Consider the following 113,101-nt stretch of genomic DNA (forward strand, 5'->3'; position numbering starts at 1 on the left):
CTGTCACAGGCGTTACTGGCCCGAAACAAACGTAGGAGCGAGCGCAGCTCGCGATTGCGCCGCGCGGGCGGCGCTCGCTCCAACAGGCGCTGCCATACCTTGTGGCAAACACCTGTCAGCCCTAAGGCGATCCCTGTGGGAGCTGGCTTGCCGGCGATAGGGCCAGACCTGCAAAATGAGTTCGATTACCGAACACCAACCAAACTTGGCGTGTCCGCTATCCGCCCACCCAATCCCAACGCTGCATTGCCCAACCCCCGCCTTTTTGCTTAAGTGTGCTCATCCACCGGCTGTCGCCTGCCCCCGCTACCTGCAACCGGCCCGATAGAATGACCGTGACGACCGCAACCACCGCCGAGAAGGCCGTAGGAAGCGGCGACCAGAACAATAACGATGCCGAGTGCCTTGCCTATGGAAAACCGCCTGCTGAGCGAGCGCAGTAGCGTGTTTCACCACGCCGACCCGTATGCTGTGTCCGATTAGTCGGTCGCCACCCGGGGCGTGAACCGGGTGCCATATGGTGCGGCCAAGGGTGGGGTCAATGCGCTGACTGCTTGCCTGGGCTTCGAAACCGCTGGCCGTGGCATCCGCGTCAACGCCACAGCGCCGGGTGGCACCGAAGCGCCGGCGCGGCGGGTACCGCGCAACACCGCCGAGCAAACCGAGCAGGAGAGGCGCTGGTACCAGCAAATTGTCGACCAGACCCTCGACAGCAGCCTGATGCACCGCTACGGCAGCATCGACGAGCAAGTCGGGGCAATTCTGTTCCTGGCCAGCGATGAAGCGTCATACATCACCGGCGTGACCCTGCCGGTAGGGGGCGGCGACCTTGGCTGAACCGCCCGGTCTTGCGGCGTTGCATCTGGCAACAAGGCGGGGAATTGCCTAGCGGCCCAGGTTAAGGGTAGTTTCCCGTCACCACCTGCCAGGAATGCTCCCTTGGACTCGATTACCCAAGCTGTACTCGGCGCCGCCCTGCAGGGTGCCGTGCTGGGCCGCCTGCAAGGCCGCCGCGCGCTGTTGTATGGCGCGGCGCTGGGCACGCTGCCGGACCTCGACGTGATCATCCGCTACGCCGACCCGGTGTCGCAGATGACTTACCACCGCGGCTTCTCCCACTCGCTGTTCGTGCTCACCGGGCTGGCCTTGCTGCTGGCCTGGCTGGTCAACAAGTGCTGGCCCGACAAAGGCTATACCTTGAACAGGTTGTTCCTGGCGTTCTGGCTGGTGCTGATCACCCACCCATTGCTCGATGCCTTCACGGTCTATGGCACCCAGTTGTTCTGGCCTCTGCCAGTCACACCGCAAAGCTGGGCTGCGGTATTCATCATTGACCCGGTGTATACCCTGCCCCTGGTGGCCGCCGTTATCTACGCGGCCGTGCGCGGGATGAGTGCCAGGGCCACGCGGCTGCTGACCCTGGCACTGGTGTTCAGCACAGCGTACCTTGGTTTCGGCCTTGCCGGGCGCATGGCCGCCGAGCAGCGCTTCCAGGCCGCACTGGACCAGCAAGGTATCGTCACCACGGAACTGCGGGCCGTGCCCATTGCCTTCAACAGCCTGGTCTGGCGAGTGTTGGCGAAAACGCCCGGGGATGATTATTACGAGGGCATCAGCAGCGCCTTCGACCGGCAGGCGCCAGAGATGCAGCGCTTGCCGCGCAATACGGAGTTGGCGCAGGTGTTGGCCGCCGATGAGCTGTATCAGCGTTTGCGCTGGTTCACCGATGACTGGTTGCGTTACGACCAGGTCGGCGACGTGCTGGTGGTCACGGACTTGCGCATGGGTATCCCGGGCAACTACAGCTTCCGTTTCCGCATGGCCCACCGGGACAGCCAGGGGCAGTGGGTGGTCGATGTTCCAGCTGCTTTCCAAACCGGGCCCGGGTCGATGGTCAACAGGCGCGACCTGGTGCTGATCTGGCGGCGTGTCTTGGAGCAGCAACCACCGCTGCCGTTGGCCCTGTGGACCGAGCGCTACCTGGGCCTCAGCCCTGCCGAACGCGAGCGCTGAGGGTTGCGCTCGGCGGGGCTGGACCTGGTCAAATGGACCGCCATGGCGACCATGGTCGCCGATCACCTGCGCTTTCTATGGCCCACAGCCGATGGCCTGTTCGTGGTGGGCAGGCTGGCGTTCCCGTTGTTTTGCCTGGCCATTGCAGTGAATGTGCAGCGGGCCAGGGCTGGGTCTTTCAATAGCATGGGCAATGTGCGCTACCTGGAGCTGATGCTGCTGTTCGCGGTGCTGTCGGAACCTGCATATCGCTGGCTGGACGGCGGCTCGCAGACATTGAACGTGATGCCGACGCTGGTATTGGGGTTGCTGGTGGCCTGGGGTGTGCATTACCCGTTGCTGTCGCTGCGTTTGCTGGGTTTGGCGGCCGGGCTGGCAGGTTTTTTGTTCAGTGGGCAGTTGATGTATGGGGTGCCCGGGGTATTGCTGCCAGGCGCCTGCCTGATGGCGCGCCGGCAGGGCGGCGCGGCCTGGGTGTTACCTTGCCTGCTGGCCATGGGCGGCAACCTGACCAACAGCTGGTTGCAGGCGCATTTGCTGGCACCGATCACCCTACTCACACTGCTGAGCGCGGCCTCGGCGCTTGCGCTTGGCTCAGCGCTGTTGCGCCATGATGATTGGCGGGTGCCGGCAGTGGGGCGCTGGGGCTATCTGTTTTATCCAGTGCATCTGCTGGTAATAAAGGTGCTGTCCTGAGCCTGTGATCGGAGGGCGGGCCTACCCAAGCCCCTTCAGCCGATCAGCGTCAGGGCCTGTTGCAGGGTCAACGGCTGTTTCATACGCTGCGACAGCGCCGCCATGGCGTCGGAATACCCCCTGGCAATCACTGCCTCGACCTGCTCGTTCACACACTGCAGGGCAATGAAGTCACCTGTTTCCGGCTCGCCGACGAACTCGATGCGGTTCCAGTCCTGTGCGTGCCCCAGCACCTCGAAGGTAACCCCGTGCTGGTAGGTCCAGAAGAACGGCACGTCGGCGTAGCGGCGTTGCTCGCCGAGCATGTTGGCCGCTGCGATCACCCCCTGTTGCTGCGCCAGGCGCCAGTGCTCGATGCGCACCGGGCGCCCGGCAAGCGGGAATGTGGCGATGTCCCCTGCCGCCCAGAGGCCGGGGGCAGCACGCATGTCGGCGTCGACCCTCACCGATTTGTCTTCCCCAAGGGGCACCCCGTGCAGAAACGCCGTCGCGGGGCTGACGCCGGTTCCCAGCACGACCAAGGCTGTTTGCAGGCGCTCGCCGTTTGCCAGTACCACGGCCTCGACCTGCCCCTGGCCTTCGATCAGCTTGACCTCGGTGGGGCCGTGAAAAGTCACCCCTTGAGCCTCATGCAGCGTGCGCAGGCAACGGCCAATGCGTTCACCCAGCTGTCGAGCCAGGGGGATCTCGTGGCGGGCTACCACATGCACCCGCGCGCCGTACGCCTGCAGGGCCGAAGCGGCCTCCAGGCCGATGAAGCCGTCGCCCACAATGACCACCGGCTGGCCGGGCTCGGCCGCATCGAGCACGCGCTCAGCATCGTCGCGGGAACGCAGGGTGAACACCCTAGGCAGATCGATACCGGCCAGTTGCGGGCGCACGGGCTTACCGCCGGTGGCAAGCAGGCAAGCGTCATACGCGATCGACTGGCCGTCAGCCAAAGTGATTTGGCGGTGCTGGCTGTCAACGCTGCGCACCTTGCAATGCTTGCGCTCCAGTTGGCCCTGGCGCAAGGCATCGGCGTCGAGCAAGGCGGGTACTTCGTCGGGGGGCATCTGCCCGGCGATCACGAATTTGCTCAGCGAGGTCCGGTCATAGGCGGGCTGACGCTCCTGGTCTATCCACACCAGCCGGCCGGCAAAACCTTGCCTGAGCAGGGCGGCCACCGCAGCGCTGCCCGCGGCCCCTGCACCCACCACCACAAAGCAGCGGGCATCGCTGTGCCTGGGCGGCTCGACGGCAGCCAGGGGCTGGTCATCTACCCACACCTGATCGCCCTTGAGCCACACCTGGTAGCGGCGCAGGTCGGCAAGTGCCGGCGGTTCGCAGACTGCGCCGTCGTCTACGGCAAACGCGGCTTTGTGCCACGGGCAGACCAGTAGCCCGGCGCACACCACACCCTCGTCGAGCGGCGCGCCGGCGTGCGGGCAATTGGCCTGATAGGCGCGTACCTGCTGGCCTTGGCGAACGAGGATGATCTCTTCGCTGCCGGCCTGAACGCGCAACGGGCGGTGCTCGTCGAGTTGTGCCAGGCGGGCCACGGCGTACTGGGTCATGAGGGTTCTCCAAAGGGGGGCCTTTGGAACCATTTGACGCCTGAGGTGGGAAGGGGGTGCGTTGGGCTGACGACCGGTGTTCCGGTGTTAACGGGCCAGGCCCGCTGCCACTAGAACACCCCCGTTGCATCACTATGCTGGCGTGGTCTGGCAGCGGGCTGGCTCGCCGCTGGACTCAATTGGCCCGGGCAGCACTCAGTGCACCGGCCCTGGTCACGCGCAGCGCCACCAGGCTACCGAGCACGATCAGTGCCGCCAACGAATACAGGGCGGCATCGGTGGACCCGGTCTGGTCTTTGATGAACCCCACCAGGTACGGGCTGAGGAAGCCGGCCATCTGGCCGACCGAGTTGATGATCGCCAGGCCGGCCACGGCGGCACTGGCGCTGAGCAGCGCCGTGGGCATCGGCCAGAACATCGGCAGACCGGTGAGCGCGCCCATGGTGGCGATGGACAGGCCAAGGATGGCAATGGCCGGGTTGGCGGCGAAGTTGACTGCGATCAGCAAGCCCATGGCGCCCATGAGCATCGGCACCACCAGATGCCAGCGGCGTTCGTTGCGCAAGTCGGCCGAGCGGCCGCACAGAATCATGAAGACCCCGGCCAGCAGATACGGAATGGCGCTCAGCCAGCCGATCAGCAGCGGGTTGTCGAAGCCCATGCCCTTGATGATCGACGGCAACCAGAAGTTGATGGCGTAGACACCGCTCTGGATACAGAAATAAACGAAACCAAAGGTCCAGATCAGCGGGTTGGTCAGTACCGCCAGTACACTGTCGCCGGTAGTGGCAGGCTTGCTGGCAGCATCGGCCGCCAAGTCTGCGGCGATCAGCTGGCGTTCGCCCGCGCTCAACCAGGCAGCCTTCTGGTAACCGTCACTGAGCAGGAACACCGCCAGTATGCCCAGGGCCACGGTGGGCAGGCCCTGGATCAGGAACATCCATTGCCAGCCGGCCAGGCCATGCTGGCCGGCGGCGAAATGTTCGAGGATCCAACCGGAGAACGGCCCGCCCAGCAGGCCCGAAACCGGGATAGCCGACATGAACAGGGCCATGATGCGCCCGCGTCTGGCTGCCGGGAACCAGCGCGAAAGGTACAACACCACGCCCGGGAAGAAGCCGGCTTCGGCCGCCCCAGTGAGCAGGCGCAAGGTATAGAACTCGGTCGGGGTGGTGACGAACAGCAGGCAAGTGGACAAACTGCCCCAGGCGATCATCATCAGCGCGATCCAGCGCCGAGGGCCGAAGCGGTTGAGCGCCAGGTTGCTGGGCAGGCCGCACAATACATAGCCGATGAAGAAGATGCCGGCGCCAAGGCCGTACACGGTTTCGCTGAACTTCAGCGCGTCGAGCATCTGCAGCTTGGCAAAGCCGACGTTGACGCGGTCCAGGTAGTTGAACAGGTAGCAGATGAAAATGAACGGAATCAGCCGCAGGGTGACGCGCCGGTACAGCGCGTTGCGGGTGGTGTCCGTGCCTTGGTCAGGGGCTGGGCTGTGTGCCATGATCGGATTCTCTGTTGTTATGGTTATCGCCGCGTCGCCTGTGCCGGCGCTCGCCCTGACGAGTCTCGGGGACTGCGGCGTGCCTGTCTTTGTGCTTTTGCACAGTGCCGGGCGCGGGCTGCTGTGCCCGAGCCCAAAAGCCTAACACCCTAAGGACCATGCAATGTTCGAACTCGACCATGACCTGGCACAGGATATCGTTGACCGGGCGATGGCCATTCTGCCGTGCAACGTCAATGTCATGGACAGCCAGGGGTTGATCCTGGGCAGCGGCGAGCCGGAACGCATCAACACCCGCCATGAAGGCGCCCAGTTGGTACTTGCCAACGGCCGGATCGTCGAATTGGACACTGACGCGGCCAAATGCCTGAAAGGCGTGCAGCCTGGGGTCAACCTGCCGTTGATGCTCGACGGCAGGTTGATGGGCGTGCTGGGCCTGACCGGCGACCCGCAGCACGTGCGAACCTACGGTGAACTGGTGCGCATGACCGCCGAAATGCTGCTGGCCCAGCGCCATTTGCAGGCCGACCAGCAGTGGCGGCGGCAGCGCTGTGACGACCTGCTGGCGTTGCTGCTTGGCGGCAGCGGTGATTCCCCGCGGTTGCTCGACGAAGCCCGGCAACTGGGCCTGAAGCCACAGCTGCCGCGTGTGCCGTGCTTGTTCGAACTGGCCTCGGGGCCGGCCGCCGAGGCACTGGCAGCGTGGTTGACCAGCCGTTACCCCGACAGCTGGTGCGTCAGCCCGGCGCGGCAGTCGTTGCTGTGGTGCCGCCCGGCGGGTGTCGCGCTGGATGAGCCGCGCCTGCTGGAACGCCTGCAACGGCATGGCTGGGAAGTGGAACGGCTAGCCCTGGGCAGCGCCGCGCAGAGCCTGGAGCAGTTGCGCCGGGGTTACCGGCGGGTGCGTGACTTGCTGGCTTATGGCCGTGAGGTATTGCCTGGCGAACGCCTACTCAGCCTGCAGCGCTACCGGCTGCCGGCACTGCTGTGGCGCCACCGCAATGATGACGCACTGGATGAATTGCTGGAACCGTTGCAGCGCATACGCGTCAAGGACAGCAGCGGCCAGCTGCTGACCACGCTGCGGGCATGGTGTGCCCATGACGGCCAGAGCCAGGCCTGTGCCGATGCCTTGGGCATTCATCGCAACAGCCTGCGCTACCGGCTGGAGCGCATTGCCGAGTTGGGCGAGGTCGACCCGCTGCGGATGGAAGGCATGCTGAGCTTGTACCTGGGGTTGCAGCTGTTGCCTGCAAACTGAAGCATTTCGCTGTTGCGGCCCTATCGCCGGCACAGGCCAAAGGCATCCGCCCAAACAACCCACCCAGGGTTTTGTGCATTTGACCGAGGCCGCCTGGGCGCACAGCTGTCAGCATGCCGCCATCAGGACAGGAGAATCCCCATGAAGATCGTCATTGCCCCCGACTCGTTCAAGGACAGCCTCGATGCTGCCGGGGTTGCGCGCGCCATCGCCGCCGGCTTGCGTGAGGGTTGCCCGGGTGTGCAGGTGGTCGAATGCCCGATGGCCGATGGTGGCGAAGGCACCATGGACGCGATCCTTGCCGCCAGTGACGGCGAGCTGCGCCGCCAGACCGTGCGCGGGCCGCTGGGGCAGAGCGTGGAAGCCGGCTGGGGCTGGTTGCCGCACAGCCGCACGGCAATCATCGAAATGGCCCAGGCCAGTGGCCTGCAGCTGGTCCCAACCGGGCAGCGCGATGCCTGCCGCAGCAGCACCTGGGGTACCGGCGAGCTGATTGCCGCCGCGTTGGCTGCCGGCGCACAGCGCGTGGTGCTGGCCATTGGCGGCAGTGCCACCAACGACGCTGGCAGCGGCATGTTGCGTGCGTTGGGCCTGCGCCTGCTGGATGCCAATGGGCAAACGCTGGAAGAAGGCGGCCTTGCCCTGGCCAAGCTGGCCCGTGTTGACGCGAGCGACCTCGACCCGCGGCTGGCCGAGGTGCAATTCGAGGTCGCTGCCGACGTCGACAACCCGCTGTGCGGGGCCAACGGTGCATCGGCGATCTTCGGCCCGCAGAAGGGCGCCAACCCGCAGCAGGTGCAGGCGCTGGACCAGGCGCTGGGGCATTTTGCCGACCACTGTGCGCAGTTGCTGGGTGAGGATGTGCGTGACTACCCAGGTTGTGGCGCCGCCGGTGGCATGGGTTTCGCCGCGCGGGCATTCATGGGCGCGCAGTTCCGCCCCGGGGTAGAGGTGGTGGCGGAGCTGGCCGGGCTCGATGCCCTGGTGCAAGGTGCTGATCTGGTGGTGACGGGCGAGGGGCGCTTCGATGCACAGACCTTGCGCGGCAAGACGCCAATGGGCGTGGCCCGGGTCGCCAAGCGCCACGGGGTACCGGTGGTGGTACTGGCCGGGACCTTGGGTGAGGGCTACCAGCAGTTGTATGCGCACGGCGTGGATGCGGCCTTTGCCCTGAGCAGTGGGCCAATGAGCCTGGAGCAGGCATGTGCCGATGCTGCTGAGCTGCTGCAGGCGCGGGCCTGTGACATCGCCCGCCTGTGGCGCTGCGCAGCCGTCAGGGAATGAGCACCTGCTCATGGCCGGCCGGTAGGGCGGCCAGTTCGCCGAAGCGTTGTGCCGCATCGATGTAGCGCAGCGCCGACTTGGCGTCTTTCCAGCCCACATAGCTCATCAACGCTTTCAACTCCCAACCATTGGCGGTGGCCCAGGTGGCGAAACCGCGCCGCAGCGAGTGGCCGGTGTACAAGGCTGCCGGAACCCCGGCGCGTGCCAGCATGCGCCTTAGCAGCCCCACCAGGCTGTTGCTGTTGAGCGCGCTGTCGCCCAGGTTGCCCCAACGGTCGAGCTTGCGAAACACCGGCCCGTGGGCAATGCCGGCAACCTCCAGCCATTGCAGGTAGGCCGTGACCGGGCACAGGGCCTTGAGCGCGGGGGTGCGGTGCTGCACCCCCAGCGCTTCGCGGTCACCCTTGCTGCGTGGCAGGAACAAGGTGATGCCGACACCCGCTTCGGCCTGGACATGCTCCACGCGCAGGCGCGCCAGCTCATCGCCACGAAAACCCCGCCAAAAGCCCAGCAACAGAAGCGCGCTATCGCGCCGTGCGCGGCGCAAGGCGCCCAAGTCGTGACGCTCACGGGCCTGGCGGGCTTCCTCTTCGAAACAGGCGACCGCCGTTTGCAGGTGCTGCAGCAGCAGCGGCGCTGCCTGCTTGGGCGGGGCCGGGTGCAAAGTACGAATGCCGCGCAGCACCTGGCGCACCAGGGGGGCCTTGGTGGGGTCGGGAAAGCCTTGGGCAACGTGCCACTGGCTCAGCGCGGCCAGCCGTTGGCGCAGGGTGCTGACGGCATGCTGGTCGGCATGCTCGGCCAGGTAGCGGGCGATGCTCTCGGCGGTGGCCGGCAGAAAGCCGCCCCAGTGGCTTTCGAAATGTTCGACGGCAGCCTGATAGCTACGCCGAGTGTTGTCGCGGGTGGCGGCGCGCAGGTAGCGTTCGATATCGGTCATGGTGCAAGCGGCGGTGGAGGACGGCTACACGATAAACCTAAATCACCCGGCTGTCCCGGGTGTGATCGGGCGCGCTGTACAGCAGCGGCACGCTACGGTATACCTGAGCGCGACCAAGGGGAGCCCGGCAACGGGCTGAGAAACCGCTGAGCATCGCAGCGCGGTGACCCTTCGAACCTGATCCGGATCATGCCGGCGAAGGGATGGGCTCGATACGTGTCGTTACCTGCCTTTTTGCCGGCCTCACATGCGAGGCTCGTCCATGCCCAGTGCCAAGGTCTCGCTGCCATCCCCCCACAAGGACAGCACCATGACCGAACGCTTCAGCCACACCCTGCGCCGCCATAGCGACCCGACCTGGTCGGCCGCCGTTGGCCACCGTTTCGTGACCCAACTGTGCGACGGCAGCCTGCCGGCGCCGATCATGATCGACTACCTGGTGCAGGACCACCGCTTTCTCGACAGCTTCCTGACCTTGCTCGGTGCCGCCATCGCCACTGCCGATACCTTCGAGGCCCGGCTGCGCTTCGGCCGCTTTGCCGGCATGATCTGCAGCGACGAGAACACCTATTTCCTGCGCGCGTTCGAGGCGCTGGATGTCAGCCCGGCGCAACGCCGCGACCCTGCCGATACCGCACCCACTGCCGGTTTCAAGGCAATCATGCGCGAAGCGGCCGCCACCCGTTCCTACGCGGCGGCGCTGGCGGTGCTCAACGTTGCCGAGGGCCTGTACCTGGACTGGGCGCTTAAAGCGCCAAAGCCCTTGCCGGCCAACTTTGTCCATGCCGAATGGATCACGCTGCATGACAACCCAGCCTTCCAGGACTTCGTTGCCTTCCTGCAGGCCGAACTGGACCGGGTAGGCCCGCAGGCGGCGGCGCTGGCCAGTGACTTCTACCAACGCACCGTGGCACTGGAGCTGGCCTTCTTCGATGCCATCTACCCGGAGGGCCAGTGAGCATGGATATCTTCGAGCGCCTGAAAACCGCCGCCAACCGCCCCTGGGCCCGCTATGTCACGCACGACTTCGTGCAGCAGATGGGCGAGGGCACGTTGAGCGAGCAAGCGTTTCGTACCTACCTGGTGCAGGACTACCTGTTTCTGGTCCAGTTTGCCCGGGCATGGGCGCTGGCTGCCTACAAAAGCCGACGCACGGCGGACATTCGTGCCGCACAGACCACGCTGGCGGCCATTCTCGATGAAACCGAGCTGCACCTGCGGCTGTGCGCGCGCTGGGGGTTGAGCCAGGCCGACATCGAAGCGGCGCCAGAGCATCAGGCCACCGTGGCCTACACCCGTTACGTGCTGGACTGCGGCGCTGCCGGGGACCTGCTGGAGCTGCAGGTGGCACTGGCCCCCTGCGTGGTCGGCTATGCCGAAATCGGCCGCGCCCTGGCCGAGCAGATTGGCGACTTGAGCGGCCACCCGTACCGCGAGTGGATTGGCGAGTACGCGGGTGCAGCCTACCAGGGCGTGGCTGCCGCAGCTCGCCGGCACCTCGACGAACTGGCAGCACGCAGCATGACCGAGCAGCGTTTTGCCGAACTGGCAGCCATTTTCGCCCAGGCCTCCAGCCTGGAAGCGGATTTCTGGCAGATGGGGCTGGACGGGGCGGCATAACGTTGCGTGCGGTGTCGGGCTGGGTGGTTACTACTCAGCCCGGAACCGCTTTGGTGCATGAATGCCTCAAAAGAAGTCGAGCCGCACACTCTCACCGGGCTAAAACCCGGCTTTACTGGTCACTGTGCACATGCAGCAATGGGCTGCATGCCCGGTTTTTTTCGCTGTTTGGCGGCCGCAAAAAGCGGCCCGCATCTTGCTCCAGCTGCTCCCAACTACAACCTGGAGCCCCGTGCAATGAGCTCACCCAGCGAATTTCCACTCAGCGAAGCGCCGCCATCAGCCCGCAAGGGCCTGCTGCCGATCACCATGGTCCTGTTCAGTTTCACCTTCTTCACCGGCACCATGTTTGCCGGCGGCAAACTGGGCATGGCGTTCGGTTTCGCCGACATGCTGTGGGTCGCCACCCTCGGTAACAGCTTGCTTGCGCTGTATGCCGCCGCGTTGGCCTTCATTGCCTCGCGTAGCGGCCTGAACACGGTGTTGATGGGGCGTTTCTGTTTCGGGGAGGCAGGCAGCCGGCTGTCCGACTTCCTGCTGGGCTTCGCCGAACTGGGCTGGTACGCCTGGGGCACCGCCACGGTGGCGATCGTGTTGGTCAAGCTGCTTGGCCTGGCAGAGGGTTTCAGCCTGCCGTTGATGGTGCTGTTCGGCCTGGGCTTCAGCATCACCGCCATCCTCGGTTTCAAGGGGCTGGATGTGCTGGCCCGGGTTTCGGTGCCACTGATGTTCGTGCTGCTGTTGGTGTCGATGTACATCGCCACCCGCGATGCCGGTGGGTTCGCCGGCCTAGCGGCGGTGGTACCGCATGAGACCATGACGTTTTCGGCGGCAGTGACCATGGTGTTCGGTACCTTTGCCAGCGGCGCGACCCAGGCGACCAACTGGACACGCCTGTCGCGCAGCGGGCGGGTAGCGGTGAGCGCCAGTGTGGTCGCGTTCCTGCTGGGCAACGGCCTGATGGTGGTGGCAGGCGCCTGGTGCGCCATGGTCTACCAGCAGGCCGATATCGTCGAAGTGATGATGCTGCAGGGCTTGTCCTTTGCCGCAGTGGTCATGCTGTGCCTGAACCTGTGGACCATCCAGGGGCCGACCATCTACAACGTTTCGGCTGCCGCGTGCCACCTGCTGCGCAGCGAACGGCGGCGCACGGCGACCCTGTTGGCGGCCGCTGTGGGTATCGTGCTGGCCATGGGTGGCATGTACGAGATGCTGATCCCGTTCCTGGTGCTGCTGGGTTCGATCATTCCGCCGGTGGGTGGCGTGATCATGGCCGATTTCTGGTACCGCCACCGTGGTAAATACCCGGCGCTGGGCACTGCAACGCTGCCCCGTTACAACCTGGTCGGGCTGTTGGCCTACGCCGTTGGCGCCGTACTGGCCTACGCGTCGCCGTGGGTGGCACCGTTGGTGGGTATCGGCGCCTCGGCGCTGTGCTACATCGTTGTGCTCGAGCTGAGCGGGCGCCGCGCAGCGGCCCAGGCGGGCGTCGAACCGTGAGCCTGGCGCTGGAAGAAATCCTGCAGCTGCCCGGCCTGCACGAAATGAGCGTGCGCGCCGGGGCGCGCAATCTGCAACGGCGGGTACGCTGGCCTTATGTGGCAGAAAACGAAGGTATCGCCGAATGGGTGATGGGCGGCGAGCTGGTGTTCGTCACCGGCATCAACCACCCACGGGGTGAGGCCAACCTGCTTGCGCTGGTCGAAGACGGCGACGCCGTCGGCATTGCCGGGCTGGTAATCCTCACCGGCGGCAGTTTCATCCAGCACATTGCGCCTGCAGTGATTGCGCGTGCCGAGCAGCTGGGCTTGCCACTGATCGAACAGCCTTACTACCTGAAAATGGTGGTGGTCACCCACTTGATCGGTACTGCGCTGGTGCAGATGACCCAGGTTCGCCGCTCGCGCAACGACATCCTCGGCCAACTGCTCAGTGGCGATTACCCAAGCCTGGCGATTGCCCGGCAGCGCGCTGCGCACCTGCAATTGGCGCTGGATGAGCCGCGCCGTCTGCTGGCCTTGCGCCTGGCCGGGGTAGATGAGCTGTTCAAGCGGTTGGGGCTGACGCTCGGCGAGCGGCGCTGGCAGCACACCCGCCAGGCCCTGGAGGACCAACTGCAAGCCTGGTCCCGGCAGCAGCCGGGCAGCGTCACGGCGCACCTGCCCGGTGACCTGTTCGTGGTGTTGCTGGCCGACACGCAAGACCTGCCGGAACGTTTGGCCGCGCTGTACCGGCAATTACAAGGGGTAGCCGGCGAGTTGAGCCTGTACATGGGGCTTTCCAGCCTTGCCGAAGACTGTGCACACTACCGCCAGGCCTTGAATGAAGCGCGCCAGGCACTGGATGTGGCTCGGCACCTGCGCCCGGCCAGTGGTTACTGCAATTTCAGTGAGCTGGGCGTGTTGCGTTTGCTACAGGGCATCGTCGACCGCTCGCTGATCGACGATTTCGTCAGCCGTACCCTTGGCCCGCTGCTGGCACCAGGGCGTAAGCAGGCCACTGCATTGGTCCACACCCTCGACGCCTTGCTCATGGAAAATGGCAACAGCCTCAAAGCCGCCCAGCGCCTGGGCCTGCACCGTAACACTGTCAATCAGCGCATACAGCGCATCGAACAACTGAGCGGGCAGTCGATCGACGACCCGCTTTTTCGCATGAATGCTTCGGTCGCCATGTTGGTATGGCGCATGAGCGAAGCCCACGGCAAGGAGTAACCGCATGAACATCATCAACGCCCGGCTGCGCGGCAAACCCGGCTTGTTCCGCATTGAACTTGCTGGCGAGCGCATCAGCGCAATCGTGCCGCAGGCCAATGCAGTGGCGCAGGCGCCCGGCGACCTGGACGCTGCACAGAACCTGGTGGTAGCGCCCTTTGTCGAGCCGCACATCCACCTTGACGCCACCCTGACGGCCGGTGAGCCGAGGTGGAACATGAGCGGTACGCTGTTCGAGGGCATCGAGTGCTGGGCCGAGCGCAAGCAGTTCACCACCCACGATGACATCAAGGCCCGCGCGAAGAAAACCATTGGCATGCTGGTGGACCACGGTATCCAGCATGTGCGCACGCATGTCGATGTCACCGACCCGACGCTTACCGCGCTCAAGGCCATGGTCGAGGTACGCGACGAAGTACGCGGGCTGGTCGACCTGCAGATCGTCGCGTTTCCGCAGGAAGGCATCGAGTCGTATGCGAACGGCAGGGCATTGATGACCGAAGCGGTGGCCATTGGTGCCGACGTGGTGGGGGGCATTCCGCATTTCGAGAACACCCGCGACCAGGGCGTGTCGTCGATAAAATTCCTGATGGACCTGGCCGAGCGCAGCGGCTGCCTGGTAGACGTGCACTGCGACGAAACCGACGACCCGCAGTCACGTTTTCTTGAAGTTCTGGCCGAGGAAGCCCGGGTGCGTGGCATGGGCGCCCGGGTCACGGCCAGCCATACCGTGGCGATGGGTTCGTATGACAACGCTTACTGCTACAAGCTGTTCCGCCTGTTGAAGCTGTCGGGCATCAACTTCGTGTCCTGCCCAACCGAAAGCATCCACTTGCAAGGGCGCTTCGACAACTACCCCAAGCGCCGGGGGGTTACCCGGGTAGCCGAAATCGACCGCGCCGGCATGAACGTGTGCTTTGGCCAGGACTCCATCGTGGACCCGTGGTACCCCCTGGGCAACGGCAACATCCTGCGCATTCTCGAAGCCGGGCTGCACATCTGCCACATGCTCGGCTACGAAGACTTGCAGCGTTGCCTGGACCTGATCACGGACAACAGCGCCCGCACCCTGAACCTTGGGGAGCACTATGGCATCGAGGTGGGGCGCCCAGCCAACCTGTTGCTGCTGTCGGCACCCGATGACTACGAGATGGTGCGCAGCCAGGGGCATGCGCTGGTCTCGGTGCGCCATGGCAAGGTGCTGATGCAGCGTACGCCAGCCCAGGTGCAGCGCCTGCTCTGAGCGGTTGAGGTTGGGGCCCGGCGCTATGCCGGGCCCTGGCGTCAGCTGTCACCCGACCGCTTCGAGAAACTTGTCCAGGACAATGTTGCGGCCACACAGGACCACCGCAACCCGCTTGCCTTGGTACTGCCTGGCCAGTTTCTGCATGCCGGCGACGGCAACTGCCGCAGCGCCTTCGATGATCCAGCGCTCGTGGCGGGCGATGTCGCGCATCGCCGCACGGATTTCGTCCTCGCTGACCAGCACCGTCCCGGTGACCAGCGCCTGGCACAGCGGGAAGCTGACAGCACCTGGCTCGATGCCACCGGCGGTGCCGTCGGAAAGGGTTTCGCGCGCCTGCACTTCGATGATCTCACCCGCCTGTAGCGAGCGCGCCAGTGCGGGATCATTTTCGGGCCAGCAACCAATGATCTCGGTGCCTGGCTTGAGCACGCGCAGGGCGGCGCCGATACCGGCAATCAGCCCGCCGCCGCCCACCGCGACGAATACCGCGTCCAGGTCGGGTGCCTGCTCGAACAACTCCATTGCGAGGGTGCCTTGGCCTGCGATGACCTGCAGGTCGTTGTACGGCGACACGAACGGCACACCCTGCAGCCGCGCTTGCCTGGCGGCCTCCAGTTCTGCACCCAACGGGTCGGTGGGCAGGCAGATGACTTCGGCGCCCAAGGCACGCATCGCTGCCAGCTTGTAGGCCGACGCTGAAGCGGCGCTGTACACCGTCACCGGCACCCCAGCGGCGTTGCCGGCCATTGCCAAGGCCTGCCCGTGGTTGCCCGAAGACGCGGCGATCACCCCGGCAGCCCGCTGTTCGGTTGGCAGCAGGCGGATCTTGTTGCTGGCGCCGCGAAACTTGAACGAACCGGTGTGCTGCAGATGTTCGCATTTAAGCAGCACATCGCAACCGGTCTGCTCCGAGAGGCGGGCGCTGCGGGTCAGCGGCGTCACACTGACGGCAGGGCGCAGTGCCGTATGGGCATCCTTTATGGACCGAAAAAGCCCATCCAACTGAGTGGCATCGATAATGGGCGCAAGAGCGGGAGTGGCTGCCATGCTGTAAACCTGCATAGAGATGGAATATCCGTCTACCGTAGACGTTTATTCTATTCGGGACAAGCAGGCGTGCACATGCGTCGCCGTGCTCATCCCGGCAAGCCAGCGATAGTGGGTTTATAGGGCCTTGAGCTCTTTCAGGTACTTGTACACGGTCGCGCGCCCCATGCTCAGTACGTTGGCCACATAGTCCACGCCACTGCGGCCTTGGAACGCGCCCTCGGCATGCAGCGCCTGCACCAGGCTGCGCTTGTCCTTCATGCGCAACGTTTGCAGTGACAGGTTGCGCGCCTGCAGCCAGCCATGCAGGAAGGTGTTGATGCGCTCCTGCCAGTCATTGCGGAACAACGCGTCCGGTTGCGGCACCACACGGCTCATCTGGAAAAACGCATCCAGCGCAACACGGGCCTGCTCCAGTACCGACACGTTCAGGTTGATGCACATCAGGTGCTCGGCTTCGCCCTGGGCATTGCGCAGCACGGTGCTGATCGAACGGACCTTCTGGCCGTTCCAGTTGAGTTTCTCGTAAGGGCCAAGGTTCGTGCCCTGGAGCAAGTCGCCCAGTTCATGATCGATCGCCGAGTCGTCACCCAAAGTGCGTTGGGAAAAGTTGTTGGCGATGTGCACCACCGTCTGGCTGCGCAGGTCGTGGACGATGACTTCCGCGTGCGGGTACAGCAACAGAGCGATGCTGTCGGCAATTGCCTTGTAGTTATCCAGGGTCATTGGTATCGGGTGCTTTTCGCAGGGGCAGGAACCGGACGTTCATGGTGGCGGCAAAGCGCCTGGGACACAAGGCGGGTGGTTGCCGAGCCTCGTACCGCTGCCAGCACTACCAAACGCACAAATTCACCCCTCACATGCGATAAGCCGTGATTATTCCATGTGAGAAAATCTTTACTGACGAAGGCAATCATTGGCATAATCAGTACGTAATTACATGCTACATAACACAGTACGAAATCGTAGGAGCACTCATGGCCCGGGGCGGCATAAACAAGGTGGTGGTGCAGCAGGCACGCCAGGCGCTGATAGCCCGGGGCGAAAACCCCAGCATCGATGCCATTCGTATCGAACTGGGCAATACCGGCTCGAAGACCACCATTCACCGCTACCTCAAGGAGCTGAACGGCCAGCAGCCGGTTGCCGCGGAAGGTGGCGTTGCATTGAGTGAGGTGCTGGCCCGCATGGTCGGGCAATTGGCGACCCAGTTGCAGGACGAGGCCGATCTGACCATCGAGCAGGCCGAAAGCACGTTTACCCAGCAGCGTGAACAGCTGCAGGCGCAGCTCGAAAGCGCGCAGCAAGCCCTGGCCGCAGCGCATCAGCAGCACCAGATCGATGCCGCAGCACTGGCCGCCGAGTCCGAGCGGATGCTGTCCACGCAAAGCACGTTGCAGGCCGAACAGCTACGCAGTGCGAGCCTCAACCAGTCGCTGGGCGAACTGCAGCTGCGCCTGGCAGACAAGGACGAGCAGATCCAGTCACTGGAAGACAAGCACCGCCATGCCCGCGACGCCCTTGAGCATTACCGCAGCGCCAGCCGTGAGCAGCGCGAGCAGGAACAACGCCGGCACGAGGCGCAATTGCAGCAGTTGCAGGTGGAAGTGCGCCAATTGCAGCAGGGCATGATCGTCAAGCAGGACGAACTGACCCGCCTGCACCGCGATAACGAGCGCTTGCTCGGTGAGCACCGCCAAGTGGCCAGCGAATGCCGGGCGCAGGGGGAATTGCTGGAGCAACGTGATGCGCAGATCCAGGGTTTGCGCACGATCCTGGCGCAGGCGCAGGGCGCCAGTGAGGAAATGCGCCGGCAACTGGAGACCCAGGCACAGAGCCTGGAACAGCGGCGCGAGCTGTGTACCGAGCAAGCACGGCAGCTGAAACACTTCGAGGAACAACTGCGCGAGCGTGACGAGGCGTTGGCGCAGTGCCGGGCGCAGGTGGCCGAAGCAGCAGGTTAATCAAACTTTTTCGTGGCAGCGCTTTCTTCCCTAAACACCTCAAGGAGATAGCGCCATGCCTGATAAACAACCACCGCACAAACAGGGGCCGCACTCGTCGGAGCAGGCGGACAAGCAGAGTGACCTGGGTTTCGACCCGGATTCGCCGGACCTCGACGATCCGCAGGTTGACCCGCAGGGCCCCGCCAAACCACCCAGGGATGTGGAGAAGAAATAGGGAATGCCCGCCAGTTGAGCGAAATGGGCTGGCGGGTTTACCGAGGGATTTGCCCGGCCTGTGAGGCCAGGCGACGCAAATCCCCGGTTTGCCAGCGTTTAGCCCTCGGCCCGCCTGGCGGCGTCCACACCGGCCGCCGACAGCTTGATGGGGTACTGGACGCTGATTTGGTGGTCACTGCTGACCACCACGCTGCCATCATGAATCAGGCCGTCGTCCTGCAGGGTCTTGAGCATGCCTGCAACGGCCTTCTCGCCACGATAGTTGTCCAGCACTTCCTTGCCCAGCCCCTCTGGGTGAGCATGCAGCAGACGGGTGAGTACTTCGCTTTTCAGTGCATCGTTACTCATGTCGAACCTCACGTTCACTTAGCGTGTTTGGCCTGTAGTGCCTTGGCGTGCTCCAGGTGCTGTTCCAGCTTGGGCAGGGTTTCGCTGGCGAAGGCCTTCAGCTCAGCCTTGTCGGAGGACGCAGCTTCTTTCTTGAACAGCTCGACCGCTTTCTCGTGCGCATCGACCTGGTTGTTGAGGTAAGACTTGTCGAACGACTCGTCACGCCATTCCAGGATCATCTTCTTGACCTTGTCGGTCATCGCCGCGTCGTCGGGTACCGAAATATCCAGTTTACGGGCGATGTCGCCGAGCTTCTGATTGGCCTGGGTATGGTCGGTGACCATTTGCTGGGCGAAGGTCTTGATCTCTGCGTTCTGGCTTTTTTCCTGGGCCAGGTTGCCGGTAACCACTTCGGCGATGCCGGACTCGACCGCTGCATCGACGAAATCATTGGAGCTGGCTGCCAGCGTGTGGGCCGATACCAGACCCAGCACCATCGATAACCCGACACGCTTGATGAAAAGACTGCTCATGCTTCACTCCTTAAACCTTGGCGCGACCTCAGTGTCGCGTACGGTTGAGGGGCGGGGCAGGGCAAAGGTTTAATCTTTTTCACCACCGGCAGCGACCCCGGTGGCGCTCAATCCACGGCCAGCACCTGTTGCTGGAGTTGCCAACGCACCGAACTCACGCCCTTTTCCAGGCTGACCCGGCTGACCAGGCGCTCCAACTGCGCCGGTGCCTGGGCGGTGCCCAATAGCTCTGCACGCACCTCAAGCCTGGCCGGGTTGTCCAGGTCGGCACTTTGCAGCGACTGCAGGCGTAGCTGCGGCTCGGCCAGGCTGTGCAGCATCAGGCTGCGCACCTGGATCTCGTCCTCGGCGCGGCAGACGATGCGCACTTCGAAATGCTGTTCGTGCTCGCTGGCGGGCACCACGCCCTAGCGGTCAAGGCGTTGGGCGATGTCGCGCAGCAGGATATTCGCGCACAGCACCACCAGGCTACCCAGCGCGGCCTCCAGCAACAGCCCCAGGCTGCACAAGACACCGACCGCTGCCGTGCACCACAGGGTGGCGGCGGTATTCAGGCCGCGCACATTGAAGCCGTCGCGCATGATCACCCCGCCGCCCAGAAAACCAATGCCCGAGACCACATAAGCGGCAACGCGTGAGGCATCGGCAGCGGCCATGCCGGGTACTGCCTGGGTCATCAGCACGAACAGGCAGGCCCCGGTACTGACCAGTGCGTTGGTGCGCAGCCCGGTCAGGCGCTGGCGCAACTGGCGTTCGGCGCCGATCAGCGCCCCTAGCAGCAACGCGACACTGACGCGCAGCAGAAAAACGTTCCAATCCATAGCTCACCTCTTCCACGGGCACAGGCCCGCACGAGCGCCATCACTGGGCGCGGTTGAAAAACCAGAAAGATGCGCAGGACCACGGGGGGAGGGAGGTGAAGCGGGGGTTACAAGAAACCACCGTCTTGCCAGGCTGGCCAGACAGTGCAGGACACTGCCGGGCTAGCGCGCCACGTGGGCCTGTCGCAAGCGACTGGGGCTACTGTCCAAAGCGGGTCTCCTGTTGGGATGGCTAAATTGCGACGCGGACCATACGCCCCGCGGCAAAGCCGGTCAAGGGTGCAAAGATGACAATGGCTTAATCGGCACATGCCCTGCGGCAGCGCCTGCCACATGGAAAAAAAAACCATCAGCCGGTAACCTTGCGCCACCCTATGCGATCACCCGGACCGTTCCATGCTGCTCAATCTGACCGTGCTGTTCGGCACCCTGGTGGCCATGGAGGGCGTAGGCACGCTGGCCCACAAGTACATCATGCATGGCTGGGGCTGGTGCTTGCACCGCTCGCACCATGAGCCACAGCTAGGCATGCTCGAAACCAATGACCTCTACCTGCTGGCGTTGGCGCTGATAGCCGCCGCCCTGATCGCCCTGGGCAAGGGCGGCCATGCGCCGCTGCAGTGGGTGGGCGGTGGCGTGGCGGGCTATGGCGTACTGTATGTACTGGCCCATGATGGTTTCTTTCATCGGCACTGGCCGCGCCGGCCACGGCCGGTCAACCGCTACCTCAAACGCCTGTACCGGGCGCACCGGCTGCACCATGCAGTGAAGGGGCGCACCGGAGGGGTGTCGTTCGGTTTCTTCTACGCGCCGCCGTTGAAGGTGTTGAAACAGCAACTGCGGGGAAAGCGCTACCGGCGCTGACTGCCTGGCCGTTACCCGGCGGTGCCGCCTTCAGGCTGCGCCACGGCGTGCCCTCGGCTCACCCACCAGCCGAAACCGGCGGCGGTGAAGAACATGATCAGGCTGTACAGCGCTGCCGGCACTGCCATGGTCGGGTTGTTCAGCAGCGACGGGCTCAGGGCCAGGGCAATGGCCAACGTGCCGTTGTGTATGCCGATTTCCATGCCGATGGCGATGGCCTGGCGCTTGGGGATGTTGAGCAGGCGCGGTACCCAGTAGCCCACCGCCAGGCTCAAGATGTTGAACAGCAGCGCCGCCAGGCCCACGACCGGTGCGTACTCGACCACCGTCTGCCAGTCCTTGGCCAGCGCCAGAACAATGGTGAATGCCAAAAACAATGCCGCCACCAGCTTCATCGGCTTTTGCATGCGCGCGGCAAACCTTGGGGCAAAGCGGCGAATCAGCATACCCAGCGCCACCGGCAGCAGAACAATGGCGAACACCTGCATGACCTTGGCGAACTGCAGCGGTATGGCCTGGTCCGACGCCATGAACCAGCTCAACGACAGGTTGACCAGCAGCGGCATGGTGAGAATCGCGATCAATGAGTTGACCGCTGTGAGGGTGATATTCAACGCCACATCGCCATGTGCCAGGTGGCTGAACAGATTCGCCGTGGTGCCGCCCGGCGAAGCGGCCAGCAACATCAACCCCACCGCCAGCGCCGACTCCAGGCCAAAACCGTTGGCGATCAGGAAGCACACCAGCGGTAACAGCAGAATCTGGCAGGCCAGGCCCACCACCACGGGCTTGGGGTATTTCACTACCCGTGCGAAGTCGGCCAAGGTCAACGACAGGCCAAGGCCCAGCATGATGATGCCCAGGGCCAGGGGCAGAACGGCGGTGAGCAGGGGCGAGGCGGTCATCGGTAATCTCTCGGGCGAAGGATCCGAAGCAGTCTAGGTGGGCCGGGGTGGATAGGTAATTGCAAAGAGCCAGCTCTTGGTAACCATTTGTTACCAGGGACATCCCTCATCGGCGCTGTATGTCGCGTTGCAGCAAGCCCGCAGGCGCAGTAGCATGCCGCCTTTTTCGAGGATTAGCCTGTCATGCCGTTCCAGCAAGGTCTGCTTGCCACCCCGGTGCCGGCCCACGCCCGCCACCTGTTCTTCACCCTGCAATCGCCCGAGGCGTTGCCTGCCGCCCTCGATGCCTTGCTACCGCAGGTCGATGGCGTGCAGGTGATTCTGGGCGTAGGCGCGCCCATGGCCAAAGCCCTGGGGCGTGAAGTACCTGGCCTGCGTCCTTTCCCGCTGCTGGATGCGGCGGTAGAGAACCCCAGCACCCAGCATGCGTTGTGGCTGTGGCTGCGTGGCAATGAGCGGGGCGACCTGCTGCTGCGGGCCCAGGCACTGGAGCAGGCGTTGGCGCCGGCCCTGCGCCTGGCCGACAGCGTTGACGGTTTCCTGCACCGGGGTGGGCTGGACCTGACCGGCTACGAAGACGGCACTGAGAACCCGGTGGACGAGGATGCGGTGCAGGCAGCGATCGCTGCCGATGGTTCCAGCTTTGCTGCGTTTCAGCTGTGGAAGCACGACCTGGCGTACTTCAAGTCGCTGCCCCAGGCCGACCAGGACAACATCATGGGCCGCCGCCTCAGTGACAACGAAGAACTCGACGACGCGCCCGAGTCGGCACACGTCAAGCGTACTGCCCAGGAAAGCTTCGAGCCCGAGGCCTTCATGGTGCGCCGCTCGGTATCCTGGGCCGATCAGCGCGGCGCCGGCCTGGCCTTCGTTGCCCTGGGCCGCAGCTTCGATGCCTTCGAAGTGCAACTGCGGCGCATGAGTGGCCTGGAGGACGGCATCATCGACGGCCTGTACCGCTTCAGCCGGCCGCTGAGCGGCGGCTACTACTGGTGCCCGCCAATCAGCGCCACCGGTGTCGACCTGAGCCCGCTGCTGCAGGGCAGGTAAAAACATCCCGACACAGAAACGCCCACGCGCGCCGGGTAGAGCGACTAGCCTTGGAAGTTTCCCTGGCATGACGGGAGCTTTTCCATGTATGCACGTCGTGATGTCCTACGCGCGGGTGCTACGTTAGGCCTATTGGCCAGCGCCCCTTGGTTGCACGCGGCCACGCCGGCAGGCATGTTGACCCGCGCCGTACCGTCCAGCGGTGAAGCGCTGCCGGTCATTGGCGCCGGGACTTCCGGCAGTTTCGAGGTTGAAGCCGGTTCGGCTGCCTACCAGCAACTGCGGGCAGTGCTCAAGGCCTTTTTCGACGGTGGCGGGCGGGTGATCGACACCTCGCCCAATTACGGTGGCGCCGACAGCATTCTTGGCCAATTGCTGGAGGAGGGGGGTTGGCATTCACGCTGCTTCATTGCCACCAAGATTGCCGCCGACAGCCGCGCAGAAGCCCAAGCGCAATGGGCTGACAGCCTGAAGCGGCTGCGTACCGACAAGGTCGACCTGTTGCAGGTGCACAACCTGCGTGACTGGCGAACCCAACTGCCCTACGCGCGCGAACTCAAGCAGCAGGGCAAAACCCGCTATGTGGGGATCACCCATTACCTGAACAGTGGCCACGCCGAGGTCGCCGAGCTGGTGCGCAGCGAGGCGCTGGATTTCATCCAGATCAACTACTCGGTCAGTGCCCCCCAGGCGGCCCGTGAATTGCTGCCGTTGTGCCAGGAGCGGGGTGTGGCGGTGCTGATCAACCGCGCGTTCGACGATGGGCGCCTGTTCACCCGCGTCAAAGACCAGCCGTTGCCCGGCTGGGCCGCTGAAGCGGGCATCGGCAGCTGGGCGCAGCTGTTTCTCAAGTTCGCCATCAGCCACCCGGCGGTGACGACGGTAATTCCCGCCACCGGTCGGCCAGATCGCCAGCTCGACCAGCTCATGGCTGGCCAGGGCCCACTGCTTACCCAGGCGCAGCAACAGGCGCTGATCAGGCAATTCACCTGAGCGTATGACTGCCTGGCGGCGGCGCCTGGATCAAGGGCTGAACATAGAGCCCGGCGAAGGCCCGGCGGTTATCGCCGGCTTGCTGCTGTTCTATTGCCTGTTTACCGGTTACTTCATGCTGCGCCCTGTGCGCGAAACCATGGGCGTTGCCGGTGGCGTTGACAACCTGCAGTGGTTGTTCACCGGAACCTTCATCGCCAGCCTGGCATGCCTGCCGGTGTTCGGCTGGCTGGCCAGTGGCGTGCAACGGCGGTTCATCCTGCCTTGTACCTATGGTTTTTTTGTCAGCAACCTGCTGCTGTTCGCTGTGTTGTTTACCCGCACACCAGACAACCTGTCGGCGGCGAGGGCGTTCTACATCTGGCTTTCGGTGTTCAACCTGCTGACCATCTCGCTGGCCTGGAGCGTGCTCGCCGACCTGTTTTCTACGGCCCAAGGCAAGCGCCTGTTCGGCTGTTGGCCGCCGGGGCCAGCCTGGGTGGCCTCAGCGGGCCGATCCTGGGCACGCTACTGGTGGCGCCGCTGGGCCATGCCGGGTTGCTGCTGCTGGCGGCGGTATTCCTGCTCGGCAGCGTCGGGGCAAGCCTGTTTCTGCAGCGCTGGCGACAGCGGCATCCGTTGCCAGCGCATGCCGAGCGTGGTGCAGCAAGGCCGCTGGGCGGCAACCCACTGGCCGGTGCCACTGCGGTACTGCGCTCGCCTTATCTGTTGGGCATTGCGCTGTTCGTGGTGTTACTGGCAAGTGTCAGTACCTTCCTGTACTTCGAGCAGGCACGCATCGTCAGCCAGACTTTCACCGACCCTACCCGGCAAACCCAGGTGTTCGGCTTGATCGACAGCGTTGTGCAAGCCTTGGCCATCCTCACGCAAGTCTTCCTCACCGGGCGGCTGGCACGTCGCCTGGGGGTAGGCATATTGCTGATGGCCGTGCCGCTGGTGATGGCAGTGGGCTTCTTGTGGCTGGCGCTGGCACCGGTGTTCGCGGTGTTCGTAATGGTCATGGTGGTGCGCCGTGCAGGGGAGTATGCGCTGGTAAGACCGGGGCGCGAGATGCTGTTCACCGTGTTGCCGGCCGAGGACAAGTACAAGGCCAAGAACTTCATCGACACCGTGGTGTACCGGGGTGGCGACGCCCTCAGTGGCTGGCTCAAGCGTGCCCTGGACGTGATGGGCGAACACCCGCAACTGGCCATGCTGATTGGGGCAGTAATGGCCGTGGCCTGGGCGGCCACCGGCGGTTGGCTTGGCCGCCGTCAGGCCCATATGGATAACCCGCCGCGCGACTGAAAGGCGCGCCAAATAAGGACTGGCCGCTTATTTAATGCCACCGGTCCGAAGCCTGCCAATTGAAACGAATCCCGACCCGAGCCCGTACTCCGAATTCATGTACGGCGCTGAAGCCGTGCATCCCGAAATCATATGAGGTTTCAGACCATGGCCACTAAAGACAATAGCCGTACCGGCAACCAACAAGGCAGCCAGGGCGGTAACAAGAACTCGGGCAACTTCGCCAATGACCGCGAAAAAGCCTCCGAGGCAGGCCGCAAGGGTGGGCAGCATTCCAGCGGCGGCCAAACCAGTGAATCGGGCCGCAAAGGCGGCCGCTCGTAAACGAGGCCCTGCAGTGCCGGGGAACCGGCACTGCCATCGAGTAGCCCTGGAGGTCGTTATGCAATGGTTATCTGTGGTGGCCCTGTCGGGCGCCCTGTTGCTGGTTGGCGGCTGTTTCGACCGAGACAATGGCCACCCCGGCAAAGATGACGCCGACACCACCAAGCCGTCGCTGCAAATGCAGCAACCCAGTGACAAGCCCGCCCCCCAACCTGCGCCAGATCCTGAACCGATGCCAGGTCAGAAACCCAGCCAATAAACGCGCATGAGGAAAACGGCATGACGGTCATGACTCGCAAGACCGCCGCGACAGTTCCGGCCTCACTGGCCACAACCAGCCTGCAACAGCGTTACGAAGCCTTGCTGGCAGGCACTGATAACGCTGGCGCGCAATGGTTGAATGAGCAACTGGAGCGTGCCCGGCACTTGCCGGATGACCTGCCAGCCGACCCCGTGGAGCTTGAAGCCTGGGGCGCGCACCACGCCGGGCAAGTAGCTCAAGGTTTTGCCGCCTACTTGTCACAACGCCAGCAAGGTAGGCCACGCCGCTATTTTGCCACGCGCGCGCAAGCGCTATGGTTCCTGCAACAGGTGGCACCGACCAAGGCGGTGGATGGTGCGTGGTTGCACAGTACCTTGCGGCATTGGGCAGACCCGCGCTACCACGGGTTGATCCGGACCTACCTGGAAGAATTGGGCAGCGGTGATGTGCGCTGCAACCATGTGGCGATCTATCAGCGGCTGATGAGCCGCCTGGGTTGCCTGGAACCGTTGCACCTTGAAGACGAGCGCTATTTGCAGGGGGCACTGCAGCTGGCACTGGGTCGCTACGGTGAGGACTTCCTCCCTGAGCTGATCGGTTACAACCTCGGCTACGAACAACCACCGCTGCATTTGCTCATTACCACCTATGAACTCGCCGAATTGGGCATCGACGGCCAGTATTTCCAATTGCATGTCACGATCGACAACGCCGCCAGCGGTCACGCCCACCTGTCAATCCAGGCCTCGCGCCAACTCAGCCCGCGCAGTGACCCCTCCGGGTTCTACCAGCGAGTACGGCACGGCTACCGTCTGAATGACCTTGGCGTGGATACACCCACCCTGGTCAGCCTTTTCGACCTTGAAGCGGAATTGGTGCAGGCCTTGGAACAGAAGCGCCAGTTTGGCCAGTTCATGCATTCAGACCGGTGCCGGCTGCAGGGGCGCACCATCAACCAATGGCTGGCGGAACCTGGCGCAATGCCGCACTTTCTGCAGGCGCTGCAGGCGCAGGGCTGGATTCGCCGCGGTGAAGAACCCGCGCAAAGCCGCTGGTGGGCACTCATGGATGGGCCATCAGCACCGATGTACGGTGTGTTCACCGCCTATGAAAAGCAGTTGTGGCACGACTGGATCGCAGCAGGTTGGCAGTCGCGCGTTCGTCGCCTGCTCCCCGGAAGCTGGCAGTTGCCGGCATCCCCGGAAGGTGACGCTGTGAATGTCGACGCGCACGATATTGAAGCGCTCATCGAACGCATGGCTGGTAATCGTCACGCGACGCCTGACGGGCTGCAGGCGACCCGCGCCTATCTGCAGGCCACGGGGATGATCCAGGAGCAAGCGCGCTGATGGTGCCGGACCCGCAAGTACTTGCCAGTGACGATGCGCTGGTGGAATTGGGCCAGCGCCTGCGTGCCGCTGGTTACCGTTTCACCTGCGTGACACCGGCCACACACGCTCGCGTCATGGCCCGCTGCGCCGGCGAGCAGGCACGCACCCTGCGCGATGTGTTCGGCTGGAGTCAGGCGTTCAGCCCCGGGCTGGTAACTGCGGATCTAATGGCCCTGCTGCAGCGCGCGGAGGGCTTGACTGCGACACCTCAACAGTCGTTTCGCAGCGCGGTGCGCTGGTCCACCCTGGATGACCTGTTACTGGTGCATTCTGCCTACCCCACCGAGGCCGCGGACGCGGTGTTCTTCGGCCCAGACAGCTACCGCTTCGCCCAGGTCATCCATAACCACCTGCGACACACCCCCAACCGGGTTGAGCATGCCGTAGACATTGGCTGTGGAACCGGCATTGGCGCCTTGCTGATCGCGCGGGCGGCGCACCATGCGCGGGTTTCTGCGGTGGATATCAACCCGCTTGCCCTGCGCTACACCGCCGTGAATGCAGCGTTGGCTGACGTCAGCAATATTTCGGTGAAGCACAGTGACCTGCTGGACGATGTGCCCGGCAACTTCGACCTGATCGTTGCCAACCCGCCCTACATGCTCGATGTGGGCGAGCGGACCTACCGGCATGGCGGTGGCGCCCTGGGGGCCGCGTTGTCATTGCGGATTGTCGAGCAGGCTCGTGAGCGGCTGACCCCGGGCGGCTCGTTGCTGTTGTATACCGGTGTGGCGATGGTGGACGGCCATGATCCCTTGCTCGAGGCTGTTCGCCTGCGTCTGGCCGGCCCCACGTGCTCTTGGGTATATCGTGAAATCGACCCTGATGTGTTCGGAGAACAGCTGGCTGAGCCGGGTTATGAAGCCGTGGAGCGGATAGCCGCCGTAGCCCTGACGGTTACCCGCCTGTAGAAGTGGTACGGCGCACTTGCAATTGGCCGGCGTTTCCCGACAATGGCGCGCCCCTTGCCGCCACTCGGACAACCCGCGCCATGATGCTGACCACGCAATTCCCCGATATCTCCCTGGAAGACACCTTGTTCGTCTTCGCCCTCGAAGCCGAAGCGGGCGAGGTGTTCCGCGAAATGAACACCGTGTTCACCGGTATCGGCAAGGTCAATGCCGCTATCGCCCTGACCAAGGCTATCGCTGTGCGCCGCCCCAGGCTGATCGTCAACCTGGGTTCTGCTGGCAGCCAGCGCCACGGCAAAGGCGCTGTCGTGTGCTGCAACCGTTTCGTGCAGCGCGACATGGACGTGACGCCGTTGGGTTTCGCCCGTTACGAGACGCCACTGGCGAATACCCCGGTGCTACTCGAACACGGTGCGGCCATACCCGGCCTGGCGCTGGAAACCTGCGGCAGTGGCGACAGCTTTGAAACCAACCACGGCGATGCGCCTTACGATGTGGTCGACATGGAAGCCTACGTACTGGCCTTGATCGCGCGCAGCGAAGGTATTCCGTTCGTGTGCCTGAAGTACATCTCCGATGACGCGGGCAGCGAGGCTGCCGGTGATTGGGCCGTACAGGTTCACCTGGCGGCCGAAGCGTTCAAGCGTGTGCTGTTCAGCGCGCTCTGATTGCCGGCCATTGGTGGCCGTGGGGCAGTGCCATTAAACCTTCGCCACCCGGTGCAGTCACTGTTGGTATCGGCAGCCAACTTTGGAGCAGTGTCATGGCTCGGGCAATCTGGAAAGGCGCTATCAGCTTCGGGCTCGTGCATATCCCCGTGGCCCTCAACACCGCGGTGCGCACCGAACGGGTGGACTTCGACTGGTTGGACAAGCGCAGCATGGAGCCTGTGGGCTACAAGCGGGTGAACAAGGTCACCGGCAAGGAAATCGACAAGGACAACATCGTCAAAGGCGTGGAGTATGAAAAGGGCCGCTATGTGGTGATCAGCGAGGAGGAAATCCGCAAGGCTCGCCCTGAAGCCACCCAGACGATCGATATCTTCTCCTTTGTCGAGGCTGGCGAAATACCCCTGCAGCACTTCGATACCCCGTATTACCTCACCCCCGACCGGCGCGGCGGCAAAGTCTATGCATTGCTGCGCGAGACGCTGGAAAAAACCGGCAAGGTGGCGCTGGCCACGGTGGTGCTGCACACCCGCCAGCACCTGGCGCTGCTGCGCCCTCTGGATGACGCGCTGGTGATGATCACTTTGCGCTGGCCCGAGGAGGTGCGCGGGCTGGAGACCCTGGAGCTGGACAGCAGTGTGACCGATACCAAGGTCGACAAGCGCGAACTGGACATGGCCAAGCGCCTGGTCGAAGACATGAGCGGGCCGTGGAAACCCGAGGATTACCATGACGCCTTCCGCCAGACCATTCTGGACCTGGTGGAAGAAAAGGCCAGCAAAGGCAAGATCGCTACAGTCGAGAAAGGCAAGGCCGCCAGCGCCGAGAAAGGTGCTGATATCCTCGACCTTACCGAGCTGCTGAAACGCAGCCTCGGCGGCAAGAAGCCGGCGAAGAAGCCGCGCAAGGCCTCCTGAGCGAAGCCCCGCAAGCGCTCCGGTCAAACCAGAGCCTGTAGCCCCGCCAGGTAATCGCCAAAGCCTTCCCGGGCGCGGCTGTCGCGGCGGCTGCTGGTGGCCACGCTGTGCCGGGCCGTCCAGACGATCTGCGCGCCACTGGCTTGCAGATCGTTGACCAGTTGCACGTCTTCATGGGCGGACAAGGGTTGGAAGCCGCCGACCCGCGCATAGGCGTCGGCGCACACGCCCAGGTTGGCGCCATGAATGTGCCGGTGGCCCTCGCGCTGTTCGTAGCGGCTTTGATAGAGCTGGCGCAGGGCGGCCGTCTGCCACGGCTGCCAGTATTCGACGTGTACCGTGCCACAGACAACCTCGGCACTGCAGGCCAGCTGCGACAACAACCAGTGCCCCGGCACCCGGCTATCGGCATCGGTACAGGCCAGCCACCGCGCACCACGGTCGACCATGTGCGCCGCGCCCACCCGCCGGGCCATGCCAACACTGCCAGCCTCCACCTCCAGCACCTGCACACCAAACCGCCGCGCCACCGCGGCGCTGCCATCGCTGCAGCGGTCGAGCACGACCAGCACCTCGACCCGATGGCCAGCCTGCTGTGCCTGCACGGCGGCGATCAGCACTGCACGCAGGCAACGGCCGAGGCGGCGGGCCTCGTTATGGGCCGGAATCACGACGGCGATCATGGGCAAGTCTCGTCTAGGTCTACCACACTGGGCTGGGCTGACCAGTACTCGAGCACGAAGTCCGCTTCATCATGCTGGAACTGCTTGTAGAGGGGCAGGTGGCGGGCCAGCATGCGATGCACTTCACGCCCATCCTGCGGGCAACCGACAATGGGGTGCTTCCAGTGGCATGCCAGCAGGCCGCCGTCGTAAGACAGGCTGGCGACTGCTTGTTCGATGACTTGCAGCCAGTCGGTGGGGTCCAGGTAGTAGCCCACCTCGCTCAGCACGATCAGGTCGAAGCGCCCACCAGGCCAGTCTGCCGGGAGCCGCGCCAGTTCCACAGACGCATTGTGCACCTGAGCCAAGCGTTCGCGGGCCAGCCCCACGGCGGTGGGATCGAGGTCCTGGCATAGCAGTTCCCCGCTGCGTTCGGCCAGCAGTGCACTTAACTCGCCGTTGGCGCAGGCTGGCTCGAATACCCGCTGGTAGCATTGACGGGGCAGGCTGGCCATGACCAGCTCGCGCTTGCGCTTCTCGTACCAACGAGTGCGAAAAGCCCACGGGTCTTCATTGGTCGCATACAAGTCGGCGAAATACTGTGGATCGAGGCTCATGACAACTCCAGTCAAAGGAACACCAGTTCGAAAGGTTGCAGCAGGCAATCCAGCAGGTTTGCCGGTAGCACCGGCGGCCGCTCACCGTCTGCCTGCAACTGGCTGGCATGGGCGGCCAGGGCCTTGCGCTTGCGCGCCAACCGGGCCTCATCCAGCTGGAGGCGGTGGGCACGGGGCCAGGGCAGGCGAGGGTCGTCGGGTTGCGCCCAGTGCCAGGCCCAGACCGGGACCTCGGCCAGTTGCACTTGCCGCGCCAATGCCGCGTGGGCGGCGGCGCGCCCGACGGCCTCGTGGTCGCAATGACCGTCATTGCGCCAGGTAGCCATCAACAGGTCGTCCGGGCGCAACAATTGAGTCAGATGGCTGACGAGGAACGCTTCCTCTCGCGGCAATTGGCCGTCCTTGAGGTTGAGCCGGCGCCAGTCCACGCGGTTCGGGTCCAGGTCAAGCTGCTGCAATGCCAGGCGACTTTCCTGGGGGCGTTGGCGACGCAGGCGATGCTCGCTCCACTGGGTTGAGCCAGGGTGGCTGCCTTCACCATCGGTTGCGGAAATCAGCACCAGGTCGGCTTCACGGCCTTTGAAGCTGCTCAGCAGGCCGCCTGCCATGAGGATTTCATCATCCGGGTGGGGCGCAATCATCACCAGGCGGCGCCCAGGCGGGCAGAGCCGGGCGGGGTCGAGCCAAGTGGCCCGGGCGAGGTGGGCGGCCTGCTGCCAGTCGGCCCAAGGGGTGCCGCTGCTGGCCTGGATCAAGTTCTCACTCATAGCTGCCACGCTCCTGCCGGCACCTGCGCCAGCTGTTGGCCCAGCGCTGCCAGGTCACGCTCCGCGTGGCTCTGGCGCAGATACACCGGCAAATCGGCGCTCAAACGGGCGAAGTGGCTGTTGCGGCAGAACGGTGTGGCACCCAAGGCCCGCCCGACATGGCTGATGACCTGGTCCACGGCCTGCTCGACCTGGGCGCGGGTGCGCCGCACTTCAAAACTGGCATCTGCACCCGGCTGCCGGTCGATCCAGGCGGCGCATTCACGCAGCGCCGCACGCGCACCATACAAAGCGGCGTCCACCGCCCCGAGGTGGGCATCGGCATGCGGGTCGGGCCGCGGCTTGCGGCAATACTCCCGCAGGTAGTCGGCCAGGGCCTCGGCCGCACCATACCAGCACGCGGCGATACCGCCGCCGCCGTGCCAGAAACCAGGGCGCGCCAGGTACTGGCCAGGTTTGCCGATCAGCGTTGCCGGGGTGTTGTCGAAGGTAACCTCGACGCTGGCCGTGGTAGCCATGCCCACGGCTTGCCAATGCTCGATGTTCAGCCCCTGGTCAGGCTGCGACAGTTCGATGGCGACCAACTGCTGCTGACCCTGCTCATCCCAGGCCGTGAGCAATGCCCGGTCGATCTGCAACGCCCCGGAACACCAGGCTTTGGTGCCTTGCAAACGTACCCTGTCGCCGCCGCGGGAGGTTATGACCGCGCGGGCATCAGGTGGCTCGGCGGCCCACACCCCCCAAATGCCTTCTGCCACGTAATGTGCAGCTGCGCACTCCGCCAGAATCGCCAAAGCATCGGTGTGCCCTTCATACAGCTTGGCCAGGGCCAGGTCGCAACCCGCCACGCGGGCCAACGTCTGCCAACGGCGCAAGGTATTGCCCTGGCCTGGCAACGGCAGCAGGTCCAGGTGGTCGGCCTGCAGCGCCTGCATCAGCTGAGGCAACTGAGTGTCGAGGTTGAGGGGCTGCTGACGATCACCAAATGTACGCAGTAGGCGGTCGAAATGGGTCAGATTGAAGTCCTGGACGATGCTCATGGGCGGGTCTCCTGATGCGTGGCCACTAGGCAAGCCCCAGCTGTTTGCGCATGCGCGCCGTAATAGACTGGCGGACCTTGCCCAGGTCCGCCCACGGGTCGTCGACCTCAGCCAGGCGCGCGGGCAGGTTGGCGATGTTCCATTGGTTGGCGGCCTTGAGCGTGGCCAGTTCCTCACGCCAGATGGGTACCGACACCGGCAGGCCTTCCCGTGCACGCAGGGAATAGGCACACGCGGTTGTTGCCCCCCTGGCGTTGCGCAGATAGTCGATGAAGATGCGCCCGATGCGGTTCTTGGGCCCTGAAACAGCGCTGAGGCGGTCCGGAAACAGCTTGGCCAGGTACTCGACGATGGCATGGCTGAAAGCTTTGACCTCGTCCCAACCCGCGCGGCGGGTCAGCGGCACCACCAGGTGTATGCCCTTGCCGCCGCTGGTCTTGAGGAACACTTTCAGGCCAAGCTCGTCGAGCAGGGTGAGGGTGAGTTGAGTGGCTTCCAGCATGGCCTTCCAGGGCAGCGCGGGGTCAGGGTCGAGGTCGAGCACGAAGCGGTCGGGCCTGTCGAAGTCCTTGTCAGTGGCATTCCAGCTGTGCAGCTCGAGCATGTTCATCTGCACCGCGCCCAGCAGGGTATCGGCGCGGTTGATGACCATGGCCGCCTGGCCGGCCTGGGCCTTGTCGTATTCGAGCACATTGGGCAGGTGCAGCTGGCTGGCGTTCTTCTGGAAGAAAAGCTCACCGGCCAGGCCATCGGGTGCGCGCACCAATGCCACCGGGCGGTGCTGGATCTGGGGTAGCAACCACTGGCTGACGGCGGCGTAATACTCGGCCACATCGCGCTTGGTCACGCCCGTGGTAGCGTCGATCACCCGGTCAGGGTGGGTAAGGTGCAGGTCCTCCGAGAGCGGCGCTGCTTTGCCGCGTTTGCGGCGGGGCGTGGTGTTGGTGGGCATGGGGCGTTCCAGGTCGATGGCGGTGGCGGGCTTGTCATCGCGCAGGCCATGGAAGACCGAATGGCGCACAATGCCGTCCCGGGTCATCTGGGCATACGCCACTTCGGCCAGCAGCTGCGGCTTCAGCCAGTGCACACCTCGGGCTTCTGCGCCGCTGGGCGGGCGGGCCACGGCGGGCCTGGCAATTTCCAGTGGCTGCAGGCGCGCATGGATGCTGGCCAGGGTGGCAGCCGTGAAGCCGGTACCGACCTTGCCGGCATAGCGCAGCTCGCCATTGTCCGGGTCGTGCAACGCCAGTAGCAGGGCCCCGAAGCCGCTGCGGCTGCCTTTGGGGTCGGTGTAGCCAACCAGCACGAACTCCTGGCGGCGCTTGCATTTGAGCTTGATCCAGTCCGCGCTGCGGCGGCCGCTGTAGGGGCTGCCCGCACGTTTACCGATCAGCCCTTCGAGTTCCAGGCGGCAGGCGCTGGCCAGCAAGGCGTCGACCGGTTCGTCGAAGTCGGCGGAATACTTGAGTACGTCTGACGGGGCGTGATCGAGGAGGTTTTTCAGCGTTTCGCGGCGGTCCTGTAGCGGTGCCTGCCGCAGGTCCTGACCACCCAGAAAGGGCAGGTCGAACACGTAGTAAGTGATGTGCTCGTCCTGCTCGGCGTCGAAGGCGTTCTGTAACGCCTGGAAGTCCGCTGCGCCATTTTCGTCAGCCACTACCATTTCGCCATCCAGCCAGGCCGAATCGATGCCCAGGGCGCGCAATGCTGCGACCTGGCGGGGCATCTTGCTGCTCCAGTCATGGCCGTTGCGGGTGAATAGCCGCACTTCGTCGCCGTCGATACGAGCCAGGATGCGATAGCCATCGAACTTGACCTCATAGCGCCAGTCGCCCTGGGGCGGCGTGTCCACCAAGGTGGCCAGCTGTGGCTGCAACTGATTCGGCAATGCGGCTTGGCGAACCTTGCCGGGGCGCTTGCGGGTAGCCCGCGGCTTGGCGGCGGCTTGCTTGGCTGCCGGCTTGCGGGGGATCAGGGTGCGGTCACTGAGCACACTGTCGGGCTGCGCGTCGACGATGCTGTACTCGGCTTCGCTACGGGCCTGGGCATCGTGGGATTTGACCAGCATCCATTGTTCTTTCTTGCCCGCCAGGTGGGTGCGGAACAGGTGCCACACCCCCGACAGTTTTTCGCCTTGCAAACGAAACTTGAGCTTGCCCTTGGCATAGCCCTCATGGGCGTCGCCCTCCGGCTCCCAGATGCCGCGATCCCAGACGATGACATCGCCAGCCCCGTAGTGGCCTTCAGGGATATGGCCCTCGAAATCGGCATAGTCCAGCGGGTGGTCCTCGACGTGCACGGCCAGGCGGCGCACGTTCGGGTCCAGCGACGGGCCTTTGGGGATCGCCCAGCTCTTCAACGTACCGCCCAACTCCAGGCGGAAATCGTAATGCAGGTGGCTGGCGTCGTGTTTCTGAATGCAGAACTGCAGCGCATGGGCTTTTTTGCCACGGCTGCGTTTGCCACTGGGCTCGGGCGTTGCGTTGAAGTCGCGCTTGCGCGCGTATTCCTGCAGGGGCTTGGCCATGTCCGGCTCCGGGCAAATCGCACTCTGTAGAGGTGGGAGGCGCCGGGCAGGCAGGGAGTTCAAAAAACTCTGAATCTTCGGCCACCGGATGCAGTCGACCGAATGCAGCCAACTGACGGAGAACGTACATGGCCCGAACAGAAGATCCTAAGCCCTACACCCCAACCGAGATCGACGACACCGAGGACCGCATGGGCAGCGTGCACGAACTGGACTTCGATGAGCGCCTGGACGAACGCCAGGGGCGGGTAGGGGACGAGCGCCCGGCGAGCGAGATCGAGCGCGAATTCCCACCAGAGCGTGTTGCCGAAAGCGGCATGACGGGTGGCGAAGCGCTGAGCGACAGCCTGCATGAAGACAACGTCACCTACGACGACCTGAGCCCGGATACGCTGCTGGATGAAACCGGCGCCCGTGACCCGCACGAGCCCGGCGGCGGCGACGGCCCGGCTGATATGGACCTGCGCGAAGTGGATGCCGACGAAATCGGTGGCGGCTTTGGGCTGGATGAAGCCGAACTGGCACGTTCCGCGCCGCTTGACGGCGAACCCTGGACCGATGATGTGATCGATGACGAGGAGAGCAGATCATGAACCAGCAACGTTGTGCCTGTACCGACTGTTCCTGCACCGTGGATGCCAATGCCTTGCAGCGTGACGGCAAGGCCTATTGCTGTGAGGCCTGTGCCAACGGCCATAGCCATGGCGAGGGCTGCAGGATGCAAGCCTGCCATTGCAGCGAAAAACCGGATGAAAATGCCGTAGACAATGCGCTGGATGAGACCTTCCCGGCGAGCGACCCGATTTCCCCTTGAAGTCGCCTTGTTGGCGCGGCACCAGGCCGCGCCGACGTTAAGCGCGCGTGACCCTGACCATCAGGTTTGCACCGAATTGTCACGCTGGCGCATGACCTTCGCGCGCTTCTCAAGCACCAGATAAGTCACGATCGCAACCACCAACGGTATCAGGTAGTACAGAGTGCGATAGCCCAACAGCGCAGCTACCAGCGTGCCCTGCGCCATCTGCCCGTGCAGCAGGGCGAGGAACACCGCTTCCAGCACACCCAGGCCCGCCGGGATATGTGCAACCACGCCTGCCACGCAACTGATCAACAGGATCCCGAGGATCGCCGGGTAGAAGGCGTCGCCCGGCAGCAACCAGTAAATCAGCAGCGCCATCAATGCCCAGTTGCAGGCCCCCAGCGCTACCTGGCAGAGCGCAAGGCGCAGGGTTGGCAAAGTGACTTCGTGATCGCGCCAGCGCCACGTGCGCTTCTTGGCCAGGCCACAGGCCAGCAGATACGCCGCGGTGATTGCCAGCAACAGTACGCCGATCAGGCGCAGCCCTGTTGTGCCCACCGCCCAGTTGCCCGGCAGTTCGATCAGACCCAGGGCGAACACACTGCCGGCCAGCAGCATATAGCCCATCCAGTTGGTGAGCAGGCCCAGCGTGAGAATGCGCGTGATGGTGGGGGTATCGAGCCCCAGGCGCCCATACAGGCGGTAGCGCAAGGCAACCCCGCCGACCCAGGTGGTGAAGTTGAGGTTGAACGCGTAGCACACGAAGGCGACCGGCAGCACTTGCCAGGCGGGCAGATGATGACCGGTGTAGGCGCGGGCCAGCAAGTCGTAACTGGCGAACGTCAGGTAACTGCACACCGCAATTGCCAGGCCGACCACCAGCGTTCCAGGCTTGTAGGCGAGCAGCGACTGGCGCACTTCGCTCCAGTCCAGGTTGCGCGCCAATTGGTACAGCAGCACAGGGATCAGGATCAGGAACGCCACCGTCAATACGCGCTTGGCCCAGGTTTGCCAGGTTGTCCGTGCCATCAGGTATTGCCCTCGTGCAGGTCGCCGGCCGGGGCCTCGACGTCTGGCTGCAGCGAGCGCAGCCGTTGGCGGTGTGCCGGCAACCAGCCGGCGATGCGCGGGAAATGGCGCGCCGCATGGAAGCAGGCGAAGATCAGCGGTGCCCGCCACCAGTAGCCACGGATCATGCGTTCCAGGGTCACCGGCTTGCACTGCTCGTGCGCAAGTGACTGCAGGTGCTCGCCGAGCAGCTGGTTGAAAGCGCGGTCGCGGATGAACAGGTTGGCTTCCAGGTTCAGCGACAGGCTCAGCGGGTCGAGGTTGCTGGAACCCACGGTCGCCCACTCGTCGTCCACCAGCGCCACTTTGCCGTGCAAGGGCCGCTTGCAGTATTCATGAATGACCACGCCATCACGCAGCAGGTAGTTGTACAGCAACCGCGACAGTGCACGGACCCAGCGCATGTCTGGCTGCCCCTGCAGGATCAGGTGCACAGCCACCCCGCGCCGGGCAGCGTTGCGCAACTCGCGCAGCAGCCGATAGCCGGGGAAGAAGTAGGCATTGGCCACCACGATACGTTCTTTGGCACCGCGAAACGCCTGCAGGTACTGGCTTTCGATGGCTGTCCTGCGCACGCCATTGTCACGCTCTACCAGCACGGCGGTGGTGGACCCGGCGGGCTCGGTCAACGGCCGCACGGCGCTTGGTTCCTGCAGCACCGGCGACATCAGGCGCTTGCTGGCGGCATGCACCTGTGCCACCACTGGGCCGGTTACCTCGACGGCATAGTCCTGCTTGGCCATGGGGCCAAAGTCGCCCAGGTGATCGGCGCTGTAGTTGATGCCGCCAATGAAGGCCCGCTCGCCATCGATGACCACGATCTTGCGGTGCAGGCGCCGGAACAGGTTGGTACGCATGCCCACCAGGCGCGGCTGCGGGTCGAAGGCGTGGAAACTCACGCCGGCATCTGTCATGGCCGCGATGAACGGCGCGGGCAGGTCGCCGGTACCATAGCCGTCCACCACCACTTCGACACGCACGCCGCGGCGGGCCGCGTCGATCAGCGCCTGCTGCAGTTGCCGGCCGACCTTGTCGTCGAAAATGATGAAGGTTTCCAGCAGGATCTCTTCCTGGGCACGGGCCATGGCCTCGAACACACAGGGGTAATACTGCTCGCCGTTGATCAGCAACTTGATATTGTTGCCCTCTACCCAAGGTCTGTTCACAGGTGAATCTCCGCGGCCAATGGTGCGTGGTCGGAAAGGTGCGACCACGGGTAATTCGACAGTACTTGGGCAGCGCTCGGCATGGCGTTGCGCAGGTAGATGCGGTCAAGGCGCAGCAGCGGCAGACGCGCCGGAAAGCTGCGTGCCGGGGTGCCGAAGCGCTCGCCGAAGGCCTCTACCAGGTGCTCGCCCAACACGGCATCTGCCTTCAGGCGCCAGTCGTTGAAATCGCCGGCGACGATGACCGGCGCTTGCGGCGGCAGGCTGGCCAGCAGGTCGAGCAAGAGTTGGATCTGGCTTTGCCGATGGGCTTCGCGCAGGCCCAGGTGCACACAAATGGCGTGCACCTGGTCGTGCCCTGGCACCTCGAGTTGGCAATGCAGCAGGCCGCGTTGTTCCTTGCCTTGCACCGACACATCGAGGTTGTTGAAGCGCTGGATGGGAAATTTCGACAGCAAGGCGTTGCCGTGGTCACCCTGCGGGTACACGGCATTGCGCCCGTAAGCGAACTGGGGCCACATGCTGTCGGCAAGGAATTCATATTGCGGGGTATCAGGCCAGGCCGGGTGGCGCAAGGCATGCTGCTGATGGCTGCCATGCACTTCCTGCAGGAACACCAGGTCTGCGCCGGTGGAACGGACCGCTTCACGCAGCTCAGGCAGGATGAAGCGGCGATTGAAGAAGGTGAACCCCTTGTGCACGTTCAGCGTGAGTACGTTCAAGCGGCGCACGGCGGTGGACTGATCGGTGCTGCGCGGCAAAGCAGTCATGGGTTCGTTCACAAGGCCACCTCCGGCACCACGCCCGGTTCGGTCATCAGTTCGTGGTCCAGCGACAGCTTCTGCAGCAAACGGCGGGCGTCGTAGGGCGCATGGACCTTCTGGTCATTGTCGAAATAACAGTACACGTCACGCGCCGCACGCCGAGGTGGCGGCCCCGGCACGATCAGGCGCGCGTCGTCTGCCTGGCTGCCTTGGCTCCAGTGCAGGATGCGCTGTTTCCAGCGGCGTAACGCGCGCGCGGTATAGCCGCTGCTATAGAGCTCCACATCGCCGTGCAGGCGCATGTACACGAAGTCTGCGGTCACATCCTCGGCATGCGGCCACTTGCCGGCACTGTCCGCAACCACCAGCGCAACCCGGTGCTTGCGCAGCAGCTTGATGAACGCCTCGCAAAGAAAGCTCTCGTGGCGGACCTCTACCGCGTGGCGCAAACGCACATTACCGGTGATTGCAAGGCCGCCACTGTCCCGCAGCCGTTCGGCACAGCCCTGGGCGCATGCGCGCGCGGCTTTGCGATCACGTGGCAGCAACTGCAAGAACCGGGCAAAACGCTCTTCGTCAAACTTCATGTTCGGTGGGAACTGCCACAGGAACGGCCCCAGCTTGTCGCCTAGCAGTAGCGGGCCAGAGGCGAAGAAGTTGGCCACTGGCTCCTCAACCTCCTTCAGGCGCCGCACATGGGTGATGTACCGTGGCCCCTTGACCGCGAAAACGAAGCCATCCGGCGTTTCATCACGCCAGCGCAGGTAGCGCTCTGGGGTTTGCAAGCTGTAGAACGAGCCGTTTATCTCGATGCTGTTCACGGCCCGCGAGGCGAACGCCAGTTCATCGTCCTGGCGCAGGCCCTTGGGGTAGAAGTCCTTGCGCCAGGGGCCATAGCGCCACCCGGAAATGCCGATGCGGATATCGCTCACGCCGTCGTCCTCATTACCGGTTCCTTGTTCGGTTACTGTGTTATTGCGACTGGCGCAGAGGGCCAAGGGTTCACCGCTTGTGATCAACGGGAACGGCCACTGACAGGTTGAACTTTGCCCGCGCAGACGATTCCACCGGGTAAGCGCCCCAGGCGCGCGAGCCCAGGAATTGACCTGCCAACCCTGGAGGCAAGCATGGCCAGACACATCATTCATTTCACCGGGCCGATCAATTCGTCGACCTGTGGCAACCTGATCAATACCTGCTCAAAGGCATTGCAGCAGGGCGCCGAGGTGCTGCAACTGAACATCGCTACCATGGGCGGCGAGTGCAGCTACGGCTTTACCTTGTATAACTTCCTGCGGGCGCTGCCGGTGCAGGTGCATACGCACAACCTGGGCACCGTCGAGTCCATGGGTAATATCCTGTTCCTGGCCGGGGAGTGGCGCACGGCATGCAGCTACAGCAAGTTCCTGTTCCACCCGTTCCACTGGACCTTGCACGGCTCGGTCGACCATTCACGCATGGCCGAATATGCGATGAGCCTGGATTACGACCTGCAGCTGTACGCGCAGATTGTGGCCGAGCGCACAGAAGGTGCGCCCGAGGTGCTGGACGTGCCGCGCTACCTGATGGCGTACCCGCGAATTCTGGGGCCGCAGGAGGCACTGCAAAGCGGCGTGATCCATGCCATCGACGAGATGCCGATCACGCTGGACATGAACCAGTGGAGCGTGCACGCCTGAGGTTCATGCCCGCCGACCATCAGTAAGGCACCGTGCCGCTCAAGGTTTCGATGGCCTCCACCAGTTCGTCGTAGCCGACCGGCTTGTTCAGGTGCCGGTCGAAGCCAGACTGGCGTGACTTGTGCTGGTCTGCGCTGGCACCGTAGCCGGTGAGGGCAATGGCCGGGGTGTGGCGCAGATGGGCGTGGCTGCGCAGCGCCTTGATCAAGGCATGGCCATCCATCACCGGCATGCCGATGTCGGAGAGGATGATGTCGAACTCCTCACCGGAGGCCACCTCCAGCGCCTCGCGGGGGCGGCTGAAGGCGCGCACGCTGGCGTTTTCCATTTCCAGCAGCTCTTGCATGATCTCTAATACCTCTACCGAGTCATCCACCAGCAACACGCGCACGCCGTGCAGCCGGCCCTCCCGGGAATGCTCTGCAGGGTTGGCGCAAGGCGGCGACTGCACGTTGCACAGCGGCAGGCAAACGGAGAAGGTGCAGCCCAAGCCCAAGCCGGCCGAACTGGCCTGCACGGTGCCGCCCTGGGCTTCGACCAACTGGCGTACCAACGAAAGGCCGATGCCCAGGCCTTCACGGTTCTGATTGGCCAGCAGGGGAGCCTGGCTGAACAGGTCGAAGATGTGCTCCAGGCTGTCGGGGCTCAAGCCTACGCCCTGGTCAATCACCTGCAGGCGTGCCTGTTGATCGTCACGGCTCAACACCAGGCGTATCTCACTGCCTGCCGGGCTGAATTTCAGGGCATTGTTCAGCAGGTTCCAGATGATCTGCTCCAGGCGCGTGACATCGCCTTCGATCATCACTGGCAAGCCGTCGGCAGGCAGCTCCAGGCGCACCAGACAGGGGTGTTGCTCAGCCACCACCACAGCGTGAATGCCGCGCAGGATGGCGCCAAGGTCTACCGGCTCGGTCTTGAGCTTGAGCTTGCCGGTACGGATGCGTGCCACATCCAGCAGGTCATCGATGATCCTGGCCTGGCTGCCAACCGCCTCGCAGATGGTGGCAACAGCCTTGCTGGCGTTGCCGATCTGCTTGATCGAGGGCAGGCGGCGGAGCATTTCCGCATTCAGCTGAATCAGGTTCAGTGGGTGCTTCAGTTCATGCGACATGATGGCGAAGAACTCGTCTTTCATGTGGCTGGTGGTTTGCGATTCCGCCAGTTGCTTGCTCAAGCGTTCTTCGCCCAGGCGCACATGCTCTTCGGCAGCGTGGCTGCTGCTGATGTCGATGAAGGTCAGGACGGTGCCGTCGATTTTCTGCTCGCTGGAGCGGTAGGGCAGCAGGCGTGCCAGGTACCAGTGGTCGCGCTGGCCGCCAACTTCCCGCTCGATAACGGCCTCACCCTGGGCCACGGCGCGGGCATCATCAGCCATGGCTGGGTAGTCCAGGCGGTGCGTGATGTCGAGCAATGAGCGGCCGGTATCGACCGGTAAAATGTTGAACAGGTCGGCGGCGCGCGGCGTGAACCAGCGGATATGCAGGTTGCGGTCGACGAACACGGTGGCGATTTCGGTGCAGGCGATCAGGTTGCTCAGGTAGTCGTTGACCTTGTCGGTCTCTTCCACCTTGTTCTTCAACTCGTAGTTGACGGTGAGCAACTCCTCGTTGATGGACTGCAGCTCTTCCTTGCTGGTTTCCAGCTCTTCGCTGGCCGAACGCAGCTCTTCGTTGATTGCCTGCATTTCTTCGTTGGAGGCCGTGAGTTCCTCGCTGGATACCTGCGACTGCTCGATGGTTTCCTGCAGCTGCAGGCGGGTACGCTGGAGTTCACGCTCCAGGTTATGCAGGACCATGCTGTCGGTCTGGCGGATGACGCCCGGCAGTGGCAGGGAAGGGTCGGGCGCCCGCTGCTCGAACACCACCAGCAGGCAATCGCCGTTGTGCACATCGTCCTTGTAAGGCTGCACGGTGATTTCCACCTGCAACGGCTGCAGGCCATCGCCCAGGTCGACCGGCCGGGAGGTGACCGCTTCGGTGCCTTGGCGCGCCTGGAACAGCGTACTGCGCAGCGCCAGGCGCAGGCTCGGCAGCACCAGGCCGAGCAGATTGCGGCTGGGCTCGCCGCCGCCCAGTTGCAGGAAGCGCCCGACACCTTCGCTCATGTGCAGGATATTGCCGTCCACATCCGCGATCAGGCTGGCCGGCATGCGCATGGCCAGCGCGCGGTGGTGCAGCTCGGCATAGGAGGGCTTGCGCCCGGGCTTGACCTTGGCCAATGGGTCCAATGGCAGGCTGGCGCCAGTGCTGCCAGGCACCTGCCGCTCGGCGCGGCGCCCGGCATTGCTGACGTCACGGGCGCGGAAGATACGGTTACGCTTGTCCACCGGCGCGAACAGTTCACCCACCACGTCGGCTGACTCGGACGAGCCCAGGAACAGATGGCCGCCAGGGCGCAAGGCAAAGTGGAACATCAACAGGATGTCGCGTTGCACTTCGCGGTCGAGGTAGATCAGCAGGTTGCGGCAGACAATGAGGTCAATTTGCGAAAAGGGTGGGTCCGACAGCAGGTTGTGGCGCGCAAACAACACTTTTTCGCGCACTTCCTTGCGCACCCGGTAATGCTGGTCTTCCTTGACGAAGAACTGGCGCAGCCGGCTGGGCGGCACATCGGTCACGATCGCTTCGGAGTACAAGCCGGTACGGGCGATGCCGATGGCACGCTCATCGAGGTCGGTGGCAAACACCTGGACCTTGCGGTTGCGCTGCTCCAGCGCAAGTTGCTCACAGATCAGCATGGCCAGGCTGTAGGCCTCTTCGCCGGTGGAGCAGCCGGCCGACCAGACGCGGATCTCGTCATGGCCGTCGACGGGGTCATGCTCGCTGGCCAGTTGCGGCAGCACGTGCCGCTCCAGGGCCTCGAAGGCTTCGCGGTCGCGGAAGAAGTTGGTCACACCGATCAGCATGTCTGCCAGCAACGCCGTGGACTCGGCGGGGTTCTGCTCGAGGTAGTGCAAGTAGCCGGCGAGGTTGCTTTGCCCGGTCACGTGCAGGCGGCGTTCAATGCGCCGCAGCACGGTGGCGCGCTTGTAGTGCTGGAAATCGTGCCCCGTGTTGCTGCGCAACTGCAGGAGGATCTCCTCCAGCAGCGGCTCGCTGGCCTGGGCGTCGCCTACGCGGGTGCCCAGCGCCGGGGGCAGGGTGTCATCCTCGATTTCCGGCAACCTGACCTGGCGGGCGTTACGCCACAGCTCCAGCAGCTTTTGTGGCATCTCGGCCACGGGCAGCACCAGGTCGACCATGCCGGTTTCGATGGCAGCCCGGGGCATGCTGTCGTACTGGGCATCGTCCGGGGTCTGAACCAGGGTCACGCCGCCTTGCTCCTTGATCCGCGACAGCCCCACGGCACCGTCGGCGCCGGTGCCCGACAACACCACGCAGAATGCATGGTCCTTGTGCACGTCGGCCAGGTCGCGGAAGAACAGGTCAATGGCCACGTGGTCGCCACGGCGGCGATTGGCGGGGGTCACGCGCAGGTAGCCGTCATTGGTCGAGAGGCGATTGGCCGGGGAGATGACATACACATGGTTACGCTCGATCGGCACCGGCTCGGTGACTTGGCGCACGGGCATCTGCGTGGTGGCCTGGATGATCCGGTCGGCTACGCTCTGATGATCCGGCGACAAGTGCAGCACCACCACGAACGCCATGCCGCAGTCGCTTGGCATATGCCGGAACAGCGTGCAGATGGCCTCCAGGCCACCCGCGGAGGCACCGATGCCCACCACCGGAAAGTCCAAGTGGCTTGGGCTGAGTGCAGGGTTTTGCGGCGCGGCGGGTTGCTTGGGCGAGGACTTCATCGACGGAGCCTTGTACAAGAGCCTTACGGGCGGTGCGTGACTGTACAGTCACACCTGAATAGTGGGGCGATTATAGGCCGCTACCCTGCAGTTGTGACTGCTGCATGCGCGATAAAGTGCGACCCGCCTGCAAACGGGGCGCAAATAGTTGGCCTGCACGTGTTTCGGGCCACCGGTCAGTTGCCGTCAAAACGTGTGAGCCAAGCGGGCAATTGCAGGTTCGGAATCTGAACATGGCAACCTTGTGTGTGTGCACTGTATGAACGCACAGGTTGTGCGACCGCCTATTCATCGCAAGGAGAAACCACATGGCACAAGATCAGGAAGGTACCCGCCAGCGCGGCGGAACCAAAGAAACCAACCCGGGCAATTTCGCCAACGACCGTGAGCGGGCATCGCGCGCTGGGCACAAAGGCGGCCAGGCGTCGGGCGGCAACTTCGCCAATGATCGCCAGCGGGCATCGGAAGCCGGACGCAAAGGTGGCCGGAACAGCCACGGCAGCCGCAGCGAGTGAAGGTACTGCGCGAGCGGTAGTGTACCTGTAGGCGTACACCGCTCGGGCGCCGCTCGTGCCTGTCGATCGATATTTTTTGAATCTTCTGCTGCTGCCCCGATCAATCAGGGTGTCATCCATGGAGAAGAGGAGGCCCCTGCGATGCCTGCCCCACAGCTGTTCATCATCGATTACCAACTGCATGGTCAGCCGCGCAGTTTCATCATTCGCCTGGACCGCCTGGACAATGCCGAAGCCTGGCATTGGGCAAGTTGCGATGCGGGCATTGGGATCATCCCCAAATTCGGGCGGGAAAAGATCAGGAAGGTCAGCCGCCCGATGGCTGAACGGTATGGGATTACTGCGGTGAGCTGGCGCCTGTCAGGGAGCAAACCAAATCAGTCGGTAGGCGACCCTGCGGCTATTGTCTAGCGGTAGCGCACGGGCTGCTGCGGTTCCCTCCGCCCGCAGATGGCCTCAGTTCCGAATACCGATTTGCTGAGAAATGAGGGGAGCGGCTCGCAGCCGCTCCCCTCGCATGCTTCTCACAGCTTTCGCGTTACAGCACCTTGTCGAGTGTGATCGGGAACTCCCTAACGCGTTTGCCGGTTGCGTGGTAGATGGCGTTCGCCACTGCGGCAGCCACGCCGACCACGCCGATTTCGCCCACACCCTTGGACCCCAGCTCATTGACGACATCGTCGTGCTCTTCAACGAAGAGCACGTCGATATCACCACAGTCCGCGTTCACCGGGATGTGGTACTCCGCAAGGTTGTGATTGACGATGCGACCCAGGCCATGGTCGGTCAAGGCCTCTTCGTGCAGTGCCATGCCGATACCCCATACCACGCCGCCCAGGATCTGGCTGCGGGCCGTTTTCGGGTTGACCACGCGGCCCGCCGCCACGGCGCTGACCACTCGGGTGACCTTGATCATGCCAAGGTCTTCGTCGACCTGAACTTCGACGAACACCGCCGAGTGGGTCGCCGTGGAAAACGGTTGGCGCCTTGCACCAGGCTCAGCGTCGATTTGCACTTCGAACTGCGCGCCGGGGGCACTGGCGACGATATCTGCCAAGGCCACGCGAAAACTACCCGCGTGCAGATAACCATCCGCGAAGACGATGTCCTCCCGCGCTGTGCTCGCCACCTGCGGATGCACCTTGCGGGCATGCTCCAGCACCTTGCTACGCAACACCTGGCAAGCCTGGCGCACGGCCGACCCTACCGACGATACCGTGAACGACCCGCCCTGCAGGGGCGCGGTGGGCAGGGACGAGTCACCGAGCACGAAGGTGACATCCTCCACGCTGACGCCCGCAGCGTCGGCTGCAATCTGGGTCATCACGGTGTAGGTGCCGGTGCCGATATCGGTGGTGGCGCTGCTGACGGTGAGGTGGCCTTGGGCATCCAGGCGCGCTTTCGCGCTGGCCTTCATTTGCATGGCCTCCCAGACGCCGCCCGCCATTCCCCAACCGACCAATTGGTTGCCAGTGCGCATGCTGCGCGGTTGCGGGTTGCGGTGCTGCCAACCGAAACGCTCACTGCCTTGCTGGTAGCACGCCAGCAGTTCTTTGCTGGAGTAGGGCTTGCCCTCGTTGCCGTTGTTGGCGGCAAAATTACGCCGGCGCAGCTCTATCGGGTCGATATCAGCGGCACAGGCAAGCTCATCCATCGCGCACTCAAGCGCGACCACGCCTGAACCGGCCCCAGGGGCACGCATGTCCAGTGGCGTGTACACATCCAGCGAGGCCAGGCGGTAGTTGAGTTCAACGTTGTCGCACTGGTAGAGCATGCCGCTCCATTCCACCAGGTGCTCGGTGAAGTCTTCGAAGCGCGAGGTCTGCCCCAGCCCATCGTGACCGACAGCCAGCAAGCGCCCACCTGCATCTGCCCCCAGGCGCAAACGCTGCTCGGTGCGGGGCCGGTAGCCGAACGTGAACATTTGCTGGCGCGTGAGGGTGACGCGCACAGAGCGCCGAAGATGCAGCGCCGCCATCACTGCCAGGGGCAGCTGGTACTGCGGGCGCAGGCCCGAGCCGAAGGCACCGCCGACGAAGGCTGCGTGCACACGGATCTGGGCCTTGGGCAGGCCGAACACCTTGTGCAGGTAGTCCTGGCAGTTCTGCGTGCCTTGGGTCTTGTCATGAATTTCCAGGCTGCCGTCGGGCTTGTAGTGCACGGTGGAGGCGTGGGGCTCCATCGGGTTGTGGTGCTCGTTGGCAGTCAGGTAGGTGGCATCGACCTGCACGGGTGCCCCAGCGAAACTGCCAGCGAAGTCGCCACGCGGGGCCGGTGTTTCTGCCGGCGCCACATGCGACGCCTTGGTAGCGCCCAGGTCTGTCTCGTGAGGTTCCTCGGCGTATTCGATCCGGATCAATGAGCCTGCATACCGGGCCACCTCCAGGGTGTGCGCCACCACCAGCGCCAGGGGTTGCCCGCTATACAGCACTCGATCGTTGAACAGGGGCCGAAAGGGCGCGCCCTCAGCTGCATCGGCGTCGCTGTAGTCATCGTCATAACTGGAAATATGCGGACGGTGCCCATGGTCGAGCACCGCGACAACGCCGGGTACGCCCAGCGCCTCGGTAGCGTCGATGCGCAGTACACGGCCGCGGGCGATGGTACTGGACACCACGCTGCCATGGAGCAGGCCGTCTTTTGGGTATTCGCCCGCATAGCGTGCCTGGCCGGTGACTTTAGCCACGCCATCCACGCGATCCAGAGGGGTACCGACTACCGATTTGTTGTTGACCATGGTCATGCCCCCCCACCAGCGGCACGGTGCGCCGCGTCAGTCAATGCACGCACGATTGCACGCTGCGCCAGTATTACTTTGAAACCGTTGTGGCTCAGCGGCTGTGCGCCCTGAAGCAGCGCCTGTGCGGCGTTATCGAACAGCGCCTCGGAAGGCACCTGGCCAACCAGCAGGCTTTCCACCGCCGGGTCGCGCCATGGTTTGTGCGCTACACCGCCCAGCGCCAGGCGGGCGTGCTGAATCACATCGCCATCCAAGCGCAAGGCCGCAGCGACCGACACCAGCGCAAACGCGTAGGAGGCTCGGTCTCGAATTTTCAGGTAGCGGTAATGCTGTTCGAACAGCGGTGGCGGCAGCTCTACGGCCGTTACCAGTTCATCGGCTGCCAGCTGGTTATCACGCTCCGGATTGTTCTCCGGCAGGCGATGGAAATCTGCGAACGGGATCTGGCGTTTACCAGCCGGTCCCTCTACGTGCACCACGGCTTCGAGTGCTGCCAGTGCTACGCACATGTCGGACGGATGAGTAGCCACACAGGCCTCACTGGCGCCAAGGATGGCGTGTATGCGGTTGCGGCCGCTACGAGCAGGGCATCCGCTGCCGGGTTCACGTTTGTTGCAGGGGGTGCCGGTATCGTAGAAGTAGTAACAGCGTGTGCGCTGGAGCAAGTTGCCGCCGGTACTGGCCATGTTTCTCAACTGCGGTGAAGCGCCCGCCAGGATAGCCTGTGACAGCAACGGGTATTGTTGCTCGATCATCGGGTGCCAGGCCAGGTCGGCATTGCTGACCAGGGCACCGATCATGACGCCACCGTTGGCAGTGGGGTGCAGCCCATCCAGCGCCAAGCCTGAGATATCAATCAGGCGCTCGGGGCGGACCACGTTTTCCTTCATCAGGTCGACCAGGTTGGTGCCCCCGGCGATGAAGCGCGCGCTGTCGCCAGCCAGGCTCACGGCTTCGCTGACTGACGCAGGCTTGTGGTAGCTGAAGGGCATCATGGCTTCGCCCCCCGTTGTGGTTGATCCGGGTGTGCCATCAGCGGCTGGGCTTCTTCGATCGCGGCGACGATGTTGCCATAGGCGCCACAGCGGCAAAGGTTGCCGCTCATCTGCTCGCGAATGGCCTCACGGCAGTCGGCTCGCCCTTCACGCACAAGGCCGACGGCAGAGCAGATCTGCCCAGGTGTGCAGTACCCGCACTGAAACGCATCGTGGGTGATGAAGGCCCGTTGCATAGGGTGCAGCACGTCGCCGCTGGCCAGCCCCTCGATGGTCACCACGTCTGCGCCGTCGCACATGATGGCCAGGGTCAGGCAAGCATTGACGCGCTTGCCGTCGCGCAGCACCGTGCAGGCGCCGCATTGGCCGTGGTCGCAGCCTTTTTTGGTGCCTACCAGGTCCAGTTGGTCACGCAGCAGGTCGAGCAGGGTGGTCCACGGGTGGACAGCCAGGGTTCGGGGCTGACCATTGAGGGTCAGGCAGATGGGGTGTTCTGCAGCCCCATTGGAAGAGAGCGCGCTCATGGAAGGTCCTCACGGTCAGGGTTCACGCAGTTGGCTGCGTCTTTGTTGTGCGACCCGGGCGGTTGCGAAAACGTTCCACCGGGTTGCCAGGCGTGGAAAGGTGGCTGCGGGCATGGCGGGACGCGTGTAGGCGTTATGGTGGTGAGCCGCGGGACTGAGAGCGAAGCTTGGGCTGCTGGCCGGTAGCCAAGAAGGGATGAGCGGGCGAGGGCACGAACCGTGGCTGACGTAAGCTGAGAGCTGACGGAAAAGCCGGTGATAGAATTGACTGGCATGATTTACTGACACTGTTTCATGCCGTCCCTGAAGCTACACGGCGTCGGGTTGGTCTTGACCGTCATGTTGATCAGATCGAATCGAACCGCAATGTCTTCACTAAAGCACGGTACCGGTACGAGAAAGATGCTCGGCAATTTTACTGCACGGGGTTGGTCGGTGTGCTGCAGGATGTGATTCCGCGTGTCGTTGAGTACCACAAGGAATGTGGCTCAACAGATCCGTTCATTGAGAATTTCGAGATGCATGGTGATGGACTAACCATCATGATTTGAGGGAGTGTTCTAAGGGATGTGCAGTCCTCCCAGGTGGCGAGCATCGCCTGCAGCGGCTCCAAGACCACCGCGGTTTTCTTCCGCACGGATACGCCTTGGCGCGCCTGGGCCTTGCGTGCCTCGCGAAGAAGCCTCTTCACTGCAGGAGCATCACTTGGGTTATCCAATTGTTCATGCGAGAGATGTACTGAGCCGAGCGCAGGTCTTTGTCGGGCGTTCAGGCAGCACAGCGGCTTGCAATTGCCTCCCGGCCGGATGCTCGAACGACAAGTCGCCGCGCACGGTGCAGTCCTCGACAATGCTTCCTGCGTCCAGCACCACAACCCGCTGGCAGAAGTAGTGCACTAGGCTCAGGTCGTGGGTGATCAGCACGAAGGCGGTCCCCTTGTCGCGACGCAGCGCTTGGAGCCGTTGTAACAGTTGCAGTTGCAGCACACGATCCAGATTCGAAAGCGCTTCGTCGAGTACCACCAGCTTTGGCGAGATCGCCAGTGCTCGGGCGATGTTGGCACGTTGCAACTGACCACCGCTGAGCTGTTGCGGCAGGGTCGCGGCATGCTCGGCGCCCAGCCCCATCTGCTCCAGCAGCTCCACTACCCGTGCGTGGCGGGCTGTCTCATTTAAGGTGCTCAGGTGACGCAGGGGCTCGGCGATGCTCCAGCCGATGCTGCGCTGCGGGTTGAATGCGCCCGGCGCGTCCTGGAACACCAACTGCACGGCGCGCTGGAAGGCCCGTGCCTGTTCGCCGCGCAGCTGATTGACCGGCTGTCCCGCGAAGGTCACCAGGCCTTGGCTAGGGGTTTCCAGCCCGAGCAGCAGGCGGGCGAGGGTACTTTTGCCACTGCCGCTACTGCCCAGCAAACCAAGTGATTCGCCCGCATGCAGCTGCAGGTCGATGCCGTCGAGTACTTGGAGCCAGGCGCGTTTGTGCAGCAGCCCGCCGGTGCGGTAGCGATGACTCAGATCGTGGGCGTGCAGCAGGCTCATAGAGGGCTCCCGCAGAGGGCCTGGTGGGCTTCGAGAAGGGTTCGAGCGGTGCCGCTGGCCGGACGCTCGAACAGATCGTGCACGGGCTGGCGTTCGACGATGCGGCCAGCGTCCATAACGGCCACCTGATCGGCGCAGCGGGCGACCACGCCCATGTCGTGGGTGACCAGCAGCACCCCCAGTCCATGCCGTTCGACCAGCGCCATCAGGATATCGAGAAAACGTGCCTGGCTTACGGCGTCAAGGTCGCTGGTGGGCTCGTCGGCCAGCAGGAACGGGGTTTCGGCCATCAGCGCCAGTGCGATCATCATGCGTTGCAGCATGCCGCCGCTGAGCTGAAAGGCGAACGATTGCAAGACCCGAGCATGATCCGTCAGCCCCACGGCCCTTAGGCTGTCGGTCATGCGCTCGCGGGCGGCGGCGCCGGTGGTGCCTTGCAGGCGCAGCGTCTCCAGTCCATGGCTGGCCATGTTGCGTACTGGGTTGAAGGCACTGCGCGGGTTTTGCAGCACCAGGCTGGCCAAGCGGCCTCGTGCCTGGGCGGCGCTTACCGGCTGGCCGTCGAGCAGCATTTGGCCCTGCGTGCGCACAACGCCGGCCGGCAACAGGTCGAGCATGCCCAGGCAACTCAGTGACTTGCCCGAACCACTGGCCCCGACCAGGGCGCAGACTTCGCCGCGACGCAGTTGCAGGTCCACGCCTTGCACCAGCAGGCCGGCCTGGGCCTCGATATGCAAGTCACGGACTTCGAGGGTCGATGGGGTCATCTAGTGGTGCTCCCGGGATGGGTCGAGGCGGTCGCGCAGGGCATCGCCCAGCAGGTTGAAGGCCATCACCGAGAAGAAGATCATCAGCCCCGGCAACAGCAGCAGTTGTGGGTGGGTCCAGATGAACTCCTTGGCGTCGTTGATCATCACGCCCCATTCGGCGGTCGGTGGCGACACCCCCAGGCCCAGGAAGGACAGGCCCGAGACGTGCAGCATCATGTGCCCGATGTCCATGGTCGCCAGCACCAGCAGCGGGCCAGCGATATTGGGCAGCACATGCTGGCGCAGGCGGGTCCAGCGCGAAGCGCCGGCCAGCCGTGCGGCGAGCACGTATTCGCGCCCGCGCTGGGCGATCACCAGGCCGCGCACCATGCGTGCGTACCAGGCCCAATGTGACAGGGCGATGGCGACGACCACATTGGTCAGGCCGGTGCCGAGCAAGGTGACGAAGAAGAACGCCAGCACCAGGGTCGGGAAGGTCATGAACATGTCGCACAGGCGCATCAGCCACAGGTCTATCCGCCCGCCGACGAAACCCGCTACGCCGCCCACGGCCAGCCCGAGGGCCAGGACCAGTGCCAGGGTCAGCATCACGCTGCCCAGCGACAGGCGGGTGCCGACGATCAGGCGCGAGAGCAGGTCGCGGCCCAGGTGGTCGGTGCCCAGCCAATGGCTGGCGTCCGGTGGCATCAGGCGCTGGCTGAGTTCGACCAGGTCGGGATCGTGTGGCGCCAGCCACTGGCCGAGCACGGCCAGTACCACCAGCAGGCCGACCAGCACCGAACCCAGAACCAGGCCAGCATGACCGGCCAATGCCGGTCGACGAATTACCGAGAGCGTGCTCATGCGCTTGCGCCCTCCAGCCGGCTGCGCGGGTCGAGCCAGGCGTAGCACACGTCCACCACGAGGTTGCAGGCCATCAGCAAGCCGGTCAGCAGCAGGGTGAAGCACTGCATCACCGGGAAATCGCGGTTTAGCACCGCCGAGACGGCGAAGCGGCCCACGCCGGGCCAGGCGAAGATGGTCTCGATCACCAGCGCGCCCCCAATCAACTCGCCGACGTGCATGCCGGTGGCGGTGACGAAGGGCAGCCAGGCGTTGCGCAGCACATGGTCGCGCCACACCATACGCTCGGGCAGGCCGCGGGCGCGGGCATAGGTGACATGCCGCTGGCCGCTGGCTTCGAGCAGGCTGGCGCGCAGCAGGCGGGCGTTGATCGACATCGACATCAGTGCAATGGCCAGCACCGGCATGATCAAGTGCCCGGCCGTGCCGCGCCCAAGTGGCGGCAGCCAACCCAGCCACAGCGAGAACAGCGCGATCAGCAAGAATGCCAGCCAGAAGTTGGGCATCGACACGCCAAGGAAGGTCACCGCGCGCACCGCATGGTCGGGCCAGCGGCCCTGCCAGCGTGCCCCTAGCAGCCCCAGCGGAATCGCCAGCAGCAGTGTGCAAGCCAGGGCCAGGCCGCCGAGTTGCAAGGTGGCGGGCAGGTAGTACAGCAGGTCATCGAGCACCGGCCGCCCGGTGAGGTAGGAGATCCCGAAGTCCAGGTGCAGCGCGTTCCACAGCCAGCTCAGGTATTGCGCGTACAGGGGCCGGTCCAGCCCCAGGGTGTGGCGCACTTCGGCGATGGCCGCATCGGTCGGCGGGATGTGCGACAGGCGCAGGTAATCCAGCGCCGGGTCCGTGCTGCCCAGGTGCAACAGCACGAACACCAGCAGCGACACGCCGAACATCACCGGTACCAGCAACACCAGGCGCATCAAGATGTAGCGCAGCATGTCAGGGCTCCTGCCTGGGTGTCATGGCCTCGAACGGCACGTCGAACAGGGTGCTGCCGAACTGCACGTGCGCCACCGAGTCACGCCGCACGCTGATGGCGGTGAGGTGCGAGATCGGCAGGTACACCGCCTGTTCGTGAAGGGTGGTGAGGATGAAACGGTACTGCTCGGCGCGTTCTCGCTCGTCGGTGCTGGCCAGTACCTGGCCGATGCGTTGGTCGAGCTCGTCCTTGATCGCCAGGCCGCGCTGGGCCATGTAGTCGGCGTGCCCGGCATAGCGCATCGAGCTGACGAACGAATGCGGATCGTAAGGAGCGCCCCAGGTATCGGCGAAGATCATGCCGAAATCACCGTCGCGCTGGCGGCGGACCAAGCCGCCTTCATCCACGGCGCGCAGTTCGATGTGGATACCGACCTTGGCCAGCTCGCCTTGCAGCACTTCGGCCAGGCTTTTCTGCAGGGCGCTGGTGCCGAGAAACACCAGTTCGATCGCAAGCGGCTTGCCGCCCTTGCTGCGCACGGACGCGCCGGGGGCGAGTGTCCAGCCTGCTGATTCCAGTACCTGTGTCGCTTGAACGGGGTCGTACGGATAAGGTTTCAGGCCGATGTCCGAGTACGGCATGTTGCTGGCGAACAGCGTGTCAGCCTTGGGTTCCAGGCCGTAGAGGATCTTGTCGATGATTGCGTGCTTGTCCACGGCCTCGTTGATCGCCCGGCGCACCGCCAGGTCGCGGGTGGCTCCAAGGCCGGTATTCATGGCCAGCGTGCGCGTGGCCAAGGGTGCCGACAATGCCGTGGCATAGCCCTGCTCGCGCAGGCGCACAAAGGTGCCAGCGGTGATTTCGCCAGCCGCACCTTGGATCAACTCCACTTCACCAGCCTGTAGCGCCAACGCACGGCTGTTGGGGTCGGGGATGACCTTTACCATGACCTCGCCGTAGACCGGCTTCGGCCCCCAGTACAGCGGATTGCGCACGAAGCGGTCGAACTCGCCCAGACGAGACTCGGCACGTACCCAGGGCCCGGTACCGACGGGCTGCCCAGGCTTGGCAGCGGGCGCGCCGGAGCGCAGCGGGCGAACCTGGGCCAGCTCCATCAGGGTGGGGTAGTAAGGGTGCTTGAGCACCAGGCGCAAGGTCAGCCGATCAGGGGCCTCTACGTGGTCGAGGGTGCTGACCAATTCCATCCAGCGGTGGCGTTGGCGGTTGGCCAGGACCGCATCTAGGTTTGCCTTGGCGGCCGCAGCATCGAACACAGTGCCATCGCTGAAGCGCACCCCGTCGCGCAGGGTGAAGGTGTAGGTCTTGCCGTCCTCGGACACCTTCCAACCGGTGGCCAGCCACGGCTCGACAGTACCGGCGTGGGTGTAGCGCACCAGCGGTTCATACACCATCGCCTGGGCGTACATCTGATTCGGCGAGTAGCCGCGCGGGTCGAGGGGGCCCGCGTTGACGGGCCAGGAGTACACCAGTGTCGGGTTTGGCGCCTGGATGTCGGCGGCTTGAGCGAAGGTGCTCGCCGCGACCCAGAAGATGCCCCACAGGGCGGGCTTTCGTTTGCCAGGCTGCTGCTTCACACTGCGTCCCCCACTTCAACGGAGGCCGTAGGCTAAAGAAGGGTGGGTATGATGTCTATCTAAAATCATCTTACTGGAAGTTACAAAATGCAACGGATCACCATCACGCTGGACGAAGAGCTGCTGGATCTCATCGACCGGCGGGTGGAGGCGCAGGGCTATCAAGGGCGCTCGGAGGCCATTCGCGATCTGCTGCGCAGCGGCCTGCGTGAAGCCGAGGCGTTGCCCGACGAGGCCCCGTGCGTGGCGGTGGTCAGCTATCTGTACGACCACGCCAGCCGCGAATTGCCTAAGCGCCTCAACCAGACCCTGCATGCCCACCATGAACTGACGCGCTCGACATTGCACGTGCACCTGGATGCCGGCCGTTGCCTGGAAGTTTCGGTGCTGCAAGGGCCGAGCGGGGCACTTGACCGCCTGTCCCGACAATTGACGGTGGAGCGTGGAGTCGAGCATGGGCATGTGCATGTCCTTCCCGCGCCACGGCATGGGGAAGATGAGTGAGCCCGTCCCTTGGGTTGCCGCCTGCGCTTGACGTAGCGGCACTTTGATGTTCCCCTGCGCGCCTGTTTCAGGTGCCCCTTGCCGTCGAGCCTGGGGTGAAACGGGAAGCCGGTTCGTCATCGCGTGATGATCAGTCCGGCGCTGCCCCCGCAACGGTATGCGAGCGAAGCATTCGAAAGACCACTGTGCCCTGGCATGGGAAGGTGAATGCTTCATGACCCTCGCGAGCCCGGAGACCGGCCTGAAGCATGTATAGGCAACCCGCGGTGGGCGGGCGCAGGCCGGTTTGCGTAGGCGCACGCCTGCGTTTCCCTGTGCGTTTATCCCTCCGGGCTTCTTCCATTCCTGCTTCAAGTGGAACGACATGTCCCGACTTTCGCTGTTCAGTCCTTTGCCCGCTTCTGTACTGCGTGCCAGCCTGGCGCCCTGCCTGTTGCTGTGCGTTTCGGCCCAGGCCGCCGAAACGGATCAAGCCCTGGCCTTGCCGGCCACCGATGTGACCGGTGTCGCAGTGGTGAACCCTCAGCCAGACCTGCATACGCCGACCACCAGCGGCTCGCGCCTGAATCTCACTGCTTTGGAGACGCCTGCCAGTGTCACCAGCATCAGCTCGGCGCAAATCCTCGAGCGCAACAATGCCAGCGTCCAGGACGCGGTGACCCGCTCCCCCGGTATCACCTTCATCGGCGCACCCGGCAACGGAGGCACGGCCCTGTCGGCGCGGGGCTTTACCGGGCACAGTTCGACCATGCAGTTGTATGACGGCACCCGCCTGTATGTCGGTGCGGGCACGGTCACCTTCCCGGTAGACACCTGGTCGGTCGAGCGTATCGACATCCTGCGTGGCCCGGCGTCGGTGCTGTACGGCGAAGGCGCCACCGGCGCGGTGGTAAACGTGGTGCCAAAAAAGCCGTTCGAGGGTGAGATCCGTAACCATCTTCGCCTGGGTTACGGCTCTGATGATCGTCGCCAGATGGCCCTGGACAGCGGTGGTTCGCTGAGCGATACCCTCAGCTACCGGCTGAATCTGAACAAACTGGCCAGCAACGGCTGGGTCGACCGTGGCGATTCGCAGAGCCTCGCCCTAAGTGGCTCGCTGCGTTGGCAACCGAACGACGACCTGAGCGTCACCCTCAGCCATGACTACGCCGACCAGGACCCTCAGCAGTATTTCGGCACGCCGCTAGTGAACGGGCATTTCCGTGAGTCGCTGCGCGACCACAACTACAACGTCGACAATGCCGAAGTGCACTACAACGACCAGTCCACGCGGTTGGTCACCGATTGGCAGATCAACGACAACCTCAGCGCCAGCAACCAGCTGTACTTCCTCAAGGTCCAGCGCCGCTGGCGCAATGCCGAAAGCTACACCTGGCAACCGGGTGAACAGATCCTGCGCAGCAACTTCATCAGCATCAAGCAGACCGAGGAGCAGATCGGCGACCGCCAGACCTTCACCCTGCAGCACTCGCTGTTTGGCCTGGACAGCCAGACGGTGGTCGGCGCCGATTACAACTCCATCCGTTTCGTGCGTAAGCACGACTTCGGCAACACCCTGAGCGACACCGTGCCGCTGTCCGGTTCCGGGGGTGGCGAGTACATCAGCAACGACCCGTTCCGCAGCCGCGAAGCCAACCAGGCCAGGCAGTTCTCGCTGTTTGCCGAAAACCGCACACAGTTGACCGAACGCCTGTCGCTGATCACAGGCGTGCGCCGCGACCAGGTGCACCTGAACCGCAAGGACTTGCTCGCCGACACCCGCAGTGATCGCAGCCTGTCGGGAGACAACTGGCGGGCGGGGCTTGTGTTCGCCCTGACCGAGGACCTGTCGGTCTACGGCCAGTACGCCACTAGCACCGAGGGCGTGAGCAACCTGCTGACCCTCAACGCCGCCCAGCAGCAATGGGACCTGAGCACGGCCAAGCAGACCGAGGTCGGCCTCAAGCAGATGCTGCCCGAAGGGCGAGGGGAGTGGACGCTGGCGGCCTACCACATCGTCAAGAAGAAGTTGCTGAGCACCGACCCACTGAACCCTACTTTGCAACAGCAGGTAGGCCAGCAGTCATCGGATGGCCTCGAGGCGACCCTGGAACTGCGCCTGCCGTACGACCTGCAACTGTCGGCGAACGCGGCCTGGGTACGGGCCAGGTACGACGAGTTCGCCAGTGCTGGCAACGACTATTCGGGCAACCGGCCGATCAACGTGCCACGGCGCATGGCCAACCTGTGGCTCAGCAAGGACTTCGGCGAGCGCCTCAGCGCAGGCGCCGGGGCCCGTTACGTCGACAGCCGCTATGCGGACAACGCCAACACCGTCAAGGTGCCAGGCTACACCGTGGTCGATGCCAACTTCGACTGGCACGTGCAAGCGGACCTGACCTTGGGCCTGCAGTTGAACAACCTGTTCGATCGCCAGTACGCCACCAGCACCGACAACAATGGCCGGCAGTGGTACCTGGGCGAGCCACGTTCGTTCTTCGTCACGGCGGACTACAGCTTCTGACACTGTTGCACCGGCCAGTCGACCGGTGCCTTGCTGAGGTGGCACGGCATGACAACGCTGAATATCGAAGCCCTGGACTGGACGTTGAAGGCGCCGGGGCGCCAGCCAAGGACGCTGCTGCAAGGCGTGGACCTGCGGGTTGGCGCCGGTGAGTTCGTCGGCCTAATCGGCCCCAATGGCAGCGGCAAAAGCAGTCTGCTGCGCTGTGCCTATCGGGCCAGCGAGCCCAGCGCCGGACGTGTGCGGGTTGGCCAGGATGACATCTGGCAACGCCCGGCGCGCTGGTGCGCGCAACGCATCGCCGTCGTGCTGCAAGAGTTTCCCGAGGCATTCGGCTTGAGCGTCGGCGATGTCGCCAGCCTGGGCCTAGCGCCACACAAAGGCCTGTTCGACGGCGACAGCGCCGCGGACGTGCAGCGGGTCAACCAGGCGCTCGCCCGGGTCGGGCTTGGTGCCCACGCCGATCAGCCTTTCGCCACGCTGTCCGGTGGCGAGAAGCAGCGGGTGTTGCTGGCGCGGGCCCTGGTGCAGGCACCCGGGCTGCTGATCCTCGATGAGCCGACCAACCACCTCGACCCGCGCTATCAGCTGGAGCTGTTGCAGCACCTGCGCGGGCTGGAATTGAGCATCATCGCCAGCTTTCATGACCTGAACCTGGCCGCAGCTTTCTGCGATCGGCTGTATGTCATCGACGAAGGCCGCATCGTCGCCAGCGGCACGCCCAATCAGGTGCTGACCCGAGCCCTGCTCAAGCAGGTGTTCGGCGTCGATGCCCTGGTCGACCCGCACCCGCTGCATGCCTACCCGCGAATTACCTGGATCACCCAACCATGAACCTGCGCTACCTGATCGGGCTGCTGGCAGCCGTGATTGCATTGCCGGCCACGGCCAGTGACTATCCCTTGAGCGTGCGCAGTTGCGCGCGCGATGTGACCTTCGCGCAAGCCCCGCAACGGGTGGTGGTGCACGATGTGAACATGACCGCCATGCTGCTGCACCTGGGCTTGCGCGAGCGAATCGTCGGCTATACCGGTTTTACCTGCAACAAGCACCGCGATCCGTGGATCGACCAGGCGCTCGACGGCGTGCCGCAGTTGGCCAGCCGCTACCCTTCGATTGAGACCTTGCTGGCGGCCGACACGCAGCTGTTCTTCGCCGGCTGGAACTACGGCATGCACGTGGGCGGGCCGGTCACGCCGGTGACGCTCGCGCCGTTTGGCATTGCCGTGTACGAACTGAGCGAATCGTGCTCCTGGGTCATGCCGCAGCCGCGTGCCAGTGTTGAGGATGTTTTGCGAATTCGTTTTTGAAGAGCTCTGCGAATTGCTCCGGACACCGGGTCACGGGTGTACGCCTGGAAATGTTGGGTTCTGCAAGCGCCCAGGCCAATGCCCAGCTCGGGTTGAGCGGATACTTGTCCACAGCCATCTGACCCAGCGCAACGCGCAGTGACATCGGCAGCTCATAACCGTCTGTGGAAGTGGCGGCGGGCTCACTCATGTAGCTTTGAGGTTGAACAGAACCTGTGTCGATATGGGCGAGGAAGCGAGTAGCGTAGCTGCGGAAAGAATTGTTGTCGCCGTAAAGACCAAGCAAGCGCTCGACCTCAGCCTTGATGGCTGGGATCTCTGCCTTGGCCTGAGGGTCAGTCGGTGCATCGACCAGCGCGCGGCGTTCAAGCCCGTAGAAAAACAGGAACACATAACCTGCATCGGCAGGCTGGCGGCGACCGCCTGCCAACCATTGCAGATACGCTCGCCGCGCCTCAGGCGTGATGCTTCGGTAGCTTGGCCAATAGGGCATCTGCCGCTCGGTGAGGTTCATAGGTGAGCGTGCGACTCGAAGCGTAGCATCGATCAAGGACGGTTCAGTTTGGCCGAATTGTGTCGCTCGTTCGGTGATGTAGAGCATTCCGCCTGGGATGGCCAGCCCAGCCACGTTGATGGACTCACCTTCAGCAAGCCAACGAACCCCCGTGGGCTTAGCACTTGGCTTTGGGATGGCGTAGCTCTGACTATCGCTGGACGAGCCGATTTGGACGGTATGGAAATCTCGCTCGCGGGTATTCGTGCTGAACTGGACGGTTACTGTGGGGGAGGTTGCTTGTCGAGAAGACGCAGCGTTCTCCGCGGCAATATCGTCTTCAGGAACGTAGGGCTTTGCCTGGGTGGTGCGCCTGACCACCCATACCAACACGCCTATGCCCAGGATCACCCCAAGGGCGATCCATACCTGTTTTGGAATCTGTGCCAAGAGGGCAACGACGAACAACAAGGCGTACAGAGCGATCGACCCGCCGCCGCCCCCTTTGAGCTTCCGTGGCATATGAGTGTTCCGTACAGTTGGTAATAGCCAAGTGACATTCTTGCGGATTTTTCGAGGGCGGCCAAGCTGAACAGACGAAGGGATTGCTCGAAAAATTCTGGTCTGGGTCGCCAGTAGAGTTGGTCTACGAGACTCAGGCAGAGCATTCTGCTATCGCGGCTTAGGAAACTACGACGCTGGTCTTCTTACGACACCAACTCTACGGGCATCTTAGGCAAATGAGTTTCTCTGTGCTTCAACGTAGGGGTGGTCAACCGCGATCTTCTTCCCGAGGTGCATAGGGCCCGGCAACCGGATGTACCAGTCCCAAAGCGGCGCATGACGGCATAGAAGACCGATGCCTTCCGCCACAACGGCTTCACTCTGGAAAGCGCCGGGCTGGAGGACAACCAGTTCAGTCACGCCTAGATGATGCCACGGCTTATCCAGCCCTTCATCTGCACTGTATCGATTGGCATTGCGATGAGAGGGTTCTTTGTTGTAATGCCTGGATGGCGAAACAAAGTAGTGAACGCGGTGGTCGTCCTCTGCGCTGTAGAGCCCGATGTGATTGCCGATATGCGCCGGAGTAGCTGGCGATTTCGAATGGTTGCCGGTCACCAGCGCGCTGTTCTCATCGCAACGTACCCTGACGACGGCCGCATCAGTTGGTATCGGAGGAAGATCCCCGGCAGGAGCGTCCTGCAGCGCTTTGTAGATTCGAGCTAGCCCCTTGTCGAGGCATACAATCAACGGTTGCTCCAGAGCACGTCTTGGCGCAAGGAAAGCTTGATCGACCAGGCGCATGACCTCCTGCTCGCTGAAAAGCTTCCTGGTGCTATGGATGAGGGCAGCGGCATCGCCATACGGATACCAACGGCCAACCGAGCCATCCCCATTGCTTCCCCAGAAAACCTCCGCTCTCTGACTGCGGGTTTCAATGCGTGTGATGACCGGCAGATGAACATACCCGCCTTCCTCTGATATGCGTTCCAGATACACAGACAGGATCATGGTATTCGGGGCCAACCGCGGTGCTTCCGGAAGCGGCATTGGAATAAGCCCATGCAGCCGAATGCACTCGATCAATGCGTTCAGCGCCGGATGATCTGCATCGAGCTTCCCCCGACGCACTCGTCTGACGGGAGGATGGAAGATGAACTGGGTTCGAACGCCGTGGCGAGCGAACAGATCACGCAATTTGTGCTTGGAATCGCTCAACTTGTTCCTCGCCAGTTCTGGCGTGGTTTCGACGATGACCACTTGCGCCGAAGTACGCTGTATTTCAGGAAGCACCTCTGATTTGAACCACGCTTCCATATTGGCATCGCTCTGACAAGGCTGGAGTAGGTACGTTGCGGTCTCCGGCACCGAGAGGCGTTTGAGTTCAAAAGATGGGGCTTCAAGCCGCTTGAACAGCTTGGCCTGAGTCGCAAGATCCTGAGTGGCCACATGAAGACGCATGACAAGGTCAGCAGAAGCGGCAAGCACCATGACCGGTAGGGCTGGCAAAGTCGATTCACCGACTGACCGTTTTTGCCGGAAACCGGAAATCACCCTTTGCGCCAGCATCGGCTCGGTACCAGGTACGCATTCGGTGAGATGAAAACTGGCTTCATCAAAGAACAGTGGGCCGGCGCCAGCCCCAATCGCGGCGTTAGACGGAGTAGTCGCAAAAATGGGACGGATGCAGCTATCTGGGGGAATGTCTCCCTCAACGATGGCGGGCAGCGGATCATACCCAAGGTAACCTAGGATGCGGCTGGTGGGGTGCACGTAATGGGTCACCCACTTTCCATCAACGGCTGGGGGCGTTTTGACTCTACAGCAGACGATCCCGTTATTCGAATTCACCCAGGCATGTAGCTTCTTCCCCACCCAATTAGGCATCACTCGGTTGATATGCACCCTCAGGTCGAGGTAGGGCTTTTGATGTCCGGGGAGCAGGGACAGCTTCAGGTCGAGCACATGGTGGGCGATCTCTCCCTGCTCGGCCGCCAATATGGGAGTATCCCATGTCAGAAGCGTCATCCCGTCTCTGTTGTGTCGATAGTCCGCTGTCTCAAACAGTTTCACCGGTGCGCCTGGCTGGGTCTTCATGAGCTTGGCAGCCATGCGCTGCCCCACGAGCCATGGTACGACAGCGTAGGCACCGCCCTTGGTAGCACTTGGCGTGAATAACGTCTCGGCCTCCAGCGGAATCAGCTCTTTGACCACTAGGCGTTTGGCGATACCAGGAAGGCTATGGCTGTAGGACTTCAGCACTTCCTCCCCCCAAATCTCCAGTGCTTCGTTGAGTATGGAGAGGGGGATCTCATTGAGCATGAGCAACGCTGCAGCATCAGCCCGGGGCGACGGCCTGGCGTTGGCCTTCACCGGCCCCCTGGAAATCACGGCAAGCAGTTCTTGCAAGCCTCGAGTCGGAAGATTCCTCTCCTTAAATGGGGCTACCGCTTCGATCGCTCGCCAGGCGTCATAGAACTCTGGATCAACCACGGACTGGTAGACATGCCCCAACTGAGCAGGGTCGAACCGGAACAGATTAGTGCGAAGGTGCTTTGTGCTCATTGACGCATGCTCCCCTTATCGAATGTATTGCTCCATTGCACCGGCCATGCCGGCATGCTCCCGGCAGAAGTCATCCCATTCCCCATCTTTCTTCATATGCTGGATGCTAGCCCTCAGCAAATCAGCCCAGGACGTTTTGCCATCGACAAACGCTGCATCACCAAAATAGCAAGTGATGGGCGTTTCACCACGGCGCCCCCTACCTGCCAGCTGCGCCAGGTCGACCAAGATGTTCATGATCGTGAAGTGGCGGATGTTCTCCGGCTGGCTGGAAAAATTGGGCAAGGCGTACCGAATCGCATTGAGATTACGGTAAGCCAGTGACCTGGACGCAGCCATCGCCTCGCCGGGTGTTCTGTAGACGCCGAGGCTTTTACTGTTGTCATACGTAACATGCCCCAAGGTGTCAGCTGGATTGTCGGAGGGCGGAAGCGGTCGAACACACACAATGATGGCGCCGATAGCGGAGCGACCGTTGGGGTGGACAATGTTATGGCCACGCGCTATCGTTGACAGCGAACTCACTAGGAAGCGCTTCGCCTGATGCTCTCCGGTCAACAGCCCAGGCAGGTCATGATGGAACATGGCGCAATCTGCCGGCATTTCCGTTGGGCGGGCGGCAGCACTTTTGCCTCGAACCCATAGCACCTGTTCACCCAGACACCCCAAATCCTCTGATGGCGCTAGTTTGCTAAATGCATGACGCAGCGCTATCGCAAGCACCTCGGCATCTGAATCGCTGTTGGTTATCAGGACGAAACGGCCCCGGGTAGGATCCGCCTTCAATTGGGCCTGCAGCATTGGCGGCAAACACAAGGCAAGTTCTTCGGCCAGTTCTCTCACCTTGCGCTTTCGTGCCCTGGGTAGGCTTCCAGAAATCTGAGCTGTCGTTGCCAGGTTGCAGAAAGAAATCTGTCCCGAGGCATCCGGAACATCAATGAGGTCGTTCGCAGGCAGGTCATAACGGCTCGCACCTGGAAAGTGCGCGGTGGCCGAAAGCCCAATGAAAACGCGCTGTGCGTTTGAAAAAGCCAGGGAGGTGAGGTTGGGTAGAAACTGCAAAGTGGCGTGCGGGTCGCCCTTCAGCGTTTCCACATGCAGGGTCGCAGGGCCATGATCCCCAACCTGGTATTTGAATCCGCAGATGGGATGCTGGAGTGGCCCGTTACGAACAAGTGTTACTGTGGGAGTTCCCTCCAAAGCATTCTCCACCTCACGGGCGTCAGGGATGTCAGCCCAAATCAAATCCCGCATGTAGCGGTGGAGTATGGCTATCTGCTCCTGGATAAGGCCCAAAGCTCCGCGCAGGATCAGCGCCGCCTTCATATCTCCTGATTTGGTTCCCGCTTTCCGAATGTGTCCTGCATCAGAAAGCCGTTTGAGGATATTGGTCAGTTGGCGGATTATATCTGCTGGCGCTCGGGCTTCCTTGATGCCCCAATAGGTCAAATTGTCGTGCAGGTCATGCAGCTCTTTCGGCACTGACCGATCATTCAGGTGGTACAAGGCTTCAAGCATGTCATGGTCGACCTGGAGCGTATGCTGCAACATCTTGTCCTCGGACTGAGGCCATCGCATGCCATGGCTAGGCCATCGAAAATGCTTTTCATCGCACAGGTCGAGTATTTCATCCGGTGTTTGCGCAGTGAAAGTCAGCGCCCACTTCAAGACGTTGAACTTGCTCTGCTTCATGCCCTGGATTCCGGGACGGCTGTCGACCTCCGTCCGCAGGCGAGCAAGCGCCGTGTCGTGTCGTTTTCCTCCCAGTTCCAGGGTTGTGGTGCAATTCTTGATCGTACGGCTGAGCAGCCCATCAATCTCATCCACTAGGAAAATCGATTTAGTGCGAAGCAAAAGCTCCAAGTAGCTGCGCCTTGAACCAAAACGGTCGCTGTCCTCAAGCGGGATACTGGTCGAGGCCGCGAGCAGGGCGTCGTGATTCACCACCACGATGTCAGCTTTCAGCGCGCCGGCAAGCATCGAGGTCTTCCCACATTTGAAGAGGAATGGGCAGTGCGCGATTTTTGAAATGCGCTTATTGCCCTGGCCTATCGATTCCACTAATCGAAGTCCAAAACACGGCTCCCTAGAGGAGGGGATCGGTACTCCATCACTGGCATGCCCCTGTAGCAGGCAAATATGCTCATACGGTGGAGATTGGCCACCTGCATCGAATTGCCGCGCGGCAATCTCAGCCAGGCGACGTTCGCCGTGCAGAGGAGCCACTGTCAGGTGTGGGGCGATGATACTGAGCGAGTCTCTCAACTCGGCGGTCAATCCCTCCACTTCCAGCAGCCCGGGCACCACGAGCACGACGGATTCACCTCGGCAAGCAGCATCGATGGCCATCATGACCACCAACACGGTTTTGCCCGAGCCGGTAGGTGCATTAACCCGATAAAAAATTCCCGCTGCTGCCTCCACGCTGCGCTCGCGCCGCAAGATGTTCTGCAAGCTTTTCAGATGGCTCCCATGTAAGAGAGGCGAAGCGTCCAGTTGCTCAGCGATAGCCTTGAGCGCCGCGTAACTCCAGTGAGCCTCATGAGCTTCCGGCCGGACGGGAATCGGCAGTGTTTGATCAGGCGGGGGTAACGCTGGAAGATCACTTTCATCAAACGAATAGTATTGGTAGCGCTCGCCAAATTTAGCTCGCACGTCAAAACCCCTGTCGACAGGAATTTGCTTGCGAGTAGGGGGCTGGTGCCGGCGAACAATTTGTAGGTAATCCTGGATCAGATCCCCCGCGTCCAAGACTTGAGCCAGCCGGTAGCGATGGTCAAATGTGAGCCTGACCAAGTCTGGATCGTCGACAAGAATGAAGTAGCTGTGAGGCTGCAGCATCACACTCTGGGCGGTGTACAGAAAGACCCGTGGCTCCGTAATTTCCGGATGTATAAAGCGCAGCGCAACGGCCAAGGACGCCTGCTCCTCCCTCGTTAGAGCATGAAGTCCTCCCCAATGAGCCAATTGGCCAGAAGCCAGCGCCGCAGCATCTCCAATGGTGGGAGTATTGCCCACATCTCGGCAAGCGATGGCCAAAAAGAGAATGCAGCCGGCCTCGACACGATCACGCTCGGCGCTTGAGTTCATTGAGGCAACTGCTGTAGGTATGAATGTATGGCCCCAAACGCTCTCTCAGTGCAGGCAGAGATCGAACCTGGTAGTCGGGAATCACAATCCAGCGATTTGGCCCACGGCTGGCAGGCTGCAGGTGTGCTTCAAGGGCTTCGGGGTAGCGCCACACCTTGGCGTCCAAATCCAGGGGCATACCACCTACGTCGATGCGCACGTCCGCCTCATCGACATCCGGCCACAGCGTTGGAAGAAAGCCCATCACGCGCAGGCCTTTAGCGAGCTGAATCTCCAGCAATCCGGGTAGCAAAGTGAACTTCCAGTAGGCATCTTGCAGTACCAAGGTCTCATCGTTGACCACCTGGCCCTTCAGGCTATTGCCATCCAACCGGTTGATGACCTGGCGGCGATGCAGGTCGAAGATGCTTCCAGCGTGCTCGCACCACTGCGAGGGGCACGCTATGTGGGACTGAGTGATCGTCATTGGCCAGTGGCACGAAGGGCACAGGTACATCTTGCCGGCAAGCACCTCATGGCGTTCCGGTGGCCTGTAGAGGTCTTCCACGGAAAGGTCGAGAGGCTGAAACAACACGCGAAGCGGGTGGCGGGTTGTCTTGCCATTCAATACCAGGAACTCCCGGAAGCTTCGGTACAGCTCATCACCCTCAGGGATTGCCTTGCAAATGTCCCTCACGCGACGAATCAGATGCTGGGTCTGCTCGTACTGCTCCCGGGTATTAAACTCCAACAACAGCTCTGTGCAGGTTCGGGTGGGGGTATTAGAGGGTGCTAGAAGCACGCCAGTGAGCTTCCCGCGGATCTCATCCGGCAGCCATGCCTCTAGAGGGCGACGGAAATTGACTTCCAGCTCTTGTGCCGTCATCACAATATGGTCTGGGTGCAATCGGTGGAGGTGGGCGCTGGCCTGCCTGAGCAGCTCAAATCCCTCAACACGATTGCGCGCGCACTTTGACGCTGCATCGGCAAGCCTCCACAGGAGATTTCTCCGGTATGCTTCTCTGTCCAAGGGATGGTGCTCCTGTAATCCCAAGAGTCGCTAGCCCCCCGCTAATCGCCTTGCAGAGGCCTTTGTACCCGCGACGATTGAGGCCTGTCGTTCAATACTGGCTCATTCATTCGTTTTTGCCAGTATTGACTGACCATGCGGCGTGATAACAGTAGCCCGCCAGATCGCCCCTGCTGAGTCAGTGCTCCAGGATTTCACTCATGACTCATGAGCAGGGCTTCCTCCAGCGCAACGGCTAGCGCTTCAGCGCCGCACATCAGCATAATGACTCCCGCATCTGCAGAGCGAGCATGCTGCAGTGGAGCTGGCCATTATCCGATCGTTCAATGGCTACAGCTTTATCGGCCTGAGATAATCCCAAAGCAGATACCAATTCGTTTTCCTCGCAGGGGAGGGTGTCGTCGACAGCCGATAGTCCCATTTCGACGCGAGGATGCTTGGTGGCCTTAGCGTTTATTTTTCCATATGGCACGGCATGGGTAGATATGGATATTGGCTTCGTAGATTTAGACATCCTAGTCACAAAAATTCGAAATCCCGCTTCCAAGCGTTACTTTCTCGATGCTATCAAAGCCTACAAAGCCGGAGCCCTAAGGGGATCACTCACTTCACTTTGGGTTGCATTAGCCTACGATTTGATCGCCAAGTATCGTGAGATCAGCGCTCAAGGAGATGCAGCTGCTGCTCAATTCATCAAGCAATGGGACGCTGCCACTGCAGCTGACAATATTCCTAAATTATTGACGCTGGAAGGTGAAATTCTTGACCATGCGACGGACACGACGCAGGTTCTTGACCCTATTGCCAAGCGTCATTTACACCGTCTGCGACTAGATAGACACCTGTGCGCACATCCTGCTTTCTCAGCCGAAGCTGAGCTTTTTGAACCATCACCAGAGCTGGTGAGGCTTCACCTTGTCAATGTCATCGATTGCGTACTGTCGCGTGAGCCGCGCCAAGGAAAAGCGATCTATGACATTTACAGCCTGGATGTCCAGTCAGCTGGGTTTCCGACATACCCTGACCAGATCCATGAATATGTGGATCAGCGGTATTTGAAGCGCATCAAGACACAGAATTTGCAAAATTTTGGCACAGTTTTGGGCAAATCATTATTGAAAGGGACTCCCCCTGAGTGGGAGACGCACCAGCAAAAAATTGCCCATACCTTAATGGCTCTGCGCAATAGGGCTCCTGACGCTTGGCCTGATATTTGTACAGCAATCCTGAGGCTCATTGACAACGCTGAGCCTGCATCACGACCTCGTGCAATCTCCCTGCTGGCGGTGTTCCCTGCGTTCTGGTCACAACTGGAGCCTGCAACCCAAACCGCGCTCGTTGAAACTGCCGCGAACTTTGATCCTACGAACGCGCCTGATTATCGGACTCTCGCTGGCGTTTCAGTACCTGCCTTGCGAGAAGGCTTGCTGAACGTTATCCAAGACATGAGTGACGCTCATCTTGAGCAGGTGATCAGCGTATCGCCGATTCCAGAACTGTGGGATCGGGCTGTCTCGAGCTACGGCGAATCAGGAAGTTTCAGGGGGTCAGAGATCCGCTTCCGCAGTCTGCTTGCACCATTCTCCGGAAGGCTCACCAGCCCACAGCTTGACCTTCTCCTGGCTACGCTCATGAGCAACAGCCAATGCTGGAATGCTGCCGCCACTGAGGGCCTTCTGCTGGGGCTGCTTCGGGACGCTGAACCACATGACTTACCAAGTAATCAAGCTAAGGACAGTTTTTTCCAGGAAGCTGTCCGGAAGAGCGCTTACTCCCAATTTACGAATGTTTTCAGCTTTTTCATCAGCCACGGCTGGATTCGGCCGCAACCAGAGGTCGATGACGACCCTGAGTAGCCGTTAGTAAGCAGATTGAGTGTCCCGCCATCCTGGCGCGCGTAGAGAGATAACCGTTCATCGGCAAAACCTATATGTTAGGTTAAGCATATATTGAAAGCACTACATATTGGGCTAGGTTGTGTTTGAGAGCCTACATATGGTGTTTTGCCATGAATGAAGCCCATATCGAGAAAGCAGCGACCGATCTGCTCATGCAGATTTACCGTGATCGCCGGTTCCTGTGGCAGATCAAGATATTCCGTCGATGATGATGCTCAGCCCCGGATCGCTGCCATGGTCTGCGGCTACGACTACCATGAGCATCTAGGTGTGACCTGGGTCGTAAAGCGTACGGCCGTATTGAGCCAATCCAATGCCAAGGTTGCCCAGCGCCATACCCAGGATCTGATTGTCCTCCAAGGCGTTGCGCCATTCCCCAAGCGCCTCGATCCATCGCCCACACGCCTTGAGCGTATTGCCTAGGTTGCAGTAGATTCGGGAGCGAAGCATTGGTGCCAGCTCTTTAAAGCCTGAGTGATGTAATGAGGCGCGCAGGAAATAAAGCTGTTTGAGCAGAGCAGGGTGGTCAAGGGTATCGTCCTTCCATGACTGCACCACCAGCTTCCTGAGCGCGGCCCATGCATTGGAACATGAGTAGTAAACGAGGCATCCGTTCTCCGGTTCGACGCGCGAAGCCACAACCTCCGCTAGCTCTGTCGCATGCCGCAGACGCCTTCATCGCCGCCATCCACTGCAGCATCGATCAATGAGTCATAAAGGCGCCGAAGACGAGGAGCGTCGCCTGGGCTGCAGAGCTGTTCATTCAATGCCTTCAGAAGGTGAGAGCGGTCGTCGGCGTGGGGTTCATAACCCTGCTCAGAAAAACGGCTGGCGAAATCGTCCATAGGCAATCACTGCGATGAGGAGCTGATGATCTTAGCTGCCTTAGCCGACCGTCTAAGTCAAAACCCTGTCGCTCTCTCATGGCCGGCTACGAGGCACTCAACAGTTTTTCAAGCTGCGCATGCTCCCAAGTGCTCAATAACTCTACAGGGTCAGTGCTGTACGACTGCGACGAATTGAAAACGTACGCGCGGCCATCAGGGCTGTAGCAGCTGTCGCAGTAATCGAGGGCGTCGCAATCGTTGTAGAACGTGAGCACCCAGCCATCGGCCTCGACAGTCATCAAGCCACAGTAGATTTCAGCCCACGACTGCTGGCCAATGCGGCGCATCGTGCGAACCCCTAGGGCAACGTCTCGCAGGATTTGATAGGCCTCGCGAGCTGTTAGTGGTTTTGCTGCCAAACGGGAATACCTGTGCACATTGGGGCTTTCGGCCTGTTCGCGCCCGGCCTGGGCCGACAGCATGGTAAATGAAACTTGGCGTCTTGGGCGGGTTACGCGGCCATCAATTAGGGCTGAACTGATACCCGCGACGGCTACACGACCAGGCGGGTATGCCGAATGACCAAGCCCCCGGTAGGAACCGGTCGAATCGTCTAGCCCCAGTGGATTTTTCATGGCATATAGCTAGCACATCCAGGGAGGGATGGTGTCGGCCAGGTTGACGCTCAGCAACCCTCTCCCTGCCACTGAATCAGGTGAGGGCAGCGCTGTGCATCTTTCGGCTTTGAAAATCGAAAACTTCCGCCAGTTCGGCCAAGGCGGTCATGCGTTGAACATCCAGTTCAACGAAGGGGTGACTGCCCTCGTAGGTGAAAACGATGCGGGCAAAACCGCAGTCATCGATGCGATTCGCTACGTACTGCAGACACGTGATGCTGAGTATCTGAGGCTTCAGATCGAGGACTTTCACATCGCCAGCGATGGCACCCAGGCGGAAGCCATCACTCTCAGGTGTACGCTGGAAGGACTGAGCTCCGCGGAACTCGGCGCTTTCGCTGAGTACGTGACCTACAAGGATGGTGTTGGGAGGCTCTACGTTCACTGGTCGGCTCGCCGCATCGTTGCCTCTGCCTCGACTCGTAAATGGGTCGACATCTCGATTCGTTCGGGTGAAAACGGAGAAGGCCCGTCCTTGGACGTGGGTGTACGGCAACTACTGGCCACCGCGTACCTAAAACCGCTGCGCGACGCAGAACGAGAGATGTCGCCGGGCAGAAACTCCCGCCTGTCTCAAGTACTCAGTAGTTTCCCGAATATTGACGCCGGCAGCGCCTTTGATCCTGCGGCGCTTCCAGCTGACCTTGCTGACGCTGAGGCCCTCAGTATTGCAGGTATGGGCGACTATCTTCGCCATCTGGTGAACAGCCACGGCGCCATCGTCTCCGCGCAGAAGGAAATCAACGACACCTACCTGCGTCCGCTCTCCCTTGCTGGCCAGCCACTGACAAGTCGCATTGGTTTCGGGGAGGCGGGAACGGATCCCGCCAAACTCAAACAGATCCTGGAGCGTTTGGAGCTGGGGCTGTTGGATCACGCCACAGGTCAAGCCCGCGGCGTTTATGGGCTGGGCTCGAACAACGTGCTGTTCATGGCCTGTGAGCTACTGCTGCTCGGTAAGGAGCCCGACGGACTTCCGTTGCTCCTCATCGAAGAGCCAGAAGCGCACCTACATCCTCAGCGCCAGCTCCAGTTGATGGAGTTTCTTGAGGCTGCGGCTCAGCCAGCTACAGGCTTGAGGCAGGTTCAAGTCATATTGACCACGCACAGCCCCAACCTGAGTTCGAAAATTCCGTTGCAGAACCTGGTTCTGATGCAGCGGCAGCAGGCGTTCTCCCTTGCAGAAGAGCAAACCTGCCTTGCTCCTGACGACTATCGCTTCCTCAGCCGCTTCCTAGACGCGACCAAAGCGGGTCTGTTCTTCGCCAAGGGATTGCTGGTCGTAGAAGGCGATGCCGAAGCCATTCTGTTGCCGTCGCTCGCTCGGCGACTTGGCAAAGATCTCACCAAGCATGGCGTATCGATCATCAACGTGGGCGGTGTTGGTTTGCGGCGCTACTCGAAAATCCTGCAGCGAAAAGACACCTCCAAGGGCGAGATATCCGTGCCTACAGCCTGCATTACGGACATGGACGTGATGCCGGACTGTGCCCCCGAGATTTTGAGTCTAAAGGGAGTAAAAGGGGCTGCATGGCCAGACAAAGCCGATCGACGCTGGCGCGCGATGAAAGACTTCGGTGCCACACCGCTTGACCTTGAAAAAGGACTCAAGGATCACCGCGACAAGCGAGCAGAAAGTGACGGGCAATGTGTGCGCACATTCGTTGCGGATCACTGGACGCTTGAGTACGACCTGGCGTTCAAGGGGCTTTCGAAGGAAGTCCACCATGCCGCATACCTGGCCATCAATGAGGAAAAGATCGACGAAGGCAAGGAGACCAAGGTCACGCTGCTGAAGAAGGCGCGAACAGCTTTCGACAAGATCCAGACGACCTATGCCACCGAGGATGCAAGGTGTTCCGCGATCTACAAACTGTTCAAAAGAGCTTCTAAAGCGATCGCAGCCCAGCACCTGATCGATTTGATCGACCAGCGGTTTGAAAACAAAACCCTGGACGCCACGACGCTGCGTGGGCTGCTGCCCACTTATGTTGTCCACGCGATCGAGTACGCAACCGGAGGTGCCGCACTGACCACAACCTCCAGCCCGGCTCACACTCTCGTGGTGTCGGCAGCACCGGCAGGCTCAGCTGATCCGCTGGAAGAGGTCGCCGAATGACGCTTAGCCAACTGGTTGCCCCCATCACTGATGCCGATGTGGATTGGGTCATCAAGCTCATGGGGCTGGAAACGCTGGACGAGCCTCGTCGTGATTTCTTGAAATCCATGGATACCATCGATGTAGCGGCTTGCCCGGGGAGCGGCAAAACGACCCTGGTCGTGGCGAAATTGGCCATCCTGGCTCGCCATTGGAAGAGCCGTATGCAGGGTATCTGCGTGCTTTCACACACCAACGCGGCCAGGGAAGAGATCGAGAAACGCCTCGGCGGTACGGAAGTAGGTCAACGGCTGCTGCGCTTCCCTCACTATATCGACACCATCCATGGTTTCGCCGGACGATTCTTGGCTTCACCATGGCTGCGCTCGAAAGGGATTGCACTGCAGGCCATTGACGATGACCTCACGCATAAGGCACGCCGAAGAAAGCTGACGGATAGCGAGCATTTTGGTGCTAAGACGGCCTTTGAGATGAAGCACAAAAGCCTCCACAGCTTGCGAGTCCGGTCTGCTGATTTCGATCATCCACTGGGGGATGAAGAAATCGGTTTTGCGCCACACACCGCCACCTACAAAAGTGTGGTGAAATCGCTGAGCGGCGCTGCCAAGGCAGGTTATTTCTGCTTCGATGAAGTGTTCGTGCTGGGCCACGCCTTACTCGACCAAGAGCCAGCTGTGGGCGGCGCATTGCGTCTGCGCTTCCCGTGCGTGTTGATCGATGAGATGCAGGACACCCAACCTGACCAGGCGGGCATACTGCAACGGGTTTTCCCCCACGATGACCCAGATGTTCGCGTCATCCGCGTTGGCGACCCAAACCAGGAAATCTTCGAGAAGAAGACACCACAGTCGGATCCGTTCCCTGACCCAAAGCGTCAGTTGGAGATCGCCAGCAGCTTCCGCTTTGATCAGGCCATTGCGTCGATTGCCAACCCGTTTGCCTATGTCCCGATCACAGATGGCTTGAAAGGGCTGCGGGCTGAAGGCGAACCCAGCACCATCCCGAACACGATCATCGTCTTTCCGGACAAGGATGCAACCGGAGTGCTGGACGAATTCGGCAAGCTGGTGCTGAAACATCTACCGGAAGATATCCGCGAGAAGGGTGTGTTCGCCGTCGGCGCCGTGCATCGGCTTGAGAACTTCAAGCCCAACCAGTACCCGAAAGCCTTGGAGCATTATTGGCCATCCTATCGGTCTGACACGACCAAGACGTCGTTCAAGCCCCGCACGTTTGCCGAGGGCGCACATATCGCGCGCCGCTATGCGATGAAGGAGCCCACGGCCAATTCAGCCGTTGAGCTTCTGGCCTCGTGTCTGATCAACCTCGGTGAGTTGGCTTTCCCTCGTAGCCTAGTTCAGATACGAGGTCGGCACCAAGCCGCTGTACATGAGAAATTCACGACCAAGCCCGAAGCCTTCGCTCGGTACCGCGAGTGTCTCCAGCAGATGCTGTTTGTGCCGTCCGAAATCACTCAGCAGGACTGGGTCAAGGTCATCGCACCGAAACTCATGGCGCTGGCTGCCGCGCTCTATGATTCTGAGGGTGTGGCAGCTGAAATCCTGGGCCGCCAATACCTTGCTTATGAGCCGGCTCCGGTTGCCACCGAAGCCGGAGAAACAGGGGGATCCCTTGTAAACACCTACCGTTTCCAGGATGTCTCCGCCGGCGTCGATATCCGGATGTCATCCATTCACTCGGAAAAGGGCAAGACACACGCAGCGACGATAATCTTGGAGACCTTTAGGGGCAGCCACTTCATCCAGAAACTCATGCCATATCTAGAGGGCAAAAAAGCAGCTGCCAAGAGGCCTCAGGAAACAGCGAAGAAGGACATGATGCTGATGTACGTGGGGATGACCCGTCCGTCGCACATGCTGTGCTTGGCCATACGCCAGAGTTCATTGGGGGAGGGTGCTGCAGGGGAAAAGCGAAGGGTGGCGCTTGAAAAAGCTGGCTGGTCGATTCTGGAGCTTGCAGCGTCAGCGCCTGCCCCTTAGTCGTCCACCGCCACTATGCAGACAGCAAAACCAAATTCTTCGCCATGAATGAACAACAGCAAGGATGCCGCAACAATGAAACCTGAGATGTCTGAGTTTTCCTACGGCTTCGCTTTCACCAACGAGCTGATCACAGCGCCTGGCGCTCATGTTGTGGCTGCCCCCGAGTTTCCTTCACTGCAGAAGGAGGGAAAACCGGGTGGTGGCTACGACGTCAAGATTCCTTTCGGATCGCCACTGTTTCTGCAGTTCAAGCTGAGCCATCGCTTGGAGCGCACGAACTGCAAGGAATACAACCTGATGGGGGGCGCCTACTACCGTTGGCACCTCCATGCGTTAAGGCATTCCGCGCAGCATGATTTGTTACTGGAACTGGAAAGCACGGGCAACGAAGTCTATTACGTGGCCCCTGCGTTCCATCTAAGCGCCGAGCTCAACACGCATTACCTGTCGAAGCAGATCGTCGACAACTCGTTAGGGTTCCGCCCCAATGATATAGGCGTGCTGCCTGATGATGATGAGCACTACGTCGTGTTCAATAGCCACCCTGTGGCCTACCGATGTTCGGATGACCCATCGCAAGTCAAAACCCACATGATGAGTGATCTTCTAGGTACCTCCCGGGATCAACGAGCCACCCGGGATCTGGATGAGGGCGGGATTCGCCAACTTGGTCAGTTGATCGTCGATGCGCTTCGTAAAAGCAGAAGCCGGCGCCTCATCGGGCACAAGTCGGTCAATCCAGATGAGGTCGCGCGGGCAATCGATGGCCAGCCTACGCTTCGTACGCTTGCATTTATTTCGCGCACAGTTCTGGATTCCGAACTGCTCATCGTCAGAAATGAGCCAACGGCGAAGCGCATCCTTCGCAAGCGAGGGTAGGTTGGTAATGCGTCGTTTGGGCCCTGGACTCCAGCTGCGGTCTTGAAGGACTCCCCACGACCGAGCAAATGTTGAGTACTGGGGGAGCCTCGTACGCATTCGGCTGGGCAACCCACTGCCTACCCATGTACACCGTGCAGTTGACGCGATGAAACGTTATCACCAGGCTCAGGCAAATGGTGTAACGGGTACTGAGCTGGAGCGCCTGCCACATGAACTGATGAGGCGGCGCGCAGCATGTGCAGGGCGAACGCATTGCCGCTCCAGCCCTTGCAGTTGCGGCAATCCTCATATGATGATGGCGCTTTGAAATCGCGTAAAATCTCGTACCTTGGTCAATGCAAGGTCTCGTTGTGCGAAGGACAGCATGAGAAAAATTACGAAAAAGCAAGTGGTCGGCGCCAGTGCAGCAGTGGTAGTTGTTGTGCTGACGAATAAATACCTGTCTCACGTAGAGGAACGAAATCGGTACGCCTATAACGCTTCCGTAGTTGCGAAGCTACCAGTACTGCCGTTCGAATCCAAGGAGCTTAGCGTCCAGGAAAAAGCTGAGGCGATGGATATCTACGATCCACAAAATCGCATTCTGGTCACTGCTGGTCTGGCGAAAAAGTACCAAAGATTTGAATTCGAGAAGGAGTACAAGACTTTCCTGGAGTCTGGACAGGAAAAGCCAAAGGATAAATTTGAAGCCAACCGGCGCTCAACTGAGAATCGTGTGGCTGCAGAGGAGGCTTTCACTCGCTACCAGATGAAGTTCGCGAAAGCTCCACCAAAGCTCATGACAGGAAACACGTCGATCCGTTTCGGAGACTATGACTTCGATAATCACTCGTTTCTCGTCAGCGATATCGGTAGAACCAGCGGGCCTTTTCCTGCTGCCATGTTTAGAAACGTTGGCAATCCAGGCTTAGTGCGTGGCCCTGGCACCAGCAGCTTTGAGCGTCTGGCCTCGGCGACAAGGGCCTATAGCGTCTCCAGCCGCACCTGGCGCGTGAGTGAGGACATCGCCAAGGACATAGACACTGAACGCTTCGAGGTCTATGCCAAGAGCTATTTTGAGACTATGTACTCGACCTCGGAGGGAGATGGCTTGATGCTCTACTGCATTCAGATGGATCTGTTCGCCGACCCAGCGATGACGATTCCCTTGGGATCTCAGGGGTGCAATAGCCTTAATGTGACGATGAACTGATTTCCCACAATCTCCCAGCAAGCTCTTTCTAACCCTTTCAATCAATAGGCGAGGGCAGGTATTCTGGGAGTGTATCGGCGTTGGAGGAGTTCCGCTTGCCATGGGCTGAAGTGCGGACTGATCGCCGGCGCCGCGCCCCAATTCGGGGGTAGGCCAATCGCTGCTTCGGGCTCGAAGAGGCCGGCTGGATCGTTGCTAGGCCTTCTATATTCTGTTTGTATAACGGGCCTTACGAATGTGGCTTGGAGGTGGCTAGGGAACCACGGGCAATTCACTCATCCGACACGGATGGCTCAACGGAGTAGCTCAGACAATCGAGTTGGATGAGGTAGCCGACAAAGGAGTACACATGTACTCCTTACGACAGCTTCTGACAAAATCCCCCCAGCGCCTGCTTGGGACTGACTACCGCCAGGCTGGGCTTGAAAGGTGTTCCGCAAAGAAATCAGAAAGGGCCTGAACTTTTCTCGGCCGTGCACGTGCTGATGGCGTTACGAAATACAGACCGCCTTGCGTCATGCGCCACTCAGGCAGTATGTGCTGTAGACGTCCATCGGCTAGGTATTCGGCGACGATGAACTCCGGAAGCTCAGCTATCGCAATCCCCGCCAGCAAAGGCTCGACCAATGCATCGGAGTTGGTGACACGTAGCGGGCCGCGCGGTGTTACATCCTGCTCGCCGCCATCACCGTGGGTGAAGCGCCATACCTGACTGCGCGCTCGATAGGCGTAGCTCATGCACGCATGAGCAACCAAATCACGTGGATGACTTGGATGGCCATGCCGAGCCAGGTACGACGGGGCTGCTACCAAGTACTGGGTTACTGAACAAATCCGTCGGGCAACCAGTGAGGAATCGGGGAGGGCAGCGATCCGCAATGCGGCATCGAAACCATCAGCTACCAGGTCGACTGTTGAATCCGATAGGTGTAGATCCAGCTCAAGTCCTGGGTAACGCTCCAGTAACTCGGGAAGCAACGGCGCGACCCAACGCAAGCCGAACGACATTGGTACGGCTAAACGCACCAATCCCCGCGGCTGCACAGATAGCTCCTGAGCTTCGCTTTCCATTTCCTCAGCCTGGCGATACAACGCACTCGCTTGATCAACCATGCGCTGGCCAAACTCGGTCATAGAGAGTTGGCGTGATGTCCGGTTAAACAGACGACCGCCAAGGCGCTCCTCTAAGCGTGCAACCGCCCGAGACACCGTAGGTACCGACACACCCATGGCCCTGGCGGCCGCCGCGTAAGAGCCCTCTTCAGCCACTTTGGCGAACATAGCCAGTCCTTCAAAATCCGGAATCCTTGGCATTTCAAATCTGCAATGATGTCTTTCAAATGATTCTATTTTGAAAAAAGTCTGCGGTCGATACGCTTCTCCCACACCGATCACAACCTCAACGGGAGAAACATCATGAGCAAAAAACTTGAAGGCAAAATCGCACTGGTTACTGGCGGCACTACCGGCATCGGCCTGGCCACTGCTAAACGCTTTGCTGAAGAGGGCGCCCACGTTTACATCACCGGCCGCCGCCAGGCTGAATTGGACAAAGCGGTGGAGCTGGTGGGCAATGCCACCGGTATTGCCGTTGACTCCACGAAGCTCGAACAGCTGGATGCCCTGTACGCCCGCATCAATCAGAACCATGGGCGGCTCGACGTGTTGCTCGCCAACGCCGGCGGTGGTTCCATGCTGCCTTTGGGCGAGATCACCGAGGCCCACTACGACGATACCTTTGACCGTAACGTGAAGGGCGTGCTGTTCACTGTTCAGAAAGCGCTGCCACTGCTGGCGCATAACGCATCGATCATTCTTACGGGTTCTACCGCTGGAAGCTCGGGTACCGCAGCGTTCAGCGTGTACTCAGCATCGAAGGCCGCTGTCCGCGCCTTTGCTCGTAGTTGGATTCTGGATCTCATGGATCGCGCAGTAAGGGTCAACACCCTCAGTCCGGGCGCGACTCGCACTCCCGGCCTGGTCGACTTGGCTGGCCCAGATGCAGAACAACAGCAAGGTCTGCTCGACTACTTGGCTTCGCAAGTACCATTGGGGCGAGTCGGAGAGCCCATCGAGATTGCCAACGCCGCAGTGTTCCTCGCAAGCGATGACTCAAGCTTCGTAAACGGAGCTGAACTGTTCGTAGACGGGGGGCAGGCACAGATTTGACGCTGATGATCTGCGAGAGGAAGGGGGATCGCCCCCCTTCCTTGCCGCACTCAATCTCGAGCTTAGCGTTTCAGTCCGCGGCGCAGCATGTCAGCTTTGACCTTTTCGTCGATCAGCTCGTGGGGAGGGTTTTCTGCCACGAGGTGCTTCTGATCAAAAATGTCCGGGAAAAATTCTTTGGCCAATTCAACTGGCACGGCTGCACTTGAGTGCCAATACCTAAGCCATGCGATCAGTTCTTGGGCATCGCTGAGAAGGTAGAGCGGTTGAGGGTTGCGCGTACGAAACGCCTCTATCCGAGACCTACCAAACCCAGTCCTCGCCTCACGGACTTCATCGCCTCGCTCATCCCATCCAATCCAGTAAGAATCGAAACCTACATCGTCATCATCATCGGCGACCATTCGGACATGGCTAGCCTGCGGATGTGGAAGCCGAGCAGCACAGATTTTTCGCATGATCGCGTCATGGATGTGAGCGGCTGTGTCTGCTGGTGCTTTTTCGAGGTTTGTTTTGAAATGATGATAGTGGGCGAATCCTAGCAGCTTCGCTTTGAACTCAAGGGTTTGGGCGTGAGTGAGGTGCTGTGGGACATCGGCAACCTCCATTGATTTGAAGGCGCTGAGAATGAATTCGGTGGTAAACATGGTCGCATGACTCCACTGTCATGGCCTTGATAGCGCATACGCACTTCGCTGAACATGCTGCTTGCTGAGCCGGCCACAGGGAGTTATGTGGTAACCGAAGAACCGAGATTTCCCACGCAGCAGGGAGGTTCACGGCAAACCCTGCAGATTAAACTAGCAAAGTGTCCTTCACCCATGCAAGCCCTCTAGGCCGATGCTCAATGCTTCCCAAGCTGAGCATGAGTTGAATGTCAGCGTCTAAGACCTAGCTCAGAACAAGCTGAAGCTAACGAGCTAACCTTGGCAGGACAAAAGTTGGAGAACCTGCTTGGAGACGGCTAGATGCACAAGACAGTTTCTTTCCCGGCCCAAGAGCTTTTCGAGAAGGTTTGGTCGACACCTGTCCTGACGCTCGCACGAGAAATAGGTGTCTCAGACGTTGCGCTGGGTAAAGCCTGCAGAAAGGCGGGTATCGCTGTCCCTCGCCGCGGCCATTGGGCAAAACCAGCAACGAAACGACCGAAAAAACCTGCTCCACCAACCTCTAACGAGCTGGTGTCATTTCGTGTGCTAGACCGCACCTTGTTCCCTGAAAAACTGGCGTCCGTAACCGAGGAAATACCTCCGCCACCCAAAGTCACGATCCCTGACAGTCTTGTCGATCCACATCCACTCGTAGACCGCTGGCGGAAGACGGCACAGAAAGCCAAAGCGATTGAAGGAAGGCTGGCGCTCCAGCAAGACAACGTGCTCAACACCAGGATCTCACCAGCACTCATCGATCGCGCCGCGATCCTCCTGAACACGCTGATCAAGCACACCGAGACCAATGGCTGTAGGTGGGCCGTATTCAAACAGCAGACGACGGTTACCTTCGACGGAGAAACGGTCTACGTAACACTGCGAGAAAGGTTGCTGAAGCAAGAGCTGCCACCGCCGCCACCAGACCCAAAGCCGAAAAAAGTCTGGACTCTAGACCTCTCACGCATGGGGATGCCTAGGTATGAGTTTCTCTCTACTGGAGAGCTCACCTTGATTCTCAGGGAAAGCCCAGACTACGGGCCGCAGAAAACATTTTCCGACGCGAAAACAGGAAGAATTGAGGACAAAATCCACCTCTTCATCCCGGGCTTAGAGGCTCTCACCAAGAGAATCAAGGTATCTCGCGAAGAATGGGAAGAGAAAAGGCGCCGCGACGAGGAGGAGGAAGTCATCCGCAAGGCTCACGCGATCAAGTCGGAGCAACAACGGCGCCTGCGAAAGCGCTTGGTGCGCAACCTCGAGCACTGGGAAAAAGCCAAAAGGCTGCGGTCTTTTGTCGACGCGGTGGTCAGAGACTGCCAGGCAGAAGCTGACCAGGTCGAAGCATGGGCGGAATGGGCGCGCCAGCAAGCCGCGCTCTTAGACCCGTCAACATCGCCCGCCACCATTTCTCTCGACTGCCAGATTGAAAGCTATTTCACTGGATACAGGATTGCGAAAGATGAGGACGATTGGTGGGAACGCTAGAAGGCGGTTAGTCCAACCTATACGCTCTAGCGCTAGTTCCAGAAAGCCGCTGCCCAGCAGGTGGATGCCATCCTGTCGCGATCGCCCATCTTCCCAATCTGGCGACAACGGCATTTCACGCTTCAGACTGTGATTGAATGGTAGGCGACTGCTTAACTGAGCAGCATCTACCTGGAGCTATGAATGGATGTGCTGAATGCGATGCAAGTGTTCGTGAGTGTTGTGGAGACGGGTAGTTTTACCAACGCTGCACAGTCACTTCACATGCACCGGCCATCGGTGTCAAAGACAATCCAGCTCCTTGAGCAGCGACTTGATGGACGACTGCTCAACAGGTCTACACGCAGTCTCAGCATGACCCCAGAAGGTGAGGCGTTTTACCATCGGTGTAAGGCCATCCTCGACAATGTCGGCCAGGCGATGGCTTCGCTGAGTGATCGTCCAGAGCGATTGATCGGGAAGCTGCGGGTTGACTTGCCGGTGTCGGTGGGCCACCTGCTCATCATTCCGTCACTGATGGAGTTCCAGCAACGCTATCCTGGGATCGAGTTGACGCTGGGTACCAGTGATAAGCCAATCGACCTCATCAGCGAAGGCGTTGATTGCGTCGTGAGGCTTGGCGCCTTGGAAGATTCCAGCTTGATCGCCAGTGGGATTGGCTATCTACCTATGGTGACGTGCGCCTCTCCAGCGTATCTGGCGCGACATGGGGTACCCGAGCAAATAGGTGATCTGAGCAAACACCTTGCGGTCAACTACTTCTCCGGCAGCAATCCTCGCACGCTGGAATGGTTGTTTGTTGACGGTGAAGAAATCCACACCGTTCGGGTCAAGTCAGCAATCAACGTGAATGACACTCAAGGCTTCGTCGCATCAGCCTTGGCGGGGTTCGGCCTGATCCAAGGCCCTGCGCTCAATGTTCAGGCTCATCTTGATTCCGGCGCGCTGGTGCGGGTAATGCAGCACTGTCCAGTACCTTCAAAGCGTGTCTCGATCCTGTACCCCCACCGCGAGCTGATGCCTCCAGCGGTCGATGCCTTCGTAGTATGGCTGCGGTCGCTAATGGCTGAAAAGGGCTTGAACCAGCCTTGATTGGTAATTTCAGGGATACCAGTCTGTAACTCGTGCGTGTCTTTTTCTCCGGCTTGCAGCTCAGTAATTTTGCCCTTTGAGCATTCGCAAGAGGAACAAAGACATGTCTAAGGTTGTTCGATTCCACCGTCTTGGCGGCCCTGAGGTTCTTCAGATTGATGAGCTTGATGTCAGGGCTCCAGGCCCAGGTGAGGTGAAGATCAAGGTCAAGGCGCTTGGGCTCAATCGCGCGGAAGCGATGTACCGCTCCGGCCAGTATACCTTTACTCCCGACATGCCCGCGGCCCTGGGCTATGAGGCAGCAGGCACGATTGAATCGGTCGGAGAGGGCGTGAGCGAGTTTGCCGTCGGTGATGAAGTGAATGTAATCCCGGCCTTCTCATTTGCGGATTACGGCATGTACGGCGAAACCGTTGTCGCGCCGGCGCATGCCTTGGTGAAGCAGCCAGCAGGGCTGTCTTCAGTAGAAGCTGCTGCTACCTGGATGAAGTACGTCACCGCTTATGGCGCGTTGGTGGATATCGGCCAGCTACAGAAAGGTGAGATTGTGCTGATCAGGGCTGCATCGAGCAGTGTGGGGCTGGCAGCTATTCAGATCGCCAATTCCCTTGGCGCCATTCCGGTAGCTTTGACCCGTACCTCGGAGAAGCGCCAGGCTCTTGTGGACGCAGGGGCAGTGCACGTGATCGCAACCGCTGAAGAGGATCTGGTCGCCGCTGTAGCTCGCATCACAGACGGGAAGGGTGCACGCATGGCCTTTGACCCCGTGGGTGGCCCTGAGGTGGGAAACATCCTGCGATCACTGTCTTTCCTAGGGATTTTCTTCCAGTACGGCGCACTAGAGACGTCTGACATCAGCGTGCCAGTGATGGAGCTGCTCGGCAAAGACTTGACCATCCGCGGTTACCAGCTTTTCGAGGTTACCCAGGATGAGGCTCGGCTGAACAGGGCCAAGGCGTTCATCACCGAGGGCCTGGAGAACGGCAGCTTGCGTCCAATTGTCGGCAAGGTGTTCAAGTTCGACGAGATCGTAGAAGCACACCGGTACATGGAGTCAAACAGCCAGGTAGGCAAGATTGTTGTAGAGCTCTGAATTGATCATGGCCCGGGCGAATGCAATGTCTGCCCGGACATAGCAGAAGCGGCTCGTGTATGTAGGTAGTCAGCGGTGGATGTGCGTCGCTGGACAGGTGTCCTATCGGTAACTCCGCCACTAGACACGCGACGCCGTAGTAGGATTGCGGAAACCCGTCGACGACCACACGCCGTTTGAGCACCTAGAGTACGAAAGGTGACCCTGCATGAAACCATCCGACGCCATCCAAGGGAAAACCAAGGAGATTAAGCAAGCTGTCGAGTCCTACGGTTTCGTGGACGTCCGGATATTCGGCTCCGTTTGCCGCGGTGAAGACAGGGAGGGCAGCGACCTCGACCTCCTTGTGACCATACCAGCTGAGCGGGCAGGGAAGATCTCTCTCTTCGACATCTTGGATCTTGAATCGAAGTTGGAGGAAATGCTGGGGGTACCGGTTGATATGAACGTGGCGAACAACATACCTGACCACCTCAAACGCGAGGTGGAGCGCTCAGCCATTCTCCTATGATCGGGCGATGCGGCCCGCTCCGTGGGGTGTCGGAAGCTTTCTATTCGAAGAATTTGATTATTTTTCGTCCCCCCCTTGAAATCAATTTTTAAAACCGGAGCTTTCTAGTTTGTAGTCAAAAGCAAAGCAGCGGTGTCCCAGCCACCGCGCATTGGGCATGCACCACACCTGCTAACAGGTTTTCGGTTTTGCCTTTTAGATTTTCGCTGTTGAGCGAAGCCGATTTTTTGGGCTGATTTTCTCTAGGAAAGTCAGAGATCAGTTCGCTCCGCTCCCCGAGCAATACTGGTCGTTTTTTGCGGGCCTGTAAGGCCCCGGCTTTGTTTTGCCCCCAAAAAACATGTGAATAACCTTATTTTTTAAAGGTTATTTGTGCACTCACCAAGGTGGATTGCTTGGCCTCTGCCATAGGGTATAGTACCGTCGCTCAGAGGCTACTGCCCGGTAGCGTCGATTCGTTTCAGCCATTGGCACCCTGAATGACACGTGAAAAATCTGCGAAAGAGCAGAGCCCACCACTCGATGCTTTTGAACTCAAAATGGCTCGTGAGCGCCCAACTTTTTTGAATCAAGAAGTGCTTGATGCCATTGCCCGAGAGCATGCTGGCGACCTGATCAGAATCGCCAACGGCTTTGGATGACGAGACATTGTTGGTGCCCATTCAGCTGCCTAAGTGACAAACATACCTGCGATGATCCGAGCATCTAGCAAGGCATGATGAGGGAGGTCTGACCCGTCGTTCAGCGGCTCGAGGGTGAGCGCGTTGGTGGGCGCCGGATACACGTTTTGCGGCCACTTACCTTCGTTGTACGCAAGTTCGCAGAACAGCTCCCAGTCGTACTCTGGGGCATCAGTCAGTACCGTGATCACGCAGTCGAATGAGCGCAAAAACGCAATCAGCCCCTCTCGGGCAACGAGAATGGGACAGGATGACCTGGGCATGCAGTCGACCTGGCATCCACTTTCAAACCCAAGGTGAATCAGCCGAAAGCGCTCTCGACCAGTTCTTGCATAACAGAGGCAGGCCCCTGCAAAAATACTTCTTGGCCACTGACCTCAAACCGTACCGGATTGACATGCACAACCCTCGCACCTGCCCCTAGAGCACGTAAGGGCAGCTCCGCAGCTGGGAACACGACACCTGATGTTCCAATCGAGAAGAACAGATCACAGTTACCTGCCGCGGTAAGGCCAGCACTCCAGGCCGACTCTGGAAGCATCTCTCCGAACCAGACCACTCCAGGCCTGATGTACCCATTACATTCAGCGCACCGCGGTGGCTCAAGACGGCAACCATCCACGGGTAATTCATTAGATGGAAGGGACGTCACGTGCGCATGGCCGCAGTCAATGCACCTGGGGGCGCGAAGGCTGCCATGAAGGTGGATCACGTCTTGACTACCAGCGCGTTCATGCAGGTCATCCACGTTCTGGGTCACGACTGTCGGCTTAGGAACGTGCTGAGCGAGTTCTGCTATCGCGAGATGAGCTGCATTCGGCTGCGCTTGGAGCACTTTCAACCTACGCCACTCATACCAACCCCAGCACAGCCCAGGATCCGCACGGAACGCTTCGGCTGTCGCTAATTGAGCAGGGTCGAATCGAGACCAGAGACCGGTCAATGCATCTCTGAATGTTGGGATCCCACTCTCGGCGGATACGCCGGCACCGGTGAAAACGACAACGTGCCTTGCCTCCTGCAACAGCTCAGCGATGGTAGTGAGAGGCATTGAGATGTCCTGGAAATTCGTTCCCTTGAGGTTACCCGAGCCTACCTGTTTGGTCATAGTGCGATGCTGAGGGATCGAGCAGCAGTGTTTGTGTAAGTCGTATAAGTGTCCAGAAAACCAAGCTGGCGCTAAGGCGCAGGTAAGACCGTGTAGGAGCGGTTCACATCAAAAATAACTGTATGTTTATACAGTTAACCTATCAGCAACGGAGAAACGCATACCGATTGAGCAGATTTTGCATCGCTGGCGCTGGTAGAAGGGCACGGAACCGGACATTCCGTCAAAGCCCTATAATTTCTCGTAAGCCCCAAACCACGGGTCTTCCAGGCTAACTATGCTGCCTTTTCTGGACAGTTATGAGACGGCAGCGAGCTATGAGTATCAAATCTACCGGTAGGGAAAATAAAACTGTATGCATATACAGCCCCTCCGCGCTAGGACAAGTCATTGTGTCCGATGGGGTAGGCGCGTCGTTTTCCAAAATGCTAGGGTGAAGCTCGCAAGACGCCATTCACCCCATTGCGAGGCACCAATGAAAAGGACAGGAAGTCGGCAGCGCGCAAGGGAAAGCATCGCCAGAATGATCGCAAAGATCCAGAAACTCGAGGCAGCCCGTCACTCAGGACAACCTGGAATCATTGAACGACTGAAGGGTATGTTTGGAGTCGCGCTCAGGGCACAGCAGGGTGTCGAGTCGAACCGGCAAGTACAGTAGGGCAGATGACTTTGCCGAGCATGGCTTACGTACCAATTTTCTAGGGAAGAACTGTCCGAGTTCTTGAGCGGCCTGCTGGCGATGAGGCAAGAATCAGCCCCCTTGATCAATCGCTGGCGCCTGTAGCCTTGTCGCGACTGAATGATCCACGAAACTACTCGACCTGAATCTGGTACGGGTACCGCGTGCAAGCGGAGCGCGCAAGGCGTGAGGATCGAAGCCCGGAGGGCCAAGACGAAAGCGAAGCGGCCGGCTTGGTTCACGAGAGCCGACCCAACGGGCACGCCCTGGAAAGCCCTAAATGCCTACTCGTCGAGCTCCAACCGACATACTGGTTTCCCACGCCGGGTCAAAATGAACGTATGACCTTTCTCTGCGAGCTTGAGCACTCGACGAAAACGTCGACGCGCCCGGCTGATGCTCATCACGTACTCCATAAAACCCTCTTAACCTAACAATCGTCGAAGAAGCCCTTCGACCTGCGTGTTTTCATACCTGGCACATAGCTCGTCGAGCTTGGCGCCCCGACGCTCACCAGTCGCAAGGCTCAGCCCATGCAGAGCGTTAAACAGCCGTTGCTGCTCCTCAACACCTTCGCGAACGTCTTGCCACATTGAATTGACCAGTTTCACCACCGACTCCAACTCAGCAGCCAGAACCTGTGTCTCGATGAGCTTGTTACTGTTCACTGTCGTCTTGAGAGTCACTTTACGCTGCTCAAGCTCTTGGAGCTGCTCGCTCAAGCATTCGGCCTAGCCAATCGACGTGGCAATTCCAGCGATGAAGGCTTTGTCTTCCTGGACGCTGTAGATAGCCAGCGAACCGTCGGCGCCACCGGTAACATCGGGGTGGTGGATTTGATAGACATCAGAGAGATGCTCCCCCCTGACCATCCCATGTAAACCGACCCGGTGGAGGCGCTTAAGCAATATCCCCAAGCTCAAGCCGCAGGCATCCAGCCACGCTCTTCACTTTCGTTGCACATACTAGAAGGTAGATAATGATCGCAATAATCTCTCCAGCGTACTCGGTGAAGGTGGTTTTCCCTCAATGCTTAAATGGCTTTCCTCAATTAGTCGCGATTTTCGCATTCACCTTGACTGGCCGCGTTTCGAGGAATTAGAGCGCTACCGCTATGTCACGGAGGCCTACGATCAATTCCCTACACAAGTGATGGAGGCGGATCTAGCCGAGCGACTGAAGCGCGTTCAAGATGAGGCGGCTGCAAAGTTCAATGCTGATCGTGATCGGCTGGAAGGTGCGGTCGCAGCACTGCAACCCAAAGTCACTGATGCCAAGCGTCTGGTGAGCCTTTTTCAGCGCGACTATCGCGCTGAACTCGAGGCCCTGTACGCAGAAAAAGATCGGCTACGCGGTGAAATGCAACTGACAAGGGAAAAGAAATCATCCGAGTACGACAGCATCGAGGAGTTGCACGAGGAGAAAAAAGATCTGTATAAAAAACGTCACGAGCTTCAGGACGAAATTAACAGCTGGTATGCGCAAGCTAACCGGAGTCGGGTTTTGCTGGGGAAAAAAAATCGAGAGATTCCAAAATACTCGATCTTCGGGATTAGCCAAAATTCATTGCAAAGCGCCAAGAACGACCGGGATGTCGTAATCAAGAAGATCAAGCGGGTGAAAGAGGAAATCGACGAGGCCAACAGTGATATCTATGCCTTGAATAAGGCACTAGAGCAAATGGGTGAGAAATTTGGCCAGACCAAGCAGCGCATCGTAGATACCAAGCGGGATCGGACTGAATTTTTCGATCTGAGAGAGTCAGGTAAGACCTTAAAGGCCCTGAAAAGTGACCAGGACGATTTGGCCTGTGAGCTTGCCAGGTTGCGCACCTCTGCGGTCTCACTCGAAGAAGAGCGGACATATTTCATCCGAGATGCCGAAAACGGGTATGGTGTGCAGGCGCTTCGCACCGAACTGAATAATCGGATTGAAACTCGTGTTGCCCACCTCAGAGCATACGATCTACCCGAACAACAGATGCAGCGTAAGCTGCGACACCGAGAGCAGTGGCTGCGGGAGCACTCGAAGTAGCACTCAAATTCCAAGGTGAGTTACCCCGGCGTTCCCAGAGACGCGATGACTGCTTATAACCGTTAGCTGCCTTTTGCAAAGGACAGCAATGGGTCGATAGCAACCATTCGCGACTGATCGCTATCGACCCGTGCAGTCATTCGCGAGAGATAGCAATCGAGCAGAAGCGGACGTACAGAATGTGGCCGATTGTTGATGGTTGCCATTGGCTGGCTGGAAGATGTCGCGACTAGATCGAGCTGCTGAGGTTCGGTGTAATGCACAGGCTCAAATCCACTGAGCCAGCGGCGATTTATCCTGTTTCAGCTGCTCCCAAGCGCTGAATGGAATATCCTTGCGACACGCAATCAACCTCGAAGCAGTGAATTGAACGATGGGTTTTGAACAACTAGCTGGGCTACGTGACCGCCTGTGTGCTGAAAATGAGCAGGCAAAGGCCGATAGCACTACACACCTTAAACGCAAATCCGCCCCGCAGGCCAAGCCTCGTGTGCAGGATCCGGCGGTGGAAGCGATCTGGCCACTGCAGAAGCATTTTCCATTGGCGTTCCCTGTCAATCCGGCCCCCAAGGTTCCGCTCAAAGAGGGCATTCTCAAAGATGCCGAACAACACCTGGAGCTGCTCGGGATAACCCGCGAGCAGCTCAAGCTTGCCATCTCTACCTGGTGCAGAGGAGCTCGATATTGGGCAAGCATGGTGGAGAATGCGCCGCGCTTGGACTTGAGTGGACAGGCAGCCGGCATCGTGACTGCTGCCCAGGCGATGTACGCGAAGCAGCAGGCTTTGCGGCAACGCAGCCAAGACCGACGAAATCGTGCGAAGTCAAAAGCACCTGTCCCTGCACCCGTTGCCGATGCCGTCGTGGAACAGACTACAGATTGAATGCAGTCGCACCTTGCATAGTGTCGCCACTGGCAAGGCGCGTGAGTAACTGTTGACCTGCGCGCTCGATGGGCGCGCAATCTGCTGGGGCGGACTATCTATATTGGGTCGAAAGCAGTCTCAGGATTTCGAGTCGGTGCCTCGGATTGGCTTTAGCACTATCGATCCATCGACCAGCTCGATGCTCAAAGAGTCACCAAGACCGACGTCCATTGGCGCAAGGATGGCCGGCGGGAGATCGATGATGACGTCCCTGCTGCCGTCGCCTGGATCCTGGCAGATCACAGTCGTTTGCAATGAATCACTCATCAGGCGTTAGCTCCAGTCTCGACAGAAGTAATTACGCGATATCCTACGCCGCAAGTGCGCTACTGGTAGTTGTCGGCCAGTAGCGGTTACTGTGGACTCGGGTCTTCGCGGCACCAGTAAACTGGATGATGTTCAGCAACTGCCCCCTCTTTTGATTTATGGCTCATAAAGGCACCCACCAAGTGGATCAGTCCAGACCAGATCCCCAGTAGCGGGTCGTCTCATAATGTTGTCAAGCTTGGCATCGACGTTACCTTCATGGCGCTCCGCAAACTCAGCCGACTTAGCGAGAGTTATCAAAACTCCTGCTAAATCTGGATACTCGTCAGCTAAGGCCCAGCATTGTTCAGAAAGCGCGCAATTGGCAGGTAAATCATCATTTTCGTCGAGCAACCCCGACAATATGCCGGCAAGTAAAGGTTCACTGGTCTCATCTACGCTCGTCAACCTCTCCACTTGGGCCAGCCAATAGAACTCACTAGCGCTTCCTGGGAGTGAAGAGTCAGAGGGGCCGACTGCGCCGTAATCGTGAATGATCTCGACAACATTACGGTTGCCTTCAGCCGACTGCTGGGCGAGAAAGTTGTGTCCGCATCCTTCGAGAGTAAGGCGATAAAGTCTGTCGCCACGCTCAAACAACATGCTGCTAGAGCCTTGACAAAGGAAAGTTGCTTCTTTCAGCGGCTCTTTTGTGAGGATTTCCTGAAAATGAACACCCTCAAACGCTGGTTCATCGGTCATGCGTACTCCCCAACCTGATTTTTTCAATGGGATATAGCTGAGTAAGAATGAGCACGAGAGCCCATTAGAAGTAATGCCAGTTGGACTAACCTGGCTTATGACCTCCGGCTTGGATGAATTGTTAAATACCGACTCCTGATGCTTCGATCGCCGCTTTTGAGAGGAGGCCAAGGTTGCTTCTGAGGTGAGCTTTTTCCCCTAGCCAATTAGGAATCAAAGCGCCTTGGGCAGCAAAATGCTCAACATGAACCACTGTGATTCTTCCGTCCGTGTAGGCAACTGAGTTGATCATTTTCCAAGCGCCAGGGCGAGCGCGGCGAAATAGATCGTAAGCGGACGCGACATAGTTCAGGCCCGTGCCCAAGCCAAACATGACAATGAGCCGAGTCTCTTCCGGCAGGTCACGGAGAAAGGTAGTTGTGCAGTTAGTCGCGACCGATGTGCCGAACGGGGTACCAATGAACTTGTCCAGCATGCCGCCACCTGATCCTTTCCAAGACGCAGACTTATGGTCATAGCGCTCTACAGTGCAACGAATGAGTGAAGCGAAATGAAAGCGCCCGGACTTATCCGCGATAAGACGATCTACATGTTTCTTCAGCATATCGGACTCGTCGGTGGGGATGAGCCCGACGTGAGCCAGAATTTTGCCCACGTTGAGGCGATTGCCCTTGTACGCAATCTCGTCGTGAGGTTTAGAGGCGAGTGCTCCAGTCTGAGTTGGGCCCTTGGAAAAGCCAAGTACAACAACCTCGGGCTTAGTGCTACCCCATGCCAGAGGGTTTGCTGTAATTCGCCAATCTCCCTCCGCGCGCTTAGATACATCGAATTGTGGCGCAATATCACTATAGCAACGCGAGCAGGAGACTCTGCCGTGACTCGGTAAGCAACTCATCAATCCTCCTAGTACAGCCAAAGTCTGAAGTAGCCGAGAGCCTATAGGACGGACTCCATAAGCACCTAACTACTACGAGGCAGATGCTCGTTGCGGTTGACGTTAACAATTTGCCATCACAGAGTCCACCGTCCGCTCCTGGCCGTTAGCTGCCTTCCGCGAATGGGTCGTTAGAGGTCATTCGTGATCTTGCCACCGTCAGCTTTTCCGGGCTGCGTTGACCAAGTGATGAAAAAGCGCTTAACTGTACAAACATACAGTATAGGCATTTTCTTCATGGTCACGATTCTCGGCCCCCTCGAACCCAGCGGAGCGAAGCTTCCGCTTTTTTCCTTCCATGTCCCTGCGGGCTTTCCATCCCCCGCAGCCGACCACTTGGAAAAGCGCATCTCGCTTGATGAGTTGCTCGACGTCCGGGCTCCGCACATTTATCTGGTGCGTGTAGAGGGCGACTCGATGATCGGTGCCGGCATCTACCCTGGCGACCTCGTGATTGTGGATCGCTCCATCGAGGCGGAGCCAGGCCACATTGTCATCGCCGCAGTGAACTGCGAACCGCTCTGCAAACGCCTGGCTCGAGATGGCAGCCAGGTGGTGCTCAAGTCCGAGAACCCGCGCTACCCATCTCGTTACCTTCTCGAAGGGGAAGAGCTGCAGGTGTGGGGTGTGGTGACCTACAGCGTGCGAAGCCATGACAAAGCCTGAGCGGGTCTTTGCCCTCATCGACTGCAACAGCTTCTACGCGAGCTGTGAGCGTGTGTTCCGCTTCGACCTTCGTTCCAAGCCTGTTGTCGTGCTCAGCAACAACGATGGTTGCGTGATCGCCAGGTCGGCAGACGCGAAGCCCTGGATCAAAATGGGCGAGCCGTATTTCCAGATCAAGGACAAGCTCTGTAAGCACGGCATCGTCGCATGCTCGTCGAACTACGAGCTATATGGCGACATGAGTGAGCGGGTAATGACCGTCATTGAGTCCATGGTGCCGGCGGCAGAGGTCTACAGCATCGACGAGGCGTTCGCCGAGCTCACGGGCATGCCCGGCGATCTCGAGCGCTTGGGCCGGCAGATCCGAGCTGAAGTTTATCGGCGCACAGGCATCCCGGTAGGTGTTGGCATTGCCTCTACGAAGACCCTGGCCAAGCTGGCAAACCACGCTGCCAAGAAATGGCAGAACCACACCGGTGGAGTGGTCGACCTACGCGATGAGGTGAAGCGGAACTGGGTGCTCAAGAAATGCGATGCAGGAGATGTTTGGGGCATTGGCCGTCGTCTCTCCGCTCACTTGGCGGCTATGGATATCCGTACTGCGTGGGAGCTTGCACATGCCGACGCCTGGTCGCTCAGAAAGCAGTTCAGCGTTGTGCTGGAGAAGACTGTACGCGAGCTTGGTGGTACCACCTGCCTGGAGCTAGACGAGCCCGATCCCCCCAAGAAAGAAATTTGCTGCAGTCGTATGTTCGGTACCCGGCTCACTGAGCTGGCCCCTATCAAGGAGGCAATGGCGACCTACACGTCTAGGGCTGCCGAGAAGCTTCGTGCGCAGCAGTCGCTCTGCAAGCGTCTACGCGTGAGCATCCGCACCGGCATGTTCAATCCCGATGAGGCGAAGTATGCCAACGGCGTTCTTGTCGAACTGCCGTACCCAACGGATGACACGCGCTTGCTGACAAAGGCTGCGCAGGAGGGGGTAGAGAGGGTTTACCGGGAGGGCTACCGCTACAGCAAGGCTGAAGTCCTTCTGCTCGACCTCAGCCAGCGTAACGAGATCACAGGTGATCTGTTTGCGGTTGCACAGCCAGTCGCCAGTGAGAGGCTTATGGGCGTGCTTGACGCGGTGAATGGCCGGTGGGGTAGGGGAACGATGCGGTTGGCGAGTGTGCCAGTCGATCCTAGCTGGGGCATGCGCCGGGAGATGATGAGTCAAGGCTTCTCAACGCGTATCGACGAGCTCTGGACGGTTTACCGTAAATGAAGCGTTCTCCCAAGTACGAAGCGCGAATGATCAGTGGGAGTGACCACTGGGAAAGCAGCGCCGCTGTATTGGTAAGCTGGATACTGAGAAATTCCAAGCGTGATGTAGCTTCGTCTCCCGTCTATTGACGAGCCAAAGATCAAGTCAGGTGGTCGGAGTGACAAGGATCGTTTCGAAGTCCTGCAGCGCTTGCTGGAAGTCAGAAACGGCAAAAGACACAGGTTGGAAGCCTGTCATCCATCTCGTTTGCGCTCCTACCTCAAGCCCGCCCGAGACACTCATCCCGAACCGTGCCCAGGTGACGACGCCATCGGCTACGACCTGCTCAACCATGAGCACCGTGCAGTCGAAATCCATGTCGTCCGAGCAAACCAGTAGTGACACAAGTGTCGAGGTGCCGTCTTCACCTGGAATGAATCGGCGCTTCGCTAGCTTTTCTTCATCCTCATCGAGCAGCCAAATCAGCGACAGCCCAAGCGTTGCCGCCTGTTCGTAATCCAAGTGCTGGGCGACCCACTGCTCCACGCCTATGCCATCGACCATCAACCAGGCGCAAGCACTTCGAGAAAACGTGGCCTGATAGCGACCGGCCTTGATGGAGTGGAGCATAGGAGGAAATTCCTTACACAAAGTCGGATCGCTGATCGGAAGACTGGGCCAAGTGGCTAAAGTATCGCCCCATATTGCTCGTGGGTACTATGGGAGCCAGTAGTGACCATGCGAGCAATTTACGAAGGTCGTGGGTTGGCGCTGGAGCTCACGTCAGTGTGGCTGGAGTAGCCTGAGTTCATTGATACAAAAGGTTCAGTAGGTAGCGGCAGCCTTCGTCCTGGTCAGCGATGTAGCTCACTGACCTATCGACCGCAAATTCAAGCACATCACCAGGCTGCATCGAATATCTGTCGTCACCGTACAGCACCTCTAGCGCTCCCTCGAGCAACCAAACTCGCTGATGGTAGGGATTGCTGTGCCATTGAGGGTAATCGACTCGAGTAGCCGGTGGCAGGTCGATTTCGATGAGCTCGCTACTGCTAGAATCCTTCCGTTCCGCGACCTGCCTGTGGATGTAGCCGCTTTGGCTGTCCTGCCAGGTTGGCTGGTCTGCCTGACGTCGCAGAATTGAGTAAGGAAGCGCAGTTTCCTCTGTGAGTAGCTCGGTCAGCGAAACCCCTAAGCCCGCTGCCAGTCGACCCAGAACTGCAGCTGTTGGACTGCTTTCAAGTCGTTCGATTTTCGAGATCATGGCCTTGCTCACGCCTGCCTTCTCGCCAAGCTCGGCCAAGCTCAGGCGCTGTTCCTGACGGAGCGATGAGAGCTGTTTTGCGATGATCTGATCAATCGTCTTCATGTCTTCTCTTTTGCGGAAATCACCTATACGATACGAATCGTATCATATAGTGGATTACTGGAGAGCATATGAACAACCTGGTGCGTTGTACCGAAGAGCGGCATTCAGCCGCGATACTGGAGATTTTCAACCACGCGATTTTGACCTCCACGGCCCTGTACGATTACAAGCATAGGACTGCCGAATCCATGATCGGGTGGTTTGAGGTAAAGCGACGGAACGACTTCCCGGTGGTTGGCGTTGAAGACGATGCCGGGAAGCTTCTCGGTTTCGCCAGTTATGGGACGTTCCGCGCCTGGCCCGCCTCCAAATACAGCGTCGAGCACTCGGTCTACATCCACCATGAATCCCGTGGCAAAGGGCTAGGGAAGCTTCTAATGCAGAAACTCATAGACGAGGCTATCGCACGTGACGTTCACACGATGATAGGAGGGATCGATACCACCAACCGAGGCAGCATCATACTGCATGAACGGCTCGGCTTCGTTGAGGCTGGGGTGATCAAGCAGGCTGCTTTCAAGTTCGGTCAGTGGCTGGATCTGGGTTTTTACCAAAGGATCTTGGAAACACCAGCTTCACCAACCGAGGACTAAATCCTGGCTTCAAGACATGTGATGAACTGCTAGCAATTAGCAACCTTGACCAGGTTGACCCAGTAGGCCGAGCCGGTTGCCAGAATCGAGTCGTTGAAGTCAAATTCAGGCGTGTGAATGTTGGCAGCGTACCCATCATCTCGGCCATTCCCGATCAAAATGTAGGCCCCTGGCACCTCATGAAGCATGAAGGAAAAATCCTCGCCTGCGGTCAGTGGCTTAAGTTCAGTGTTCACACGCCCCTCGCCAACAGTTAGGCCTGCCGCGCTGACAGCCAGCTCGGTTTGGACTGCTGCATTGATCACGGGCGGATATCGCCGCAGGTATTCGAATTCGACTTCGCACCCGTTCGCTGCTGCACATGCCTGAGAGATCTCGGTCATACGTCTCTCAAGCAGGTCACGGGTTTCTGGCAAAAAGCTTCGAGCAGTACCTCGGACAACAACCGACGATGGAATCACGTTCGCTGAGTTGTAGTGGCCGCCGTGCACGTATCCGACGCTGAGCACGGCAGAGTCGGATGGAGCCACATTGCGAGAGATGATCGACTGGATGCCGGTGATGAAGTTCGCTCCTGCGAGCGTTGCATCGGTGGCCAGGTGCGGCATAGAGCCATGGCCACCTGAACCTGAGAAGGTAACCGTCCATGTGTCGCTGGCAGCCATTATGGGGCCTGGGCAGATCGCAAAGTCGCCAGCAGCAATGCCAGGCATGTTATGCATGCCGAACACCATATCGCAGGGGAAAAGCTTGAATAGGCCTTCTTCTATCATCACTCGTCCGCCCCCCTGGCCCTCCTCGGCAGGTTGGAAGATGAAATGGATGATGCCTGGAAAATCTCGATTTAGAGAAAAGTAGCGTGCCGCCCCTAGGAGCATTGCAGTGTGGCCATCATGCCCGCACGCATGCATTTTCCCTTCGTGAATTGATTTGTGGTCACGCAGGGAGTGCTCCTCGATGTTGAGTGCATCGAGATCGGCACGCAGGCCGATGGTGATTCCTGGCGAGCGTCCAACGAGCGTTCCAACGACCCCGGTTTTTGCCAGTCCACGGTGAATCTCCAAGCCCCACTGAGTGAGCCGGTCGGCGATCAGCTGTGAGGTGCGATGTTCTTCGAAAGCGGTTTCGGGATGTTTGTGGATGTCGCGCCTGATAGCGATGAGCTCTTGTTGAAACTCTTTAATGTCGGCAAGCACGTGGTTCATGAGTTTGTTCCTGGATCGATTTAGCGGTGCCCGGCGAGCGCCTCTGACCTGTTACCAGGCTGGATAGGCGCCTGCCGGGTGCGCTTTTAAGCGTCAGGCGATTGCTGCTACTACGGACATCTCAACGAGCAGGCTTGGCTTGAACATAGCCGCCTCAACACAGGCTCGCGCAGGAGCCTGACCTTCCGCGACCCACTCTTCCCAAACCTCGTTCATGGCAGCGAAGTCGGTGGTGATGTCGTTCAGATAGATAGTCACTGTGAGGATTTTCGACTTGTGACTACCGGCCTCCTCAAGAAGCCTGTCAATGTTCGCCAGGGTCTCGGCAGTTTGAGTGCGAATGTCGGCATCGTGGTTGTTCGCCAACTGGCCTGCGAGATAGACGATGCCATTGTGAATAACGGTGTTGCTCAGGCGCTTATTAGAGTGCAGTCGCTGGATTGCCATGATTATGGGCTTCCTTTTGGTTGGAGTAACGGGAGATATCAAGGCCTTTGGCGCTGATCTTTGGCTTTTTTCCTGCCATCAAATCGGCCAGCAATCGACCTGAGCCGCAAGACATCGTCCAGCCTAGAGTCCCGTGGCCGGTATTGAGGAACAGGTTGCGGTATTTTGTTTTACCTACAATCGGAGTACCGTCAGGCGTTGCTGGGCGTAGCCCTGTCCAAAACGTAGCTTTGGTGAGATCCCCACCTTTTGGATAAAGGTCGCCTACAACAAGCTCAAGCGTGTCTCGGCGGCGAGCGTTCAGTGACAGATCGAAGCCCGCTATTTCAGCCATGCCACCAACACGGATTCGATCATCGAAGCGTGTGATAGCGACCTTGTAGGTTTCATCAAGAATGGTTGATGAGGGGGCCATACTTGCATCGGTGATGGGAATCGTAAGGGAGTATCCCTTCAGCGGGTAGATAGGTGCTTGGATGCCCAGCGGCTTTAACATATGGGGGCTGTAACTTCCCAGCGCCAGCACATATTGGTCGGCTACTTCGAGTTTTCCGTCGATCCATACGCCGGAAATAGTATCTCCAGAGCATTCGAGGCGGTCAATATTACATCCAAAACGAAACTCCACGCCAAGCTCTTCGGCCATCTTTGCCAACTTCCGCGTGAACATTTGGCAGTCACCGGTCTGATCATTTGGCAAGCGAAGAGCCCCTGCTAGCTTATCGCGAACACTTGCGAGCGCCGGCTCAGCTTTAGCAATTCCGTCGCGATCAAGTAACTCGAAAGGCACGCCTGACTGTTTCAGGATAGCTATGTCCTTAGCAGCATTATCTACTTGAGCTTGAGTGCGGAACAGTTGCGTAGTTCCGAGTTGGCGAGCCTCGTAAGATATACCAGTCTCAGCCCTGAGTTCATCCAGGCAGTCTCGGCTATATTCGGAAATTCGAACCATCCGTTCTTTGTTGACTGCATAGCTTGCCGGATTACAGTTACGCAACATCTGGATCATCCAACGATACTGATCCAGGCTAGACGTTGGCTTGATCGCTAAAGGTGCGTGTTGCTGAAGCATCCATCTAATGGCCTTCAATGGCACTCCAGGGGCTGCCCAAGGTGAGGCATACCCCGGAGAAACCTGCCCTGCGTTTGCGAAGCTTGTTTCCATCGCGGGGCCGTCTTGGCGATCTACCACGATGACTTCAAACCCTTCTCGAGCGAGGTAGTAGGCACTGACAGTTCCGACGACGCCGCTACCAAGTATCAGTACACGCATTCCAGGCACCTCGTAATTTAAAATTCTTTGTTCTTCTCGCAGTGCGCGATGCGGCCAGTGTAACCAGATGCCAAAAGTGAATTTCGCTGAATAAATAACGTAGCTCAGCTAAAACGCTTAGAATCACTGAAAATCACAAGCAATCTTTCGGATGTATTTTGCCGCCCCCAGTGGATTATGTTGCCGGCAACTATATGATTGATGAAATACTGCGTTATGACGCGAAAGAGAGGGCAATAACGTTTAATCCCTGCGCGCCTTGAGCTTTTTCCGTTGGTAAACTGCGCTTTACCGCACAGCTTTGATTAAGGGCAAGAGATAGCGAAGACACTGTTATCAGGGCCAGATGCCAAGAGGTGAGATAAGAATAAAAAGGAAGGGTGGAGCGCTGCTGCTTATATCGACGTAGCCGGTCGGCTTGCCCGGAGGAATGGAGCTTCGCAACAGCCTGGGTGCTGATTAGCACCCAGGCTCTATACCATCTGCCTATTAGGTTATTTTGCCCCAGGTATTCCATCCCCGCGAATCGAGCAACCTTTAGTCTCGATCACAAAGAACAACGCAATAATCCCAAGTGCTGATGCAACCATGATGTAGTAGGCAGGTGCGTCAGGTGAACCGAGGAATTTAATAAATTGATCGCATACCAGTGGTGTTGTTCCGCCAAAAATAGATGCCGAAATGTTGTAAACGATGGCCAGCGCCGCATACCGGATTTGGGTTGGAAACATTGCCGGGAACATAGCGGAAATGGTGGCAAGCTGAGGGACAAAAAACGCTCCTAGCACTGCAAATCCTATCATTGACCCCGTCAGCCCTGTAGACATGAGCTTGAACATTGGAATCGCTAAAATGAAAAGACCTATAAGCGAGAAGAACCACATTTTTTTGAAGCCGACCACATCTGAGATTCGCCCCGCAAATGGTATGAACATCATCATGGCCAACATTCCAACCAGAGGCGCAAGCAATGACATGTTCTCGCTCGCCCCAACTTCCTTGTGCATGTAGGTCGGCATGTATGCCAGCAGGATATAATAAGTTATGTTCAGTGCTGCTACCAAAACCCCTAGCGACAATGCTGCCTTTTTGTATTTCCCAAAAATTTCAGCAATAGAAGTCTTCGGTCGAACAGGCTCGCTTGCCATCTTCTTTTCGAGCTCTAGAAACACAGGGGTGTCTTCGATCCTGGTGCGCAAATAGACCGCGATGACGCCCAGAGGAGCTGCGATCAGGAATGGAACGCGCCACCCCCACTCGTACATGGCGGCATCTCCAATGACGACCGATACGCTCAAGGTCACCAAAGCGCCGAGTGAAAAACCTGCGAGGGAGCCAAACTCCAGGAAGCTACCGTAAAAACCTCGCCGCTTGTCAGGCGCGTATTCCGCTAGAAAAGTAGCTGCTCCACCGTACTCACCGCCAGTTGAGAAACCTTGGATGAGCCTCAGCGCGATAAGCGCTACAGGTGCTATCCAGCCTACCGATTGATAAGTAGGCAGGATGCCAATAATAAATGTTGCTACAGACATCATTAGGACAGTCATGGCCAGCACACGCTTGCGGCCAATTCGGTCACCTAGCGGCCCCCAAAACATACCGCCAAGTGGTCGAATGAGGAACGAGATAGCGAATGTTGCCAGGCCGAAGTAAAGGGCTTCAGATTGAGAGCCAGGAAACAAGGCGGCTGAGATGAAGGTGAGCCCGTAAGCATAGATTCCGTAATCGAACCATTCCGTCGCGTTGCCTAATGCAGCTGCGACCACGGCTTTGCGAGGCATGCTCATGTTCAAGCTTTTTATTGTGCTCGAAGAAATGGTTGAAGCTGGATGCGTACTAATAGACATAATTTACCACTTTTCTTAGGTAAGACGAACTGGCTAGTCAGGCTTGAATGCACATGGCCAAATGACCAACTGCTGATCTGCGCTTTATCGCGAAGCCGATTTTTGATTTCGATAATAGTTGGCAGTTATGCAAGAAGTCGCTGTAGGGCATGTTGTCACCTTTTTTTGTTATCTGTCTTTTAGCGCTTGAGCAGGAGGTCTACGCCACCAGCCCAGTCTGGGGTATTACTTCTATTCAGCGTCGTCCTTGATAAGTTTCAGGCGTTAGGCACAGGTTGACTCGCTCCCTGGGGAACAATCAACTTTCAACCTCTTCAAGGCTGCGTGCTTATTTTGTAAAACAAAGGAGTGGCTGGAGTGATGGTGCTTTAAGGCACCATCACATTGTCGCTGAAGATAGCCGTGGCACTATAACTCCAGCGACTTGCAAACTTTTCGTCAGTCCTTGACGAAAAGCTTGCGAGGAGTCGAGCAGAACGTCTCGACCCCAGTATCAGTGATCAGGATGCTCTCGGTAATCTCGAGCCCCCAATCATCCATCCATAGGCCAGGCATGAAGTGGAAGGTCATACCAGGTTTGAGCACGCTGTTGTCGCTCGGGCGCAGGCTCATGGTGCGCTCGCCCCAATCTGGTGGATAGCTGATACCGATTGGGTAACCGCAACGGCTGTCCTTGTGGATATCGAACTTCTCAAGCACGCCGAAGAAGGCACGTGCGATATCACCAGTGGTGTTGCCAGGCTTGGCGGCCTCGAGGCCGGCAGCGATACCTTCGACGACTGCTTTCTCGCCGTCGATGAAATGCTGCGGTGGCTTGCCCAGGTAAACAGTTCGGGACAGCGGGCAGTGATAGCGCTTGTAGCAGCCGGCGATTTCGAAGAAGGTGCCGGCGCCGACCTTGAATGGAGAGTCATCCCAGGTCAGGTGTGGGGCGCTAGCGTCTGCTCCGGTAGGAAGCAGCGGCACGATGGCCGGGTAGTCCCCGCCATAGCCATCGACACCGAGAATGCCACTGGCATAGATGTCAGCAACCAGCTCGTTCTTCCGCATGCCGGGCTCAATGCGTTCCAAGATGCGGTCATGCATCTTTTCGACGATTCGAGCAGCCACACGCATGTAGGAAATTTCTTGCTGGGACTTCACCGCACGCTGCCAGTTTACGAGCGCGTTCGCGTTGACGAACTTGGCCTTGGGCAGATGCTGCTGCAGTGCCAGGTATGCAGCAGCGCTGAAGTAGTAGTTGTCCAGCTCAACGCCGATAGTGAGCGAATCCCAGCCACGCGCCTGGATCACCTCTTTGCAGAGGTAGTCCATTGGGTGCCGTTCAGTCGACTGAACGTAGATATCGGGGTAGCCGACAATGTTGTCTTGCTTCATGAAGACAGTACGTCGAGCGCCGTTAGCGTCTTGGTTGCGGCCATACCAAACAGGCTCACCTTCCATGGCCAGCAGTACGCACTGGTGGACGTAGAACGACCAACCGTCGTAGCCGGTCAGCCAAGCCATGTTCGAAGGGTCAGTAACCAGCAGCAGCTCAATGTTCCTAGCCTGCATTTCTGCACGGACTTTGGCGATACGCTGGGCGTACTCCTCCCGTGTAAACGGAAGGTTCACAACAATTTCAGACATGATCGATCCCTCATGATTGGGGTATGGTTTTATTGTGTTGCCTGGTGATTCAGTTGTTGTAGAGCAAGCCTTTGCCTGTGCTGATTGCTCTGGAAAAAGCCAGGTTCGCAATCGCTGTGTCCTGAACGCCTGTGCCGGTGAGATCGCAAAGAGTTACGTCGGTTGGAGTCAACCTTCCGACGCGATCTCCAAGGATCACCTGACCCAGTTCGGCGTACACACGAAGGTCTTGTGCAACACCAGCGTTGATCGCGTGATGGAGTTCTCCAAGTGTTGCCGTCTGGCTGACTCGATCCGCAACGTAGTGATCGACTGCTGCTACTACCTCAGGAGCAACCTCGTTTTTGTGTTCAGTGTCTGCCCCCATAGCCGTGATATGGAGACCGGGCCGCAAGTGCCTGCGATGTAAAATTGGTTGATTGCTTGGCGTGCAGGTGACTGCAATGTCAGCGCTCGACATTGCTTCATCGACCGACTCTGCGGCAGTGGCTTCCAGGCCGTAGAGGCTCGATAGCTGCAAGGCCAGTTGCTGCGCTTTTGCGGAACTCCTAGCCCATACCCGAACTCGCTTGATATCCCGCACAAGAAGGAGCGCTTTGAGTTGAAGCTCGGCCTGTTCTCCTGCACCAAGAAGGGCAACCTCTTCACTGTCCTGGCGGGCGAGCCAACGTGCAGCCACAGCCCCAGCAGCTGCTGTCCTAACGGCAGTGAGGTATCCGTTGTCGAGTAGGAGCGCCTGGAGAAGTCCAGTGCGTCCAGAGAGCAGCATCATCATGCCGTTCAGACTTGGTAGGCCTAGACCAGGATTGTTGAAGAAGCCTGGACTGACCTTGATAGCGAAATTCTCAAGGTCTGGCAGGTAAGCGGTTTTGACGTCCACCTCGCCATTGTGCTCGGAGATGTCTAACCGGAGGATTGGCGGCATGACCACTTTGCCTCTGGCCAGCGATGCAAATGCGTTTTCCACTACATCGATACTGTCTGTATCGAGCGTTACGCACTCACGGATTTCGCGTTGGTTAAGCAGAAGGACTTCGCTCACATGGCACCTCTTTAAGCACGTGCTGGGCGGCGGTCGCGCACAGCTTCCAGGATGATGCGTTGGTGTTGAGCCATGTCGACATTCCCACCGCTCACGACGATCACGATTGGCCCTTGAGCTTCAACCTGCCTGGTAAGCAGAGCTGCGATACCTACCGCTCCCGCTCCCTCAATGACGAGCCGTTCTTCTAAGTAGGCATGGAGCATCGCATCCGCGATTGAGTCTTCATTGAGCAAAATCACTCGGTCGATGAATCGACGGGTGAGTTCAAATGTGTATTGGTTTCGCAGACCAATTCCGCCACCGAGCGAGTCGGCCAGCGTGGCTACTTCCTCAACATTCACGGGCTTTCCAGCCTCGAGGCTCTGTGCCATTGCTGCGCCAAGCCTCATGCTCACACCATGGGTTTTCACCTGAGGAAGTAGTGCTTTGAGCGCCAAGGACACGCCGGAGAAAAGTCCTCCACCCGAAAGCGGTATGAGTACCTGCGAAACGGAAGGGAGTTGCTCAGCGATCTCCAGACCCAAAGTGGCTTGGCCTGCAATTACGTCCTGGTGATCGAAAGGAGGGATGAAGGTAAGGCCCTCTTCTTGAGCAAGACGGGCAGCTTCGAACTGAGCATCGTCTTGAGAGTTACCAACCACCTGCACGGCGGCGCCCAGCGCACGAATCGCAGCCACCTTGTTGGATGGGACAAGCCTTGAAAGGCACACGGTAGCGCGAACGCCGGCGGCAGCTGCGGCATAGGAAAGGGCACGACCATGATTGCCCGTTGAAGCGGTTACTACTCCCAGAGCACGCTGTTGAGAGGTAAGGCCCGCAATCGCGTTCGTGGCCCCTCTCAGCTTGAAGCTACCAGTCGCCTGGTGGCATTCCAGCTTGAGGTACACGGGCACTTTCATGAAGTCGGAGAGGCTTGGAGAGAGCTCCATTCGCGTTTCGCGCACCAGGTGCTTAATGCGATCCCGGGCGATGAGGGCCTCTCGAACTGTCACTGCCGGCATGGTAGACCACCGAACGATTGTTTTTTTAGAGTCTACGAGCCGCTGATTGTCATAATGAATGTACTAGGGCAATCCGGTGGCGTTTTTTCAGATTTGTGTCAAACGGTCAGAAGTCATGGACTCCTGGGTATTGTTCAAAAGTCATCCGCATGGTTTTCAGGGCCTGGGATAGCTCGCTTTCACTCGTTTCAGCGCCGATGCAAAGCCGGATGCCGCGTGCTGGGGTCACCCCCCGAACGGTGAACGGCTCCGGTGACGTAACCGCAATATGCTGTTGTCGTAGTGTGCGCACCAGGCTGGAAACATCCCAATGTGCTGGCACATTCAGCCAAGCGTTTAACGAATGAGGGCGATGGCAATAGAGGTAGCGCCCCATCTCGTCTGCTACCAGCTTCTGGCGTGTCTCTAGGAGCCTTCGCTGCAATTGGATCAATGTGTCGGCCCTCCCATCCATAATCCACCGTGCGGCAACCTCGGCAAGCATGGGGGCTGCCATCCAGCTCGTCACGCGAAGGATGCTTTCTGTTCGCAGCGCCAGTCGTTTAGGTACTTTGAGGAACCCGATTCGTAGCCCAGTCAGAACTGACTTCGTCATGCTGGTGCAGTAAAACGAGAGCTCGGGGGCATATGAGCTGATTGGAGGGCCTTCGTATTGGTTAAGCAGGGGGCCGTAGACGTCATCCTCAATAATGTGGACACCGAAGCGACGAGCGATGGAGGCTATCTCTTTCCTGCGGCTATTGGGCATCAACGCGCTGGTCGGGTTATTAAGGTTCGGCGTGCATACCAGGGCCGTAACGCGCTCGTTGCTGCAGATGTCCTCAAAGTGCTCGGGATCAATCCCGTCACGATCAGTGTCTAGGCCTTTCAGATTGAAGCCGAGGACTTGAGAGTTCCCAATGACACCGTGATCGGTCATGCCTTCACAGAGCACCAGGTCATCAGGGCCTGCAAGGGAGGCCAGCGCCAGGAATAGCCCGTGGGCCGCCCCATTTGTGATCAACACATCTTCTCGAGCCAGCCCTGGCAAGCCAAGACGCCCAAGCCAATGACAGGCGGCATCACGATGAGCATCGAAGCCCGCTACAGGTCGGCACAGTCGGATCCAGCTTTGATCGACCTCATTAGCAAGCTCGGCGCATGTTTCTCGCCAGTACCTGTCATGCTCTGGGGTGTGAATGATTCGGGCGGTGGATAGATCGACGAGTGCGCGCTCGGGAGCATCGAGAATGTAGCTTGCTACACGGTCACTCATTCGCCGAGAAACGAAACTCCCGCGACCCACTTCGCACCTTACTAGCCCTTGGCGCTCGAGTTCCTTGTAGGCGTTTGTCACGGTTTGGACACTGATCCCCAAGGCATCGGCAACCTGCCGTTGAGGTGGCAGGCGCTGATCATCCGCCAGCTTATGCTGCTCGATGTCCGAGCTGATCGCTTGGACAAGAATCTTGTACTTGGACTCGCCGCCACGGGCGTGCTCAACCGCTTCCCGCCATTTTTCCATCATCGCTATGCTTGCTCCTAAGCCACGGCCTACAGCATGGACGTTACAACATGTTGAGATCAATTGTCCTAGTGCAATGCTCGTCACGGAAAGCCTTTTGTATGCTCATCTCACGCTTCCGAGGAAGGCTTGGGTCTTCTTCAAGCTACCGCTATCAATTCCAAAAATAGCGGCGCTGCAGCGTGATCTTCTATCTGCCCAAAACTCCGCGCCACGCGGGCCAATTACAATAGAGGGAGATTTTTGATGAACTTGGTCACTTCGCTTTCCGCAGTCGCTCAACGCCTGACCCTGGCGTGTGCCATTGCGAGCATCGCCGTATCCGCACACGCAGCTACAACCCTCGACTCTCTCAAAGAGCAGGGCAGTGTTCGGATTGGCTATGCCAACGAAACGCCTTTCGCCTATACCGGAACCGATGGAAAAGTCACGGGCGAGTCGCCTGAAATCGCCACCGCGATTTTCAAGCAGTTGGGGATCAAGGACGTCAATGGTGTACTCACCGAATGGGGATCGCTGATTCCTGGCCTGCGAGCTGGTCGTTTCGATGCTATCGCAGCCGGCATGTACATCACTCCAGCCCGCTGCAAGCAGGTCTTGTTCACCGACCCTCACTACCAGCTCCCTGACGCGCTCCTGGTGCCGAAAGGCAATCCCAAGGAGCTGTTCAGCTACGAAGATGTCGCAAAGAACCCAGAAGTGAAGCTGGCCATTATGGCGGGCACCGTGGAGCTCCAGTACGCCCGTGACTCTGGCGTGAAAGACGAACAAATCCTCCAGGTTCCAGATACCACGGCTCAGCTGCAGGCAGTTCGTGCCAAGCGGGCAGATGCTGCTGTAGGCACACAGCTCACGATGAAAGGGCTCGCGGCCAAAGGCGGTGATTCGGTAGAGGCCATGACCGACTTCAAAGATGACCCTTCCCATATCGGCTACGGTGCCTTGGCCTTCAGACCGGAAGACAAGGAGCTTCGTGACCAGGTCAATGCCCAGCTCAAGAAATGGCTCGGTAGTGAAGAACACCTGAAAACAGTGGCGCCATTCGGATTCGACAAGAGCAACCTCACTACGAAAACAGCTGCGGAGCTCTGCGGGCAGTAACACTGCATCCAAATCGGCGCGTCAAACCCACTGCCGCGCCTTTGGCTGATTTAACGTGAGGTAGAGTCAAATGGCAGATTTACTACCACTTATGCTCCAGGGCGCATGGGTTACCCTGCAGATCACCTTCTTCGGATCTCTCCTGGCCATCGTTGCAGCGACCCTGGCGGCACTCGGCAAAATGTCGACATGGAGACCGCTCCGCTGGTTTTGCGTCGTCTACATTGAGATCTTTCGGGGTACGTCGCTGCTCGTTCAATTGTTCTGGCTCTTCTTCGTCCTTCCGCTTCCTCCATTCAATCTCGAGCTGAGCCCCTACACCGTCGCAATCGTTGGCCTTGGGCTACATATTGGCGCTTATGGTGCAGAGATAATGCGCGGCGCGATTAATTCGGTAGCTAAAGGTCAATATGAAGCTTGCACAGCACTTAACTTTGGCCCATTCACACGCTTTCGTCGCATCATTTTGCCGCAAGCCCTGCTCGCAGCGATGGGGCCTGGAACTAATCTGCTGATCGAGCTGTTGAAAAACACATCCCTTGTTTCCCTTATAACGCTTGCAGATTTGAGCTTCAGGGCGCGCCAACTCGATCAGGCTACATTCGAGACTCTCAAGGTCTTCGCCCTAGCGCTGCTCATGTACTTCGTAATGGCCCAAGCGATTAACTTGGCAATGCGGCGTTTAGAGCGACATCTGGCCCGTGGTCGTGTCCAAGGGAGCCTGTGATGAATTTCTTCGACTGGAACTATGCAATACAGCTCTTGCCCGAATTGTTCCGGGCAGCTCTTAACACAATCGGCGTCACGTTGCTGGGCTTTGCAATCGCTATCGTTCTTGGACTGTTCCTCGCCATTGGCAGACGCAGCGCAAGAATATGGATCTCTTGGCCAATAGGTGGGGTGATCGAATTTATCCGCAGTACACCTTTACTGATCCAAGTTTATTTTCTTTATTACGTTCTGCCTAACTACGGCGTTAGCCTGACAGCAATGCAAGTAGGCGTGCTAGGCATTGGTCTACACTACGCCTGCTATCTGGCAGAGGTATATCGAAGCGGCCTTGATGCGGTTCCGCGAGGCCAATGGGAAGCAGTGACAGCACTCAACATGAGTCCTTCGCTTGCCTATCGAAACATCATTTTACCCCAAGCTCTCCGTCCGATTTTGCCACCGGTTGGCAACTACCTGGTTGCGATGCTGAAAGATACACCTGTGCTTTCAGCTATCACTGTCGTTGAGATCATGCAGCAAGCAAAGAACATCGGCTCTGAGACGTTCCGATATCTTGAGCCCATCACCATGGTAGGCGTGTTCTTCCTTGTTCTGAGTATTGTTCTGGCTTATTTGGTACGCCGCGTTGAAGCGCGCTTGGAGCAAAAATAATGACCACCTCTCCAGTTTCCAACATTCAGATAGCTCCAAGCGAAATTTTGACAGGTGTCAGTTCAGGCGCCATTTCGTCCCCGGCCATCGGCAAGCCCATGGTTAGCTTCCGCAGCGTAACTAAGCGATATGGCAACTTCACTGTTTTGGACGGCCTGGAACTGGATGTTTCGGCAGGCGAAAAAGTCGCCATCATTGGCCCCAGCGGATCAGGTAAATCGACGTTGCTCCGAGTGCTGATGACCCTTGAGGGAATCGATGAGGGGAGCATTCTGGTCGAAGGCGAGTCGCTGACTCACATGCAAGGAAGGAATGGAAAGCTGGTTCCAGCCGACGCGAAGCACGTGCGTGCTGTCCGGGGCAAAATAGGAATGGTATTCCAAGGGTTCAACCTCTTTCCCCACCGTACTGCGCTGCAAAATGTCACTGAGGCCCCCGTCCATGTCCTGGGTGTAAAACCAGCCGAAGCCAGGGATCGCGCCGTGCAGTTGCTGGAAATGGTTGGACTGGGTGCCAAGCTCGATCATTACCCTTCGCAACTGTCTGGTGGCCAGCAGCAGCGGGTCGCGATAGCACGGGCCCTAGCCATGAGACCAAAGGTCATGCTTTTCGACGAGGTCACCTCGGCGCTCGACCCGGAACTCTGCGGTGAAGTCCTTAACGTCATCCGTCGACTTGGAAGCGAGCATAAGCTGACCATGCTTATGGTTACTCACCAAATGGGCTTTGCTCGGGAGTTTGCGGATCGCGTTTGCTTCTTCTACAAGGGTCGAATTCATGAACAAGGTGCTCCAGGCCAACTGTTCGAGACCCCCCAGGAAGAGCGTACCCGCAGTTTTCTGAGCGCCGTTAGAGAGGCAAATTAAGGATTTCTGCTAGCTCTTCAGGAGTAGCCCTCCTGATGAGCCAAGAGGTGCTAAGCATCATCAATTGGAAGTGTGAATCCGGCCTTTACCCGATCCATCACGACCATTGTTTTGAAACTCTTGATGTCATTGTTTTCGTAGAAGAACCTTCGGGTGAAGTTCTCGTAGTCCTCCATATCCTTTGAGGTTACGAGGAGTACAAAGTCAGCATCACCCGTGACATAGGATCCGCTCATGACCTCAGGAGTATTTTTAATGGCCTGCTTGAACTTATCGATAATGTCTGAGCGCTCTCGTTCCAAAGTGACCAGCACCAGCATGGTGACATGCCTTCCAACCGCTTTAGGGTTGATGATGGAGATGTCGCTCTCGATGACCCCTTCACTGCGCAGGCGCTTAAGCCTGCGCTGGCAGGCCGTGGAAGATAAACCGACCAAATCACCAAGCTCTTCAGAGGTGAGCCTATTGTTGACTTGCAAGGCACTTAAAATTCGTAAGTCAATCCTATCAAGCTCCATGAGTTTCTCACCCCTACTAATACTTGATGAAAATGTGTCAGTTGCGTTAGCTGAGTGTACATCAGATACGTCAGCCAACAAAGCTAAATGCCAATGCTAGTAGTGCACCACCCCTACGCACTGGTTACACCTGTTGGGTCGAGTCATAGCCGCTGCGCTGAGCCTTAGCCTACTTGAACGACAAACAAATAAGGAATATGCAATGAAACCTAGTCCCATCAAGCCAACTATCGATTTCGACCAACAAGGGGTGTCGCACGGGTTCTTGAAGCTGCCTTACTCACGTGATGACTCTGCGTGGGGTGCGATCATGATTCCTATCACCGTCATGAAAAACGGGATCGGCCCGACTGTGCTCCTCACTGGCGGCAATCATGGAGACGAGTATGAAGGCCCGATTGCACTCACCAAGCTGGCCAATCAACTGGACATCGAAACAGTCAGAGGGCGAATCATTATTTTGCCCTTCATGAACTATCCTGCTTTTAAAAACGCCTCCAGAACCTCTCCGATTGATCGCGGGAATCTGAATCGTACCTTCCCAGGTAAGGCTGACGGGACAGTTACGGAAAAAATTGCTGATTATATCCAGCGACACTTGTTGCCATTGGCGGATTACGTCCTTGATATCCACTCTGGCGGCAAGACTCTGGACTTCATTCCATTTGCCGCTGTTCATATTCTGCCGGACAAGCTGCAACAGCAGAAAGGCGAACGGGCAATGGATGCTTTCGCGGCTCCCTACAGCATGAAAATGCTGGAAATCGATAGCGTGGGCATGTTTGATACGGCTGTCGAAGAAGCCGGTAAAATCTTTGTGACTACCGAGCTTGGTGGTGGGGGTACAGCCAGCTCCACCACTATTAAAATTGCAGAGCGCGGGGTACGAAATTTCCTGGTTCATGCAGGGGCGGTCATGGGTGATCTTGATATTGCACAGGACAGCATCTTCTTGGATATGCCTGACGACAATTGCTTCATTGCAAGCGAGCATGCCGGGCTCATTGAATACTGCTTCAATCTGGGCGATCAGGTCTCCAAAGGCGATGTGATTGCTCGAGTGTACGACGTCACAAGAACAGGTGTGGCACCTACCGAATACAAGGCCCAACGTGACGGCCTTCTTGCCTGCCGTCACTTCCCGGGGCTTGTGCAGTGCGGTGACACAATCGCAGTTCTGGCTGAGAAAATCTCTTAAACATCTGCCCCTTCAACAAGGCTGCCAAGTGCAGCCTTTTTTGTTTTTCTACACCTAATTGGTTTTGTTCCAATCATTTCTTATGCACCTACAGACCTGAAATCGCATCTCTGATAAATGACGCAGGAAAGCTGCGCAACTGTGAAAACATCACAGTATTACTGCGCACACGGGCTGGATTACTCATATTTCCAGCGTCAAGCCAGACATAGAATGATCCTCATCGAACATCAGCTTTATCTCTTCGAGGCATATAAAAATGAAAGATCTTGCGCCCTCCGCCCTCAATAAGCTTCGTCGAAATGACCTGCTTGAAACTCGGGCTTACATTGATGGGCGCTGGGTTACTGGCGAGGGCTCGCTCGACGTCACTGATCCAGCTAATGACCAGGTGATCGCGCAGGTAGCCCATTGCGACGAGTCCTGGGTAGATCTGGCCGTCGAAGCCGCTTCGCGTGCCTTCGATGGTTGGCGGAACACCTTGCCGACACAGCGTGGTGCAGTCCTTCGTAAATGGGCAGCACTGATGCGTGAGAACCAAGAAGATTTGGCGGTCATCATGACCTGCGAGCAAGGTAAGCCGCTCAGCGAATCACGCGGAGAGATCAATTACGGCGCGAACTTTGTCGAGTGGTTTGCGGCAGAAGGTGAGCGTTGCTACGGCGAGACAATTCCAAGTCATCTCCCGAACAGCCAGTTGGTCACTAAGCTGCAGCCGATTGGTGTAACCGTGGCCATCACGCCCTGGAACTTCCCCAGCGCCATGATCACCCGCAAGGCTGCTGCTGCACTGGCGGCTGGATGCCCGATGATCGTCAAGCCGGCGCCTGAAACTCCGCTGTCTGCCCTGGCTCTCGCCCGGTTGGCTGAAGAAGCTGGTATTCCTGGTGGTGTGTTCCAGGTGCTGACCGGGGATGCACCGAAGATGTCGGCTCGTCTCTTGGCCGCCTCCGCAGTCCGTGCGTTCAGTTTCACCGGTTCCACAGAGGTTGGTCGGATTCTGCTGCGTCAGTCTGCGGATACGGTCAAGAAAGTATCCCTTGAACTGGGTGGCCATGCTCCGTTCATTGTCTTCGATGATGCCTCGATTGCTGAGGCTGTCGAAGGCTGCATTGGCGCCAAGTTCGCAACCTCAGGTCAAGATTGCCTGGGCGCGAATCGCATCTATGTGCATCGCAACATCTACGGTCAATTCGTAGAGGAATTCACCAAGGCCACCGAGAAGTTACGCGTTGGCCATGGCCTTGAAGAGGGCGTCGATATCGGCCCAATGACTAGGGTAACGGTTGCCAACAAGTGCCGAGAGCAGATTTCGAATGCTCTCTCGCTGGGTGCAAAACTCACCTGCGGCGGTATCGACAATCACTTGGGTAGCAGCTTCGTCCTTCCGACTGTTCTGGCTGACGTCACGGACAAAATGGACATCGCTTTCGAAGAGACCTTCGGCCCCGTGGCGGCAATCCTGCCCTTCGATTCCGAAGATGAAGTAGTGACCAGGGCCAACAACACCGAGTTCGGCCTCGCTGCCTACGTGTACACCAACGACCTTCGTCGTGCCTGCCGAGTATCTGACCGACTCGAGTACGGCATGGTCGCACTCAACACTCCGAAGTTCACCGGCGCACCAATCCCGTTTGGCGGCTGGAAGCAATCGGGCTTGGGCCGTGAAGGCTCGAAGCACGGTTTGGCTGAGTACATGGAACTGAAATACGTCTGCATCGGCGGTCTGTAAAAATCACAAGAGGATTGAAAAATGGATAAGCAAAAGCAAGATTTGATCTCCCAACAAGATCGCGGTGCAGTGCTCCACCCGTTCACCCAGCTGAAAGACTTTGCCTCTGGCAAGGCAGGTGATCCAACAATCATCGAAACCGCGAAAGGGATCACTATCACTGACGCGACTGGGCGTGAGTACATCGATGGCTTCGCTGGCCTGTACTGCATGAACGTCGGCTATGGCCGTACCGAAGTCGCCGAGGCGATCTCCAAGCAAGCCCACAAGCTGGCGTACTACCACACCTATGCTGCGCACACCACGGAAGAGCTCGCTCGCCTGTCTGACCGCCTGGTGAAGATGGCTCCGGGCAAAATGAGCAAGGTCTTCTACGGCATGTCCGGTTCGGATGCCAACGAGACCCAAGCCAAACTGGTCTGGTACTACAACAACCTGCGCGGTAAGCCGAACAAGAAGAAGATCATTGCTCGTGAGCGCGGCTACCACGGTTGCTCCGTAGTTTCTGGTTCCATGACCGGCATGTCGTTCTACCATGACCACATGGATCTGCCGATTGCAGGCATCCTGCGTACTGGTGCTCCTCACTACTACTGGGGCGCCGAGCCAGGTGAGACTGAGCTGGAATTCTCTGCCCGCCGTGCACGTGAACTCGAAGAGCTCATCCTGCGTGAAGGCCCAGACACCATCGGCGCATTCATTGCTGAGCCTGTGCTCGGAACCGGTGGTATTACCCCTCCGCCAGAAGGCTACTGGGCTGCTGTTCAGCCTGTATTGAAAAAGTACGACATCCTGCTGATCGCTGACGAAGTGATCACCGGCTTTGGCCGTACTGGTGCCATGTTCGGCTGCGACAAGTACGGTATCGAGCCTGATCTGATCACCGTAGCTAAAGGCCTGACTTCTGCCTACGCACCGCTGTCGGCTTCGATTGTTGGTGAGAAGGTGTACAAGGTGATGGAGGAAGGCGCTGATCGCGTTGGTGCCTTCTCCCACGGCTACACCTACTCGGGCCACCCTATCGGTGTCGCGGCAGCAAACGCTGTGCTCGACATCGTCGAGGGTGAGAACATTCCAGCGCACGTCGACAAGGTTGGCCAGTATTTCCAAAAGTCGATGCAGGAGACCTTCTCCTCGCTGCCAATCGTCGGCGAAGTGCGTGGTGTGGGCATGATGGCCGCCATTGAGTTCGTAGCGGATCCGGCCACCAAGAAGCGTTTCGACCCAGCCCTCAAGGTTGGTGCACGGATCTCGAAAGCAGCCCGTGATCGCAACTTGATCGCTCGTGCTATGCCTCACGGTGAAATCCTGGGCTTTGCTCCTCCTCTTGTCACGACCGAACAGGAAGTGGATCGCATCATCAGCATCGCACACGAAGCTGTGCTGAGCGTCCTTGATGAGCTGAAGGTCTGAGCCATCAACGTTGGCAATGATGCCAGCTGAATTACCCCCTTCGTTTTAAGCCCGCCTTTAGGCGGGCTTTTTTTGTAGTGCTATCACAATCAAAGCCAAGACGCTGTCATCAGTTCACAAGGACGTACTTTCGGGTCAGATACTGTCCAAGGCCCGGAAAGTAAAAGCCCGCGCCGGAGACCGGTGCGGGCTTATTCATCTCATCGTGGACTCAAACGAGAGCGCTAGGATGACCGAGCTGGCTCCGATCAAAGAAGCAGTGGCTACCTATACGTCCAGGGCTGCCGAGAAGCTTCGTGCCCAGCAGTCACTCTGCAAGCGGCTACGGGTGAGTATCCGCACGGGCCAGTTCAACCCAAATGAGGCCAAGTATGCCAACGGAATCCTCGTCGACCTGCCATACGCTACGGACGACACGCGTTTGCTGACAAAGGCTGCATAGGAGGGGGTAGAGCTGGTTTACCGGGAGGGCTT

104 protein-coding genes, 5 pseudogenes and 2 riboswitches (1 of these 111 cut by a window edge) are annotated in these 113,101 nt (G+C 59.7%); of the genes and pseudogenes, 55 read left to right on the forward strand and 54 right to left on the reverse strand.

The features are described 5' to 3' along the window. Nucleotides 1-483: 483 nt before the first annotated feature. The 3 genes and pseudogenes from EGJ22_RS05965 to EGJ22_RS05975 form a co-directional block, all read left to right on the forward strand. Nucleotides 484-837: pseudogene (locus EGJ22_RS05965) on the forward strand (SDR family oxidoreductase); the annotation flags it as partial. Between the two features lie 102 nt (nt 838-939). After that, the gene (locus EGJ22_RS05970; protein WP_029887902.1) at nt 940-2,013 is read left to right on the forward strand and encodes a metal-dependent hydrolase; all 1,074 of its coding nucleotides are present in this window, start codon (nt 940-942) and stop codon (nt 2,011-2,013) included. Nucleotides 2,014-2,016: 3 nt separating this feature from the next. Continuing rightward, nucleotides 2,017-2,709 (forward strand): TraX family protein, encoded by a 693-nt coding sequence (locus EGJ22_RS05975; protein WP_064314805.1) that lies wholly within the window; start codon nt 2,017-2,019, stop codon nt 2,707-2,709. A gap of 35 nt (nt 2,710-2,744) precedes the next feature. Here the strand turns inward: EGJ22_RS05975 and EGJ22_RS05980 are convergent, their stop codons facing one another. Further along, nucleotides 2,745-4,265, reverse strand: coding sequence for an FAD-dependent oxidoreductase (locus EGJ22_RS05980; protein ID WP_029886215.1), 1,521 nt, complete (start codon nt 4,263-4,265; stop codon nt 2,745-2,747). Nucleotides 4,266-4,440: 175 nt separating this feature from the next. Further along, a complete protein-coding gene (locus EGJ22_RS05985; protein ID WP_029886214.1) occupies nt 4,441-5,769 on the reverse strand; it encodes an MFS transporter in 1,329 nt (442 codons plus the stop codon). Between the two features lie 163 nt (nt 5,770-5,932). Here EGJ22_RS05985 and EGJ22_RS05990 point away from each other — a divergent pair, with 163 nt between their 5' ends. Both EGJ22_RS05990 and EGJ22_RS05995 read left to right on the forward strand, forming a co-directional pair. Next, nucleotides 5,933-7,030, forward strand: coding sequence for a sugar diacid recognition domain-containing protein (locus EGJ22_RS05990; RefSeq protein WP_029886213.1), 1,098 nt, complete (start codon nt 5,933-5,935; stop codon nt 7,028-7,030). 141 nt (nt 7,031-7,171) lie between these two features. Further along, a complete protein-coding gene (locus EGJ22_RS05995) occupies nt 7,172-8,314 on the forward strand; it encodes a glycerate kinase (RefSeq protein WP_029886212.1) in 1,143 nt (380 codons plus the stop codon). Here EGJ22_RS05995 and EGJ22_RS06000 read toward each other — a convergent pair. Beyond that, entirely contained in the window at nt 8,304-9,254 is a 951-nt protein-coding gene (locus EGJ22_RS06000; RefSeq protein ID WP_029886211.1) for a site-specific integrase, read from the reverse strand. The two genes, EGJ22_RS05995 and EGJ22_RS06000, sit on opposite strands and share 11 nt — an antisense overlap. A 106-nt stretch (nt 9,255-9,360) precedes the next feature. Beyond that, nucleotides 9,361-9,475: riboswitch (TPP riboswitch) on the forward strand. A gap of 89 nt (nt 9,476-9,564) precedes the next feature. On the opposite strand from EGJ22_RS06000, the gene EGJ22_RS06005 reads away from it, so the two are divergent. The 5 genes from EGJ22_RS06005 (at nt 9,565) to codA (ending at nt 14,831) form a co-directional block, all read left to right on the forward strand. After that, a complete protein-coding gene (locus EGJ22_RS06005) occupies nt 9,565-10,212 on the forward strand; it encodes a TenA family protein (RefSeq protein WP_029886210.1) in 648 nt (215 codons plus the stop codon). Between the two features lie 2 nt (nt 10,213-10,214). Continuing rightward, on the forward strand, nt 10,215-10,874 hold the full coding sequence (tenA, locus tag EGJ22_RS06010; protein ID WP_029886209.1) for a thiaminase II: 660 nt from the start codon (nt 10,215-10,217) through the stop codon (nt 10,872-10,874). A 237-nt stretch (nt 10,875-11,111) separates the two neighbouring features. Beyond that, nucleotides 11,112-12,374 (forward strand): cytosine permease, encoded by a 1,263-nt coding sequence (codB, locus tag EGJ22_RS06015; protein WP_029886208.1) that lies wholly within the window; start codon nt 11,112-11,114, stop codon nt 12,372-12,374. Next, nucleotides 12,371-13,588, forward strand: coding sequence for a PucR family transcriptional regulator (locus EGJ22_RS06020; RefSeq protein ID WP_029886207.1), 1,218 nt, complete (start codon nt 12,371-12,373; stop codon nt 13,586-13,588). Before codB ends, EGJ22_RS06020 begins: the two co-directional genes overlap by 4 nt. A gap of 4 nt (nt 13,589-13,592) precedes the next feature. Beyond that, entirely contained in the window at nt 13,593-14,831 is a 1,239-nt protein-coding gene (codA, locus tag EGJ22_RS06025) for a cytosine deaminase (protein ID WP_029886206.1), read from the forward strand. Between the two features lie 48 nt (nt 14,832-14,879). Here the strand turns inward: codA and EGJ22_RS06030 are convergent, their stop codons facing one another. Both EGJ22_RS06030 and EGJ22_RS06035 read right to left on the reverse strand, forming a co-directional pair. After that, nucleotides 14,880-15,881 (reverse strand): threonine/serine dehydratase, encoded by a 1,002-nt coding sequence (locus tag EGJ22_RS06030; protein WP_029886205.1) that lies wholly within the window; start codon nt 15,879-15,881, stop codon nt 14,880-14,882. Between the two features lie 117 nt (nt 15,882-15,998). Continuing rightward, nucleotides 15,999-16,607 carry a transcriptional regulator gene (locus EGJ22_RS06035; protein WP_029886204.1) on the reverse strand — a complete coding sequence of 203 codons (609 nt, stop codon included), beginning with the start codon at nt 16,605-16,607 and terminating at the stop codon, nt 15,999-16,001. A 251-nt stretch (nt 16,608-16,858) separates the two neighbouring features. Between EGJ22_RS06035 and EGJ22_RS06040 the strand changes: the two genes are divergently transcribed. Both EGJ22_RS06040 and EGJ22_RS26065 read left to right on the forward strand, forming a co-directional pair. After that, nucleotides 16,859-17,845: a DNA-binding protein gene (locus EGJ22_RS06040; RefSeq protein ID WP_064314802.1), complete on the forward strand. Its 987-nt coding sequence runs from the start codon at nt 16,859-16,861 to the stop codon at nt 17,843-17,845. A 55-nt stretch (nt 17,846-17,900) separates the two neighbouring features. Next, entirely contained in the window at nt 17,901-18,062 is a 162-nt protein-coding gene (locus EGJ22_RS26065; RefSeq protein WP_167524213.1) for a DUF6021 family protein, read from the forward strand. Nucleotides 18,063-18,160: 98 nt separating this feature from the next. Here the strand turns inward: EGJ22_RS26065 and EGJ22_RS06045 are convergent, their stop codons facing one another. The 3 genes and pseudogenes from EGJ22_RS06045 to EGJ22_RS06055 all read right to left on the reverse strand — a co-directional run bounded on the left by EGJ22_RS06045 (nt 18,161) and on the right by EGJ22_RS06055 (nt 19,748). Next, complete coding sequence (locus EGJ22_RS06045) at nt 18,161-18,412, reverse strand: hypothetical protein (protein ID WP_029886202.1); 252 nt, start codon at nt 18,410-18,412, stop codon at nt 18,161-18,163. A 14-nt stretch (nt 18,413-18,426) separates the two neighbouring features. Next, nucleotides 18,427-18,927: a DUF4142 domain-containing protein gene (locus EGJ22_RS06050; RefSeq protein WP_009686910.1), complete on the reverse strand. Its 501-nt coding sequence runs from the start codon at nt 18,925-18,927 to the stop codon at nt 18,427-18,429. 107 nt (nt 18,928-19,034) lie between these two features. Further along, a pseudogene (locus EGJ22_RS06055) lies at nt 19,035-19,748 on the reverse strand (MgtC/SapB family protein). Nucleotides 19,749-20,144: 396 nt separating this feature from the next. Between EGJ22_RS06055 and EGJ22_RS06060 the strand changes: the two are divergent. Beyond that, the gene (locus EGJ22_RS06060) at nt 20,145-20,612 is read left to right on the forward strand and encodes a sterol desaturase family protein (RefSeq protein ID WP_029886201.1); all 468 of its coding nucleotides are present in this window, start codon (nt 20,145-20,147) and stop codon (nt 20,610-20,612) included. A gap of 11 nt (nt 20,613-20,623) precedes the next feature. Here the strand turns inward: EGJ22_RS06060 and EGJ22_RS06065 are convergent, their stop codons facing one another. Next, a complete protein-coding gene (locus tag EGJ22_RS06065) occupies nt 20,624-21,517 on the reverse strand; it encodes a bile acid:sodium symporter family protein (protein WP_029886200.1) in 894 nt (297 codons plus the stop codon). Nucleotides 21,518-21,700: 183 nt separating this feature from the next. On the opposite strand from EGJ22_RS06065, the gene EGJ22_RS06070 reads away from it, so the two are divergent. From EGJ22_RS06070 to EGJ22_RS06110, 9 genes and pseudogenes are all read left to right on the forward strand, one after another. Next, the gene (locus tag EGJ22_RS06070) at nt 21,701-22,567 is read left to right on the forward strand and encodes a Dyp-type peroxidase (RefSeq protein WP_029886199.1); all 867 of its coding nucleotides are present in this window, start codon (nt 21,701-21,703) and stop codon (nt 22,565-22,567) included. An 84-nt stretch (nt 22,568-22,651) separates the two neighbouring features. After that, nucleotides 22,652-23,560, forward strand: a complete 909-nt coding sequence (locus tag EGJ22_RS06075; protein WP_029886198.1) for an aldo/keto reductase — start codon at nt 22,652-22,654, stop codon at nt 23,558-23,560. 4 nt (nt 23,561-23,564) lie between these two features. Beyond that, nucleotides 23,565-24,847: pseudogene (locus EGJ22_RS06080) on the forward strand (NTP/NDP exchange transporter). Between the two features lie 147 nt (nt 24,848-24,994). Continuing rightward, the gene (locus EGJ22_RS06085) at nt 24,995-25,171 is read left to right on the forward strand and encodes a general stress protein (protein ID WP_009686902.1); all 177 of its coding nucleotides are present in this window, start codon (nt 24,995-24,997) and stop codon (nt 25,169-25,171) included. Between the two features lie 58 nt (nt 25,172-25,229). After that, the gene (locus EGJ22_RS06090; protein WP_029886196.1) at nt 25,230-25,430 is read left to right on the forward strand and encodes a hypothetical protein; all 201 of its coding nucleotides are present in this window, start codon (nt 25,230-25,232) and stop codon (nt 25,428-25,430) included. 20 nt (nt 25,431-25,450) lie between these two features. Next, the gene (locus EGJ22_RS06095) at nt 25,451-26,782 is read left to right on the forward strand and encodes an iron-containing redox enzyme family protein (protein WP_029886195.1); all 1,332 of its coding nucleotides are present in this window, start codon (nt 25,451-25,453) and stop codon (nt 26,780-26,782) included. Further along, nucleotides 26,782-27,735 carry a class I SAM-dependent methyltransferase gene (locus EGJ22_RS06100; RefSeq protein WP_029886194.1) on the forward strand — a complete coding sequence of 318 codons (954 nt, stop codon included), beginning with the start codon at nt 26,782-26,784 and terminating at the stop codon, nt 27,733-27,735. The genes EGJ22_RS06095 and EGJ22_RS06100 overlap by 1 nt, the downstream gene beginning before the upstream one ends. An 80-nt stretch (nt 27,736-27,815) precedes the next feature. Beyond that, nucleotides 27,816-28,403 carry a nucleosidase gene (locus EGJ22_RS06105; RefSeq protein WP_029886193.1) on the forward strand — a complete coding sequence of 196 codons (588 nt, stop codon included), beginning with the start codon at nt 27,816-27,818 and terminating at the stop codon, nt 28,401-28,403. A 95-nt stretch (nt 28,404-28,498) separates the two neighbouring features. Then, nucleotides 28,499-29,320, forward strand: a complete 822-nt coding sequence (locus EGJ22_RS06110; protein ID WP_009686897.1) for a Ku protein — start codon at nt 28,499-28,501, stop codon at nt 29,318-29,320. A 23-nt stretch (nt 29,321-29,343) separates the two neighbouring features. Here the strand turns inward: EGJ22_RS06110 and EGJ22_RS06115 are convergent, their stop codons facing one another. The 5 genes from EGJ22_RS06115 to ligD are packed head-to-tail and all read right to left on the reverse strand — an operon-like array spanning nt 29,344 to nt 34,933. Further along, a complete protein-coding gene (locus EGJ22_RS06115) occupies nt 29,344-30,003 on the reverse strand; it encodes a glycosyltransferase family 2 protein (RefSeq protein WP_029886192.1) in 660 nt (219 codons plus the stop codon). Continuing rightward, nucleotides 30,000-30,599, reverse strand: coding sequence for a bifunctional 2-polyprenyl-6-hydroxyphenol methylase/3-demethylubiquinol 3-O-methyltransferase UbiG (locus tag EGJ22_RS06120; protein WP_029886191.1), 600 nt, complete (start codon nt 30,597-30,599; stop codon nt 30,000-30,002). The genes EGJ22_RS06115 and EGJ22_RS06120 overlap by 4 nt, the downstream gene beginning before the upstream one ends. Nucleotides 30,600-30,610: 11 nt before the next feature. Then, entirely contained in the window at nt 30,611-31,366 is a 756-nt protein-coding gene (locus EGJ22_RS06125; protein WP_054881613.1) for a PIG-L deacetylase family protein, read from the reverse strand. After that, entirely contained in the window at nt 31,363-32,406 is a 1,044-nt protein-coding gene (locus EGJ22_RS06130; protein ID WP_029886824.1) for an acyl-CoA dehydrogenase family protein, read from the reverse strand. Before EGJ22_RS06130 ends, EGJ22_RS06125 begins: the two co-directional genes overlap by 4 nt. Nucleotides 32,407-32,431: 25 nt before the next feature. Continuing rightward, on the reverse strand, nt 32,432-34,933 hold the full coding sequence (gene ligD, locus EGJ22_RS06135; RefSeq protein ID WP_029886823.1) for a DNA ligase D: 2,502 nt from the start codon (nt 34,931-34,933) through the stop codon (nt 32,432-32,434). A gap of 128 nt (nt 34,934-35,061) precedes the next feature. Between ligD and EGJ22_RS06140 the strand changes: the two genes are divergently transcribed. Both EGJ22_RS06140 and EGJ22_RS06145 read left to right on the forward strand, forming a co-directional pair. Next, complete coding sequence (locus tag EGJ22_RS06140) at nt 35,062-35,526, forward strand: hypothetical protein (protein WP_009686890.1); 465 nt, start codon at nt 35,062-35,064, stop codon at nt 35,524-35,526. After that, a complete protein-coding gene (locus EGJ22_RS06145) occupies nt 35,523-35,747 on the forward strand; it encodes a metallothionein (protein WP_009686889.1) in 225 nt (74 codons plus the stop codon). The genes EGJ22_RS06140 and EGJ22_RS06145 overlap by 4 nt, the downstream gene beginning before the upstream one ends. A 60-nt stretch (nt 35,748-35,807) precedes the next feature. On the opposite strand, the gene EGJ22_RS06150 is transcribed toward EGJ22_RS06145, so the two are convergent. The 4 genes from EGJ22_RS06150 to EGJ22_RS06165 are packed head-to-tail and all read right to left on the reverse strand — an operon-like array spanning nt 35,808 to nt 39,662. Next, on the reverse strand, nt 35,808-36,761 hold the full coding sequence (locus EGJ22_RS06150) for a lysylphosphatidylglycerol synthase domain-containing protein (protein WP_029886821.1): 954 nt from the start codon (nt 36,759-36,761) through the stop codon (nt 35,808-35,810). After that, complete coding sequence (gene clsB / locus EGJ22_RS06155; protein ID WP_029886820.1) at nt 36,761-37,966, reverse strand: cardiolipin synthase ClsB; 1,206 nt, start codon at nt 37,964-37,966, stop codon at nt 36,761-36,763. Before clsB ends, EGJ22_RS06150 begins: the two co-directional genes overlap by 1 nt. Beyond that, nucleotides 37,963-38,736, reverse strand: coding sequence for an endonuclease/exonuclease/phosphatase family protein (locus tag EGJ22_RS06160; RefSeq protein WP_033744712.1), 774 nt, complete (start codon nt 38,734-38,736; stop codon nt 37,963-37,965). Before EGJ22_RS06160 ends, clsB begins: the two co-directional genes overlap by 4 nt. An 8-nt stretch (nt 38,737-38,744) precedes the next feature. Beyond that, nucleotides 38,745-39,662 carry a DUF72 domain-containing protein gene (locus EGJ22_RS06165; RefSeq protein ID WP_029886818.1) on the reverse strand — a complete coding sequence of 306 codons (918 nt, stop codon included), beginning with the start codon at nt 39,660-39,662 and terminating at the stop codon, nt 38,745-38,747. Between the two features lie 195 nt (nt 39,663-39,857). Between EGJ22_RS06165 and EGJ22_RS06170 the strand changes: the two genes are divergently transcribed. Next, complete coding sequence (locus EGJ22_RS06170) at nt 39,858-40,409, forward strand: ATP-dependent Clp protease proteolytic subunit (protein WP_029886817.1); 552 nt, start codon at nt 39,858-39,860, stop codon at nt 40,407-40,409. A 19-nt stretch (nt 40,410-40,428) separates the two neighbouring features. On the opposite strand, the gene EGJ22_RS06175 is transcribed toward EGJ22_RS06170, so the two are convergent. Next, nucleotides 40,429-44,208, reverse strand: a complete 3,780-nt coding sequence (locus EGJ22_RS06175) for a CheR family methyltransferase (protein WP_029886816.1) — start codon at nt 44,206-44,208, stop codon at nt 40,429-40,431. Nucleotides 44,209-44,516: 308 nt separating this feature from the next. Between EGJ22_RS06175 and EGJ22_RS06180 the strand changes: the two genes are divergently transcribed. Together EGJ22_RS06180 and EGJ22_RS06185 are read left to right on the forward strand one after the other, a co-directional pair. Then, nucleotides 44,517-44,723, forward strand: coding sequence for a general stress protein (locus EGJ22_RS06180; protein ID WP_029886815.1), 207 nt, complete (start codon nt 44,517-44,519; stop codon nt 44,721-44,723). A gap of 141 nt (nt 44,724-44,864) precedes the next feature. Next, a complete protein-coding gene (locus EGJ22_RS06185; RefSeq protein ID WP_029886814.1) occupies nt 44,865-45,134 on the forward strand; it encodes a DUF6555 family protein in 270 nt (89 codons plus the stop codon). Nucleotides 45,135-45,261: 127 nt separating this feature from the next. On the opposite strand, the gene EGJ22_RS06190 is transcribed toward EGJ22_RS06185, so the two are convergent. From EGJ22_RS06190 to nikA, 9 genes and pseudogenes are all read right to left on the reverse strand, one after another. Beyond that, nucleotides 45,262-47,466: a xanthine dehydrogenase family protein molybdopterin-binding subunit gene (locus EGJ22_RS06190; protein ID WP_371921034.1), complete on the reverse strand. Its 2,205-nt coding sequence runs from the start codon at nt 47,464-47,466 to the stop codon at nt 45,262-45,264. Next, a complete protein-coding gene (locus EGJ22_RS06195) occupies nt 47,463-48,458 on the reverse strand; it encodes a xanthine dehydrogenase family protein subunit M (protein ID WP_029886812.1) in 996 nt (331 codons plus the stop codon). Before EGJ22_RS06195 ends, EGJ22_RS06190 begins: the two co-directional genes overlap by 4 nt. Beyond that, nucleotides 48,455-48,982: a (2Fe-2S)-binding protein gene (locus EGJ22_RS06200; protein ID WP_029886811.1), complete on the reverse strand. Its 528-nt coding sequence runs from the start codon at nt 48,980-48,982 to the stop codon at nt 48,455-48,457. Before EGJ22_RS06200 ends, EGJ22_RS06195 begins: the two co-directional genes overlap by 4 nt. A gap of 574 nt (nt 48,983-49,556) precedes the next feature. Next, a pseudogene (locus tag EGJ22_RS26385) lies at nt 49,557-49,691 on the reverse strand (integrase); the annotation flags it as partial. A 13-nt stretch (nt 49,692-49,704) separates the two neighbouring features. After that, nucleotides 49,705-50,520 (reverse strand): nickel import ATP-binding protein NikE, encoded by an 816-nt coding sequence (gene nikE / locus EGJ22_RS06210; RefSeq protein ID WP_009686877.1) that lies wholly within the window; start codon nt 50,518-50,520, stop codon nt 49,705-49,707. Continuing rightward, a complete protein-coding gene (gene nikD, locus EGJ22_RS06215; protein ID WP_029886809.1) occupies nt 50,517-51,287 on the reverse strand; it encodes a nickel import ATP-binding protein NikD in 771 nt (256 codons plus the stop codon). The genes nikE and nikD overlap by 4 nt, the downstream gene beginning before the upstream one ends. Continuing rightward, complete coding sequence (nikC, locus tag EGJ22_RS06220) at nt 51,288-52,133, reverse strand: nickel ABC transporter permease subunit NikC (protein WP_029886808.1); 846 nt, start codon at nt 52,131-52,133, stop codon at nt 51,288-51,290. After that, on the reverse strand, nt 52,130-53,071 hold the full coding sequence (gene nikB, locus EGJ22_RS06225; RefSeq protein ID WP_029886807.1) for a nickel ABC transporter permease subunit NikB: 942 nt from the start codon (nt 53,069-53,071) through the stop codon (nt 52,130-52,132). The genes nikC and nikB overlap by 4 nt, the downstream gene beginning before the upstream one ends. Nucleotide 53,072: 1 nt before the next feature. Then, nucleotides 53,073-54,647 carry a nickel ABC transporter substrate-binding protein gene (nikA, locus tag EGJ22_RS06230; RefSeq protein ID WP_029886806.1) on the reverse strand — a complete coding sequence of 525 codons (1,575 nt, stop codon included), beginning with the start codon at nt 54,645-54,647 and terminating at the stop codon, nt 53,073-53,075. Between the two features lie 87 nt (nt 54,648-54,734). Between nikA and nikR the strand changes: the two genes are divergently transcribed. The 4 genes from nikR (at nt 54,735) to EGJ22_RS06250 (ending at nt 58,964) form a co-directional block, all read left to right on the forward strand. Next, on the forward strand, nt 54,735-55,151 hold the full coding sequence (gene nikR / locus EGJ22_RS06235) for a nickel-responsive transcriptional regulator NikR (RefSeq protein ID WP_029886805.1): 417 nt from the start codon (nt 54,735-54,737) through the stop codon (nt 55,149-55,151). A 52-nt stretch (nt 55,152-55,203) separates the two neighbouring features. Next, nucleotides 55,204-55,411: riboswitch (cobalamin riboswitch) on the forward strand. 104 nt (nt 55,412-55,515) lie between these two features. Next, complete coding sequence (locus EGJ22_RS06240; protein WP_080709240.1) at nt 55,516-57,654, forward strand: TonB-dependent siderophore receptor; 2,139 nt, start codon at nt 55,516-55,518, stop codon at nt 57,652-57,654. A 48-nt stretch (nt 57,655-57,702) separates the two neighbouring features. After that, nucleotides 57,703-58,488, forward strand: coding sequence for an ABC transporter ATP-binding protein (locus tag EGJ22_RS06245; RefSeq protein WP_029886803.1), 786 nt, complete (start codon nt 57,703-57,705; stop codon nt 58,486-58,488). Beyond that, the gene (locus EGJ22_RS06250) at nt 58,485-58,964 is read left to right on the forward strand and encodes a hypothetical protein (RefSeq protein WP_177432060.1); all 480 of its coding nucleotides are present in this window, start codon (nt 58,485-58,487) and stop codon (nt 58,962-58,964) included. The genes EGJ22_RS06245 and EGJ22_RS06250 overlap by 4 nt, the downstream gene beginning before the upstream one ends. On the opposite strand, the gene EGJ22_RS06255 is transcribed toward EGJ22_RS06250, so the two are convergent. The 4 genes from EGJ22_RS06255 to EGJ22_RS06270 form a co-directional block, all read right to left on the reverse strand. Further along, on the reverse strand, nt 58,912-59,979 hold the full coding sequence (locus EGJ22_RS06255) for a TerB N-terminal domain-containing protein (protein ID WP_029886801.1): 1,068 nt from the start codon (nt 59,977-59,979) through the stop codon (nt 58,912-58,914). The genes EGJ22_RS06250 and EGJ22_RS06255 overlap by 53 nt on opposite strands. A 210-nt stretch (nt 59,980-60,189) precedes the next feature. Then, on the reverse strand, nt 60,190-62,526 hold the full coding sequence (locus EGJ22_RS25945) for an RNaseH domain-containing protein (RefSeq protein WP_029886800.1): 2,337 nt from the start codon (nt 62,524-62,526) through the stop codon (nt 60,190-60,192). 15 nt (nt 62,527-62,541) lie between these two features. After that, the gene (locus EGJ22_RS06265; RefSeq protein WP_125920156.1) at nt 62,542-65,616 is read right to left on the reverse strand and encodes a hypothetical protein; all 3,075 of its coding nucleotides are present in this window, start codon (nt 65,614-65,616) and stop codon (nt 62,542-62,544) included. Beyond that, a complete protein-coding gene (locus tag EGJ22_RS06270) occupies nt 65,594-66,625 on the reverse strand; it encodes a hypothetical protein (RefSeq protein WP_029886798.1) in 1,032 nt (343 codons plus the stop codon). The genes EGJ22_RS06265 and EGJ22_RS06270 overlap by 23 nt, the downstream gene beginning before the upstream one ends. A gap of 440 nt (nt 66,626-67,065) precedes the next feature. Between EGJ22_RS06270 and EGJ22_RS06275 the strand changes: the two genes are divergently transcribed. Beyond that, complete coding sequence (locus EGJ22_RS06275) at nt 67,066-68,481, forward strand: hypothetical protein (protein ID WP_102085141.1); 1,416 nt, start codon at nt 67,066-67,068, stop codon at nt 68,479-68,481. Nucleotides 68,482-68,787: 306 nt separating this feature from the next. On the opposite strand, the gene EGJ22_RS26070 is transcribed toward EGJ22_RS06275, so the two are convergent. The 3 genes from EGJ22_RS26070 to EGJ22_RS06290 form a co-directional block, all read right to left on the reverse strand. Continuing rightward, nucleotides 68,788-69,078 (reverse strand): hypothetical protein, encoded by a 291-nt coding sequence (locus tag EGJ22_RS26070; RefSeq protein WP_029886796.1) that lies wholly within the window; start codon nt 69,076-69,078, stop codon nt 68,788-68,790. 92 nt (nt 69,079-69,170) lie between these two features. Continuing rightward, the gene (locus EGJ22_RS06285) at nt 69,171-69,368 is read right to left on the reverse strand and encodes a hypothetical protein (RefSeq protein ID WP_125920157.1); all 198 of its coding nucleotides are present in this window, start codon (nt 69,366-69,368) and stop codon (nt 69,171-69,173) included. 86 nt (nt 69,369-69,454) lie between these two features. Then, nucleotides 69,455-69,769, reverse strand: a complete 315-nt coding sequence (locus tag EGJ22_RS06290) for a hypothetical protein (RefSeq protein WP_029886795.1) — start codon at nt 69,767-69,769, stop codon at nt 69,455-69,457. A 259-nt stretch (nt 69,770-70,028) separates the two neighbouring features. Here EGJ22_RS06290 and EGJ22_RS06295 point away from each other — a divergent pair, with 259 nt between their 5' ends. From EGJ22_RS06295 to EGJ22_RS06310, 4 genes are all read left to right on the forward strand, one after another. Further along, a complete protein-coding gene (locus EGJ22_RS06295) occupies nt 70,029-72,146 on the forward strand; it encodes an ATP-dependent endonuclease (RefSeq protein ID WP_223809656.1) in 2,118 nt (705 codons plus the stop codon). After that, nucleotides 72,143-74,146, forward strand: coding sequence for a UvrD-helicase domain-containing protein (locus tag EGJ22_RS06300; protein ID WP_029886793.1), 2,004 nt, complete (start codon nt 72,143-72,145; stop codon nt 74,144-74,146). The genes EGJ22_RS06295 and EGJ22_RS06300 overlap by 4 nt, the downstream gene beginning before the upstream one ends. A gap of 75 nt (nt 74,147-74,221) precedes the next feature. Next, nucleotides 74,222-75,028 carry a hypothetical protein gene (locus EGJ22_RS06305; protein WP_029886792.1) on the forward strand — a complete coding sequence of 269 codons (807 nt, stop codon included), beginning with the start codon at nt 74,222-74,224 and terminating at the stop codon, nt 75,026-75,028. Between the two features lie 367 nt (nt 75,029-75,395). Continuing rightward, entirely contained in the window at nt 75,396-76,223 is an 828-nt protein-coding gene (locus EGJ22_RS06310) for a hypothetical protein (RefSeq protein WP_029886791.1), read from the forward strand. Between the two features lie 405 nt (nt 76,224-76,628). On the opposite strand, the gene EGJ22_RS06315 is transcribed toward EGJ22_RS06310, so the two are convergent. Continuing rightward, entirely contained in the window at nt 76,629-77,537 is a 909-nt protein-coding gene (locus EGJ22_RS06315; protein WP_029886790.1) for a LysR family transcriptional regulator, read from the reverse strand. 102 nt (nt 77,538-77,639) lie between these two features. On the opposite strand from EGJ22_RS06315, the gene EGJ22_RS06320 reads away from it, so the two are divergent. After that, on the forward strand, nt 77,640-78,392 hold the full coding sequence (locus tag EGJ22_RS06320; protein WP_029886789.1) for an SDR family NAD(P)-dependent oxidoreductase: 753 nt from the start codon (nt 77,640-77,642) through the stop codon (nt 78,390-78,392). A 62-nt stretch (nt 78,393-78,454) separates the two neighbouring features. Here the strand turns inward: EGJ22_RS06320 and EGJ22_RS06325 are convergent, their stop codons facing one another. After that, the gene (locus EGJ22_RS06325; protein ID WP_029886788.1) at nt 78,455-79,039 is read right to left on the reverse strand and encodes a hypothetical protein; all 585 of its coding nucleotides are present in this window, start codon (nt 79,037-79,039) and stop codon (nt 78,455-78,457) included. Nucleotides 79,040-79,360: 321 nt separating this feature from the next. Between EGJ22_RS06325 and EGJ22_RS06330 the strand changes: the two genes are divergently transcribed. The 5 genes from EGJ22_RS06330 to EGJ22_RS26075 all read left to right on the forward strand — a co-directional run bounded on the left by EGJ22_RS06330 (nt 79,361) and on the right by EGJ22_RS26075 (nt 83,864). Beyond that, nucleotides 79,361-80,527 carry a hypothetical protein gene (locus EGJ22_RS06330; RefSeq protein ID WP_029886787.1) on the forward strand — a complete coding sequence of 389 codons (1,167 nt, stop codon included), beginning with the start codon at nt 79,361-79,363 and terminating at the stop codon, nt 80,525-80,527. 183 nt (nt 80,528-80,710) lie between these two features. Further along, nucleotides 80,711-81,619 carry a LysR family transcriptional regulator gene (locus tag EGJ22_RS06335; protein ID WP_029886786.1) on the forward strand — a complete coding sequence of 303 codons (909 nt, stop codon included), beginning with the start codon at nt 80,711-80,713 and terminating at the stop codon, nt 81,617-81,619. 103 nt (nt 81,620-81,722) lie between these two features. Then, the gene (locus EGJ22_RS06340; protein ID WP_029886785.1) at nt 81,723-82,712 is read left to right on the forward strand and encodes a zinc-dependent alcohol dehydrogenase family protein; all 990 of its coding nucleotides are present in this window, start codon (nt 81,723-81,725) and stop codon (nt 82,710-82,712) included. Nucleotides 82,713-82,920: 208 nt separating this feature from the next. Further along, nucleotides 82,921-83,223: a nucleotidyltransferase family protein gene (locus EGJ22_RS06345; RefSeq protein WP_029886784.1), complete on the forward strand. Its 303-nt coding sequence runs from the start codon at nt 82,921-82,923 to the stop codon at nt 83,221-83,223. Between the two features lie 479 nt (nt 83,224-83,702). Next, nucleotides 83,703-83,864 (forward strand): hypothetical protein, encoded by a 162-nt coding sequence (locus EGJ22_RS26075; protein WP_172828438.1) that lies wholly within the window; start codon nt 83,703-83,705, stop codon nt 83,862-83,864. 340 nt (nt 83,865-84,204) lie between these two features. On the opposite strand, the gene EGJ22_RS06350 is transcribed toward EGJ22_RS26075, so the two are convergent. The 3 genes from EGJ22_RS06350 to EGJ22_RS06360 form a co-directional block, all read right to left on the reverse strand. Continuing rightward, nucleotides 84,205-84,954 (reverse strand): NAD-dependent deacylase, encoded by a 750-nt coding sequence (locus tag EGJ22_RS06350; protein ID WP_029888084.1) that lies wholly within the window; start codon nt 84,952-84,954, stop codon nt 84,205-84,207. Between the two features lie 1,020 nt (nt 84,955-85,974). Next, on the reverse strand, nt 85,975-86,106 hold the full coding sequence (locus EGJ22_RS26870) for a type II toxin-antitoxin system prevent-host-death family antitoxin (protein ID WP_080709233.1): 132 nt from the start codon (nt 86,104-86,106) through the stop codon (nt 85,975-85,977). A gap of 9 nt (nt 86,107-86,115) precedes the next feature. Then, nucleotides 86,116-86,412 carry a hypothetical protein gene (locus tag EGJ22_RS06360; RefSeq protein ID WP_050492218.1) on the reverse strand — a complete coding sequence of 99 codons (297 nt, stop codon included), beginning with the start codon at nt 86,410-86,412 and terminating at the stop codon, nt 86,116-86,118. Nucleotides 86,413-86,719: 307 nt separating this feature from the next. Here EGJ22_RS06360 and EGJ22_RS06365 point away from each other — a divergent pair, with 307 nt between their 5' ends. Beyond that, nucleotides 86,720-87,724 (forward strand): hypothetical protein, encoded by a 1,005-nt coding sequence (locus tag EGJ22_RS06365; RefSeq protein WP_029886612.1) that lies wholly within the window; start codon nt 86,720-86,722, stop codon nt 87,722-87,724. A gap of 373 nt (nt 87,725-88,097) precedes the next feature. Beyond that, nucleotides 88,098-88,607 (forward strand): ProQ/FinO family protein, encoded by a 510-nt coding sequence (locus tag EGJ22_RS06370; RefSeq protein ID WP_029886613.1) that lies wholly within the window; start codon nt 88,098-88,100, stop codon nt 88,605-88,607. A 120-nt stretch (nt 88,608-88,727) separates the two neighbouring features. Here EGJ22_RS06370 and EGJ22_RS06375 read toward each other — a convergent pair whose 3' ends face one another. The 3 genes from EGJ22_RS06375 to EGJ22_RS06385 form a co-directional block, all read right to left on the reverse strand. Beyond that, the gene (locus tag EGJ22_RS06375; protein ID WP_029886614.1) at nt 88,728-88,916 is read right to left on the reverse strand and encodes an AbrB/MazE/SpoVT family DNA-binding domain-containing protein; all 189 of its coding nucleotides are present in this window, start codon (nt 88,914-88,916) and stop codon (nt 88,728-88,730) included. 156 nt (nt 88,917-89,072) lie between these two features. Continuing rightward, entirely contained in the window at nt 89,073-89,657 is a 585-nt protein-coding gene (locus EGJ22_RS06380) for a hypothetical protein (RefSeq protein ID WP_029886615.1), read from the reverse strand. Between the two features lie 121 nt (nt 89,658-89,778). Beyond that, nucleotides 89,779-90,261 (reverse strand): hypothetical protein, encoded by a 483-nt coding sequence (locus EGJ22_RS06385; RefSeq protein ID WP_202981963.1) that lies wholly within the window; start codon nt 90,259-90,261, stop codon nt 89,779-89,781. 567 nt (nt 90,262-90,828) lie between these two features. Between EGJ22_RS06385 and EGJ22_RS06390 the strand changes: the two genes are divergently transcribed. Further along, nucleotides 90,829-91,257, forward strand: coding sequence for a LexA family transcriptional regulator (locus EGJ22_RS06390; RefSeq protein ID WP_029886617.1), 429 nt, complete (start codon nt 90,829-90,831; stop codon nt 91,255-91,257). After that, nucleotides 91,244-92,524: a translesion error-prone DNA polymerase V subunit UmuC gene (gene umuC / locus EGJ22_RS06395; protein WP_029886618.1), complete on the forward strand. Its 1,281-nt coding sequence runs from the start codon at nt 91,244-91,246 to the stop codon at nt 92,522-92,524. The genes EGJ22_RS06390 and umuC overlap by 14 nt, the downstream gene beginning before the upstream one ends. 144 nt (nt 92,525-92,668) lie before the next feature. On the opposite strand, the gene EGJ22_RS06400 is transcribed toward umuC, so the two are convergent. Together EGJ22_RS06400 and EGJ22_RS06405 are read right to left on the reverse strand one after the other, a co-directional pair. Beyond that, on the reverse strand, nt 92,669-93,133 hold the full coding sequence (locus EGJ22_RS06400; RefSeq protein ID WP_029886619.1) for a hypothetical protein: 465 nt from the start codon (nt 93,131-93,133) through the stop codon (nt 92,669-92,671). A 178-nt stretch (nt 93,134-93,311) separates the two neighbouring features. Further along, nucleotides 93,312-93,872: an XRE family transcriptional regulator gene (locus tag EGJ22_RS06405; RefSeq protein WP_029886620.1), complete on the reverse strand. Its 561-nt coding sequence runs from the start codon at nt 93,870-93,872 to the stop codon at nt 93,312-93,314. Nucleotides 93,873-93,940: 68 nt separating this feature from the next. Between EGJ22_RS06405 and EGJ22_RS06410 the strand changes: the two genes are divergently transcribed. After that, entirely contained in the window at nt 93,941-94,465 is a 525-nt protein-coding gene (locus EGJ22_RS06410) for a GNAT family N-acetyltransferase (protein WP_023048458.1), read from the forward strand. Between the two features lie 29 nt (nt 94,466-94,494). Here the strand turns inward: EGJ22_RS06410 and EGJ22_RS06415 are convergent, their stop codons facing one another. The 8 genes from EGJ22_RS06415 to EGJ22_RS06450 form a co-directional block, all read right to left on the reverse strand. Continuing rightward, nucleotides 94,495-95,670: a M20 aminoacylase family protein gene (locus EGJ22_RS06415; RefSeq protein ID WP_023048457.1), complete on the reverse strand. Its 1,176-nt coding sequence runs from the start codon at nt 95,668-95,670 to the stop codon at nt 94,495-94,497. Nucleotides 95,671-95,763: 93 nt separating this feature from the next. After that, complete coding sequence (locus EGJ22_RS06420) at nt 95,764-96,117, reverse strand: RidA family protein (RefSeq protein WP_010955143.1); 354 nt, start codon at nt 96,115-96,117, stop codon at nt 95,764-95,766. Beyond that, nucleotides 96,092-97,390 (reverse strand): D-amino acid dehydrogenase, encoded by a 1,299-nt coding sequence (locus tag EGJ22_RS06425; protein WP_125920158.1) that lies wholly within the window; start codon nt 97,388-97,390, stop codon nt 96,092-96,094. The genes EGJ22_RS06420 and EGJ22_RS06425 overlap by 26 nt, the downstream gene beginning before the upstream one ends. 494 nt (nt 97,391-97,884) lie before the next feature. Continuing rightward, nucleotides 97,885-99,177: an MFS transporter gene (locus tag EGJ22_RS06430; protein ID WP_104148364.1), complete on the reverse strand. Its 1,293-nt coding sequence runs from the start codon at nt 99,175-99,177 to the stop codon at nt 97,885-97,887. Nucleotides 99,178-99,675: 498 nt separating this feature from the next. Next, nucleotides 99,676-100,866, reverse strand: a complete 1,191-nt coding sequence (doeA, locus tag EGJ22_RS06435; protein WP_023048454.1) for an ectoine hydrolase DoeA — start codon at nt 100,864-100,866, stop codon at nt 99,676-99,678. Nucleotides 100,867-100,915: 49 nt separating this feature from the next. Beyond that, a complete protein-coding gene (gene eutC / locus EGJ22_RS06440; RefSeq protein ID WP_029886622.1) occupies nt 100,916-101,908 on the reverse strand; it encodes an ectoine utilization protein EutC in 993 nt (330 codons plus the stop codon). Between the two features lie 11 nt (nt 101,909-101,919). Then, nucleotides 101,920-102,912, reverse strand: a complete 993-nt coding sequence (eutB, locus tag EGJ22_RS06445; protein ID WP_010955138.1) for a hydroxyectoine utilization dehydratase EutB — start codon at nt 102,910-102,912, stop codon at nt 101,920-101,922. A 106-nt stretch (nt 102,913-103,018) separates the two neighbouring features. Beyond that, a complete protein-coding gene (locus EGJ22_RS06450) occupies nt 103,019-104,416 on the reverse strand; it encodes a PLP-dependent aminotransferase family protein (RefSeq protein ID WP_029886623.1) in 1,398 nt (465 codons plus the stop codon). A gap of 246 nt (nt 104,417-104,662) precedes the next feature. On the opposite strand from EGJ22_RS06450, the gene ehuB reads away from it, so the two are divergent. The 4 genes from ehuB to ehuA all read left to right on the forward strand — a co-directional run bounded on the left by ehuB (nt 104,663) and on the right by ehuA (nt 107,766). Then, nucleotides 104,663-105,517, forward strand: a complete 855-nt coding sequence (gene ehuB / locus EGJ22_RS06455; RefSeq protein WP_010955136.1) for an ectoine/hydroxyectoine ABC transporter substrate-binding protein EhuB — start codon at nt 104,663-104,665, stop codon at nt 105,515-105,517. Between the two features lie 70 nt (nt 105,518-105,587). Then, on the forward strand, nt 105,588-106,244 hold the full coding sequence (ehuC, locus tag EGJ22_RS06460) for an ectoine/hydroxyectoine ABC transporter permease subunit EhuC (protein ID WP_023048451.1): 657 nt from the start codon (nt 105,588-105,590) through the stop codon (nt 106,242-106,244). Next, complete coding sequence (gene ehuD, locus EGJ22_RS06465; RefSeq protein ID WP_023048450.1) at nt 106,244-106,900, forward strand: ectoine/hydroxyectoine ABC transporter permease subunit EhuD; 657 nt, start codon at nt 106,244-106,246, stop codon at nt 106,898-106,900. The genes ehuC and ehuD overlap by 1 nt, the downstream gene beginning before the upstream one ends. 98 nt (nt 106,901-106,998) lie before the next feature. After that, on the forward strand, nt 106,999-107,766 hold the full coding sequence (ehuA, locus tag EGJ22_RS06470) for an ectoine/hydroxyectoine ABC transporter ATP-binding protein EhuA (RefSeq protein WP_010955133.1): 768 nt from the start codon (nt 106,999-107,001) through the stop codon (nt 107,764-107,766). A 50-nt stretch (nt 107,767-107,816) separates the two neighbouring features. On the opposite strand, the gene EGJ22_RS06475 is transcribed toward ehuA, so the two are convergent. Further along, complete coding sequence (locus tag EGJ22_RS06475; RefSeq protein ID WP_010955132.1) at nt 107,817-108,284, reverse strand: Lrp/AsnC family transcriptional regulator; 468 nt, start codon at nt 108,282-108,284, stop codon at nt 107,817-107,819. Between the two features lie 202 nt (nt 108,285-108,486). On the opposite strand from EGJ22_RS06475, the gene doeB reads away from it, so the two are divergent. The 4 genes and pseudogenes from doeB to EGJ22_RS06495 all read left to right on the forward strand — a co-directional run. Further along, nucleotides 108,487-109,482: a N(2)-acetyl-L-2,4-diaminobutanoate deacetylase DoeB gene (gene doeB, locus EGJ22_RS06480; protein WP_010955131.1), complete on the forward strand. Its 996-nt coding sequence runs from the start codon at nt 108,487-108,489 to the stop codon at nt 109,480-109,482. Nucleotides 109,483-109,741: 259 nt separating this feature from the next. After that, nucleotides 109,742-111,214, forward strand: coding sequence for an NAD-dependent succinate-semialdehyde dehydrogenase (locus EGJ22_RS06485; RefSeq protein WP_010955130.1), 1,473 nt, complete (start codon nt 109,742-109,744; stop codon nt 111,212-111,214). A gap of 21 nt (nt 111,215-111,235) precedes the next feature. Then, a complete protein-coding gene (locus EGJ22_RS06490) occupies nt 111,236-112,627 on the forward strand; it encodes an aspartate aminotransferase family protein (RefSeq protein WP_010955129.1) in 1,392 nt (463 codons plus the stop codon). 226 nt (nt 112,628-112,853) lie between these two features. After that, nucleotides 112,854-113,101 (forward strand): annotated as a pseudogene (locus EGJ22_RS06495) (DUF4113 domain-containing protein); its annotated part runs 254 nt beyond the window's last position; the annotation flags it as partial.

The sequence above is a fragment of the Pseudomonas sp. p99-361 genome, from assembly GCF_003935475.1.
GTDB lineage: Bacteria > Pseudomonadota > Gammaproteobacteria > Pseudomonadales > Pseudomonadaceae > Aquipseudomonas > Aquipseudomonas juntendi.

What these genes read in the sequence shown, in the direction of transcription:
- EGJ22_RS05980 (WP_029886215.1), bottom strand. Translation starts at nt 4,265, where the DNA reads ATGACCCAGTACGCCGTGGCCCGCCTGGCACAACTCGACGAGCACCGC.
- EGJ22_RS05985 (WP_029886214.1), bottom strand. Translation starts at nt 5,769, where the DNA reads ATGGCACACAGCCCAGCCCCTGACCAAGGCACGGACACCACCCGCAAC.
- EGJ22_RS05990 (WP_029886213.1), top strand. Translation starts at nt 5,933, where the DNA reads ATGTTCGAACTCGACCATGACCTGGCACAGGATATCGTTGACCGGGCG.
- EGJ22_RS05995 (WP_029886212.1), top strand. Translation starts at nt 7,172, where the DNA reads ATGAAGATCGTCATTGCCCCCGACTCGTTCAAGGACAGCCTCGATGCT.
- EGJ22_RS06000 (WP_029886211.1), bottom strand. Translation starts at nt 9,254, where the DNA reads ATGACCGATATCGAACGCTACCTGCGCGCCGCCACCCGCGACAACACT.
- EGJ22_RS06005 (WP_029886210.1), top strand. Translation starts at nt 9,565, where the DNA reads ATGACCGAACGCTTCAGCCACACCCTGCGCCGCCATAGCGACCCGACC.
- tenA (WP_029886209.1), top strand. Translation starts at nt 10,215, where the DNA reads ATGGATATCTTCGAGCGCCTGAAAACCGCCGCCAACCGCCCCTGGGCC.
- codB (WP_029886208.1), top strand. Translation starts at nt 11,112, where the DNA reads ATGAGCTCACCCAGCGAATTTCCACTCAGCGAAGCGCCGCCATCAGCC.
- codA (WP_029886206.1), top strand. Translation starts at nt 13,593, where the DNA reads ATGAACATCATCAACGCCCGGCTGCGCGGCAAACCCGGCTTGTTCCGC.
- EGJ22_RS06030 (WP_029886205.1), bottom strand. Translation starts at nt 15,881, where the DNA reads ATGGCAGCCACTCCCGCTCTTGCGCCCATTATCGATGCCACTCAGTTG.
- EGJ22_RS06035 (WP_029886204.1), bottom strand. Translation starts at nt 16,607, where the DNA reads ATGACCCTGGATAACTACAAGGCAATTGCCGACAGCATCGCTCTGTTG.
- EGJ22_RS06040 (WP_064314802.1), top strand. Translation starts at nt 16,859, where the DNA reads ATGGCCCGGGGCGGCATAAACAAGGTGGTGGTGCAGCAGGCACGCCAG.
- EGJ22_RS26065 (WP_167524213.1), top strand. Translation starts at nt 17,901, where the DNA reads ATGCCTGATAAACAACCACCGCACAAACAGGGGCCGCACTCGTCGGAG.
- EGJ22_RS06045 (WP_029886202.1), bottom strand. Translation starts at nt 18,412, where the DNA reads ATGAGTAACGATGCACTGAAAAGCGAAGTACTCACCCGTCTGCTGCAT.
- EGJ22_RS06050 (WP_009686910.1), bottom strand. Translation starts at nt 18,927, where the DNA reads ATGAGCAGTCTTTTCATCAAGCGTGTCGGGTTATCGATGGTGCTGGGT.
- EGJ22_RS06060 (WP_029886201.1), top strand. Translation starts at nt 20,145, where the DNA reads ATGCTGCTCAATCTGACCGTGCTGTTCGGCACCCTGGTGGCCATGGAG.
- EGJ22_RS06065 (WP_029886200.1), bottom strand. Translation starts at nt 21,517, where the DNA reads ATGACCGCCTCGCCCCTGCTCACCGCCGTTCTGCCCCTGGCCCTGGGC.
- EGJ22_RS06070 (WP_029886199.1), top strand. Translation starts at nt 21,701, where the DNA reads ATGCCGTTCCAGCAAGGTCTGCTTGCCACCCCGGTGCCGGCCCACGCC.
- EGJ22_RS06075 (WP_029886198.1), top strand. Translation starts at nt 22,652, where the DNA reads ATGTATGCACGTCGTGATGTCCTACGCGCGGGTGCTACGTTAGGCCTA.
- EGJ22_RS06085 (WP_009686902.1), top strand. Translation starts at nt 24,995, where the DNA reads ATGGCCACTAAAGACAATAGCCGTACCGGCAACCAACAAGGCAGCCAG.
- EGJ22_RS06090 (WP_029886196.1), top strand. Translation starts at nt 25,230, where the DNA reads ATGCAATGGTTATCTGTGGTGGCCCTGTCGGGCGCCCTGTTGCTGGTT.
- EGJ22_RS06095 (WP_029886195.1), top strand. Translation starts at nt 25,451, where the DNA reads ATGACGGTCATGACTCGCAAGACCGCCGCGACAGTTCCGGCCTCACTG.
- EGJ22_RS06100 (WP_029886194.1), top strand. Translation starts at nt 26,782, where the DNA reads ATGGTGCCGGACCCGCAAGTACTTGCCAGTGACGATGCGCTGGTGGAA.
- EGJ22_RS06105 (WP_029886193.1), top strand. Translation starts at nt 27,816, where the DNA reads ATGATGCTGACCACGCAATTCCCCGATATCTCCCTGGAAGACACCTTG.
- EGJ22_RS06110 (WP_009686897.1), top strand. Translation starts at nt 28,499, where the DNA reads ATGGCTCGGGCAATCTGGAAAGGCGCTATCAGCTTCGGGCTCGTGCAT.
- EGJ22_RS06115 (WP_029886192.1), bottom strand. Translation starts at nt 30,003, where the DNA reads ATGATCGCCGTCGTGATTCCGGCCCATAACGAGGCCCGCCGCCTCGGC.
- EGJ22_RS06120 (WP_029886191.1), bottom strand. Translation starts at nt 30,599, where the DNA reads ATGAGCCTCGATCCACAGTATTTCGCCGACTTGTATGCGACCAATGAA.
- EGJ22_RS06125 (WP_054881613.1), bottom strand. Translation starts at nt 31,366, where the DNA reads ATGAGTGAGAACTTGATCCAGGCCAGCAGCGGCACCCCTTGGGCCGAC.
- EGJ22_RS06130 (WP_029886824.1), bottom strand. Translation starts at nt 32,406, where the DNA reads ATGAGCATCGTCCAGGACTTCAATCTGACCCATTTCGACCGCCTACTG.
- ligD (WP_029886823.1), bottom strand. Translation starts at nt 34,933, where the DNA reads ATGGCCAAGCCCCTGCAGGAATACGCGCGCAAGCGCGACTTCAACGCA.
- EGJ22_RS06140 (WP_009686890.1), top strand. Translation starts at nt 35,062, where the DNA reads ATGGCCCGAACAGAAGATCCTAAGCCCTACACCCCAACCGAGATCGAC.
- EGJ22_RS06145 (WP_009686889.1), top strand. Translation starts at nt 35,523, where the DNA reads ATGAACCAGCAACGTTGTGCCTGTACCGACTGTTCCTGCACCGTGGAT.
- EGJ22_RS06150 (WP_029886821.1), bottom strand. Translation starts at nt 36,761, where the DNA reads ATGGCACGGACAACCTGGCAAACCTGGGCCAAGCGCGTATTGACGGTG.
- EGJ22_RS06160 (WP_033744712.1), bottom strand. Translation starts at nt 38,736, where the DNA reads ATGACTGCTTTGCCGCGCAGCACCGATCAGTCCACCGCCGTGCGCCGC.
- EGJ22_RS06170 (WP_029886817.1), top strand. Translation starts at nt 39,858, where the DNA reads ATGGCCAGACACATCATTCATTTCACCGGGCCGATCAATTCGTCGACC.
- EGJ22_RS06175 (WP_029886816.1), bottom strand. Translation starts at nt 44,208, where the DNA reads ATGAAGTCCTCGCCCAAGCAACCCGCCGCGCCGCAAAACCCTGCACTC.
- EGJ22_RS06180 (WP_029886815.1), top strand. Translation starts at nt 44,517, where the DNA reads ATGGCACAAGATCAGGAAGGTACCCGCCAGCGCGGCGGAACCAAAGAA.
- EGJ22_RS06185 (WP_029886814.1), top strand. Translation starts at nt 44,865, where the DNA reads ATGCCTGCCCCACAGCTGTTCATCATCGATTACCAACTGCATGGTCAG.
- EGJ22_RS06190 (WP_371921034.1), bottom strand. Translation starts at nt 47,466, where the DNA reads ATGACCATGGTCAACAACAAATCGGTAGTCGGTACCCCTCTGGATCGC.
- EGJ22_RS06195 (WP_029886812.1), bottom strand. Translation starts at nt 48,458, where the DNA reads ATGATGCCCTTCAGCTACCACAAGCCTGCGTCAGTCAGCGAAGCCGTG.
- EGJ22_RS06200 (WP_029886811.1), bottom strand. Translation starts at nt 48,982, where the DNA reads ATGAGCGCGCTCTCTTCCAATGGGGCTGCAGAACACCCCATCTGCCTG.
- nikE (WP_009686877.1), bottom strand. Translation starts at nt 50,520, where the DNA reads ATGAGCCTGCTGCACGCCCACGATCTGAGTCATCGCTACCGCACCGGC.
- nikD (WP_029886809.1), bottom strand. Translation starts at nt 51,287, where the DNA reads ATGACCCCATCGACCCTCGAAGTCCGTGACTTGCATATCGAGGCCCAG.
- nikC (WP_029886808.1), bottom strand. Translation starts at nt 52,133, where the DNA reads ATGAGCACGCTCTCGGTAATTCGTCGACCGGCATTGGCCGGTCATGCT.
- nikB (WP_029886807.1), bottom strand. Translation starts at nt 53,071, where the DNA reads ATGCTGCGCTACATCTTGATGCGCCTGGTGTTGCTGGTACCGGTGATG.
- nikR (WP_029886805.1), top strand. Translation starts at nt 54,735, where the DNA reads ATGCAACGGATCACCATCACGCTGGACGAAGAGCTGCTGGATCTCATC.
- EGJ22_RS06240 (WP_080709240.1), top strand. Translation starts at nt 55,516, where the DNA reads ATGTCCCGACTTTCGCTGTTCAGTCCTTTGCCCGCTTCTGTACTGCGT.
- EGJ22_RS06245 (WP_029886803.1), top strand. Translation starts at nt 57,703, where the DNA reads ATGACAACGCTGAATATCGAAGCCCTGGACTGGACGTTGAAGGCGCCG.
- EGJ22_RS06250 (WP_177432060.1), top strand. Translation starts at nt 58,485, where the DNA reads ATGAACCTGCGCTACCTGATCGGGCTGCTGGCAGCCGTGATTGCATTG.
- EGJ22_RS06255 (WP_029886801.1), bottom strand. Translation starts at nt 59,979, where the DNA reads ATGCCACGGAAGCTCAAAGGGGGCGGCGGCGGGTCGATCGCTCTGTAC.
- EGJ22_RS25945 (WP_029886800.1), bottom strand. Translation starts at nt 62,526, where the DNA reads ATGAGCACAAAGCACCTTCGCACTAATCTGTTCCGGTTCGACCCTGCT.
- EGJ22_RS06265 (WP_125920156.1), bottom strand. Translation starts at nt 65,616, where the DNA reads ATGAACTCAAGCGCCGAGCGTGATCGTGTCGAGGCCGGCTGCATTCTC.
- EGJ22_RS06285 (WP_125920157.1), bottom strand. Translation starts at nt 69,368, where the DNA reads ATGGACGATTTCGCCAGCCGTTTTTCTGAGCAGGGTTATGAACCCCAC.
- EGJ22_RS06300 (WP_029886793.1), top strand. Translation starts at nt 72,143, where the DNA reads ATGACGCTTAGCCAACTGGTTGCCCCCATCACTGATGCCGATGTGGAT.
- EGJ22_RS06305 (WP_029886792.1), top strand. Translation starts at nt 74,222, where the DNA reads ATGAAACCTGAGATGTCTGAGTTTTCCTACGGCTTCGCTTTCACCAAC.
- EGJ22_RS06310 (WP_029886791.1), top strand. Translation starts at nt 75,396, where the DNA reads ATGAGAAAAATTACGAAAAAGCAAGTGGTCGGCGCCAGTGCAGCAGTG.
- EGJ22_RS06315 (WP_029886790.1), bottom strand. Translation starts at nt 77,537, where the DNA reads ATGCCAAGGATTCCGGATTTTGAAGGACTGGCTATGTTCGCCAAAGTG.
- EGJ22_RS06320 (WP_029886789.1), top strand. Translation starts at nt 77,640, where the DNA reads ATGAGCAAAAAACTTGAAGGCAAAATCGCACTGGTTACTGGCGGCACT.
- EGJ22_RS06325 (WP_029886788.1), bottom strand. Translation starts at nt 79,039, where the DNA reads ATGTTTACCACCGAATTCATTCTCAGCGCCTTCAAATCAATGGAGGTT.
- EGJ22_RS06330 (WP_029886787.1), top strand. Translation starts at nt 79,361, where the DNA reads ATGCACAAGACAGTTTCTTTCCCGGCCCAAGAGCTTTTCGAGAAGGTT.
- EGJ22_RS06335 (WP_029886786.1), top strand. Translation starts at nt 80,711, where the DNA reads ATGGATGTGCTGAATGCGATGCAAGTGTTCGTGAGTGTTGTGGAGACG.
- EGJ22_RS06340 (WP_029886785.1), top strand. Translation starts at nt 81,723, where the DNA reads ATGTCTAAGGTTGTTCGATTCCACCGTCTTGGCGGCCCTGAGGTTCTT.
- EGJ22_RS06345 (WP_029886784.1), top strand. Translation starts at nt 82,921, where the DNA reads ATGAAACCATCCGACGCCATCCAAGGGAAAACCAAGGAGATTAAGCAA.
- EGJ22_RS26075 (WP_172828438.1), top strand. Translation starts at nt 83,703, where the DNA reads ATGACACGTGAAAAATCTGCGAAAGAGCAGAGCCCACCACTCGATGCT.
- EGJ22_RS06350 (WP_029888084.1), bottom strand. Translation starts at nt 84,954, where the DNA reads ATGCCTCTCACTACCATCGCTGAGCTGTTGCAGGAGGCAAGGCACGTT.
- EGJ22_RS26870 (WP_080709233.1), bottom strand. Translation starts at nt 86,106, where the DNA reads ATGGAGTACGTGATGAGCATCAGCCGGGCGCGTCGACGTTTTCGTCGA.
- EGJ22_RS06365 (WP_029886612.1), top strand. Translation starts at nt 86,720, where the DNA reads ATGCTTAAATGGCTTTCCTCAATTAGTCGCGATTTTCGCATTCACCTT.
- EGJ22_RS06370 (WP_029886613.1), top strand. Translation starts at nt 88,098, where the DNA reads ATGGGTTTTGAACAACTAGCTGGGCTACGTGACCGCCTGTGTGCTGAA.
- EGJ22_RS06375 (WP_029886614.1), bottom strand. Translation starts at nt 88,916, where the DNA reads ATGAGTGATTCATTGCAAACGACTGTGATCTGCCAGGATCCAGGCGAC.
- EGJ22_RS06380 (WP_029886615.1), bottom strand. Translation starts at nt 89,657, where the DNA reads ATGACCGATGAACCAGCGTTTGAGGGTGTTCATTTTCAGGAAATCCTC.
- EGJ22_RS06385 (WP_202981963.1), bottom strand. Translation starts at nt 90,261, where the DNA reads ATGCTGAAGAAACATGTAGATCGTCTTATCGCGGATAAGTCCGGGCGC.
- EGJ22_RS06390 (WP_029886617.1), top strand. Translation starts at nt 90,829, where the DNA reads ATGGTCACGATTCTCGGCCCCCTCGAACCCAGCGGAGCGAAGCTTCCG.
- umuC (WP_029886618.1), top strand. Translation starts at nt 91,244, where the DNA reads ATGACAAAGCCTGAGCGGGTCTTTGCCCTCATCGACTGCAACAGCTTC.
- EGJ22_RS06400 (WP_029886619.1), bottom strand. Translation starts at nt 93,133, where the DNA reads ATGCTCCACTCCATCAAGGCCGGTCGCTATCAGGCCACGTTTTCTCGA.
- EGJ22_RS06405 (WP_029886620.1), bottom strand. Translation starts at nt 93,872, where the DNA reads ATGAAGACGATTGATCAGATCATCGCAAAACAGCTCTCATCGCTCCGT.
- EGJ22_RS06410 (WP_023048458.1), top strand. Translation starts at nt 93,941, where the DNA reads ATGAACAACCTGGTGCGTTGTACCGAAGAGCGGCATTCAGCCGCGATA.
- EGJ22_RS06415 (WP_023048457.1), bottom strand. Translation starts at nt 95,670, where the DNA reads ATGAACCACGTGCTTGCCGACATTAAAGAGTTTCAACAAGAGCTCATC.
- EGJ22_RS06420 (WP_010955143.1), bottom strand. Translation starts at nt 96,117, where the DNA reads ATGGCAATCCAGCGACTGCACTCTAATAAGCGCCTGAGCAACACCGTT.
- EGJ22_RS06425 (WP_125920158.1), bottom strand. Translation starts at nt 97,390, where the DNA reads ATGCGTGTACTGATACTTGGTAGCGGCGTCGTCGGAACTGTCAGTGCC.
- EGJ22_RS06430 (WP_104148364.1), bottom strand. Translation starts at nt 99,177, where the DNA reads ATGAGCATGCCTCGCAAAGCCGTGGTCGCAGCTGCATTAGGCAACGCG.
- doeA (WP_023048454.1), bottom strand. Translation starts at nt 100,866, where the DNA reads ATGTCTGAAATTGTTGTGAACCTTCCGTTTACACGGGAGGAGTACGCC.
- eutB (WP_010955138.1), bottom strand. Translation starts at nt 102,912, where the DNA reads ATGCCGGCAGTGACAGTTCGAGAGGCCCTCATCGCCCGGGATCGCATT.
- EGJ22_RS06450 (WP_029886623.1), bottom strand. Translation starts at nt 104,416, where the DNA reads ATGGAAAAATGGCGGGAAGCGGTTGAGCACGCCCGTGGCGGCGAGTCC.
- ehuB (WP_010955136.1), top strand. Translation starts at nt 104,663, where the DNA reads ATGAACTTGGTCACTTCGCTTTCCGCAGTCGCTCAACGCCTGACCCTG.
- ehuC (WP_023048451.1), top strand. Translation starts at nt 105,588, where the DNA reads ATGGCAGATTTACTACCACTTATGCTCCAGGGCGCATGGGTTACCCTG.
- ehuD (WP_023048450.1), top strand. Translation starts at nt 106,244, where the DNA reads ATGAATTTCTTCGACTGGAACTATGCAATACAGCTCTTGCCCGAATTG.
- ehuA (WP_010955133.1), top strand. Translation starts at nt 106,999, where the DNA reads ATGGTTAGCTTCCGCAGCGTAACTAAGCGATATGGCAACTTCACTGTT.
- EGJ22_RS06475 (WP_010955132.1), bottom strand. Translation starts at nt 108,284, where the DNA reads ATGGAGCTTGATAGGATTGACTTACGAATTTTAAGTGCCTTGCAAGTC.
- doeB (WP_010955131.1), top strand. Translation starts at nt 108,487, where the DNA reads ATGAAACCTAGTCCCATCAAGCCAACTATCGATTTCGACCAACAAGGG.
- EGJ22_RS06485 (WP_010955130.1), top strand. Translation starts at nt 109,742, where the DNA reads ATGAAAGATCTTGCGCCCTCCGCCCTCAATAAGCTTCGTCGAAATGAC.
- EGJ22_RS06490 (WP_010955129.1), top strand. Translation starts at nt 111,236, where the DNA reads ATGGATAAGCAAAAGCAAGATTTGATCTCCCAACAAGATCGCGGTGCA.